This window comes from Algoriphagus zhangzhouensis, assembly GCF_900148515.1.
Lineage (GTDB): Bacteria > Bacteroidota > Bacteroidia > Cytophagales > Cyclobacteriaceae > Algoriphagus > Algoriphagus zhangzhouensis.
Genome location: NZ_FRXN01000001.1, coordinates 1,038,088 through 1,153,430, shown reverse-complemented (window position 1 = coordinate 1,153,430; position 115,343 = coordinate 1,038,088). Strand labels below are relative to the sequence as shown.

Below are 115,343 nucleotides of genomic sequence, written 5' to 3'. Positions count from 1 at the left end.
ATGGATACCTGCAACCTAAGTCGAAATGAGCTTGCATTGCTTGCCTTGCTTTTTGTGAGGGTCCATAAGGATTCTCGTTTGAACCGAGTCTAATGGGGCCATCGAAAGGTCTGGGATTAAACTTTTTGATTTCCTCAGCGCTCAAATCACTTAAAAAACCAGTTCCGGCAAAGGAAAGACCAGTGCTTATCCCTACTTTTTTTAGCCATGATCTTCTTGTAATTCCTGTCATCTTATGATCGTTTTATTAGTAATATTCCAAGATTTCTCGACCTGCTTTGTAAATATTACATTTTCGGCCTTACTTTATTAAAAATAAGTTTTATCCTGAAAAATTCCAATAAATAAAATTTCATTTTAAAAATTTGCTTTCAAACAAAATATATTTTTAAATTATACAAAAGCACAATTAACCCTAAACCCCCTGTAATATGAAAAAAATTGTTTTTTTATTGATTGGTGGGTTGCTATGGTTCTCAACCCTCAGAGCCCAGCAAACTCAGTATATGGTATTCGAATTTGTCAAAGTGGAAAACGACCAAATCTTTGACTATATCGAATTTAAGGATTTGATGGAAAAGGTATATCGTCAGGCTTTGAATGACGGTAAAATCGATGGTTGGGACTTTTGGGCGCTACAGTCTGGTGCTGATCACAGCGACTTCCAATATATTATGATTACCTATTATGACGATCCTGTGAATATGATGAACGGTCTGGATGAGGAAAAGATGATAGAGTATACTAAAATCGCTTATCCTCATTTGAACGATGCCCAGGTGGTCAAAATCTTTCAAGAATCTCTCGCCATGAGAGATATGCCTATGAGGCTTTACATGAGAGAAGTTGCCCACACAGATGATAGCTTTCAAATGAAACCTGGTGTATTGGCCTCTTTTGATTTAATGAAAGCCAATGAAGGCCTGTTTGACGATTACGAACAGGCGGAAATGGAAGTTTTTAAACCAATTCATCAAGAGCGAATTGAAAAAGGACTAATGGGTCATTGGAGTTTCTTGAGAACGGCGCTTCCGCTGGGTTCACAAGCTCAATCTACTCACTTGACGATGAATATGTATAAAGACTACATGCAATTTTTCAATGGTCAGGCTTATGAAGATTTGGATCAAACAGCAGAAGAAAGAGATGCTGTCAATGAAGGCTTGAACTCACGAGACCAAAAGTGGGTTTATTTAGCAACACTAGAAAACGTCGTTCGATAACAGAGGTCCGGTTTGTTAAGACGCAGGGAGGCTTGGAGACAGAGCCTCCTTTTTGTTTTTAAAGATTTTGAAAAGCAATAGACCTACAGCAGGTCCCAGGAATAAAAGACTCAATACTTGGGTAAGCTCCAACCATTTTTGTAAAAATTGTGCAAATTGGATAGATAGGATGGTTAGGGAAAATCCAAAACAATTGACCAAGGTAAGCGCTGTTCCTTTGTATTCAGAAGGCGTTGCTTGAGCCACCAATGTTGAAAATTGAGGAGAGTCTGCCGTTACCAACATACCCCAAATCAGAAGAAACCCAATCCAGAGATAATCGGGTGAATTAGGAAGTATCCAAAGTATGAGACAACAAATTCCAGATCCTACTAATGAGAATAGAGCAACTGTATTGGATCCTTTTTTAACAGAGATCAATCCTCCAATTCCACAGGAAATTGCACCAACTCCGATGATGGCAAATGATAGATATGCGTTGAAAGCTGTTTGGGTAGGCTGTGAGCTAAAATAAGCTACAAGAGCAGGGACAAATGCCCAAAAGGTATAAAGCTCCCACATGTGTCCAAAATAGCCTGAGGCAGCTCCTTTTAGGGCTGGCAGTTTGGATAATCTCGGTATGACTCCCCAATCAAATTTAGGACTTGGTTTACGAAAGGGACCGTCAGGAACTTTCCAACCTATTAAAATTCCTCCCAAACTGGCTAAAATTGAAGTCGTCCAGAAAATGAATTTCCAGGAAAATTGCAAATCCAAGGCTCGAATCAAATGAGGAAATGCAGTTCCTAAAACCAATGCACCCACTAAAAAACCCAGAGCTGATCCAAGACCTTTTTGGAAATAATCAGCTGCGATTTTCATTCCGACTGGATAAATTCCTGCAAGGAAAAAACCTACAAGAAAGCGGCCGATTAATAGATTAAATAAATGAAGTGGAAGAAGGGTAATTCCTAAATTAAAAAAAGCTGCCAGTAAAGAACTGTACAAAAAGACCTTGTTGGGTGGGAATCTATCTGGAATGGAAAGGATTGCAAAGATCAATGTGCCAGAAATAAACCCTAACTGAACAGCTGTGGTAATAGAAGCTGTCAATTCTGGTTCTCCTAAAATCTTGCTGATTTCTGGAATAGCTGCATTGCCTGCAAACCAAAGAGAAGTGCCCAAAAATTGAGCAATTACGATCAAAATCAGGGCACTTCTAGAGGTAGGTTGGCTCATATTAAGCTCCTAGTATTTCTTTTATTTTAGCTACTTCTGATTCAGAAAATTGAGTGTTTTTGATAGCACTCACATTATCATCCAATTGTTCTGGTTTAGATACTCCAACCAAGACAGAAGTGATTCTAGGATCTTTCAAAAGCCAAGCGATCGCCATTTGCGCCAGCGTTTGATTTCTGGTTTTGGCAATATCATTTAGCTGTCGGATCATTTCCAATTTCTCTCCTCCGATTTGTTCTGGTTTTAGGTATCTACCGTCTTTGGCAGCTCGTGAATCTTCCGGGATTCCTTTTAGATATTTGTCAGTAAGCATTCCTTGCTCCAAAGGTGAAAATGCGATGCTTCCGATGCCTTTTTCTCCCAAAACATCCAAAAGTCCACCTTCTACCCATCTGTCGATCATGCTATAGCGAGGCTGATGGATCAAAAGTGGAGTTCCCATCTGCTTTAGAATTTCATAGGCTCTTGCAGTATCCTCTGCGCTATATTGAGAGATTCCTACGTAAAGAGCTTTTCCTTGTCTTACCAATTGGTCTAAAGCTCCCATTGTTTCTTCCAATGGCGTTTCAGGATCAGGTCTATGATGATAAAAGATATCCACGTAGTCCAATCCCATTCTTTTCAGACTTTGATCACAACTGGCAATCAGATATTTTCTAGAACCCATATTTCCATAAGGTCCTGGCCACATATCCCAGCCAGCTTTGGAGGAGATAATCAATTCATCTCGAAAAGGAAGGAAGTCTTTCTTGAAGATTCTTCCAAAATTTTCCTCAGCTGAACCGTAAGGAGGTCCGTAGTTATTGGCTAGGTCAAAGTGGGAAATTCCCAAATCAAAGGCTCTTCTTAGGATTTTTCTACCCAAAGTAAAATCAGCATTATGACCGAAGTTGTGCCATAGTCCCAGGCTGATTTCTGGTAATAACAAACCGCTTTTACCAGTCCTTCTATAGTTCATCTGATCATATCGATCAGAGGCTGGGTGATAGATTGGTAAAGGGTTGTGATCGTTAATGTGCATAAACAGGCTTTTTAGGTTTAACCAAACCAAATTAAGGCGATAAAAACAGATATCAAACAGAAAATGCACAAGAGGATCCAAGGCTTGATAATATATTTTAGCCAGTCTTTAAAGTTGATGCCAGCGGCAGCTACCACCGCCATCATACCTCCATTGGTAGGGGTGATCATATCCATGAGACTAGCAGGATATTGGTAGGTGAATACTGCTAACTGACGAGAGATACCTAGCAAATCCATCAGTGGTGTTGCAAGCGGAATCGTCAAAACCGCATGTCCGGAAGTACTGGGAACTGGAATATGAATCAACAATTGTGTGATGTACAATCCGAGCAAAGCCATTGAATCTGGCAAGGATTCCAAGGGGCTAAATAGGCCTTGAATCATGGTGTCTATTACCATTCCTTTTTCTAAAACGATATAAACACTTCTTGCCAACCCCACAATTACTCCCGCAAAGATCATTTCGCTAAATCCTTCTGTATATGCTCTGGCGGTACCATTAAGGCCCATTTTTCCCAGAATTCCGCAAGTAATTCCGATTACAAAAAAGAGGGCGGACATTTCATTGAATCCCCAGTCTTTTTGGGTGATTCCCCAACCAGATACGACAACACCCCCGGTTGCAAGGATTAAAATTAAAGCATTGTTCCAGGTGATTTTTACCGACATGAACTCCAGAGGTTCGGTTTGTTCTCCCTTTGATTTTCCTTTTCTGATCATCAAAAATGTCCAAAATCCGATACCAATCACAAACACAATCAGCCTAAAGACAATGCCTTCTTGGACATTGAGTTCAGCAATATTCTGAGCCAATAGCCCATTAAATGGATTTATAGGAGATAAACCAGCGCCAAGCAATGCGGATCCAAGGGATAATCCTATGATTGATATTTTGTCATAATTCAATTTGTTAGCCAGCATGACGAGGATAGGGGCCATGGCTATAATCTCCTCCTGCATTCCTATCGTGCCTCCTGCAATTGAAAAGGCTAAAGATAAACAGACCAATAGCAAGATTGAATTGCCTCTGAATCGATAGATCAAAGCTTCAATTCCAACCTGAAGTGCTCCCGTCTTTTCTACTACATAAAAGGCTCCACCAATCACAAGGATTAAAACCACCAAATCAGCTCCGAAAATCAGACCCTCAGGAATCGCCAAAGCTAATTGTCCTAAAGAAATTGGTTGACTTTCCACTTCATGGTAGGATCCACCTATCACAACTTCTCGCCCTGTTACCTCATCAAGTCTTCTTTCAAATTCTCCTGCAGGTATCAGGTATGTAGATATACCTGAAAGGATTACAAAAATTAGAAGGATGATTAAGGGGTGAGGGAAGGAGAGTTTCATGGGCTTTTTAGGAGTAGAGTATAAATCTGGCTTGCCAAATTGATTCTGAAATCATTTATCTCTCGGGTATTTGATAAGATGAGGATTCCTGTTTTTTGAATAGGATCAAATACGATTAGCGAACTAAATCCCGATTGGGCCCCAAAATGCCCGATCATTTTATGACCATCCAAAGTGATAGCCTGAAATCCTGCCGGAGGTAGTTCTGAGGAGGTTTGCAGCCATTTGAGTTCCTTTTCCAATAATCCCAAATCTCCACGTGTTAACTGGATCAAGCCTTTGCTCAGGTCATCCAAGGTCGTTTCCAGTCCGGAAGAAGGAGAGGGGACTAAAGAAAATTGAATAGGTGAAGGCTTAATCCTTTTCCAAATTCTGGTTTTTCTATAACCATATTCAATGATTGATTCAGTATTAAATCTAGAATCAACCATTCCTAGATGATCTAACATGCTGGTTTGAACTAATTCTTGGAAAGCCTGTCCAGATGATTTCTCCAATAAATATCCAATGAAATCAAAGTTGCTATCAGAATATTGATAACTCTTATCTGATTCCAGGTTTTCCGAGTTTGAGATTAATTCATGGCCGAATTCTTCGATAGAGAATGAAGCTTTTCTGGTGGTGATTCTTTGAAAAAGACTTTGATCATGGATCCCGGATTGATGTCTCAGCAATTGTTCAAAACTTAATTTTCCAAGGTCTGAATCAGCTGAGATTTCAGGGATATTAAGAATCGAAATTGGATCTGTCACAATTATACCCAAGGTATCCAAATAGCCAGCTAAGGTGAGACTGGTGAAAAGTTTTGAAATGGAAGCCACGGGTATCACTGTGGACGGTTTCAGGCTATCCTTTTCATTCAATTTATAAAAGCCGAAAGCTTTTTTATAGCTGATTTTTGAATCTTCAATAATGGCTACAGAAAGTCCAGAAAGAAGATTTTCATTTAAGGTTGATATAGCTAGAGAATCTATTTTCTCTGACTTGGTTTGTGCAGAAAGTGGAGTTGGGATGACGACTTTAGGGTGGCTATTCCACCATTCAGAACCTAGAAAAATAATCCCCCAAGCGAGTAAAGGCCATAGAATGAATTTTGCTTTAATTTTCATTCCTTAACCATTTGTATTTCAGTTAGTAGTGGTTGATTGAGTTGGTTGGTTTTTAAAATTGAATCTTGAAAGAACTGGTTTCTTTTAACTCTGGAAAAAATCAAATGAATCTCTCCGAAAAAGCTATTTAAAACATTGGATATCATAGTGTAATATTGGAATTTTTCTTTTCTAAATTCGAAAAATCGCAATCTAATTTCACTCGATCCCAGTTTGCAGCACCTGCAGCGGCTTCATAGGTAGATTGTAAAAATGCCAATAATGTCTCCTGAGGATTTGAACTGGATTGAACAGATTTGTAAGGGAGAATAAACTCACCTAAACTTGAATTCCAGGATGCTGTTTCTGGTAATATTTTACTTTCCTGAAACCCTTCAGGATAAGGATAGCAATAAGCATAAAAGCAAGGATCGGGATATGTGTCTCCTCCTGGCCAAAAGCCAATACTAAATACTTCATGGGAGTATGCTTCCTTCATCACTTCTTTGGAAATATTGGGTTGACTGGAATCGTATTCAGGTGCTTCAGCCCCAGAAAATCTGGAATAAGCCAAATCAAATGATCCCCAAAAGAAATGTACAGGGCTATGTTTTCCTCTGAATCTGGCTCGAAATACAGTGAATGCATTCTGAATCAATACGAGAGCTTTCCATAGCTTTTGTGCCTCATTGGGTAGGTAGGGAATCCTCTTTGTGTTTTTTGCAAAAGGAATGCAATCGATCATTTCATTGGGAGTGTCGCTAATTTTGACAGGAATTCCCAAGAATTTGAGCTTTTCATTCATCTGCTCATAAAAGCTTGCAATCGTTTGCCCTCCGAGTGAAAATCTATCTCTAGTTCCATTACTAGTTTTGAATTTTACCTCATGTCTGGTAAAGTCAAATCGAATTTCAAAGTTGCCAGATTCATAGGGAATCGGGCCAGTGGTCAGGCCTTGAGAGTCAACATATAAAGTGACATGCCAGGAATGATTTTGCCAAGGAGATTTCTTTAATCGGACTTTGCCGATCATCTGAAACCAATGATGTAATAAGTACTGGGTATCCTTATATTCCTCAAAAACTAAAGTCGGCCAGATTGATCTTTTGGTTGCCATAGGAAAAAATTTGTCTTTCAATTTATGGCTTTTCGATCAAGCTTCGAAATTAAATTTCAGGAATCAATAAATCTTTCAAAATTTTCATTCCTTCGGTGGCAGAATTTTTCAAATGTGTAATCCTTGTAGGGAGTCTTGAAAACTCTGAATTAGGGTCAATCAGGTAAATAGGTGCTGTCGTAGGTGCATAATCCACCAAGCCCGCTGCTGGATAAACCTGAAGAGAAGTCCCGATTACCAAGAAAATGTCAGCTTTTTCGGCCCATTTGATTGCATCAAGCATTTTGGGAACAGGCTCACCAAACCAAACTACATTTGGACGAAGTTGGCTTCCTTTTTCACATTTGTCTCCTTTTTTAATTTCCCAATGATCCAATTCATAGACCAAATTGGGGTCTAAGGAACTTTGGGCTTTATTCAGCTCTCCATGAAGGTGAAGAACTTTGCTCGAACCGGCTCTTTCATGCAAATCATCCACGTTTTGGGTAATGATCAGAACCTCAAAATTTGATTCCAATTCAACCAAAAGCTCGTGGGCTAAATTGGGAAGACATTCTCTGGCTTGTTTTCTCCTCAAATTGTAAAACTCTTGAACCAAATCCTGATTTCTCCTCCAGCCTTCAGGCGAAGCAACCTCCATCACGTCATGACCTTCCCACAGACCACCACTATCTCTGAAGGTTTTGATCCCGCTTTCAGCAGAAATACCAGCCCCTGAGAGAACAACCAATCGTTTTTTATTCATGATTAAAATTAGAAGGTGCAAGAGAATGATCCAAACTGCCTCTAGTCTTTGGGTTTATAGTCTAAAGGCATCAGGTCGGCCACTTTCTCCCAACCCATATAGCCTTCAATCAATATCCCAAGTGGATCCGAATAGCTCCCATTTTCAAATAATTCTAAAACTGGAACCCTGATATACAATTTAGAAACTTGAGGTCCTGGATTCGAAGCATTCATAGAACCCAGGAATTCTGCTGATTCTTTTTCCACCAAATAGGTGACATGAAGAATTGCGTCTCCTTTCAAAATTCGTTTCCCGTCGGGGTCTGTCGAAATAATTTCAGTTGAATTGATTGGATTTCTTTCTAAATAGTCAACACTGTCAGGAAGTGATTTCTTATCCAAAAAGTAAAATTGAAGGGAATCTTTTACAGTTTGATCTTGAGACCCTTTAAATAGATTTTCAGCCCTTTCTATGGATTCTTTTTTTGGTTTTTCAGGATTGGGAACTTTGAGAATTCTTCTGATTTCATATCGCTCTTTGCGAGTATTTCCTTGGTATAGCGCTGAAATAAAATGTTGTAGGCTTCCTTGATAAGCTTCTAATCGATTTTTTTCGATTCTCCTCTCTTTTGATTTGGAAAGATTTTGATCGGGGATAAATAGGGGATATCCCAAATAATAAAATGAGCCCGCTCTGGAATTATATTCAAATTCTACCAGATCAAAATCCAAGGTATAGCCCAAGTTGGGATTGTGGATCAAAATCGGCTCATTGGCACTTGCCAAAAGAATTCCTGGTTTAGAGTCACTATCCAGTAGGATCTTTTTCTCATTTCCTATTCCTGCTTTTTTTGCGTTTTTGCTGGTTCCAAGGAAATAGTTTTTGAAAGTTCTCAAGTTTCGATACCACACAGAATCTCTCTCGTCATTGACATCAATTCCTCCCAATTCAGTCTCGTTGACTTGAAGATAAATCAAGTACCCATCTTTTGGGAGATTGTCTGTTTGGATGTGGAAGGTTTGAGTTTCATAGCCAACCATTCGTACCGCTACATCATAACTTCCATTTGGGATTTCGATCTGAAACTGCCCCTTTTCATCGGCAGTCATCCCCAAAGTTGTATTTGGTAGGTAGATAGAACAATAAGAGACTGGATTACCAGTTCCTGACTCTTCAACCCGACCTTTCAAGAGTGTCTGACCAAATGAAAGATGGATAATGAAGAAAAGAATTAAGGCAGAAAAATATCTTTTCATGGAACTATAAAAATAGAAAACGGTCAGCTTTGGACTGACCGTTTTTCTAGTTTTTATTTTTTCTTGGAAAACCTACCACCTTTTTTCTTTGGTTCCGGTTGATTCTCTATGATTTCAATTGTTTCTTCATAGGTTAATTTCTCAGCTTCCTTGTCTTTAGGGATTTTGAAATTATTCTTTCCAAACTTGATATAAGGTCCCCAACGTCCATTTAGGATTTGAATATCAGGATTCTCATCGAAGCTTTTGATATGCTTTTTGGCATCTGCTTCTCGCTTGTCTTTGATCAATTGGATTGCTTCTTCCTCAGTAATACTCAAAGGATCCATTTCCTTTTTCAAAGAAACAAAAGATCCATCATGCCTTACATAAGGACCGAATCTACCTATAGCAGCCACAATTTTTTTGTCTTCAAACATGCCCACATCTCTTGGAAGTTTGAAAAGCTCCAGAGCATCCTCTAGGCTGATGTTTTCGATGAATTGGCCCTTTTTAAGGGAAGCGTATTGTTTGTCTTCATCCTCACTGTCTCCGATCTGAACCAATGGTCCAAATCTTCCCAAACGAGCAGTCATCGGTTTACCTGACTCAGGATGATTTCCTAAGAATCTGCTCGTATTGATGTCTTGTCTGGAGACTTGCTCTGTTTCTTCGACACTGTGGTGGAAGTTGCCATAGAATGAATCAATCATATCCTGCCAAACTTGGCCTCCTGCAGCGATATCATCAAATTCCTTCTCCACCTTAGCAGTAAAGTTGAAGTCAATGACATTCGGGAAGTGCTCCACCAAGAAATCATTCACAACCATCGCCATGTTTGTAGGAAAAAGCTTTTGCTTTTCTGCTCCAGTGATCTCAGTTTTTGTTTCTGATTTATACTGGCCCTTTGCAATTTTCATTTCCTGATATTCACGAGGCTTTCCATCTCTGGATTCCTTGATGACATATTCTCTACGCTGGATGGTAGAAATAGTCGGAGCATAAGTGGATGGTCTACCGATACCCAATTCTTCCAGTTTCTTTACCAGAGAAGCTTCCGTATATCTTGGAGCTGGTCTGGTAAAGCTTTCTCGACCTTTCATTTCCAAAAGATCCAAGCCTTGACCAATCTCAAGAGGAGGTAGCAAGGATTTGTTGGTGCTATCTTCTTCATCCGGCTCCTCATCGGTACTTTCTAGATAAACCTTCAGGAATCCTTCGAATTTGATGATTTCACCATGTGCTGAAAGGGTCAAATCTGAGTTGGAAATGGCAATCGTGATGGTTGTCTTTTCTAGTTGAGCATCAGACATTTGAGATGCGATGGCTCTTTTCCAGATTAACTCATACAAACGTTGTTCATTCCGATCACCAGAAACCTGAGACTGAGAGAAATCAGTAGGCCTGATGGCTTCGTGAGCCTCTTGTGCGCCTTCGGATTTGGTGGTATATTTTCTGGATTGGTGGTATTGAGAACCGTACGAATCCTCAATCGCATTTTTGGCAGATTGCATCGCGTCTTCGGATAGATTGACACTATCAGTACGCATATAAGTGATCTTACCAGCTTCGTATAGTTTCTGAGCAACAGACATGGTCTGGGCCACTGAGAAGTATAATTTTCTACTCGCTTCCTGCTGAAGGGTTGAAGTTGTAAAAGGAGGAGCTGGAGACTTTTTAGCTGGCTTTTTCTCAAGGTTTCCAACTGAAAAATCAGCATCTAAACAACTCTTTAGGAAGCTTTCTGCTTCTTCTTTGGTTTCAAATTTCCTAGGAAGTTCTGCTTGGAAAGATTTTCCATCTGTTTCAAACTGAGCAGTGATTCTATAAGAAGACTTGGCGTTGTGCGCCTCGATTTCTCTTTCCCTATCTACAATCAGACGAACAGCTACGGATTGAACACGGCCAGCTGAAAGTCCGGTTTTGATTTTTTTCCAAAGAATTGGAGAAAGCTCGAAACCAACCAGACGATCGAGAATTCGTCGTGCTTGCTGCGCATTGACCAAATCAATGTCGATTCCACGGGGATTCTCTATTGCTTTAGTTATTGCGTTTTTTGTAATTTCACGAAAGACAATCCTACGGGTGTTTTCATCTTTCAGCTTGAGTACTTCTTTCAGGTGCCAAGAAATGGCTTCTCCTTCGCGGTCATCATCACTTGCTAGGTAGATAGTCTCGGCATCTTTGGCCAAGTTCTTCAAGTTTTTGATAACTTCTTTTTTATCAGGAGTTACTTCGTAGGTAGGTTTGAATCGGTTTTTTATATCGATCGCTTTATCACCTTTGGGAAGGTCTCGAACATGTCCATAGCTGGAGGCTACTTTGAAGTCCTTGCCCAAGTATCCCTCAATGGTTTTTGCTTTGGCAGGTGATTCGACGATTACAAGGTTTTTGGACATATAAGCTAAGATATAAAGTCTGAGCAGACTTGATTTGAAATGCTAAAAATAGAGGCCATACCAATTCCCTCCAAATATTAATCTTGAAGGAGGGGTTTAATTAGAATGGTTTTTGATTGAAATACATTGAATTGTTAATAGTATAAAGTCCCTAAAATGAAGAAGTTGATATTAATAAGGCATGGTGAAGCAGGTTTTTCAGATGGGACCGATTTTCAAAGGCAATTGACAAAATTTGGGATAGAAAAAGTCAATAGAGTAGGCAAAACCCTTCAAATTCAATACCCAGAGATTGATTTTATGTATTGTTCTCTAGCTCAAAGGACTCGGGAAACTGCAGAAATTTTGAGTTCACACGTTTTAATAAAAGCCTTTGACTTGCAAAAGTCCATCTATGAAGGTGATTTGGGTTCAATGATGGGATTAATTGAAAATATTCCAGAAATAGCCGAATCTTGTCTGATAGTAGGGCATAATCCTATCATCAGCTTGTTGCTTGCCACACTTACTTATAATTCATACCAAAATATGACCCCAGGTACTTTGGCCATTATCGAATTTGAATTTGATTCTTGGAAATTGATCAGCTCTGGTACCGGGATTTTGAGAGAAATCATCAGTTAGAATTTTTCAAATACAATAAAATCGTATTAATACGAAATATTCGTAGGTTTTCTGAAATTCATTTATTACATTAGTTTCCATGGAAGAGCTGAGCACCTACGAAGAGCAGATTATGCAGATCCTTTGGAAGAATGAAAGAGCTGTTGTTAGGGAAATTTTGGATGAATTACCTGATCCCAAACCACCTTATACAACCTTGGCTTCATCTGTAAAAATGCTAGAAAAGAAAGGCTATGTAGATCATAGGACTTATGGAAAGACCCATGATTATTATCCTGTAGTGACTCAAGAAGCTTATAGAAAAAGGAGTTTCAATCATTTGGTCAAGAATTTCTTTGACGATTCGGTAGAAAATGTTCTTTCCTTTTTGGTGACTGAAAAGAAAATTTCAGAAAAAGAAGTGGAAGATCTTCAGCGATTAATTGATGGGTTTGAAAAAAGAGTGAAGTGATGGAAAAGTTTATTTCATATTTTCTGGAATCTGGGATTTGTCTCTTGGTTGCATGGGGCTTTTATAAGTTGGTATTGGAAAGGCTGACCTTCTTCTCTTGGAACAGAGCATTCTTGATGGTTTCAATTTTGGTCTCTATTCTTTTTCCATTTCTAGATTTTAATTTTCTGCCTGCAGGCACACTGCCTTTAAACCCAATAAGAGTTTTAGAATCAAGTGATTTGATATCTCCAACAATTGACAATACAGGTAGAAAAATAAATTATCTCTCCACTGGGTTTTATGCCCTTTATGCTTCTGGGGTGTTGTGGATGATGGGTAAGCTTCTTTTGGGAATCTTTAAAACCATATTGATGATTCGTGATTCTGATAAAATCACATATAAAGGTTTCAAAGTTGCTTTGGACCATGATTTTAGACCTTCGAGCTTCTTCAATTATATATTGATGCCGGCAAATCCGACCAATTCGGAAAGTTTTGATCAGGTATTCAAGCATGAGTCCATGCATGTGCAGTTAGGTCATTCATTGGATGTCATTTTTATTCAGTTGGTAAAAAGCTTCCTATGGTTTAATCCATTGGTTTACCTATTTGAACAAAGCCTGAAAGAGGTTCATGAATACCAAGCTGATGCTGGTGTTATTTCTGAATATTCTTCTATTTCTTATTCGAGACTATTGGTGGAGTTTGCCAGCTCTAATCATCCCAATTGGCAATTAATTAGCAGTTTTAATCAATTTCAAACAAAAAATAGAATTTTAATGATGCACAAAAGTAAATCTGAAAAGAAGGACTTGAAAAGGTTTTTTGCTGGTCTTTTGGTCTTGTTCTCAGTAGGCTTAATGGTTTCTTGTTCTTCTGGAGTCGAAAGAGGTGATCTTGTAGGGACTTGGAAAGGTGACGATTTCCAATTTGTTCAGTCAGAAGGTCCTGATTTGGTGGCTATGATAGAAGGCGGGAGAGATCTTCATGAAAAAAGTGAATTGATCTTGAATGGGGATGGATCCTATAAAATCCAAGTCAATGGAGAAATCTTAAATGGAGAAGGAACATGGGATATCGAAGGTGGGGCTACTTTAATTACTGATGATGGAAATGAAGTGACCAGCTATGAAATCGTAAGTTTTTCCGATGATAAATTGGTTACTAAGCATCAGGTAGAATTTGAAACTCCAATGGGCAAATTGGCTGGTACTATTACACAATCTTATAAACGTTAAAAATTTTAATAAAATCTACGAAAAAACCGTAATACTATGAAAATGACTCAGATAAAACGAACTAGTATGTGCTTGTTCCTAGCTTTAGGAATACTTTTCATTTCTTCATTCGCATTTAAGGCGGAAATCGTTGGAGAATGGAAAGGAACAGAATTCAAATTTGATCAAACAAAAGGGGAGAAAATGCCGGCTTTGGAAGAGGGAGGGAAGGTGATGCATTTGAATTCGATACTGAAAATCAATACAAATAATACCTATCAAATTCTCAATTCGGATGGCAGCATAAATGGAAAGGGAATTTGGAAGGAAAAAGGGCAGCAATTAGTAGCGACCGATGAAAAAGGAAATGTGGTGAATTATGAAATTGAAAAGCTTTCGGAGAATACCTTGATTACCTCTCATTTGGTGGAAATGCAAACACCCAAAGGAATTGTAGCGGGTAAGATCACATTGACGTATAGTCGCTAAAGATTGACCGAAAGGCGATTTTTCTATAGGGTTAATTAAAAAGCCGCAAAATTCGTGTTTTGCGGCTTTTTCTATTTTTCGATTTGAGATATTAATCCATCATGTTCCCGAAGAAAATTGCATTAAAGAACAATTTATTTGTCCCGAACCAAGCACCACGGAAATTAGGGCTATCAAAGAAATTAATGACTCTTCCTCTTCCAGATGGGGAGATGATCACACTTGCACTTTGTTTCAACTTTTCAAGGTTTTGATCATTAATATATCCTCCCAAATGTGGGTTTTCTGTATACCGAATTGGAGTTAGATACTTGTTTTTACTTGGAGCCATAAATAGGCTCGAATTTCTATAAACAGGCATGGTTTCTCTATGGTAGCCGTAGGCGATTGGATGAGTCAAATCCAATTTGGCCATGTAAATACTTCCACCAACTTCCTTAGCCCCCTCATAATCTCTTCTAACTTCAAAAGGCAATTCAGATGGCTCAGGAGCCTCTTCGAATTCCAATTCCGATTCTTTCGTGATGCCGATTCTGTTGAGCCAAAGGATATTGGATTTCATAGATATCACTGTTCCTCCTCTATTAACCCAGTCTTTCAAATGGTTGGTAAAACTTTCGGATTGTGAAGAATAATTGCCTGTAGGTAAAATAAGCGTGCTGTAATCAAACAGGTTTACTCTTCCAAGCATATCAGAATTGATTTTGGTGATAGGCATTCCGATTTGCATATCCATCAGGTGCCAGATTTCTCCAGCCTCGTAGGAATTTACACCAGGTCCAACGACCATCAAAATCTTAGGCTGCTTCACTTCTCCGACCAGGTTTGATCCTAAATCAATCCCTGAAACATTCACCCCTGTTTGGACAGCAAATACTTTTTGATGGGTCTTGCTGGCAATCTCTTTCAATTTATCTTGAACCTCCTGATTACTCATTTTCTGAAAACCTAGAGGAACCATTAATGTACCTGCTCCGAATTCTGTTTCTCCATCCTGCGTGCTAGCTGTGAACGGTCTATTAACCACTTCCACGTGAATGCCTGCTTTTTGCATTTCAAAAAGCATTTTCGGTGCGTAGTAATCCGACCAGTCGATCAAATAGGCATAAGCTTTTTCTGTCGGGAATTCAAAGCTTGGAAGTGTGGTTTCAGTGACTTCATCACCCAATTTTGCGGAACCCGATGCAGCAAAAGGCATCCCAAATGCACCTGCCATTGTCCAGGCTGAGGCGTCATAAAACACTGAATCCGCAAATTCCTTTTCGTATTCAAACATGGTTCTGACCATTCGATATTGAGCTTGATTGGTCGGAACAATCCAAGATTTTCCTTTTTTGAAAGAGACTCCACCAGCCTGAATGTCTGAAGAGTTTTCATACACCTTGATTTGATGGTCTTTGAGGAATTTTACAAAAAGCTTACTTCTACTTTCATCAAATTCATCTCCAAATACATAGCCCTTGGCAGGGTCTTTTGATCCTTCTGAAACAGCAGATTCAAAGAATTCCCGAAGGAAATCATGCATGTATTCACGATTGTCCATAGAAGCTTCCATGGTCGCCAAAGAATTGACTACGTGGTTTCTGATCGTAAAGGCAAAGGTGATTTCACCCCTTTGGCTATCCTGAACATGGCCTCTGGAACTGGCCGTTTCGAATACCAATCCCAATCCTCCATGAATATCAGGATAAGTTGACCCATATCCCGGATAGCTATTGTCAAAGACTTCCTTGGTCCAATACAGGCTTTGAATTTCATCCATGTATTTGGAGAAATACTTGGCAAATCTCGGGTTGATATCATCGTAGTTCTTTCTCGGCACAACTGGATTTTCCGAACCATAAGGCTTGGTTGGTTCAAAGAAATAGGTGCTGTTTGTTCCCATTTCATGGAAATCCGTAGTCACATTTGGATACCATTGATGATACCATTCAATCTTCGCTTGGGATTCTGGATGTGCCAAAGGCAACCAATCCCTGTTCAGATCAAACCAATAATGGTTGGTTCTACCTCCTGGCCAGGCCTCATTATGCTCTCTGTCCAATGGATCAGCTACAGGAGGGAATCCTTTATTGGAATCTGCCCAAAGGCTATGTCTATCCCTTCCATCAGGATTTACTGTTGGGTCAAAATGAACAACAGCTCCCTCTCGAACTCTTTTTGCCAAATCCGATTGAGAAGCTAGCAACCAATAGGCACTCAACATAGCAGCTTCTGCTGAAGAAGGTTCGTTTCCATGAACTCCATATCCTAAATGGATAATTACTGGCATGGTACTCACATCAGGTTTTTGTTGACTGGGATCAGCTAACTGAAGCTGTTTGAGACGAATCTCTTCCAGATTGGCCATGTTTTTAGATGAAGCAATGGTCAAAATGATTTTTGGTCGATGCTCATGGGTATAGCCAATTGTTTTCAAAGAAGCCTGATCGCTAACTGCATCTAGCTTTTCAAAATATTTGACAATAAGATCATATCGGGTATGCCATTCTCCAATTGGGTAACCCAGAAATTCCTCAGGTGAAGGGATTTGTGGGTCAAAACTATCTCCGGGAAAGAAATAGTCCGTCTGGGAAAAAGTGGAATGAAAGCTTAAGATGAATAGAATTAATCCTGTATAAATTTTCTTCATAGGGTGGTTGATTTTTTATGAAAATAGAAAAGGCTTAGGTGATTTCTAGGAAAAATACATCAATGGCTTTTCGATTCACATCATTTTTCCAGTAATTTATTGCCTTTAGAATTCATTCCTAAAATAATCTATTGTTATGAACAAGCATTTTAAGACCCTGGCTTTTTTAGCTGCAGGAATCTGTATCAGTACCCTTGCAACAGCTCAAGAAAAGACTCCACCTCCAATGCCTCCTCAGGCTACAGAATTTTACACACCTGTTCCTCCAAAGATCACTCCTGGAGCACAAAACAACCTTCCACCTTCAGACGCAATTGTTCTTTTTGACGGAACATCCTTAAATAATTTTGTTTCTGCCAAAGATGGTTCAAGTCCTGCAGGATGGAAGATTGAAGATGGTGCCTTGGTAGTAACTGCAGGACAAGGTGATATCCAATCCAAATTGCCATTTGGCGATGCTCAGTACCATTTGGAGTGGACGGCTCCAACAGAGATCAAAGGTGAAGGTCAAGGAAGAGGTAACTCTGGCTTCTTTCTGATGGGTATGTATGAAGTTCAGGTTTTGGACTCTTACGAAAGTAAAACCTATACAAATGGACAAGCTGGTTCAATCTACAAGCAGTTTCCTCCTTTGGTGAATCCGTTGAGAGCTCCAGGTGAGTGGAATTACTATGATATCATCTTCAAAGCTCCTCGATTTGATAAAAACGGTGTTTTGACTTCACCAGCAACTGTTACAGTTTTAATCAATGGCGTATTGGTTCAGAATCACGTGATCTTGAAAGGTCCAACTGAGTATATCGGTATTCCGAATTACAAAGCTCATGCTGAAGTCTTGCCTATCAAATTACAAGACCATGGCAACCCGGTGAAATTCAGAAATATCTGGGTAAGACCGCTTTAATCAGTTTGCAGTGGTCAGTAAACAGTCATCTGTATACTGATCACTGATTTCTGTTTACTTTTTTCAACCAATAATCTATCCCCTTATGTCCTCAAGAAGACGATTTATTCAAAATACAATGTTGCTGGGAGCTGGCCTAAGTATGCCAAGCATTTTGACAGCAGCTGACTTCGGTACTTTTACCCGAAAAATAAAACCCTCAGACCAGATCAATTATGGCCTTATTGGTTGTAAAGGAATGGGCTGGTCCAATATGAATGCGCACCTGAAGATTCCAAATGTGAATTGTGTGGCTTTGGCAGATATTGATCAATCAGTTTTGGATCAAAGAACAGAGGATGTTTATAAAATTCGAGGTACTCGTCCGAAGCAGTACAAGGATTATCGTAAGCTTCTCGAGGATAAAGATATCGATGTAGTGATCATCGGAACGCCGGATCATTGGCATTGCTTGACGATGGTTGATGCTGTTTCTGCAGGAAAGAATGTCTATGTAGAAAAGCCGATTGCAAATACCATTGAAGAGTGCCAAATAATGGTGAAAGCTCAGGAGCGCTATGGAAAAGTGGTTCAGGTAGGCCAGTGGCAGAGATCAGGCTCTCAGTATGATGAGGCGATCAAATATGTCAAGTCTGGAAAACTAGGACAGATCCGCTTGGTGAAATGCTGGGCTTATCAAGGCTGGATGAAGCCCGTTCCTGTATTGCCAGATGGTCCACCTCCAGCTGGAGTAGATTACGATATGTGGTTGGGACCAGCTCCAAAAAGACCATTTAACCCGAATAGATTTCACTTCAATTTCAGATGGTTTTGGGATTATGCAGGTGGCTTGATGACTGACTGGGGTGTACACGAAATAGATATTGCCCTTTATGCAATGGGTGTAAGCGCACCGAAGTCTGTGATGGCTTCTGGTGGCAAGTTCGCTTATCCTGATGATGCATCAGAGACTCCGGATACGCTTCAGACTGTCTATGAATACGATGGATTCAATATGCTTTGGGAGCATGCTACTGGTATCGACGGTGGTAACTATGGCACCACTGAGGGGATTGCCTTTATCGGAAACAATGCAACTTTGGTAGTAAATAGAGGAGGATGGAAGGTGATTCCAGAAACTGAAAATGTGGATGGAGAAAGAAGAAATAAAGTTGAGGTGGTTCCTCATATCAGTCCAGAAGGAAATGCCTTGGATCATCACGCAAAGAACTTTGTAGATTCTGTCATGGCCAATGATCCGAGTATGTTGAATTGTGCGATTCAGACTGGCTCGGTAGCTGCGATCAATGCTCAGATGGGAAATATTGCTTATAAAACAGGAAAAAAGGTTTATTGGGATGCAACGAAGAATCAGTTCACAGATTCAGAAGCAAACGAATTGATGAGAGCGCATTATCACAATGGATGGCAAGTGCCGAAGGTTTGATAATTTGAAGTTTAAGATTTGAAATAACCCTCCAGAGAGATTTGGAGGGTTTTATTTTTTAATCTATCAAGAGATTGAAAAATGACGGATAGGAAGGCAAGAATTAAAAAGCATCAAAAAAAGAATTGAGTTTATCACCTCATAGAATCAAATAAAAATCAGATTGAAAAATTACCTTCCTTTTCCCCATGATTTTGATCTTCATGAAGTTACGAATGGGTGGGACTAAAATTTTTAATGTTGAAAAAGTAATTTCCGCAATAATCACCAATCCGATAATTGGTTTTAGTAAAAATCAATAATTGGTAATTCTTTTACCCAATCAGAATCGGGAATTAGAAGAATTAAACGGAAAATAACCCACGGCTATTACCATGGGATATTCCTTAACTAACCCGTTTTCTATTTTTAATATTTGGTGTCTGAATTAAAACTGACCTGAAGCTTGGTCAAATTGATCTATATCTTGAAAAGTGGGGCTCTGGGCCAGAATATTCCACATCAAAGCATCAAAATCATTGGTTTCATTTCCACCAGACCGAGTGTTGGTGATGATCGCCCAAGTATAGCCATTGTTTGCTCTTACCCATTCTGAGGTGGTTCCAGGAAGTGAACCCAAATGCCACCAATTGTTTGCATCATTTACTCCCCAGCCTGCTGCATAATAGCTTCGGACTGCCAGATTAGGCTCTGTCGTCATCACATTGATCGCTGAGCTACTTAGAATATCGGATTTTGAAGAATATCCATCCACTCTGACCATTAGCCTTAAAAGTTCTGCTGGGCTTGCGATCCAGCCTCCATGGGCATCCATTCTTTTGATTTGGTAAGCATAAGGATCTGGTCCACCGGATTGAGTTCCGTAGTATTTTGCTTCATTGGTCACCCGATCAGCTAAGGTATTTCCTCCGATTCTCATATTATCTATTCCCAATGGGCTGAGAATCTCATCAATGACATAGGATTCATAATTTTCTCCTGTAATTTTTTCGATGATCCTACCCAAAATGCAATAGCCAAAATTGGAATAAGCATAAGTGTTTCCAGGTGCTTCGGTCAATGGGTAGTTGTCTAATGTCCAAGTGATCAATTCTTCCACACTCATGGTGGGATTGGAAAACATGGGGTCAAATCCTGTGTTGGACCATGCTCCGACAGTATGGTTTAGCAAATGTCTCACAGTAACTGCTTCCAAATAAGCATTGTAGGAATTAGTACCAAATGTGGTCCCCAAAATTGCTCCTTCTCCAAAGACTTTATCATCCAAGTTTATGAGACCCTCGTCCAAAAGGTGCATAAATGCTATGCCTGTGATGGATTTGGAGACAGAGGCAATTCGGAAAAGAGTTTCTCGAGTTACTTTTTCACTAGCTTCTTTATCTGCGTAGCCATATCCCTTGACATAGACCAGTTTTTCATTTTTGGTGATGGCTAGAGAAAGACCAGGGATATCATATTTGGTCATAAACTCCTCCACTGCATTGTCTACAATGGCTATATCCACTTGGCTTTCAGAGGGAGTGACTGGTGTGGGATCATCCTCTCCACAGCCAGTTGAAAAGCTTAAGGTGATGACTAAAAGACTCAAATTGAAAAATTTGCTGATTTTCATAATGATTAGGATTAGTGTGTAGTAAATCATTATCAAGGTTTTTTAAAAAGGTAAACAGGTGCCTTCTGGTTTTTTAAATATTCCATTTCAAATACATGCTAAAGGCATAGCTTCAAATTAAGAAAGCCTTTTCTTTTTTAGAATGAAATTGCTTTATCTTTCTTACATGAATACCTCCAAACCTAGCTACATCCTGATCGCCCTCGTATTCCTTATTTCTTGTAAATCCACTGCACAGTGGGAAGGACAGGGGCCAATCCAAATCATTGAGACGACTGATAAACCAGTTACTATCCAAACCAAGCAAACATTTGATGCTGGAGAAGGCGTGTATTTCTCCAATGAACTGGAAGGAGCTCGCCTGAATGAAGTTCAGAGACTGAATGATACCTTGATTCAGGTGACGATTTTACCAGAAAACCAACCAATCAATCCAAGCCCTTGGTATGGATTCAAAATTTGGTCTGAGCAGCCTCAGGAGTTTTGGATTCAGTTCAGCTACGGTGGCATAGGCTTTCATCGCTATTTTCCAAAATCCAGTCTCGATGGGATTGACTTTGTGAATGTGGATTCAGCGGACTTTTTCCAACCCAAAACTGAAGAAAGAAGACCTGAAATGGGCTTTTTGAAAGTTAAAAGTTCCAAAGATACATTGTGGATTGCCGCTCAAGATAGAATCGGTACATCGCATGTGCAGCAGTGGAAAGAGGAACTGTTGAAAAAGGATTTCGTATCCAAAATAACTATTGGGAAAAGCAAGGAGGGAAGACCTCTGGAGGTTTTGAAAATAGGAGAAGCCGATGATCAAGAAATGCTAATGGTGATTTCCATGCAGCACCCACCAGAATTGACAGGTTTTTTGGCAATGGAAGCTTTTATTGAAGAACTGGTAAAGGATAGTCCAGAGGCCAAAAAGTTTAGAAAGAAATACAACCTCTATGTCATGCCTCAAATGAACCCTGATGGAGTGGCAAATGGTCATTGGAGACATAATGTAGGGGGAATTGACCTGAACAGGGATTGGGTGAATTTCAATCAACCAGAAACGAAGGCCCTTTCAGATTTTATGGAAAAGAAAGTTGCTGAGACTGGAGGTAAGTTTGTTTTTGCAGCAGATTTTCATTCTACTTGGGAAGATATCTTTTATACCAACAATGAAGAGTTGGAAGGGAATTTTCCTGGCCTGATTCCCAAAGTGATTAAAAGATCTTCCAAACGGATTCCTGGATATGTTCCCAATATCCGTCCCAATGAAGGAAATCAAAGAAGTGTGACTTCTAATTCCTATTTCTTTTTTGTTCATCAAGCCGAATCCATGACTTTCGAGGTAGGAGATAATACTCCTCGAGAAATCATCGCTATGAAAGGGCAGTTTTTGGCTGAAGAGTTGATGAAAATCCTCAACAAGAAAAATTGGAAATAGGGATTTGAAGCTTTTCGGATAATCGGTCCATGGGTTTAAAATTGAATTTTTATCTTAGGGTATTACTTTGATTTTTTGTCAATTAATACCTACCCCCAAAATAAACCATGCAGTATAGAACCTTAGGAAAAACGGGTTTGAAAGTCTCCATATTGGGTTTTGGAGCCTCCCCGATGGGAAATGTTTTTGATCCGGTGGATGAATCTGAAGCTATTTCAACAGTACATTATGCATTGGATCATGGAGTGAATTTTTTCGATGTTTCACCCTTTTACGGATTGACCTTGGCAGAGGAGCGATTGGGAAAGGCGCTCAAAGGGAAAAGGGACCAAGTAGTTTTGGCAAGCAAGTGCGGTCGTTACGATTTGACAGATTTTGACTTTTCCAGAAAAAAAATCTTACAAAGTATTGATGAAAGTCTTCAAAGGCTTCAAACGGACCATTTGGACTTGTTTCAATTGCATGATATTGAGTTTGTAGACAAGCAAATAATTTTGGAGGAAGCTGTTCCTGCTATGCAAGAAGTGATTCAGTCAGGTAAAGCTAGATTCTGGGGAATCACGGGATTGCCCGTTCGCTATTTGGCTCAGATAACCCGAGAAACCAATCCCGATACGGTTTTGTCCTGGGCACATTACAATTTGTTGGAAAATGAAATCAATGATGAGCTGGTTCCTTTGTCTGAAGAAATGGGATTTGGCTTGATGAATGCAGCCCCATTGATGCAGCGAATTCTTTCTGATGCCAAATTGCCAGAATGGCATCGATCTCCTCAGGAGGTGAAGGGCCTTCAAATGCCTTTGTTGGAATTGTGTAGATCATATGGAAAAGAATTGAGTGATGTGGCTTTGCACTATGCCATGCAGCATCCAAAAATAGCGACCACCATTGTAGGGATGTGTGAGTTGGATATTGTGAAGAAAAATGTAGCGGTTTTGGGGCAGGATTTCCCAGAGGAATTGATTCAAAAAATTGAAGATTTAACAGGGCCTTTTAAAAACCGAATGTGGTTCGAAGGAAAAGAAGAAAATAATATTTAGAAGTCTAAAGGTAGAATTGGGAAGTCTATCGATAAAGATTGATTTTAATTGAAACAAAGAAAATATGAAGGCATTGTTTTTAACTGAAGTTGGTAAAACTGAGGTTCGAGAAATCGAAAAACCTTCTCCTGAAGCTGGAGAAGTACTTTTGGAAGTGAATATGGTAGGATTTTGTGGAGGTGACTTGAATGGATTCAAAGGACTTTTTCCCTTGCAGGAATATCCAAATATTTTGGGACATGAAGTCGGAGCACAGATTGTTGAATTAGGTGTTGGAGTTCCTGATTCTGTGATAATAGGTTCCAAAGTAACTCTTTATCCCTATCAGAACTGTGGTACCTGCGTTGCTTGTCGAAAAGGAAGACCTCATGCCTGCAAGACCAATAAAACTATGGGAGTTAGAAGACCAGGAGCAATGACCCGCTATGTGACAGCACCTTGGCAGGATGTCTTTGTCTCTGAAAATTTGAGTTATAAAGAGCTCGCTTTGGTTGAACCCTTGACGGTTGGATTTCATGCTGCTTCCCGAGGGAGAGTAAGTTCTGAGGATACGGTTGCCGTAATCGGATGTGGGATTGTAGGACTGGGAGCCGTGGCTTCATCGGTCAATCGTGGTGCAAAAGTGATTGCTGTGGATTTGGATGATTCGAAATTGGAAATAGCCAAAAAAATAGGAGTGGCTCATACAATCAATCCATCTAAAGAGGACTTGCATGAAAAGCTTCAGGAATATACAAAGTCGGATGGTCCTGATGTGATCATTGAAGCAGTGGGAAGTCCTGTTACCTACCGAAATGCAGTGGACGAAGTGGCATTCTTAGGTAGAGTGGTTTGTATCGGATATGCAAAATCTGAAGTGGCTTTTAATACTTCACTTTTTGTCCAGAAAGAAATAGAAATCCTAGGATCCAGAAACTGCGTTGGCAGGACAGATTTTCCAGAGGTGATTGATTATTTGGAGAAAGGTAAATTTCCTGTGGAGGATGTAGTGAGCAAAATCATTACGATCGACAAAGGACCTGAAACCATGGATGCTTGGGCGAAAGACGCTCAGGGAATTATTAAAATAATGTTAGACCTTCAATAAAAATGATTTTTTCATCTACAACAATAGCCCTAGTACCAGAAATTAAGAAAGGCCCATGGATTTATTGGGAAGATTTAGAATTAGGAATCTGCAAGTCCGCTAATTTGGGATTTGATGGAATAGAGTTATTTACTCCATCTGCAGATGCCTTGGATCCAGATTTTTTGAAAGAGAAATTGGATCTTCATCAATTGAAGCTGTCGGCTGTGGGAACTGGAGCAGGCAAAGTTATTCATGGATTGACTTTAACGGATCCTGATCCTGAAATTCGAAAGAAAGCGATTGCCTTCATTTCAGAGATGATTTCATTCGGAGCAAAATTCGGTGCACCAGCAATTATCGGTTCCATGCAAGGAAATGTAATGCCAAATGGAAACCGAGAAGAGACATTAGGTTGGTTGAAGGAAGGTTTGGAGGAATTGGGAGAGGTGGCAAAATCCAAAGGAGTGTTTTTGATTTATGAACCACTCAATCGCTACGAAAGTAATCTCTTAAATACTTTGGAGGCTGGCTCAGAGTTTTTAGAAACTTTGAATACCAAAAACGTGAAGCTTTTGGCAGATTTATTTCATATGAACATCGAAGAAGTTGATTTGCCAAAAAGTATTCTGGCGAATGGAAAGCATATTGGGCATGTTCATTTGGCAGATAGCCATCGTGGGCCTATGGGAAGTGGACATACTGACTTTGGTCCTATTGCTGAGGCTTTAAAATCGATTGACTATTCTGGTTTTGTGTCAGCAGAAGCGTTTCCTTGGCCAAATTCTGATGCCGCAGCTAATCAAACAATTCAAACTTTCAATACCTATTTCAAATAAACGATGAAGCGATTTTGTCTTGCATTGGACCTTATAGATGATCCAGAATCAATAAAAGAATACGAAGGATATCATGCTGCTGGAGCGGCTTGGCCTGAAGTAACCCAGCATGATATTGATTGTGGGATTTTGAATATTGAGATTTTCCGGACTGGCAATCGGATGTTTATGATTTTGGAAACGGGAGATGATTTTACCTTTGAAGAAAAAGCAAAAATGGACGCTTCCAACCCGATAATTGCGAAATGGGAAGAGCTGATGTGGAAGTTTCAACAGCCGCTTCCTTGGGCAAAACCTGGACAAAAATGGGTTTTGATGGATAGGATTTTTAAGTCAGGATTATAGTCCACCTGAATCTAAAATTTTCGGTTTGAGTTTGATTCCTAAATTTCGTTTTATCTAAAATTTTAAGAATAGATTATATTTTTTTTATTTTCAATCCTTCAAAAGATTGAAATATGTATACGCGTAAAATTTTTCCGGTCAAAGACATGGCCATGTGGACTCGCTATGAAACGATCACCTTTTTCATAGTATCTGTATTGGAAGTTGGTCTATTTGTCTTTAGTGATCATTTGATTCAATTCCCTTTTACTCCTGTCGCTTTGATCGGTACAGCCGTAGCATTTATTATCGGATTTCAGAGTAATTCTGCTTATGGTAGAATTTGGGAAGCCAGACAAATCTGGGGAGGAATGGTCAATACTTCCAGAACTTTTGGGATCATGACGATGGACTTTATCAATAATGATCATGCTAGAGTCCCTATGACAGAGGAGGAACTTTACGAAACCAAAAAAACAGTAATTCACAGACACGTCGCTTGGTTGACTGCCATGAGGTATGCCATGCGTGAACCTAGAGTTTGGGAATATGTGATGAATGAACACACGAATAAAGAATGGTCTCAAATGATCTATGTCCCTGAGAAACATGAAAAATTTGAGGAGGTGATTTCGAGGTATTTATCTCAAGAGGAAATTGACTATATCGGTACCAAAACCAATAAACAAACTGCTATTTTATATTTGCAATCCAATCATTTGAGACGCTTGAAAGAAAAAGGATTCATTTGGGAGTTTTCATTTTTGGAAATGGAAAATGTAATAAAAGAGCTTTTGACACATCAAGGAAAATCAGAGCGAATCAAAAACTTTCCTTATCCGAGACAGTTTGCTTCTTTACTACATTATTTTACTTGGATATTCTTGGCTATTTTGCCTTTGGCTATGGCCTCTCAGTTTGGGGAAATAGCAGTGAAGTTCAATGAAAAGATGGATGGTGATTTCAATTGGATTGTATGGTTTGCAGTTCCTTTTTCAATGGTAGTGATGTGGGTATTCCATACAATGAATCGAATCGGAAGAGTAGGAGAGAACCCATTTGAAGGATCGGCCAATGATGTCCCGATTTCTGCCATTGCAAGAGGGATAGAAATTGATTTGAGACAGAATTTAGGTGAGACTGCTGATGCAATTCCTAAGCCATTTGAAGTCAGAAGTGATACACAGATGTAACGCATTATTTACTTAACTATATAAAAAATGGATTTAGAGAAAATCTTTAAAAACAACGAAAAGTGGATTGAAGATAAGACCCAAAGTGATCCGGCTTATTTTGAAAATTTGAATAAAGGCCAAAAGCCTGAAGTTCTTTATATCGGTTGCTCTGATTCAAGAGTAACTGCGGAGGATTTGATGGGTATGCAGCCTGGAGAATTGTTCGTTCATAGGAATGTGGCTAATGTGGTCAACGCCATTGATTTGAATGCTCAGAGTGTGATCAATTATGCAGTGACTCACCTCGAAGTGAATCATGTGGTAGTTTGTGGTCATTATTCCTGTGGAGGCGTAAAAGCAGCCATGGAAGCCAAAGATCTTGGAATTTTAAACCCATGGTTAAGAAATATCCGAGATGTATATCGGGCACACAAGGAAGAGTTGAATGGGATTGAAGACGAGCAAAAGCGCTATGATAGATTGGTAGAGCTGAACGTGAAAGAACAAGCGATCAACGTGGTGAAGATGGCTGGAGTGCAAAAGGCCATGAGAAAAAGAGGAATGAAAATCCACGGATGGGTTTTCGATATCAAAACAGGAAAATTGATTGATTTGAAATTTGATTTCCAGAAAGTATTAGAGGAAATCATGGAAATCTACAAGCTCGAAGATTAATTTAGTTATCTATAATGACAGCATCGATTTTTTTAGGATATTGATGCTGTCATTTTTTTTAGATTGGTTCGAGTTTTTTAAGCTTCGCATAATTAAAGTTTGAATTAATGGATTTTGTAGAAGGGCTGAAAAAATTGCTTTTGCGTTGGGAAAGCTCCTTAATGGAGGTTCTACCCAAATTGTTTATGGCAATATTAGTATTAGCGATTTTCTTTCTGATCGCCAATATTCTCAAGCGTTCTACTTTAGGTTTTTACAAAAGAGCATTTAAGAGAAAGTCCGTCATTGCCGGAATTGTTTCCTCAGTCATTTATTTCTTTTTCGTTCTTTCAGGCGTCTTTTTGGCCTTACAAGTATTGGGACTTGAGCGTTTTTTGTCCCATATGTTGGCGGGGGCAGGTATAGTTGGTATTGTTGCTGGTTTTGCTTTTAAAGATATTGCATCTAATCTTTTCGCTGGTCTTCTTTTAAAATCCCAAAATCCTTTCGATAAAGGAGACTGGGTGGAAATTGCGAATAATTATGGGTTCATTGTAGAAGTGGGGTGGATTACCACCAAAATCATTACAGTGCCCGGTCAAGAGGTTTTTGTACCGAATCAGCTGATCTATAATACTACATTCAAAAACTATTCAACACTTCACAGAAGAAGAATCGTCTTAGAAACCGGAGTTTCTTATGGGGATGATCTGGAACATGTGAGAGCAGTTGCCTTGGATGAAGTAAAGAGCGTTGCTGGAGTATTGGCAGATCAGGATATGGATTTTTACTTTACTTCTATAGGAGGAAGTTCTTATAATTTTCAACTCAGATTCTGGATCAATTTCACGACCAATAATGACTACCAGAGAGCCATGAGTGATGTGATCATACGGATCAAAAAGAGATTTGAAAAGGAAAATATCTATATCGCTTATCCAGTTACCACTTTAGATTTTGGAGTAAAAGGAGGGGTTAATATTTTTGATAGGCCGATTTCGATTCAAGAATCTGGGTCTAATAATCCAGTAACCTAATAACTATAAAATATCCCGGCTTTTCACTTCAAATAATCTTTCAAGTCATTCTTTTCAAGACTCTCAATTCCCTTTGCCACCATTTTAGCGTTGAACTTAGCTCCGTCTAAGATCGGATGAGTATGGTCCTTGTCATTGAAAAAATGAGCTCGTACATAATCTTCTCCTAAACTGTCATACTCTACAGCGATCAGGGTATTCAAAGGAATAAAGGCGGTTTCTGTATCATTTGCAGCTTCCTCAGCCCAAAGTGCATACGAATCATCTGACCTTTTTACTTCCCCATTTTCCCATTGATTTCTTGGGATCAGAGAACAAACAATTGGTGTGGCACCTCTGGCTTTGGTATCCCAAATCATCTGTCTCAAATATTGGCCATAAGAATAGACAGTTTCTTGTTTTTTAGTAATTGGATTGAAGATCATTTCTGCTTCCAAACCGGCACTTTTGATCGTGCCTCTTCCTCTGAGAGTATCTGCCAATGGACTGGAGTCATTGTGTCCAAATTGCATGATTACATAGTCTCCCGGTTCGATTTTTTCCCTTACTTTTTCCCAAAGACCATAGGTTTGAAAAGTCCTGCTGGAAGTGCCTCCTAAAGCATGATTCTGAACTTTGATTTTCTCCAAATCAAAATAGGAAGCAATCCAATCTCCCCAACCCCATAGTCCACCTGCACCATCACCTTGCCCGTTTTTCACAGTAGAATCTCCTATTAAAAATAAGGTTGGCTTGTCTTTGATCAATAAAGCTTCCAATTCAGGGATTTCAAGCCCTTTGATGCCTTCTACCACATTCCAGGCATTAATTCGTGCGCCTGCTTCATTGGTATGCGTATGATCTCTTTCGAATAAACCTTTGACTACTTCTGGTCCCCATAAATCATATTGATCTGCCACCAAAGTATTCAAGTCTATAAAAGGAACTCCATGTCTTCTAGCGGCGTCTTTTGCCCATTTTCCATAGTCTTGGTTGGCGCGCTCGACATCTCTGTCCTGAAATTTATTTCTGGGGATCATAGATACCACGATTGGAGTTGCACCTTTCTCCTTTGTCTCTCGGATAAATTTCTCCAAATACCAGCCATAGGTATGAACTGTCTCAGGTGTACCATCAGGCCATACCAATTCCTTGGTGTCATCACCCATTCCTTTCAAAACACCTCTATATCCAGCTCGGGTCGTATCTGGTTCACTTCCTTCATTATGCCCAAACTGCATCAAGACATAGTCTCCTGGTTTTAAAGTTTCCAAAACCCGATCCCAGCGACCTTCCTTGATAAAAGTTCTCGTGCTTCTACCTGCCATAGCCTGATTGCTCACCACAGCTTTTGTGCTGTCAAAAAAGTCCTGAAGGAAATTTCCCCATCCGCGTTGAAGATTTCCTTCTCCGCCATTTCTAACCGTCGAATCTCCTATAAGGTAGATTGTAGGCTTATCTTCTTTAAGGGATTGATTTTCAATAAGGGTGAAAAATAGAATCAGAATTCCTGTTAAGGAAAGCAAAATAGACTTCATACTCTTGATAATAGGTTTGTCAGGAAATATAAGGAAAACAGATAAAAGGAAGGATTTAAAATAGATAAAGCCGGGTTTTTCCGGCTTGAATGAATTTTGAATAGGATTTAAATGCTAATCTACCTTTTGAATGGTTACCTTATTAAATACCCAAGGAGTTGTGTCATTATTCGGGTCAGTACATTGCATCCACATCTGAACCATGCCAGATGCATTGGGTCTTACCACTATATCCACGATTTCATTTTCTTGATCGATCACAAAGTTTTGAAGGAAATTATTGGTGAAAACCCCAACCCTTGCATTTCGGTCTCTGTATTTTCTGGATAAGTCATAGGTCAATAAATAGCGCTTGCCTTCTTCAGCTAGAAAATTGACTATGACATAGGTGAGTCCATTGCCGCATTTGCAATCTACTTTATTGGCTCTGGGATCTACATCAGCTCCTATGAAAGTCAGGTAGGCCTGTGACCCCATATAATTTTCTCTAGCGGATAAATCTCCATTTACATTGGCTGGTGCAGGGGAGATTTCGGGTAGAGTGAGGGTGGCTCCGACAGGTCGATATTCATTAATAGTAAGTAAATCTTTATCAACTGTTGGAAGTGATGGGGCATTCCCTCCAATTGGCTGGACCCCGTCAAAGAATGGCATGTTCTTTAAATGAACTGGTTCTATAGCCTGAATTTGTGTGGCTTTTGTGAGTGCTTTGGTGTCTATTTTCTGAACGGATGTTGTTTTCGGTAAAGTAGTCGTCTTTTTTATCTGAGCTTGGAGAGTAACAGATACTGAAAAAAGGAGAAGAAAAGTAAAAGCTAAGTTTTTCATGAGATTAAAATGTTGATTTCATGATAATTTAATTATTTAAAACTTAATAATCAGGTGGTTACTGTTCATTTTTTTGAGTTTGAGAAATTGAATTCAAAAGTAAAAGTGAGGCAAATATTAAATTACTTTTTGTGGTCCTCATAAATATTAGGTTTCCATTAAAGTTTTTTCCTTGATAAAAGAATTTGATTAACCACGATAAACCATGTTTGTTAAAATCGGACACTTTTTAACCTTGTTTTGATGATTTTTCACCCTGTTATCATGAATTTTTTAAATCAAAACGGAAAAATATCCCCAAAAACAAGCATTTAACCGTCACTATAACATTCTCATTGAATAGCTGTAATATTCATCTTACATTTAAAAAAGAGAGAATTACTATCACCATAAATAACAAGCCATTGAAACGAAGAGATTTTATTCATCTATCGGGATTAGGTTTGGGAGCCATGATGGTTCCTGGTTTGGTAGCTCACAGTAAGCCAATCGCAGAAGAACAATTGATGTCTCCGGGCATCGATGTGGCTGCAAAGAAACTATTGGCGGATGTAGCCCTAAATACCACCAAATCCCTTGGAGCAACCTATACTGATGTCAGAATCGGGAGGTATTTACAACAGTTCCTTTTCACCCGAGAGAAAAATGTTCAAGGAATCACCAATGCTGAATCCTTTGGAGTTGGTATTAGAGTTATTGCAAATGGAACTTGGGGTTTTTCAGCAACTTCAGATGTGACTCCTGACGGAATTAAAAAATGTGCTGAAACTGCTGTAGCGATTGCTAAAGCAAACTCCAAACTTCAAAAAGAACCAGTACAATTGGCACCGGTTGAATCTTATGGAGAGGTGAGTTGGAAGACTCCAATTCAAAAGAATGCCATGGAGATTCCTGTTAAGGATAAAATTGACTTGCTTCTGTCTGTAAATAATGCTGCTTTGGATAATGGAGCCGCTTTTGTAAACTCAGCACTTTTCATGGTGAATGAGCAGAAGTATTTCGCTTCTACGGATGGATCATACATCGACCAGGATGTTCATAGAATCTGGCCAAACTTCACCGTTACTGCAGTAGATAGAGAAAAAGGGCTTTTCCGTTCCCGTCAGGCATTAAGTGCTCCGATGGGCATGGGTTATGAATATTTGGATGGTTTAGAGTCTGAGAAAATCATGAATCCAGCTGGTTTCAACAGCTATAGAAATAGCTATGATATGGTAGAAGATGCAATTGCTGCTGCCAATCATGCAAAAGAAAAGCTGTCTGCAAAATCTGTAATGCCAGGGAAATACGATTTGATGTTGGATCCAGACCATTTGGGCTTGACCATTCACGAATCAGTTGGGCACCCATTGGAATTGGATCGTGTATTGGGATATGAAGCCAATTATGCGGGAACCAGTTTTGCAACCTTGGATAAATGGGAAAGCAAAGATTTCAAATATGGATCTGACAAGGTGAATATTGTAGCTGATAAGATTCAGCCAAATTCATTGGGCTATGTTGGATGGGATGATGAAGGTGTGAAAACCAAAGAATGGGATTTGATCAAAGATGGAGTTTTGGTGAATTACCAAGCAATCAGAGATCAGGCGAAAATCATCGGTGAAAAAGAATCTCATGGCTGCTGCTATGCAGATAACTGGAGTTCTGTTCAGTTCCAAAGAATGGCCAATGTTTCTTTGAAGCCAGGTCCTGAAAAATTGAATCCTCATGATATGATTAAGGATATTGAAAAAGGGATTTACATTTTGGGTAGAGGTTCTTATTCAATTGATCAACAGAGATATAACTTCCAGTTTGGAGGTCAGGTATTCTACGAAATCAAAAATGGAGAAATCGCAGGAATGCTTGAAGATGTGGCTTATCAGTCTAATACGCAGGAATTCTGGAACTCATGTTCTGCAGTTTGTGATAAAGATGATTATAAGCTTTTTGGAACCTTCTTCGATGGAAAAGGTCAGCCATCTCAGGCTTCTGCAGTGTCTCACGGTAGTTCGACTACTCGTTTTGACGGTGTCAATGTAATCAACACAGGTAGATCCATTTAATTCTAAATCAACATCATGGCTATACTAACGAAAGAAGAAGCGAAGGCAATTATCGACAAGGTATTGTCTTTTGCAAAAGCAGATGAAACGGAAGTCTCCATTAGAGGTGGACGAACAGGAAATATTCGATATGCTAGAAATACAGTAAATACCAGTGGTGAGACCAATGAAATTGGATTGAGCATCACTTCTGTTTATGGGAAAAAATCAGGCTCTACCACTATCAATGAATTGGATGATGAATCCTTGAAAAAAGCGGTGGCTCGAGCGGAGGAGATCGCAATGTTAGCTCCAGAAAATCCTGAATACATGCCAATGCTAGGTCCTCAGAACTATGGAGAGTCCAAAACTTTTGTGTCTTCCACGGATGCTATTGATCCAGATTACAGAGCTCAGGTGGCGATAGATTCTATCAAGCCATGTGAAGAAAATAATTTGACAGCTGCTGGTTATTTGGAGGATTTCTCAGGCTTTGTCGCCACGGGCAATAGCAAAGGTCTGTTTGGTTACAATCAATCCACTTCAGTTGACTTTACAGTTACTGTAAGAACTGCAGATGGAACAGGTTCTGGATATGCAGGGAAAGATTTTAATGATGTAAATCTATTGAAATCAGGTCCTGTGACCAATATCGCTGTTCAAAAAGCGAAAGCCTCTGTGAATGCACAGGCAATTGAGCCTGGAAAATATACAGTGATATTGGAGCCAATGGCAGCCAATGACTTGCTAAGATTGATGGCTTTTGGAATGGATGCTAGAAATGCAGATGAAGGTAGAAGCTTCCTAAGCAAAAGGGGAGGTGGTACCAAGTTGGGTGAAAAGCTGTTTGACGAAAGAGTCAACATCTATTCTGATCCTAATCATCCGGATATTCCTTCCGCACCATGGTCGGGAGATGGACTTCCTATGGAAAAGACCACTTGGGTCGAAAATGGAGTGGTGAAAAACATGTACTACTCTCGCTATTGGGCAGAGAAACAAGGTGTTCAACCTGTTCCAAGACCAAGAGGAATGATCTTCGAAGGTGGTGATGAATCGCTTTTGGATATGATTCGAAATACGGAAAGAGGTGTTTTGGTTACTCGTTTCTGGTATATCAGATCTGTAGATCCTCAAACCCTATTGTATACAGGTTTGACTCGTGACGGAACTTTCTACATTGAAAATGGACAGATCAAATTCCCTGTGAAAAACTTCCGATTCAATGAAAGCCCGATCATCATGTTGAACAACATTGAGGCGATGGGTAAGCCGGAAAGAACAAACGGAAATATGGTGCCTCCGATGAAAATCAGAGACTTTACCTTCACCAGTTTGTCTGACGCAGTTTAAGATTAGTCAATAGTCCACAGACCATTGTCGACAGATTCTTAATGATTTAGGGATTTGCTCAATTCTGGTCTGTGGATTCGTTGATTAAAATTGAGTTTATATATCGTGTCAGTCCGAGCGGAGTCGAGGACCCTTCAGCTCCACTCAGGGTGACAGATCCCTATTATGAAAGCTACCAACTTCTTTTTCACCCGAATCAAATACAACTCAGGAAACTGGGACACAGATCAGCGTATGCCTTCCAACTTGCTTCATAGCTTGGTGGAGTATACTACCATACCTGTGGATGAAAAGGAGCGAGTGATTGAGCTGAGTAGTGAGGAGATTTACAAAAGCCCATTTTGCTACCTCAGTGGACATAAATTGGTGGAGTTTTCCCAAGAAGAACGAAAGGTTTTCAAAACCTATGTGGAGCAGGGAGGATTTGTATTTGTAGATGACTGTAACCATGATATTGATGGCTTATTTGCCAAGTCATTTGAAGAAGAAATGACACGAACCTTTGGGGAAGGGGAGTTAAAAAAAATCCCCAATGATCATTACCTGTATAGATGCTTTTTTGATTTTGAAGACGGTCCACCAGCAACTTCCTTTGAGTTGAATGGTTGGGGAGATGACCTAGTTCATGATTATCTCAAAGCCATCGAAATCAATGGGAGAATCGGAGTCCTTTACAGCAATAAAGACTATGGCTGCGAGTGGGATTATGATTTTCGAAACAAACGATTCAATAAAATTGATAACACTCGATTTGGAGTGAATATCATTGTATATGCCTTAACCTAGACCAACCTTGGAAACAGAACTAACTCAATATCAGCAACTGGTGGATAAGATTCCATTGCTGAAAAAAGAAATTGCCAAAGTCATTGTCGGACAGGAGGAAGTCCTGGATGAGGTGATTATTACCTTGTTGGCGGGAGGACATTGTTTATTGGAAGGTGTTCCTGGCCTTGCAAAAACCTTGATGGTGAAAACCATTTCAGAGGTGATGGAATTGAGTTTCAAAAGGATTCAATTTACACCGGACCTGATGCCGGGAGATATTCTGGGTACAGAGATTCTAGAAGAAGATCACAGTACAGGAAAGAAATTTTTTCAGTTCAATCATGGACCTATTTTCGCAAATATGGTCTTGGCGGATGAGATCAACAGAACTCCTCCAAAAACCCAAGCTGCCCTTTTGGAAGCCATGCAGGAAAAGTTGGTGACCTATGGAGGGAAAAACTACAAACTTCCCAATCCATTTTTAATCATAGCAACCCAAAACCCAATCGAGCAAAGTGGTACTTATCCGCTTCCAGAAGCTCAATTGGACCGTTTTCTATTGTATATCAAATTAGGTTATCCTTCTGAGCAGGAAGAATTGGAAGTTTTGGAAAAGACTACAGGAACTTATAAGGCTTCTCCTGAGAAAGTTCTTTCAGGCGAGGAAGTTCAGCAATTACAGCAATTGACCCGAGAGGTCCATTTGGACTCTGGGCTGTTGAATTATATCACTCGATTGATTCGGGCCACTAGATTGGAAAATACGACTATTCCTGAGGTAAAAACCTATGTGGAATGGGGAGCTGGAACGAGGGCTGGACAGGCTTTGGTTTTGTGTGCAAAAGCACGTGCCATTATCAAAGGAAGATATTCGGTGATTCCTGAGGATATTCAGACCTTGATTTATCCTGTCTTGAGACATCGGATTTCCTTGCATTTCCGAGCGGAAGCCGAGCAATTGGATACCGATTACATCATTTCCAAAATCGTAGAACTCGTACCGGTTCATGCCAAATAATCTAGAGATCATCAAACTCAAAGATCTTCGCTTGTCGGCTCGCTTGGTTTCTGAGCAGTTGAGACTAGGCATCCATTCTGGTATCCGGATTGGTGTGGGGAGTGAGTTTGAACAATACCGGCATTATCAGCCCGGAGATGATCTCAAGAGGATCGATTGGAAGTATTTCTCCCGATCCGGAAAATACATGGTAAAAGAATCTACCACAGAAAGTAATCTGCATATTAGAATGATGTTGGACCTTTCTGGTTCTATGAATTATGAGGAGGGTGGATTTTCCCGTCTCGATTATGCCAAAAACCTATTGGCTTCATTGGCTTACATAGGTTATTTGCAGGGAGATTCTATGAGTTATTATACTCTGTCAGAGGGGAAAATCAACCAAAAAGTATCTCCGACTCCCAAGAGCTTTCAACGAATACTGTATTACCTGGAAGATGAAAAAGCATCTGGGGATTGGCCTTTGGAATACATTCCTGAAGGAATGGTTCAGGGAAGGAATAGGGAATTGATTATCTGGGTTTCTGACTTTTTGCAAAAAGAAAATGAGTGGGAATACCTAGTTCAGCAATTCCGCCATCCGAGAAAAGAATTGGTTTTGGTTCAAGTGTTGGGTGAGCAGGAATTGAACTTTCAATTGGATGGAAACTTCATATTTCGGGATTTGGAATCCGGTCAGGAACTGGTTCAGGATGGAAAATCTGTTCAGGAAACCTTTCGAAAGAACTTTCAAGCTTATCTGAATCAGTTGGATGAAAAGCTGGAGCTACCCAAAGTTCACTTGCTTCGAGTATCTATGAATGAGCCATTGACCGAAGTTCTACGCTCTATCTTAAACCGAAAACAGCTTTCCTGATGGAGTGGGTGCAGTCAAAATTCCTATGGGCCTTGCTTGGGATTGGAGTTCCGATCCTGATTCATCTTTGGAATGGTCGAAAAGGAAAAGTGATTGCCTGGGCTGCTTCAGCTTGGTTGAATCCTAAGGAATCACAATCCAATAGGTCTCTTCAAATTCAGGAATGGTGGCTTTTGTTACTGAGAATAGTCCTTTGGGTTTTGTTGGTCTTGTTAGTTGCAGGAATATGGTGGGAAGGAAAAAATCAGGTGATGGGTAATGAAATCGTTCATTTGGTAATTCCTGGTCAAGACTTGGAATCAGAATTCAGATTTGAATTGGAGCAGGCAAGCGAAAGAGGGGAAGATGTATTTTGGTTGGCAGATGGTCTTCCAGAACTCGAAGGAAACTCTCCTGAAATCGAGTTAGAGAACCTTCAAAGTTATTTGGATGAATTGTCTGAGGAATTGGATTCAGTTCATCTCTATCTTCCTTCAGTGTCCAATAAATTTCCTCGAGAATCATTGTGGCTGCCTCAAGTTCCGACCATCCATTTGTCTGAAAACAAAGCTTTTATTGGAGTAGGGAAGTCGATTACTTTGGATTCTGCTGGTTATTTGACTTTGAGTCAAGAAGGTGTTTTACAGATCCGCGAAGAAAAAGGGAATACACAAATTGTGCTGGAAAGTCCTCTCAAAGTCTACCTTTCGCCAAGTGTCGAAAAGGAAAAGGAATCTATTCTTGCTGCATTGAATGCCATTGAGGAAGTTTATCATTTGGCCTATGAAGAGTCGGATTCGACTCAAGCAGGTTTGATCTTTTCAAACTCTATGGAAAATCAATCCTCACCTTGGGTTTTGGCAACAAGTCTCGAGGATAATGGTAAGGGTAAACTACAATTGATTTCAGGTGCTTCCGGACTTTCCTATGACGAACTTGTGGAAAAAGGAATCCTGCCGGAGATGATTTTGGAGAGGATTTTGGAAAATACTTCTATCGAAAATCCAATTGAAATCACTCAAAGCCAATGGGCAAGGAAGTTTCAGAAAATCCCTGATTTTGGAAAAGCCAAAGAAGCAAAAAGCTCAGAGATCATCTTGATCCTGTTAGTCCTTGTGTTTATTTCTGAACGTTATTTAGCCTATCAAAAGAACCTGTGAAAAGCTTGCAAAAACATATCGTTTCAGTAGAATGGCAGATTTGGTTCAATCTGATAGCAAAAGCATTATTGATTGGGATCACATGGTCTTTAGTCATGAATGCAATTCTTCCAGACAATACTTGGCTAAAAGCTATATTTTCTGGCCCTATAGCTATTCTTGCTGCATTTTACCTAGGCGTATTCAAAAGCCATAGAAAAGAAGCTTTGCAACTTATCCATCAACATTCAGGGAATTTGGAATTTAGCCTTGAGCTATTGGAAAAGGAGAATCCAAGCTTGGTCGAGCGTTTGCAATTGGAAAGGATTTCCAAACAAATTCCCAATCGAATTCTCGTTTTTCAAAAAGGGCTTTTGCCTTATGCAATAGCTTTGATTTTGATTACAATTTTACTTTATCTGATACGTGAAGCGGATTTTAACGCCGAAACCAAAGAGTCTTTAATTGAGAATGTTATTTCTGTAACAAGCGATTCTATCGCCGAAAAGGAAGTTGTTTTGAGTACTAGTTCGGTGAAAATCCAATTTCCTTCCTATACGGGAATTCCCCTGAAATCTCAGGAATCTTTGGAAATCAAAGCTCTGAAAGGCTCTCAAATAACCTGGGAACTTGGTTTTCAAAATACAGAAAATACGGAAGTATTTATCGTCAATTCTTTGGGTGAAAAACTTCCATTTTCCAAAAGGGAAGGTCGTTATTTACTACAGGAGAATCTGGTGAGTTCCGGTATTTATTCCATTCAGGCTTTCTCAGGTGAAAATGCCGTATTTGAATCGGATTTTTATTCCATTGAAGCTATTGAGGATCAAAGCCCTCAAATCATTCCTGCCGAAAAGGAAACCTATAAATTCTTTTTCCCAGGAAATAATCCCAAGCTCAATTTAGGAGCCCAAATCTCTGATGATTTTCGTGTGACCGAAGTTGTCCTCGTTGCGACTATGGCCCGGGGGAAAGGTGAAAATGTGAAGTTTCGGGAAATGCGCTTTCCTGTTGAGACTAAGGTATTTCAATCCAAGCAGACCAACTTTATTCTGGACGTTTCCCAATTGGAGTTTCAGCCCGGCGATGAATTATACTACTATTGGTTGGCTACTGACAATAAAGCTCCAGAAGCCAATTCATCCAGAACTGACACGTTTTTCATCAAGTATTTTGATCAATCGGATGATTCAGATGCTGCTATGGAAGGGATGGCGATTAATGTTTTGCCGGAATATTTCAGGAGTCAAAGACAGATTATCATCGATACAGAAAAGCTAATTGCCGAAAGAAAAACGAAGCCCACCCAAGATTTCAATTACACTTCCAATGAGATCGGGTATGATCAAAAGCTCTTGAGACTTCGCTATGGTCAGTATATGGGTGAGGAGTTTGAATCGGATGCCGGAGGAGCGAGTATGGAGGGTGAAGAAGGAGATTTGCTCAGTAGCTATATGCACTTGCATGATCAGGAAGGGGAGCATAATCCGGACTTCAAACCAGCGGAAGTTCATGAAGAAAAGCATGCCCATGAAGAGGAGGAAGAGTCCCAGGGAGGCGGAATCGAAAGCCTTTTGAGTGATTATATGCATGCCCATGACTCGGAGGAAATGAACACCTACTTCGAACAAAGCACAAGAGGGGCCTTGAAATCTGCCTTAGAACAAATGTGGCAGGCTGAATTGCATTTGAGATTATTTGAACCTGAAGAATCACTTCCATATCAATACAAAGCTCTGGAGTTCTTGAAAACCGTACAGCAAAAGTCAAGAGTCTATATTAAGAAAACCGGTTATGATCCTCCACCAATCAAAGAGGAAGAAAAGAGATTGACGGGTGATCTGGAAGAATTGGAATCTGGAATTCAGAAGGAATTGGCAGAATTGGAAAAGCGAATAGAGCCTTTGGCTTCTTTGGTTTTAGGATATTTGGTACAGGATGGATTGGACTCTGAGGAGAAATCCAATGTTCAGGAACTGGGCAAATTATGGACAGAGCGAATGCAAAACAGTGGATTGCAGGATTGGGATTTGCTCTTGCATTTACAGGAATTGGAAGCTGGAAAATTGAATGAAAAAGGGAGGAATATTTTGAAAGAAAAGCTCTACCCATTTGCTAAGAATTATAAGTCGGTCGGCACTTCATACCTCTCCACCCAAGAATTGAAAAAGGCATTCCAGAAAAACAGTCAATCATGGTAGAATTGGACCCAATTGTTTCATGGCCAATTGCCATTTCGATTCTCTTGATCCTGTTGATTGCAGGTTTGCTTCCTTTGAATTTCTATTGGAAAAAAGGAGTCTCGAGCTCAAGACTACTTGCCAAAGGCTTATTGTTTCTAGGCTTTTGGTTGAGTCTTTCCTGGATTGTTTTGGCACCAAACCGACTGAAAGAGGCAGGAGATGATGCTATTTTGGTCTATTCCGGCTCAGTAGACCGCGATCAATTGAATTTCTGGAAAGACAGTTTAGCCATCCAAAAAACCAGAAGATTGGATCAATACCAGAAAGGAACTGAAAAAGTCTATTTGTTGGGTGATGATTTCGAATTGGATCACTTGTATCAATTCAAGGATTTGGATTTTGAGTGGCTTATTCCTCAAAATAAAACTCAAATCAAGTCTATCCATTGGAAAGGAGCCATTCGTAAAGGAGAAACCCAAAGACTAAACTATTCCATTTATTCTCCCCAAGAGGAATCTAATCTTCAGGTAGGAAGTATTTCGGATACTGTTCTTTTACAAAAAGGCTGGAATTCCGGAGCTGTTGAATTCCTTCCCGCTGGAGTTGGTAAAATCTCTTTACCTCTGATCCTTGATCTAGATACACTCACTCAGATCCGCTTTTTTACTCAAGCCCCACAGCCTAAGAAATACCATTTTCAGGTTGGTTTCCCGGGAGCGGAAATTCGAACCTTGAGTAATTGGTTGAGGGGAAAAGGAGAAACCGTAACCGAGCAAATTCAGCTTTCAAGACAAACATTTTTGCAAAGTGGTCCCGATTCTGACTCTTTGGAAATCCAATTGGTTGATCCGAGCCAACTCAGTAAAAAAGCCATTCAGGATTGGGTGAAAGATGGGAAGGGTTCTCTGGTTGTTTTGAATGTTTCAGATCCGGCTTCTGTGGCTTCTCAAGTAAATAGGCTGTTTGGAACAGGTTTTCAAGTTGAAAAAATCAGTTCCGAGATTTCAAGACAACTCAGTTCGGGAATAGAAGCTTTGCCTTTCCAATGGAAGGAAATGTCAGGTCAGGAATTAATCCAAGAAGGAGCAATTGCAATTCAAGAAATAGGAGGAGTGAAGGTGGCCATCAGTTTTATTCAGGAAAGCTTTCCATTGATGTTAGAAGGGAATGAGGCAGAATATGAGCAAATCTGGTCCGAGCTTTTAGGGAAATTGGAACCTGATGAATCCAATTCCATTCAGCTAGAAGCTCCTGTTTTGCTTGGAGTAAATCAAGGGATTAGGTTGATGGATCAGGATAGCCTGCCAAACTATTGGCTGGGAGGAGAGGATACAATCTATCTCCGGAAGAGTGCAATTAATCCATTTTTAGCTGAAGGAGAGTTTCAGACATCCGAATCTGGCTGGGTGAAAGGAGATCGGGATTTTGCATTTTATAGCTATGAGCCTTCTGAACTGCCTTTGATGCATGTTGCGAATCGAGTTCATCAGATTCAAGCTAGCAATCCAAATCAAGTCGGTTCTTCTCAACAGATCAAAAAGCCTTTATCGCCTTGGATTGGACTGATTGGGATGTTGTTGTTTTTAGGAGGGATGTGGCTGGAACCTAAGTTGAATTGACAATAAGCAAGCCTCAATAATCAATTCTCAATGCCCGACTTTGTTCGAGTCTCAAGAACAATCTTGTTATGAGGAATTTTGAAATCTGAAACCTTAAATATCAAATTTCAAATTCTGGATCCTCTGTTTCCTCTGTGGTAAAATCAATCCATCATTTCCACACAAATGTCCCCACAGCTCCAGGATTCAAACTAAGGGAAAAGCTTTGATCTCCTTCTTTGATTTGGAAGGGTTTGGATTCTGAAGATTCATTGAGGACAATCAGTACTTTTTTACCATCTGGTCTTTCAAAAGCTACATTGGCCAGACCTTCAGGTTCCGAACTGTCAATTCTAACAGATCCCGGATCAACAAACTTGCTGGCATGAGCGATGATATAATAGGCTGGATTTCTTGTAATCTGATCGCCGTCAATCGTAATAGCCCCCAAACAGCGATCACAGCCTCCCCGGTCTGTATGAGGAGTCAATGCAGGATTAGAACTCAGGTTCCATTCCAATACAGTCTTGGCCCAGTTCCTACTGCCTCCAATTACCAGGTTTTTCACATGCCAGGAAAGATCTCCAGGAAGATTGCCCGGTGCACCAACCCATTGCTCAGTGAAGTAGATGTTTTTGTCAGGAAAGGCCTGATGAACTTCGGATAAGGCTTCGATTTCACCTCCATAGAGATGAAAAGCCGAACCATCGATAAATGGATAAGCAAGTGAATCTTCCAAAACAGTAATCGGATAATCCGGTCGATCTGCATTGTGATCGTATACAATGATTTTGGTAGTGATTCCAGCCTCTTGAAATGCCGGCCCCAAGTGCATTCCTATAAATCTTGCCTGTTGCTCAGGCAGCATCAAAAGCGATGGGTTATTTCCGGGATGAAGTGGTTCATTTTGGATGGTCAAAGCATCTATTTCGATTCCCAGCTTTTCCATTTCCTGAATGTATTTGACCAGGTAATCCACGTATTTGGGCTCATATTCCTCGAGCAAAGATCCACCTCTAGTATCCTTATTGTCCTTCATCCAAGAGGGAGGCGACCAAGGAGAGGCCATCAGTTGGATGTCAGGATTGATTGAAAGAATCTCTTTCAGGACAGGAATAACATCTAAGGTGTCATAGCTTAGACTGAAATGCTCCAAATTGGGGTCTATGGCTAAAGAATCCTCCAGATCATCGTAGGAAAAAGGGAATTCATTTAGATCTGAAGCTGCTACAGAAAGCCTTAAATAAGATATTCTGATATTGTTTTCACCTTCGGAGAAAAGCTCGTTAAGAATGCTTGATCTTGCCGAATCGCTCATTTGCAATAGATGCTGAGCACTTCCTTGGGATAGCGTATAGCCAAAACCATCCATGCTCTGATAAGTAGTTTCTGGATCAATAAGGATTTCATTAGGGGAAGAATCGGTGATTTCTATCTCCTGTTTTTGAAAAAGAATTCCTGCTTCTGGCTCAGTTAACCACAATTCGATGTTTGGTTTTTCTGAAGTACAGGCAAGAAAGGGTAGGAGAAGAAAGAGGTAAATCTTTTTCATGGGAGGATAGATGAGTGATTGGTTAGTAGCAGAAGGAAAGCTAAGAAAAAATCAGTGTTTTTTATTCTCCTTTAGTCCCTGACTGAGGAAACTTGTAATTTCTTGGATGGATTGAAAAGGAACCATTCGTAATTCTGAATTCTGAATTCTTAAATCTGAAATCTCAACTCTCTTAATCTCCAATCTCGTGTCTCTGGCCAATAAAAAAGCCCCTGCATTTCTACAGAGGCTTCGAATTGATTTATCCTTTTTCGCTAGAAGGCCAAGGCGGCCAGTCCCAGTTTGGATTTGAGAGGATTGATACTCTTGAGGATTTGTCCAGAATATTTTTGGAATAATTCATTTCCCAATAAGCTGGTTAAGAACTTGGTTCTGGTATTTTTCAATCCTAAGAAGCTTGCTTTTTTGTCATCGTCAGAGGCAGTGCTGTTGGAGATTTTCATCAACTGGTCAACAAAGCTCTCATTATCAACTTTGAGCTTGCTTTCCTGATCATCGCTCAGTCCCAGCCCGCTGGTATTATTCAAAATGCCTAATACCTGACTGGAAAGATCCATCTTTGGAACCTTCAAACCTTGTGCAAAAGAAGTGTTAGCAAGGAGAACAAATAGGCCTAAAAAGGCTACAATTTTTAAGTGTCTCATAAAATAAGAGTGGCTAGTTTATACTTGGTTTTAAATGGACGGATTTTCTTTTTGATGCTCTTTCTATACTGCTTAGCCTTATCTTCACCTAAGATTTTTGAGAAAGTACTGGATTGTTTTTTGCCCAGATTCAGGATGGATTTCTTCTTTTCTTCATCAGAACCTGAGCCTCCAGCGATCTTGATCACCTCATCAAAGAATTTTTCATTGGAAGCTTTCAGCTCGTCCTTTTTAGAATTGTCAATATCAACATCATTTCCTGGGGAAAAGGCTCCAAGCATGTCCTTTTTAAAATCAGGTGAGGGTAGAGAAATCTTCTGGGCCGAAGCTTGAGTCGCAAATCCCGCCATCAAAAAAGCAGCAATTAAAAAAGCATAAATCCGTTTCATAGTGTTAAGTTTTTTTATTTAAATAATCCCTTTCCTAAATCCATCAGTCCGCCAAGGTCCATTCCGCCTTTGCCTCCTGAATTACCTCCCAAAAGACTACCCAAAATATCAGCAGCTCCAGAACCACCACCTCCTTGAAGGGCATCAGCTACAGAGTTCATGATATCATTGTTTGCTCCGGGAGCTGAGTCTACTTTTTTGTTGAAATAGTTCATTACCAAAGGCAGGGCTGTCATCGCCAAACCAATTGCCTGCTCCTTTGAAATCCCTAATTTATCCATCAATCCTCCAGTCAAATCACCGGCTAGATTCTGGACAACTGGACTGTCATTGTGGGTTTCACTACCAGAAAACATTTCTTTGATCGCAGCCATATCTCCATTTTGAGCTTTGCTTTGTAGAATCGAACTCAAAGTTTCTTCGATTGCATTTGCCGTTCCCGGGCCTTCACTCATACCAGAATTTGCCAAAACTTCCTTCAGTGGCCCTTCCGCCATTTTTAATAACTGATCAATCATTGTAATAAAATTTAATGTGACTTTAAGTTTATGATTTTGGCATTTTAATCCTAATTAAATGAAGTTAATCTTAGGTTAACTATCCTTGGAGGCCTGATTTCTAAACTTTTTAATTACCCTTTTTTGGTCTGAAATAGCGGATTGGAGGTGCAGGTTCTGGCATCAGTTCTACACCTTCGGTAGCCATTCGATCCAAAGCTTCTTTGACAGCTCTTTCCAGCTGGGGATCTTTTCCAGCAATGACATCTTTCGGTGTTTGCTCCACTGGGATATCCGGAGAAATACCGACTCCTTCGACAGCCCACTCACCATTGAGATCATAGAATCCTCCTCTAGGAGCAACCATTCGGCCCCCATCTATGAAAGGAGGAGTATCCCAGGTACCTACTAGGCCTCCCCAAGTTTTCACTCCGACTAGAGGGCCGATTTCCATTTGATGGAAAAGATAAGGTAGAAGGTCTCCACCTGAACCTGCTCTTCCATTGATAAGCATGACTTTCGGACCCCAAATTCCAGCAATTGGCGTAGTAAATGGCCTATGATCATTAGCTCTGGAGTTGAAATATCCCTGAAGTTTTCTAGCCATGATGTCTACCATATAATCCGCCGCCGAGCCGCCACCATTGTTTCGTTCATCGATCACAGCTCCTTTTTTATCCTGTTGGGAAAAGTAATATCGGTTGAAAAAGGTATATCCCGGTCCACCAGTATTTGGAAGGTAGACATAGGCAATTTTTCCATCAGAAAGCTCATCTACTTTCCTTCTGTTTCCCTCAACCCAATCCATCAATCTGAGTTGATTTTCATTGGTTACTGGAATCGTTCCGATCAGTCTCGCTCCATCTAAGCCTGGTTTGGTATTAACTTGAATCTGTGTGTATTGATTGGCTGTTCCTTCTAGGTAAGAATAAATATTGGTTCCAGGTTGGATTTCTTTCCCATTGATAGCAACGATGTATTCCCCAACTTTTGCTGAATTACCCGGTTGAGCTAAAGGAGCAGAAAGGTTCGGATTCCAACTTTCACCATTGTAGATCTTTTTGATTTTATAATTGCCTTTATCCAATTCAAAATCAGCTCCTAAAAGCCCGATTGGAACTCGTTTGACATCCGGGAAGTCTCCTCCTCTGGTATAAGAGTGTCCGACAGCCACTTCGCCTCCAATGATGTCTATGATATAGTTCATGTCGCTTCTATGGCGGACTGAGCTAACCCAAGGCTTATACCATTGGTAGATTTCATCCCATGGAGCTCCGTGGACATTGTCGACATACAAAAAGTCCCGCTGATATCTCCAGCCTTCCCGATAGATCTGTTGCCATTCTTGCTGAGGATTAACTTTGATTTTCATAGAAGAAAGAGCTTTCAAGCTACCATCTCCAGACTTTTTGCCTACTCCTGAAGTTTCTACGATTCCCCAAGTACTTCCACTCTGATAAAGTAAGGACTTACGGTCCTTGGAAACCACCACTTGATTTACACGGGGAAGAAAATCATCTGACTTTCTTTTTGTCAAATCGAATTTTTTGAGAATTGTACCTTCATTTAGGATGCTTTCCATATAAAAAACTGTCCCACTTGGGCCCGGAGCTAATCCTGTATAGTTTCTTGCTGGCAGGTCAATTGCAACAATCCTTTCCATGATTCCAGCCTCGTCAATGATTGTTTCCTTTTCCTCATCTTTCGAAGAATCTTTCTCCTTTTCTATTTCTTCATCACTTTTTGGCAAAAGAGGAGATGAGTCTTTTGAATTCAACACAGTCAAATAGAGCGTTCTATTCACAGGGTGATCATAGCTACTCATGTCAAGCCAACCGGAACTTAAACCGTAATCTGTACTTGCCAAGTAATACAAATACTTTCCACTTTCATCCCAAACTGGGGTAATGGCATCGGCCATGGAGTCAGTAACTTGGATTTTCTTTCCAGTTTCGGCATTGTAAACAAAAATGGATTTGAACTGATTGTCCATCAATCTCGAATAGGCTATCCATTTTCCATCTGGGGACCACACCGGGTTCATAGTTCTGTCTGGATGGGCAAACCTATCAGTCTCCACGATTTTGGCAGAACCTGATTCATATTCCACTATCCAGATGTTATAATCAGTATCTGTGAAACTGATGTATTTGCCATTAGGTGACCATTCCGGTTTGAAAAAGAAACTAGGATCAGGAATTGAAATAGTCTTTTCAATTTTGGAACCTGTCTGGTCGGAAACCATTAATTGATATTCACCAGAAGCATCTGAAAAATAGGCGATATGATTTCCATCTGGAGACCAAATAGGGGCTCTTTCTGCGGAAGCCGACGAGTTGGTGATATTTCTTCCAGCTCCGTTTTCTTTGGGAATAGTGATGATTTCACCTCTAAACTCAAAAATAGCTCTCTGACCAGTGGGTGAAAGTTGTGGGTTTAGAAGTTGATTCGCAGAAACATCTACCCAACGCTCTCTAGCCCAGAAAAAGTCGCCTTTTACTTCAATTGGAACCTGTTTTAATGTTTGATCAGCAGGATTATAAAGATGCAAATAGCCTCCCTGCTCAATAACAATGGCATCCGGTCCGGCATCAATATTTTTGATGTCAAAATCTTTTAAAAATGTTTCCTGTTTTTCGACTCCAGTTGATGGATCAAAAGACCAGAGATTGGCTAAATAATCTCTTTCCGAAATGTAGAAAACCTTATTTCCCAACCAAACGGGATCAGTTTGTCTTTCTCCATCCAATTGGGGACTCATAGTCAAATTGTAATTTTTCAAATCTACCACCCAAATTGGTTTTGCTTGACCTCCTCGATGATTCCTCCATTCTGGATCCCAAAAAGCAATCTGCTGATAAGCTATTTTACTTCCATCAGGAGAAATTTCGCCATTTACAGCTCTGGGAATTGCTAAAGCCTCAGGCATTCCTCCATTGATTGAAATCTCGTAGAATTTAGATTCCTGAGTAGGATGGCTTTCACGTCCGGAGGCAAATAGTACTTTTTTACCATCAGGAGACCAGCCTGTGACTTGATCATTTCCGGGATGCCAAGTCAATCGTTTCGGTTCACTTCCATCACTTGCAATCAAATACACATCGGTATTTCCATCGTATTCTCCAGTGAATGCAATCCATTTTCCATCTGGAGAAAAATGTGGATAGCTTTCCTCACCTTCATTGGAAGTTAGTCGGCTTGCTGCGCCTCCATTTCTGGAAACTTTCCATAAATCATCGGCATAGACAAAGACGATTTCTGTTTGGCTTAAAGTAGGTTGTCTTAACAGTTGGGTGCTTTGACCCATAGTCAAGCTTGAGATACCCAATGCTAAAAAGGGAAAAAGTAATTTTTTCATATTTGGGTTAAGTGGTTTTCTTAAAAATAAAAAGAAGTGACCATCAGAACTAACCAATGGTCACTTAATCAACTTTAAATGAAAAAATTAGGGTGAAAATTCAGCTTTTGATCAGTTGCTTGAAGTTCTCCTTTTTTGACTCAAAGGCATAACCAGGATCCAATTTGTAGATGATTAAGCCTAAGGAAATCAAAGCGAAATTTTTGATGATATATTGACCGACTAGCGTAGGAGTGAACCAAGTTTGCCAAGTGTCATTAGGCAAGAAAAAGACGGGAAGAAAGGTCGCGACCATGTGCGCTAATAATGCGGCAATTGCAACCCTTGTCAGTTTAGGGAAAAGCCAAACGATTCCAATCAAGCATTCCAGAAGTCCAAATAGTGAACTAAACTGCTCAAATGGGATAAACCCGACCAAGAGTTGATCAAAGAGGTTGTGAACGAGAGGTTCGGCGGGGGAGATTCCCAATACTTTGAGAAATCCGAACCAGAAATAGATAACGAAGAGAGAGACTCTTCCAAAGCGTAGAAGGTTATTCATAGGGTTAAGGGTTTTTTCAAACCTACTTTTATTCCCTATATGAAAACATGACAAATGTCAAGCCGCTGACTTAGTTTTATCAATTTCCGTAAACTTCCTTAATTGCTTCTAAGTAATCATATCCATGACCTTGTGTGGGCTCGATATAATTCCCTTCCAAGTATTCATTCCAGCAACAAATCATCACAGTATTACCATTGGAGTTTCGGTATTTCTGCGAAACTTCCATTGCGTCTCTTAGCATCGCTGTGAAGGATTTTTTATCGCTATGGACCTTGTCTTTATAGGGTTCGGAAGGAAAGCCTGAAGGTTGTGGCCATGTCCCTCCAGCAGGTCTCATGTCCCATCCCATAGCTACAGGAACTTGGTATTCAAATTTTGGATCAGATTTGAATTCCTCACTCCATTTGTTCCAATGACCTTTGTATGTCTCTCTCATATCGGCATAAGAGCGATTGTCTTTCTCCATGAAGTTGTGGTAAACATAGGCTGTCATCCCTTCAAAACCCATGGATTTGAGTCTTGGGACATATTCCTGGAGCAATAATTTCTTTTGATAAACTCCTCCTTCCCAGGGTCGATTGGGGTTATTGGCTTTCCAGACTGTAGGCAATCCGTATGCTCTTTCTCGTTCCAACATTGGACCAGCAGTAACAGCGATAAATTTGATTCCGGGAAAACCTTGTTCTTTGGCGATCTTTTGGGAAAGATCAAGTAGGTCTTTTAAACCCAAACCATAATAGGCAGCTCTGGATTCAGCATCCTGAGGAAAATAGAAGTAGACAATGGGACGACCATCTTTTCCTTTGAGGTAGTCCTTTCTTTTGAAATATTTATCAGTCCACTGACGAGTGATTTTCTCATGAACTTTCAGATATAAAGCTTTGTCAGGCTTTTCTCCATCATAATTAGCTTTTCTAGCCATCTCATCTGGAGATCCGATCTTTAGCCAAGCCATCCATCTTTCATGGCTATCATCGCACCAATTGATCGCCCATTTCATTTGTTGATCGACAGGGAGTTTGGCATTCACATCGAGCATGACCTGAAGTTGCTCATTCCATTCCTCCAATCCCGGAACAGCAACGCGGCCATCACGATTGGGATCGATTTTCCATCCCTCAGGGTAAAAGATTTTGGATTGAGGTCCGAAGTATAGATGATAGTAATAATTCCTTCCGTAAAACCAATCATAGGCAAAAAAGTCAATGCCATAGGACTTCATCAGTTGCAATTGCTTTTTGATGACATCGGGATCAGTTCTATTGTAAAAACCTTTCAATTCCTTGACGGGTTTTCTATCCAAATAGGGCCCCTCGTATGGATATCTTTTGTTGTAGACTCTTCCTTTTGGACCCCAAATCCCTGTGTTTTTCAAACTAGAACAGTTTTCAGGATCTTGAATACAGGACCAAAAGCTATCCCGGTCCACATTTGGGTCAGGATCTGTATCCCAAGATGGCATGAAGTAAACACCCACCAATTCATCTCCCTCCGCAATTGTAGTTGAAGCATTCGAAGAATCTGGGAAAAAAGATAAGGATGCCGCTTGATTTGAAGTTTGGACAGGCTGACATGCCGCTATCAGAAAAATAAAGAGAGGGATTTGTAAAAGGTACTTCATGGTATTGTTGGTCTTGTTTGAATTTAAGGCCTTTTGGGGACTTTTTTCTTCATGATGTGGATTTCACGATATTCTGGTTTCAGGTTTTCAAAGTCCAAAACATAGGTGTGGGCTATTTGATAATCATTTTTCTCATAAAACCTTTTTGCTTGTGGCTTGGCATCCATTGCTTCCAGCCAAATCCAATCCAAATCATTATCAGAAGCCACAGTTTCAATGTGCTTCATCAAAACAGCTGCAATTCCCTTGCCATGGACTTTTGGACTTAGGTAAAGTCGATGCAGTTTCATTGCGTTTGGGATTTCGGTTTCTCTTGGGGAGAAAGGATAATCATATTTTAGTATCCCAACTTTTTCACCTTCAACTTCTACAAAAAAGTAATGGGATCGAACGCGCTTCAATTCTTTATGAATGTTTGAAGTGTTATAAATCAACTGCGAATACCACTCGCCACCATCTTTCCAAAAATCCTGATAAGTGTCTTTATATACTTTATGCATCAAATCGATCAGAAAATCTGCATCCTCAGGTTGAATAGGGACGATTTTGATTTGCGGTGATAATTCTATTTCCATAAAAAAGAGTGATACTCAGATTGAATCGGGAAAATAGTTTATCCCATTCTAAAAAGTTAAATTATTACCTTCAATTCATAGAATTTTTCAATTTAAATGTCAGAAAATGGCACATCCTACACATTTAGAGATTTTTCATCAAGGTCCAGAAGTTTGGAACCAATGGAGAAAAGAGAATCCTGAAATTCATCCTGACTTAAGTGAAATTTCAGTTTATCCAGAATTCGCGAGAAAAGATAAAAGCTCGATTCGGACCAAGGGAGCAATAGCTTCATCGGGTTCAGAACATCCCTATAATTTCAGCAATACTGATTTTCATAATTCCTCCTTTGAATCCGCCATTTTTCCAGGAGCTGATTTCTCGAATTGCTATTTGTATGAAGTGGATATGAGTCGAGCCGGTTTTCTAGGTGCCAATTTCACTGGATGTATGATGAGGAAAGCCTATTGTGCTTCCACTGATTTTTCAGGTGCCCAGATGGTAGATTGTGCTTTGAACAATTCGACTTTTATCGGGGCTAATTTTGATGGTGCTAGGATAGAGGGGTGTAATGTATATGGAGTTTCTGCCTGGGATTTACATATCACGGAAAGGACGGTACAAAAGGAGCTTTTTCTTCATCGGGATAACTTCTCCCGAAGCATGCTTGGTCCTCATCATGAGGTGATTTATGTAGATGATTTGGCTTTAGCGCAGTTTTTTTACTTCATCAACCAAGAAGACGGATTTGGAAAATCACTTAAAAAGCTGAACGAAAAGACTGTTTTGCTTTTGGGGAAATTTCGTGAAGGTGGATTGGAATTGTTGAGATTCGTTGGGGAATTATTGAGGGAAAGAGGCTTTGTTCCCATCATTTTTGATTTCGTTCCAAACGCTGAAACAAACCTGATTGAAAACGTCACTACCATGGCTGGTTTGAGTAGGTATGTTTTTGCCAATTTGGAAGGGGGATCTGTTCCAGCAGAATTGGGAAGGATTTCATCCAATTTCAATACGCCGATCATAGCCTGGATCCATGATGATAAACATGATTCGGTATATGCGATGTTCAAGGATATTATTTCCAGAAAGAATGTTCAATATTTCACCTATTTGGAACATTCAGATCTTCCTGGACAATTAGATAAAGTAATTGGGAAAGCAGAAAAGTATTTGGAAGAGCTTTCGAAGCAAAATGCCAATGCTGATGTAAAGTTGGATGATGGAAGGATTAGTAGGGATGGGAAATAAAAAAACCGCAAACTCGAAAGCTTGCGGTTTAAAGAATCGTTAGGAATCCATCTTATTTTCTAGCCAATGCTTTTTTAGCAGCAGCCACGATATTTGCAGCATTCAAGCCGTATTTTTCAAGCAATTCTGTAGGAGTTCCTGACTCACCGAAGCTGTCATTTACACCAACGTATTCCAAAGGAGCTGGATTGTGACGGATCAAAGTCTGAGCAACTGAATCACCCAAACCACCATTGATTTGATGCTCTTCAGCAGTTACTGCACAACCAGTTTTTGCCACAGAGTCCAGAATAGCTTCTTCGTCCAAAGGCTTGATGGTGTGAATGTTGATTACCTCAGCAGAGATGCCTTCTTTTCTCAAGATCGCCTCAGCGACAACAGCTTCCCATACCAAATGACCTGTAGCAAAGATTGTCACGTCAGTTCCGTCGATCATTTTCCATGCTTTTCCAATTTCAAATTTTTGGTCAGTAGGAGTGAAGATAGGCCAGCTTGGACGGCCGAATCTCAAATAAACAGGTCCTTCGTATTCAGCAATTGCCAAAGTAGCAGCCTTGGTTTGATTGTAATCACAAGGGTTGATTACAGTCATATGAGGAAGCATTTTCATCATTCCCAAGTCCTCTAGGATCTGGTGAGTTGCACCATCTTCACCCAAAGTCAAACCTGCGTGAGAAGCACAGATTTTCACGTTTTTGTTGGAATAGGCTACAGATTGACGGATTTGATCGTAAACACGACCAGTCGCGAAGTTGGCGAAAGTTCCTGCAAAAGGAATTTTATCACCAATAGTCATCCCTGCAGAAAGCCCGATCATATTGGCTTCGGAAATCCCTGTCTGAAAGAATCTCTCAGGGAATTCTTTTTGGAATGCTCCCATTTTTAGGGAACCGATCAAATCAGCACAAAGCCCAACTACATTTGGGTTTTTGCGACCTGCTTCCAAAAAACCGTCTCCGAATCCAGAACGGGTATCTTTTTTTTCTGTGTAATTATATTTTAAATCTAAGTCCATGATAAGTCGATTGGAAGGTTGGATTAATAGTCGCCAAGTGTTTCTGGTAATTGGCTCAAAGCATCAGCAAGTTGCTCGTCATTTGGAGGAGAACCATGCCATTTGTGAGTACCTACCATGAAGTCAACTCCATAGCCCATTTCGGTATAAAGAAGGTTCAAGACTGGTTTTCCTTTTCCAGTCAAGGATTTTGCTTTTTCCAATCCTTCAATGACAGATTCCAGATCATTTCCTTTTTTGGTTTCGATCACTTCCCATCCAAATGCTTCCCATTTGGCTTTCAGGTTTTTCAAATCCATTACTTTCTCAGTAGGACCATCAATTTGCTGACCATTATAATCCACGGTAGCGATTACATTGTCAATTCCATAATGTGCTCCATACATCGCAGCTTCCCACACTTGACCTTCTTGCAATTCACCATCACCCATCAATACATAAACAAGTTTATCGTCATTGTTGAGCTTTTTAGCTTGAGCTGCACCTAAAGCTACAGAAAGTCCCTGACCCAAAGATCCTGAAGCAATTCTGATTCCTGGAAGATGCTCATGAGTAGCTGGGTGACCCTGCAATCTTGAATTCAACTTTCTAAAAGTCACTAATTCTTCAACTGGGAAATATCCACTTCTTGCCAAAACGGAATACCAACCTGCAGAAAGGTGGCCATTGGAAAGGAAGAAAAGGTCCTCTCCATTTCCATTCATTTGGAAATCTGGATTATGTGTCATCTGATCAAAATACAGAGCGACAAAAAATTCAGCACAGCCTAGAGGGGCTCCCGGGTGGCCGGATTTTACAGCATGTACCATTCTCAAAACATCCCTTCTGAGTTGGGTACAGTATTTTTGGAGTTGTTCTACTGATTGTTTTTCCATTACGGAGATTATTTAAGAATTTGAGCAGTGTGCTCTTTAGTTTTTACTTTTTCGATGATCTCCTCGATCATTCCTTTTTCGTCTATGATGAAAGTGGTTCGGGCTGTTCCCATGTATTTTCTTCCATACATCTGCTTTTCGACCCAAGTTCCGTACAGATTATGAACAGTCAAATCAGGATCGGATATCAAAGAAAAGGGAAGAGATTGTTTTTCAATAAATTTTTGATGGGATTTTTCAGAATCTGAACTAATTCCCAAAACCACATAGCCAGCTTTTAGCAAGGCATCGTAGTTGTCTCTCAGATTACATGCCTCAGCAGTGCAGCCAGGAGTATTGTCCTTTGGGTAGAAATAAAGTACTACCTTTTTGCCTTTGTAATCAGAGAGTTTGATAGTTTCTCCGGTTTCAATTTTTGCTTCAAATTCAGGTGCCTTTTGACCTACTTCTAGTGACATATTCAATGCTATTTAATGTGAATAATTAACTGATTGTACCTTTCCATTCAGCAACATTGCCTGCCGAGTCCTTTACACGAAGTAAAACTGGACCCTGAAAAGCTTTTTCTTCTAATTTTTCAGACCAAATCTGAGCTTTTTTATGCTCGTATCTCATCAGTACCCATTCTCCATTTATCATGGCTTCAAAACTCTGAATGCCTGATAAATCGTCTTTGATAATGAATCGGATTTCTGAGCTATTTACTCGAATCGGAGTGATCGAAGGAGCTTTTACGTCTTCGGCGAGCATAAAAGTACCAAAATTTCTGGTTTTAAAACGGATTGCTCCATCTTCCCAAGTCCCGCCTACAAATGACTTGGAGCCACGGCTATTTACCTGGTAGACATGGGCTCTTGATTTGTCCAAATTCCCTGGGTTAGCATACCACAAGACTTCCATAGAATTCCAAAGGTATTCGGTTGGATCATTGATTGTCAATCGGGGAGAGGTTACCGTTCCGCTTTCTTCAATTCTTAGGAATAAATGATCCAAAAGGGTGTTTTCATCAAAATGAATCTGAACTCCTTTTTCAGCATATAATTTTTCTTCACCTGCAGAAATGATTGCCTTCAAAGGAGTTTGAATTACTTCCGAGCAAATGTCAATTTGATCAGGCACTCCAAACCTCATATCCCATAAGTAGGTTCTGGAATTTGCATCCTGATAAGCTGGGAGCATTTCAAAAGTCTGCGTGCCTACATAATACTTGGCCAAACCACCCATCGGTGTGATTGGAGCTTTAATTTTTAAAATGTTACCAATGTAATCTATTTGAGTTTTGCTAGGAGCTGCTCCATCATTAACCACGAAATCCTGATCTTTACCTACCAAGGTGAAATTGATCTTACGTGTATTCCCATAAGCATCTTTTAACTGTAGCTGGTAATCTTTTTTGACACCCGGTTCCAGTTCCAAATGTCCTGTTTGTTGGTTTTTAGGATGGAAATAATCGAATTTCAGATTTGGCTGAAAATAAAGCTTTGTAAATCGGTTGTTGTGAGTGTGAAGTAGGAATTGACGTGAGATATTAAAGTCAACTTTGTCCACTACCAAGCTGTATTTCAAACTGTCTTCCTCAAAAATTTCAAAAGTTGGGAATCCGTTTCTATTGCTAGCTCCATCCAATTGATCAAAGCCTTGAAATTCCAACCCAACTCTTCCGGTAATTTCAATATTGGAAGGGATTCTATAGCCACCTGTGATTGGACTCAAAGAAAACTCCTCTCGTTGGTATTTACCATTGATTCTGGAGGTGATGTCCAAAGGAACCAAGGCTACTTTTTGAGGAGTGGGTGCAGTTTTGTCGATAATTTCAGGAAATCCAAAAAGCAAGGGATCCATGGCACGATCTAAACTGTCTCGGATTTCAAAATGGAGATGGGGCCCTCCAGAGCTTCCAGAGTTTCCTCCATCAGCTATCCTTTCTCCTTTTTTAATCTGGATCTCGCCCGGCTCAGGGTAGACTTCAAGATCATTTACCTTGGCTTCATACATTTTTTGGATAATGTATTTTTGAAGCTTTGGATTGAAATTCCTTAAATGCCCATAAAGTGTAATATGACCCGTAGGATGCTTCATGTAAATGACATTCCCATAGCCATAGGTGGAAATTTTAATCCTATGAATCCATCCATCAGCAGCGGCGTAAATAGGTTCACCTTCAACTCCTCCAAACTTATAATCCAAACCTGTGTGAAAGTGACTTGGACGTAATTCTGAGAAATTTCCAGATAGATAATTCCTGCCTCCAGGCTTTACAGGAGATCGAAAATGATTCTTTATAACTCCCTGTGAAAAAGAAATTTGTGAAAGAACTAAGAAGAAAAGAATGAAGTAGAGAAATGAATTATTTAACCTCAAAATCCAACAATTTTTGAGTTCCGATATAGCCTTCTAAATGATCTCCTACTTGAACAGGTCCAACTCCCGCTGGAGTGCCAGTGTAGATCAGATCACCTTTCTTCAACGTGAAAAATTGAGAAACATATTCAATGATAGTTCCGAAATCAAATAGCATCAAGCTGGTATTTCCTTTTTGACGAGTTTCCCCATTGATGGTCAGATGAAAGTCAATATCCTTCAAATCGCTGAAATCTGAAACAGGCATAAAATCTCCAATAGGAGCAGAACCATTGAAAGCTTTAGCGATTTCCCAAGGCAGTCCTTTGGCTTTGCATTGATCCTGAAGGTCCCTTGCAGTAAAATCGATTCCCAAACCAATCTCCTCGAAGTAGCGATGTGCAAATTGCTTTTGGATGTATTTTCCTTCCTTGGAAATCTTTAAAACCAATTCTGCTTCGTGGTGAATGTTTTTGGAAAAATCGGGATAGAAAAACGCTGCTCCGTTTTTCAATAAAGCCGTGTCTGGCTTCAGGAATACAACAGGATTTCCAGGAGTTTCATTTTTCAGTTCCTCAATATGTGCCGCATAATTTCGGCCGATGCAGATTATTTTCATGGATGATCGGGAATTGCAATTGTTGGGTAAAAATAAGGGATTTGTATGGCAGAAAACACAGAAAGCACCATTTTATGAAGAATGGTGCTTTCGAAATTATGAGAGATATATTCCAGCGGAATAATTCTTAGTCTGCAGCTTGAAATAGCATTACAATGTTTCCAGAATTATCAAATAAAGTCAGTTTTCGATCCGCAACAGAATATGAACTGATTTCATTCAAAGCTTTGGTAACTGCATTCTCAACAGTCATATCCATACAGGCTTTTCTGGTCATAGCGCCAGGACCCAATTTCAAATTGCTGCCATCATTTTCTTCAATTTTACCACGAACAGAATTACATCCGGTATTTCCCATATAGGTCATTTCAGAGGCATTGAATTCAAATGTCAAAGCTTCTTCACTATTGGGGAGAGTTGGGTTTTCTATGTCCCCAACTTGGATTAGTTTCCAGATATTGGTCAACATTAATTTTGGATCGGCTTCCTGTGACATAACTTTTACCAATTCGTAAGTTTTTGATGAAGCATCAGCAGGAATAGGTTCTGTTTTGTCTCCAACTTTTACTTCAATTTGATAAATATAACCAGCTTGATAATCAAAGCCTTCTATTTTATCATAGAAAAGCTGCCATTTAGTGGGATCTAGGTCTGTAGTTTTTTGAATTTGTAAACACTGCATTGGACCAACACCCATACATTCTACTCTAGCGCTATTGATCCACCAGATTTCAGTTTCTTCTTGCTCTACAGGTTCGCATGAGAAAACGCCCAATAGAGCTACAAAAAGGATTGCTATAAGACTTTTCATAAGCATATAATTTAATTTACTTAAGAACTTCGTACAAAGCCTGTGCCCATTGCTTATAAATTGCACCACTTGGATGGAGATTGTCAGCAACAACAGCATCTGAACTTCCGCCGATCAAACGATAGTTTGTGGTAATATCAATGAATTTGATACCGTATTGTTCGCATATTTCCTGCTTCGCTTGGTTGTATTCGTCGATTTCTTGTGCAACTTTCTCCGCATCTGTTCCTTTTTCCTTTGCAAATGGAGTAACTCCCCAATCAGGAATGGATAAGACGATCACATGGTCTGGGAGATTACCTGCAAAACCAATTGCTCTGAGTAACATTTGCTCAAATTCGGGACGAAATTCCTCAACGGACCTACCTCGATACTGATTGTTGACTCCGATCAGTAAGGTGACCAAATCATAGGGCTCACCCGTCGGTGCTGCTTCATTGATCCCCGCTTCCAATTCATCTACCGTCCAACCTGTTTTGGCAATGATTTCTGGTTTCCTCCATTGGATTTCAGAATTCTGGTTGAGCATTTCGACCAATAGATTTGGGTATCTATTTTCTTCAGAAACACCTTCTCCAATGGTATAGCTATCCCCGAGGGCTAGGTAAGATTTGAAATCTTGATTCATATTGATGTCATTGTCGGTACTGTTAGGTCCGCTAGGATTACAGGCCAAGAAAGAGAGAATAGAAAGTATTAGAACACTGATTTTCATTGAAATACTTTTTCGATCAATTGGAAACTTCCTGTCTCTGAATTCATCCGAACTTTAGCTCCATTTGGGATAATGAATTGCTTGGAAACGTGACCAATCATAGCTCCTGAATAAGCAGGGATTTTCAAAGGAAGAATGTAATCATCCAAGACCTGATCTACGGTCAAAGAACCATAGCCACCACCAGGATCACATTCGGTACATTGACCGAAAATAAAACCTTTGATAGCATCCAAGGTGCCATTTAATTTCAATGTACTCATCATACGATCTATGCGATATGGATCTTCTCCTACATCTTCGATGTATAAGATAGAGTCTTTAAAATCAGGGTAATATGGTGATCCACTTAAAGCTGTTAATACTGTTAAGTTTCCTCCTAGTAGTTTTCCTTCGACTACACCGGGTAAAAGAGTCTGAATGCGGTTGGCCTTGATTACCAAGTCATCTCCTTCTACGATTTCGTTCTCAAAAGTGACCATTTCTTGAGCGAAATAAAGGTCTTCAAATCGCTTTACGTTAAAGCTGTTCCAGCTTCCACTTCCGTTTGGTCCGTGGAAAGTAATCAAACCTGTTTGTGAATAAATGGCACAATGCAAGGCCGTAATATCCGAATAACCCATTAATGGTTTTGGGTTCTTTTTGATCAGATTGTAATCAATCAAAGGAAGGATTCTAGCTGCTCCTGAACCACCGCGGATGCAGACGATTCCTTTTACATTTTTGTCTGCAAACATTGCATTCAAATCGCCTGCTCGTTCCTCATCTGTCCCTGCTAGATGTCCTCTTCTGTTTTTAAGGTTTTCTCCCAATTTCACTTGAAAGCCCAAAGCTTCCAATGCTTCTTTCGCAAAGGTAAATTGCATTCTATCAGCTGTGGCAGCTGAAGGACTTATCAATCCAACAGTATCCCCTTTTTGAAGAGCTTTTGGAAGTAATGTTGAGTTTTTAGGGGAGGAAACCGAACTGCTAAATGCCATAAAAGGAGTGACACCAGCAATAAGGCCTAAAGATTTGAGGAATTCTCTTTTTTGCATTGATTCTAATTTTTCTTGAAAATAGGGACTTTTTAGAAAGGAATTGAAGCAGAAACCAATCCATTTGACAATTGGAGAATCAATTTTAAGATATCATTAGAAATTCTATCTGTGTTCAGCACTAATTAGAAATTATCCCGCACTGAGATCAGCACTTTTTCCATTTCTCTTCGAATCTCACTCGCTTTCCAAGGATAATTGGAGTTCATAAAGGCAAAGCAATAAGTTTTTCCGCTTTTGGTTTTGATCAGTCCTACCAAGCTATGGTTGTTGCTCATCGTTCCCGTTTTTGCAAAAATATAGGGAGTGGCTGCTTGGTAATTGGTTTTGATGGTTCCTGAAACTCCACCTGTTGGAAGGAGCTCATAAAGCATCTCATCAGGAACAACCCGATATAGCTTTTCGAATAAGCCAACCATGGTTCTTGGAGTGAAAAGATTGTATCTACTCAGGCCGCTTCCGTCTACCCAAATCGGTTCATCCGGTAGGTCTGAGAGGTAGGTTTTGATCATATATTCAATCGCTCGCTCTGAATCCAATTCTCCAAAAAGCCGATCAGAAACCATCATCATCAGTTGCTCCGCCAAGAAATTATCGCTTTCCAACATCATCTCTTTTAACAAAGGAAATAAGGCATTTCCTCTCCAGAGTTGATGATTTTCTGGAAGTGAATCTGGCTGATAAATCCAGGTTTTACCTGTCTCACCAGAAGCCAATTCCATCAATAATTCAGGTGAAGTAATGAATGGAAGGTAGTCTTCTCTTCCTCTATATGTCAAGGGATTGTAGTAAAATTCATTCTCATGAAAATCTCTCTCCATGTCTTTTAACTCCCTGTCGGTTTTGAAGACAGAGCTTTGAAATCTCGAAGGAGAAACTTTTGGATTGTTTTTCCCTGGATAAACGTGAATTAGATTCCCGTAAATAGGAAGTGAGCTTCTTTCAGCAGAATAATAATAAGCATAGTCATCCCATTGCCAGCCATCTCCAAAAGGCGTGGATTTCATGTTGTCATCAGAATACTGAATGACTTTATAGGGAGCTAAGAATTTTTGAAAATCTGGAGAAGGAAGGTCTAGGTATTTCCAGGATGGATCGCCAGCTCCCCAGATTTTCAAAGTATCTCCAGCTGGGACATAGCGTAATGTCTGGGTACTGTCATTGAGGATGAGTATGCTGGAGAATAGTGTGAAAAGCTTAGTGACCGAAGCAGGAGTGAATCGGATTTGGGAGTTTTTCTCATACATGACTCTCTGCGAGTCTAGGTCATAAAGCATGAAGCCTGTCATATGCCCAGAGAAAAAACTTCCTTCGCCAAGAGCAGTTTCCAGTTTGGTGTATTGGTCCCGAGTGATTTGGGAAAAAACTCCTTGACTAAGAAGGAAAAATGTAAAAAGAAGGGTAATTCTAGTCTGCAATAATTTGGTCATTTCTCAACGCTGAATAAAACAATCCTAACCATCCCAAAATAAAGCCAACTCCTCCCAAAGGAGTCACGGCTCCCCACCAAGTCACTCCTGAAAGAGAAAGAATGTAAAGGGATCCTGAGAAAACAATTATACCAAAAACCATGGACCATGTCGCAAAGTTTAGGCTTTTCCATTGAGGTTTTACAATTGACAAAACACCGATTAGGAAAAGAGCCAATGTGTGGTAAAAATGGTATTTGACGGCTGTCTCGAAAGTTTCTGTTCTGCCTGTTTCAGCAAGGATTCCTGCTAAACCATGGGCTCCAAAAGCTCCCAATCCAACGGCGATTGCACCGGATAAACCAGCAATCATAATAATCTGCTTTCCGTTCATTTCTTTAAACTTGGTAATTTCTTGCTCCAAAAATTGCTGATCCGATTCGCACCATTGTGCTGCCTTCTTCTTGAGCGATTAAATAGTCTCCACTCATTCCCATCGATAGTTCTTCCATTTTCATAAAAGAAGGCAATGGCTGTGTTTTCAACTCCTCAAATTGATTCTTCAATCCTCGAAATTCTCTTCTGATTTGATCGGTATCCTCAGTGAATGTTGCCATCCCCATCAATCCTTTGACTTCTACATGTTCCATGCTTTGAAAGTCGGGATCAGAAAGCATTGCTTCCAATTCTGTTCGGTCAAACCCAAACTTAGTTTCTTCCTCTGCAATATGCATTTGAAGCAAAACAGGGATGATTCTACCAATTTTTGCTCCTTGCTTATCGATTTCTTTCAAAAGTTTGAATGAGTCTACTCCATGGATCAAATGAACATAAGGAGCAATGTACTTTACCTTGTTTCTCTGAAGATGTCCGATCATATGCCATTTGACATCATCTGGCATCTGAGGCTGCTTGTCTTGTAGTTCCTGAACTTTGTTTTCTCCAAAGTCCCGAATACCAGCTTCATAGGCCTCTTTTAGGTCTTCCAATGGCTTGGTTTTGCTCACCGCCACCAATAGGCAATCAGAATTTTTAAAGGTTTTTTTTACCGCTTCAAGATTCGCTTTGATTTCCATTCTCTATTTTTATAGTCAATCATTTTTGAAATACAGCCAAGACAAAGATATGGCGATCATCAGTACTTTACTAAAGAAAGGCATACGGTTGAGAGAAAGTTTGGAACAAGAGCATTCTCAACCATTAGAGCTTCAAAAACATGAATTGAAAAAACTGCTCATTCATGCAAATAGAACCCAAATAGCTGAAAAATATGGTTTCAATGGCATTTTGAAATCATTCAAACAGGATAATCATACTTTTTATGAACGGTTCAAGGAACAGGTTCCAATTTATGATTATGACAGCATTCATCAAGAGTGGTGGTACAAGTTGATGGATGGGGAAAGAGATGTCACTTGGCCTGGAAAAGTTAAGTATTTCGCTTTAAGTTCTGGAACATCTGGAGCGGCTTCCAAATATATTCCGATCACCAAAGACATGGTCAAAGCCATACGTAGAACGGGCGTGAGACAGATACTGAGTTTGTCAAAATATGACCTTCCGCCTTCTTTGTTTACCAAAGGGATCTTGATGTTGGGAGGAAGTACCGATCTGGAATTTAATGGAACTTATTTTTCCGGTGATTTGAGCGGGATTACAGCTGGGAGATTGCCTATTTGGTTTCAGCGTTTTTATAAACCAGGAAAGAAGATTTCCAGAAACAAAAACTGGGGAGATAAGCTGGAACAGATTGTCGAAAAAGCTCACAAATGGGATATCGGAATAATCGTGGGAGTGCCGGCTTGGCTGCAGATTCTTTTAGAGAAAATCATCGAAAGATATCAAGTTCAAAATATTCATGAGATTTGGCCGAATTTGCAGATTTTCGTTCATGGAGGAGTTTCTTTTGAACCCTACAAAAAGGGTTTTGAAAAGCTTTTGGGGAAACCATTGACCTATATCGAAACCTATCTCGCCTCCGAAGGATTTTTGGCTTTTCAAGCATTGCCTAATCGCAAGTCCATGCGGTTGGTCTTGAACAATGGGATCTTTCATGAATTTATTCCATTCAATGACCAAAACTTTGATGAAAATGGAGCTATTAGGCCGGGAGCTGAAACTTTGAAAATTGATGAAGTTGAAGTGGGTAAAGATTATGCGATTATGATTTCCACCTGCGCTGGAGCTTGGAGATATCTGATTGGAGATACTGTTAGGTTCATTTCCAAAGAAGAATCAGAAATCATCATCACGGGTAGAACAAAGCATTTTTTAAGTCTTTGTGGAGAACATCTCTCAGTTGATAATATGAATAAAGCTGTGGAATTGGCGGCTGAGGAATTGGATGTCAATGTGAAGGAATTTACGGTTTTGGGAATTCCACATGGGAGTTTGTTTGCACATCATTGGTACATCGGAACAAAGGATCAGGCAGATCCAAAAGAGTTTTCAAAGTTGATTGATAAATACCTCAAAGAACTCAATGACGACTATGCGGTGGAAAGAAGACATGCATTGAAATCTGTGCTTTGTGATGTGTTACCTGCTGAGACATTTTATGGATGGATGAAAGCTCAAGGTAAAGAAGGTGGACAGAATAAGTTTCCTAGAGTTTTGAAAGGGGAAAAAGCTTTGGATTGGCAGCAATTTCTAAAAGAGAAGGGAGTCGGAAGCTGATGGGGGCATGGTTGGAAGGAGTCAGTATGGGCTTATTGCTTTCGGCGATGATCGGTCCTGTCTTCTTTACTTTGATCCAAAGTAGCTTAGAGCATGGCTTTCGATATGCCATGGCTTTGGCTTTTGGAATTCTGGTTTCGGATACTTTTTATGTATTGGTGACCTATTTTGGAATTAGTCTATTAGTCCAATTCCCTTCATTTGAGCAGATTTTGGGATTTGGGGGAGGGTTTATTTTAGTTGCCTTTGGAATCGGAAGTCTTGTGAAAAAGGATAAACCGAGACCTAATTCCGGAGGATTACCTGTCGCGAAAGGGAAAAAGAAAACAGCTTTTCTCAAGGGCTTTAGCATCAATGGGATCAATCCATTTGTGCTTCTTTTTTGGATTTCGATTGCCAGTTTGGTTGGTTCCAAGCAGAATTTCTCCTCAACTAGTGTATTTCTTTATTATTTCGGGATTCTGGGGACAGTGTTTTTGGTCGATTTGCTAAAAGCATTTATCGCAAAGAAACTGGCAAAGTTTATCACTCCAAAGATTACTTTTTATATGAATAAAGCCGTGGGAATTATCTTGATCGGATTTGGACTGCGGATGCTTTATTTAACTTGGTTATCTTGAGCTTCTTCACCTTCCAATTGCATTCTAGATTCTTCTGAGCAATTGGTTTTAAAATTATCCTGATTGCCAGCCAGCATGCTGCAAGTTCCTGTTCCCATTCCCATGATTGTTTTCATGGCATCTTGTGTACTCACATCAAGCAAAACCAATTTTTCTTTGGGGACATGATAGATGTTCCCATTGGCAGGGTTGGGGGCTGTTGGGACAAATACCGTTATTAAGTCATCATTGATTCTGTCTGTGATGAAGCCTGTCATCATAGTTCCGGATTGAAATGGATCGATTAAGACCACTTCTGAGAAAGGGAGTTTTTTGAGCCCAACAAACTGCAAGACGGTTTGTTGGATCATGCTATACAATGGAACCTTGGAAAGGTATTTTCTCTCAAAAATGGAAAAGTATATTTTCCCCAATCTGATTTTGATGACCGCACCTATTATGAAAATAAATACAACCAGAATTCCCAATGAAAGGAAATTGATAGACCAATGTGGATCATCATTTTTAGGGTCTAATATGGAGCTGATTGGAGAAACAATCTTAAAAATAAAGTTAAAGACAAATGATAGTAAAAGGAGGATAATACTCAAAGGAAGCAAAATGATAAATCCTTGAATCAAGGTGTCTAACAAAAAACCTCTTTTTGTTCTATTAGTAGGTCGATCTTCAATTTTGGGTTCAGAATTCATGGTACAAGGGTTTAAGGATTAGTGTGTTAGATTATACCTAATCAATTAGATAATATTGTGCCATAGGTGAAAAGTTATTAGGAGGCGATTTTTGAAAAATGGATTGTGTAAAAAATGTGCTGTAATGTGTATTTTCTTCTCCAGTTCCACAGATTTATGGAAAGGCCATGGATCTTCAAGTTTAGTATAATTCAGGAAAAAGTAGTCTGTGTCATTCATCACAGATTCTAAATACTTAGATTTTGTACTTTAGGTAATCAAATAAATGTCAAAGAGATGAGCTATTACAAAGAGAAAATTTTTAAATCACCATCTATTGAAGAATTGAGATCAAAAGTGGAAGCAGCACTCAAAGAGGAGGGCTTTGGAATCCTCACAGAGATCGATGTTCAGGCTACTATGAAAAAGAAATTGGATAAGGATTATCCTCCTTATTTGATTTTAGGAGCTTGTAATCCGGTTTTTGCTGACAAAGTGATCCAAGCTGAGCCACATATTGGTGCTTTGTTGCCTTGCAATGTAACCATTCGTGGATTGGAGGATGGTGAATATGAGGTGGCGATCATGGATCCGATATCAGCCATGGCAGCAGTTCAGAATCCTGAGATTGAGCCTTTGGCGGGAGAGGTGAAGCAAAAGCTTGAAAGAGCTTTGAATAGTATTTAAGCCTTTCAAAATAGTAAAAAGGAAAAAGCATCGACAATTGATTTGTCGATGCTTTTTGATTTAAAGTGTTCAAGATTTTTTGTTTCTATTCTGAAAAAACTTAAACCTCCTTCATTTTTAGTAAATTGGTTTCTTTCCTATCCTTTTTAATTTTTAATACAATCTGCCATGGAATCGAAATACGGTTTTTTGAAAATGAATATCCAGGAATTTGAGAATTGGCTAACAAGTCAGCGTGTGGCCAGAACAATCCTTACCGTGCAACAGCATCATACCTGGGTTCCTAATTATTCACATTTTAATGGGTCGAATCACTTTGAACGCCAGCAAGCGATGAAAAATCATCATGTAGGTTCGAATGGTTGGAGTGATATAGGGCAGCATTTTACCATCTTCCCAGATGGAATGATCGTTACTGGCAGATCATTGGAGATGACACCTGCCTGTATTTTTGGAAATAACCAACATTCCATCTGTTTTGAGCATTTTGGGAATTTTGATGGTGGAGGAGACCAAATGAGTCAAGACCAATTATTGGCGATTGTCAAGGCTACCGCACTGATTTGTTCCAAATTCAATCTTCCGGTCAATCAATTTGGGATCATTTATCATCATTGGTTTGACTTGAGTACTGGGAAAAGAAATAATGGAACCGGAACCAATAAATCATGTCCCGGAACCAATTTCTTTGGAGGAAATAAAGTGGAAGATTTCCTTCAACATTTTGCTCCATTGGTAGCAGCTGAGGTAGGAGGGAATGTTGTGACTGAAATTCCAAAGGATTTGGGATATGCAATTGTGACTGCAAATCGACTCAATGTGAGGGTTGGAGCTTCTAGTAGTTTTTCGAAAGCCTCGGATAGACAACCCGTTGAGAGAGGAGCTGTTTTGAGAGTATATGATGAGTCAAATGGATGGCTTAAAATCTCCAAAAGCCAATCCCATTGGGTTTATGGGCGATATACCGAACCAGTAAAGCGAGCTACTGTCAATGCCAATGTGCTCAATGTGAGAAGTGGGCCAGGTACCAATTTTTTAGTGGTTGGGACTTTACCAAAAACCGAAGAAGTTTTTATCATTACCGAAAGTGGGGATTGGTGCAGATTGGCTTTGGAAGAAAAATGGCTGAGTAAGCGATTCTTGGATTTTGTGAATTGAAAAAAGAATAAAAAAAGGTTGCCCTCTTCCGAAGGCAACCTTTTTTTATTTTTATCCTGATTAAAGGTATTTCTCAACTGGAACGTAAGGTAAATCGAATGCTTCAGCTACTGCTTTGTAAACGATATCTCCTTGGATCACATTAAGACCTGGAACCAATTCTTTGTTTTCCTGAGCTGCTTTTTTCCATCCTTTATCTGCCAATTGGATTGCATAAGGAAGAGTAGCATTAGTCAAAGCCAAAGTAGAAGTATAAGGTACAGCACCTGGCATATTGGCTACACAATAATGAACCACATCATCAATGATGAAAGTAGGATTTTCGTGAGTAGTTGGCTTACAAGTTTCGATACATCCACCTTGATCTACAGCCACGTCAACCAATACAGTACCTGGCTTCATGTCTTTCAACATGTCTTTGGTGATCAAATGAGGAGCTTTAGCACCTGGGATCAATACGGCTCCAATGATCAAGTCAGCAGATTTGATCATCTCACGTACATTGTATTCGTTAGACATCATGGTGTTAACGTTTGCAGGCATCACATCATCCAAATATCTCATACGAGGAAGAGATACATCCATAATCGTAACATCAGCACCTAATCCAGCAGCCATCCAAGCAGCTTGAGTACCAACGATACCACCACCTAGGATCAATACTTTTGCTGGAAGTACACCTGGTACGCCACCCAATAGGATTCCACGACCTTTCAATGGTTTCTCTAAGTAGTTTGCACCTTTCTGAACTGCCATTCTACCAGCCACTTCAGACATTGGAACCAATAAAGGAAGGCTTTTGTCAACTTTTTCAACAGTTTCGTAAGCAAGACAAACAGATTTGCTTTCAACCATAGCTTTGGTCAGAGGCTCGTAAGAAGCAAAGTGGAAATAGGTGAATAGTAATTGATCCTCTTTGATCAATTTATATTCTGGCTCAATTGGCTCCTTCACCTTCATGATCATCTCAGCGATCTCATAAGTTGCTTCGATGGTTGGAAGGATTTTGGCACCCGCTTCCTCATACATTTCGTCAGAGAATCCACTTCCCTCACCGGCTGTATGTTGTACATAAACAGTATGGCCTCTTTTTACCAATTCTTTGGCACCCGCTGGGGTTAAGGCGACACGGTTCTCGTTGTTTTTAATTTCCTTAGGAACACCTATAATCATGGCTAGTCTATTTGGATTTAATATATGCGGGCAAAGATAGTAAGGGGGGACGATTCTAAATGCATTTTTTAGAATAGTATTTGGTCTCGTTTTGAAAATAATAGATTTTCAAAAGATTATTTCTTTTTAAATTTTGAGGATGATGAAAATTTCAAAATTCAAATTTTAAAAGTGGAAAATTCTGAGAATTAATTTTGGCTAAAAAGCTGGTTTACAGAAGAATAAGTTTATGTATCATTCAAATATTTTAGAAGTGTAAAACTGTTTGACGGAATAATATTCTTTTTAAGGTTGTTTTTTATTCAAAAATCAAAATTTTAGTCTGAAAATATGTCTTGATTAAATTGGCAAAAAAAAAGTATTTGGCTATTTTTGATCTGCATAGAAAAATGTGCCCAAATAGACCCAAGTAACTTTAGTAAACAATTCAAATGGCAGAACTAGATATCAGTAGAAAAAACCGACCCAAATACCTCGGGGATCATCAATCTGTTTTAGAGGACTTTAGAGTTGCTATGATTAGCAGACATGCCTCTTTGATGGGTAGAAAAGAGGTGTTTATGGGCAAAGCCAAATTTGGGATTTTCGGTGATGGGAAAGAGCTTGCTCAGATTGCCATGGCCAGAGCTTTCCAAATCGGTGATTTTAGATCTGGATATTATCGGGATCAGACATTTATGATGGCATTGGGTGAGCTTTCGGTTCAGCAATATTTTGCTCAATTGTATGCCCATACCGATGTAGAGGCCGAGCCGGCAAGTGCAGGAAGATTGATGAATGGTCACTTTGCCACAAGATCATTGAATGAAGATGGTTCTTGGAAGGAGTTGACTAAAATGTATAATTCTGCTGCTGATATTTCCCCGACAGCTGCTCAGATGCCCAAGCTTTTGGGGTTGGCATATGCCTCCAAAGTTTATAGAGAAAATAAAGGGCTGAAACATCTGACTCAATTTTCTATCCAAGGAAATGAAGTAGCATGGGGTTCTATCGGAAATGCATCTACTTCTGAGGGGATGTTTTTTGAAAGTATCAATGCTGCAGGAGTGATGCAAGTTCCAATGGTGATCGCCATTTGGGATGATGGATTTGGAATTTCGGTTCCGCAAGAATTTCATACTACAAAAGGAAGTATTTCTGAGGTTTTGGCTGGATTCCAGAGAACTGAAGAAAAGCCTGGTGTTGAAATCATCAATGTAAAAGGTTGGGATTACGAAGGTCTCATGGAGGCTTTCTTTGAGGCTGGTGAATTGGCAAGGAAAGATCATATTCCTGTCATGATCCATGTGGAAGAAATGACTCAGCCACAAGGTCACAGTACTTCTGGTTCCCATGAAAGATATAAATCCGCTGAAAGATTGCAGTGGGAAAAGGATTGGGACTGTAACAAGAAGTTTAGAGAGTATATTCTTGAAAATGGTATTGCTACTGCAGATACCTTGGATAAAATAGAAGCTGAAGCGAAGGCTTTAGCTAGAAAAGAGAAAGAAGCTGCTTGGACTGCTTTTAGTTCAGAGATCAAGAAGGAATTGGCTGAAGCAGTTCAATTGATCAAATCTGCAGCTAACGGAAGTACCAGAAAAGTGGTTTTAGATCAAATGGCTGATGAACTGAAAAAGACTATCAATCCAATTAGAAAGGATGTGATTTCTACAGTTCGAAAGGTATTATTGATTCTGAGATATGATCACAATGCTGAAAAAGATGCTTTGAAATTCTGGTACCAAGAAAGACAAAAGGATATTCATGACAGATACAATAGTCACCTATATTCTGAGTCGCAGTGGTCAGTTTTAAATATTAAAGAAGTACCTGCTGAGTTCAAAGAAGACTCTCCAACAGTAGATGGTAGAGAAGTGCTTCAGGCATATTTTGATACCAAACTGGAAAATGAACCCAAATTCTTCGCTTTTGGTGAGGATGTAGGGAAAATTGGAGATGTGAATCAGGCTTTTGCGGGTCTTCAAGCAAAGCATGGAGAATGGAGAGTAGCTGATACCGGTATCCGTGAATGTACCATTGTTGGACAGGGTATAGGTGCTGCGTTGAGAGGTTTGAGACCTATCGCAGAAATCCAATACTTGGATTATTTGCTTTATGGTTTGCAAATGCTTTCTGATGATTTGGCATCTCTTCACTATAGAACTAAAGGAGGCCAGAAGGCTCCTGTGATTATTAGAACCCGTGGTCACAGACTTGAAGGAGTGTGGCATTCAGGTTCACCGATGGGTATGATCCTCTCTTCTTTAAGAGGAATGGTAGTTTGTGTACCTCGAGATATGACTCAGGCTGCAGGTATGTATAATACACTCTTGAGTTCAGACGATCCTGCAATCATGATCGAATGTTTGAATGGCTATAGATTGAAGGAGAAGCTTCCTGCCAATTTGGATGAATTTACAGTTCCTTTGGGTAAGCCAGATATTCTTCGTGAGGGATCAGATATTACTGTGGTGACTTATGGCTCCATGTGCAGAATAGTGTTGGAAGCAGCAGCAGAATTGTCTGAAATCGGAATTGAAGTGGAAGTAATAGATGTGCAAACCTTAGTTCCATTTGATGTTCATGGTGTGATTGGAGAATCTGTGAAAAAGACCAGCAGAGTTATTTTTGCAGATGAAGATGTACCAGGTGGTGCCACCGCCTATATGCTTCAACAAGTAATGGATGAGCAGAGAATCTTCCCTTATTTGGATTCAGAACCACAGACATTATCAGCAAAGGCACATAGACCTGCCTATTCTTCGGATGGAGATTATTTCTCTAAGCCAAGTACAGATGATGTGGTAGAAAAAGTATATGCCATTATGCATGAATCTAATCCTAAAAAATTCCCAGCTATTTAAAGGGAGAGATAGATAAAAAAAGAGGCTATGAATTATTTCAAAGCCTCTTTTTTTATGTTTTAATTTCTTGTGATCTGTTTTAAAGTAACTTCTTGACTAGATACCTCATTGCTTCGATTGAGTTGTCTGTCCTGAATTTGGACGTCTACTCGGATGGTGTCATTTCTAAAAATAGCCTCCCAACCTGAAGAAAGCATGCCATAACTTATATTCCCTTCTACAGCCTGACCTTCATCTGAATTAAGAATTCTAGGGAAGCGACCGTTAAATGTGGTGTAATAAGGAGGATCTTGCCATTTGAACTCAGTAAAGGTTCCATTTTTCTTTATGAAAAACTTTACGAAAATATTGTATTGATCTGGGTTTTGAACGACCCAGATCGTGTCCTTTACAATCTGGTTATTTACAATTGGATCAACTACCCAGTCAATTGGATTGTAAGATGGAGCCTCAAGGGGTCTATTTCCGTAAGTTATTAGATTTCCTGCGGCGTCACGCTGATAATTGACAGAGTTGAAAGGTGGATCGATTTCAGTAGCTGCCAATCCTAAATCTCCTTCTGCATCTTGAAAGTCAATACCAATAATCAAGGAATCAGCCCCAGACGTTGGTACAAATTCCAAAGATTCAAAAGTTATAGCAGGTGTAGAAGGGAAATTTTCAGGTGGGTTGACACAGGATGCTGCGGCAACACTTAAAAAGAATAGTCCTAAATAACTTTTCAATCGCATATGGTGAGTTAAATTTACAACCGGAAAAATGTTTTCCCGATTGGGTACATGCAAAATATAAAACGATGCAGGATTTTAAAAGTTTTTCGAGTAAGGTGACAAATTTAAAGTCAGAAGACTTTGAAAGCCTGGCTTTAGAAATTTTTTATTTCCAATCCTCTCGAAACCCAATCTACAAAGCTTATCTGGATGCTAGAAGTATAACGCCCCGATCCATCCATTCGCTACAAGAAATTCCTTTTTTACCAATTCGTTTTTTTAAGGATTTTCAAGTCGTTTCAGGAGCAAAAGAAGAGTTTGAAGGATTCTTTTCTAGCTCTGGAACAACAGGAATGATTACTAGCAAGCATTATTTCTGGTCTCAAAAATGGTATTTGGAGCATTCAAAGCGGCTTTTTGAAAATCTGTACGGTAGTTTACAGGACTTTCATGTATTGGCACTTTTGCCGGCGTATCTGGAAAGAAGGGGAAGTAGCCTTGTCGCTATGGCTGATTATTTTATTCAAGAATCCAATTCTGACCATTCAGGCTTTTACCTCTATAATCAGGAAGAACTTTTGGATAAAATGAAGGTTCTAGCAACTGGTCCTAAGAAAGTTTTGCTGCTGGGAGTCACTTTTGCTCTGTTGGATTTAGCAGAATCAAATCAAGATTTTTTTTCAATGCAAAACCTTATCGTCATGGAAACAGGTGGTATGAAGGGGAGAAGAAAGGAGATGATCAGAGAAGAAGTTCATGATATTTTGACATCTTATTTTCAGGTTCCAGAGATTCATTCTGAGTATGGAATGACTGAATTGATGTCTCAAGCCTACTCAAAGGGAAAGGGGAAGTATACGCTACCGACTTGTATGCGCGTTTTATTGAGAGATGTCAATGATCCATTTTCCTGGTCCAATAGATCCCAAGGTGGGATCAATGTGATAGATCTTGGGAATTTTCATTCCTGCTCATTTATTGAAACCCAGGATTTGGGGAAATATGATGAAAATGGGATGTTGGAAGTCTTGGGTAGATTTGATAACTCAGAGATCAGAGGCTGCAATCTTCTGGTTCAGTAATTGCTTAAAAAGGATTAATTAAACATATTTGAAAAGCCTAAACATATATTCATGAAAAAATTAGCCACTATCGCATTATTGATCGGAGTATTAGCATTAGGAGCCTGCGCTTCTAGCAAACCTTGCCCAGCTTACGCGAAGGCTTCAGTTGAGCAAAGATCAAACGGATAAAAAAATGCTGACTATCAATAGTCAGCATATTTTTTTATATCATCCAGACTGATCGTGGGTTCACCCAAGATCACTAGCCTTTCTACTACATTTCGTAATTCTCGGATATTTCCTGTCCATGGAAATTCCTGAAGTTTTGCCAATGCTTCTTTGGTAATTCCACGTTTCGAATCGCCACTTTCTGCAGCTATGTCGGATAGGAACTTTTCGATCAATAGAGGTATATCATCTTTTCTGTCTTTCAAAGCCGGAACTTGGATCAAAATCACACTCAATCTGTGGTATAGATCTTCTCTGAAGCGTCCTTCTTCGATTTCTTTTTTAAGGTCTTTGTTGGTCGCTGCCAAAACGCGAACATCCACTTTAATGTCCTTGTCACTTCCTACTCGGTTGATCAGGTTTTCCTGCAAGGCTCTTAAAACTTTGGATTGGGCCGAAAGAGACATGTCTCCGATTTCATCCAAAAATAAGGTTCCAGTTTGTGCTTGCTCAAATTTACCCGCACGTTGTTTATGTGCAGAGGTAAATGCTCCCTTTTCGTGTCCAAAAAGCTCTGATTCGATCAATTCCGAAGGAATAGCCGCACAGTTCACAGCTACAAATGGATTGGCGGAACGATTGCTTTTCTGATGGATCCAATGAGCTACTAATTCCTTACCAGTACCGTTTGGTCCGGTAATCAAAACTCGTGCATCCGTTGGAGCTACTTTTTCTATGGTTTCTTTGACATGGAGAATCGGCTTGGATTCACCGACCATATCGAATTTCTTAGAAAGCTTTTTCTTTAGAACCTTGGTTTCAGTTACCAGATTGTTTTTGTCCAAGGCATTGCGAACAGTCAATAATAATCTATTGAGATCCGGTGGTTTGGGTATGAAATCAAAAGCACCTTTCTTGGTCGCTTCTACTGCAGTTTCAATGCTTCCATGTGCCGAGATCATGATGAATTGAGGGGATTTTTCCAAAGCTTTTGCTTGGTCCAAAACCTCAATTCCGTCCATTTTGGGCATTTTTACATCACAGAGAACCAAATCAAAATCTTCCTCTTTGAGTTTGGCTAGTCCTTGTTCTCCATCTTGGGCTTCACTGACTTCAAATTTTTCGTATTCGAGTATTTCTCTCAGGGTGGATCTGATGACTTTTTCGTCATCGATAATCAGAATTTTTGACATAGGTCTAAGTTAAAAGAAAAAGTGCAAGTCTGTAAGCCGGGTTCTGTAATCTCCACTAAAAAGTGAAGACGCTTGTCATTTATCTAGTCCTGACTTCACAATCAGGATCCATCGATCTACCCACCCCGGAATCTCGAAAATCGAGAATCGAACGAGCAGCTCTTTGCCCGAGGCCTATTTGATCTTTCAACCCATAAGGTTTGCCATGCCCTCGACATCACTGCCGAAGCGGTGGGCTCTTACTCCACCTTTTCACCCTTACCCCGATAGCGATCGGGGCGGTATATTTTCTGCGGCACTTTCTGTATGCCAACCGTCGCCAGTTGACACCCTTCCCGTTAGGAAGTATGGCGCTCTATGTTGCCCGGACTTTCCTCCCCAAATCCATGAGATTTGCAGCGACAAGCCGACTTGCACTTTGCAAAGTACGTGATTTTGGAATAATGAGTTCTGATTTTTTTATGATCTGAATGATTCCTTGTGTGGCAAAATGACCACAATTGTAAAAAAATCTAAAAAAACTCTCTGTCTGTAAACCTTTTACCCAAACTTATGTTTCTGTAATTGAAAGCTAACATAGCTTTTCTTCATAGTGCTGGGTTGAGCCGCTCTCCATAAAAAGGGAGCGGTTCTTTTTTTGCCCTTCACAATTGAATTGGGTTGATTACCTTTGCAAAAAAACTTAGGCTATGATTTTGGTGGGCAACGCAGTCCTTTCGGATGATATCAAGGAAAATTTTTTCGTATGCGACTTAGAAGCATGCAAAGGTGCATGTTGTGTCGAAGGTGACGCGGGAGCTCCACTAGAAGATGAAGAGACTAAAATCCTGGAGGATATTTACCCGATTGTAAAGGATTATATCACTCAAGAGGGTCGTGATGTGATAGAAAAACAGGGCGTTTGGGTGATTGATAAAGATGGAGACAAAGGAACTCCAACAATCGGCGATAACCGGGAGTGCGCTTATGCACTTTATGATGAAAGGGGGATCTTAAAATGTGGGATTGAAGAGGCGTATTTGGATGGAAAGATTTCTTGGAAAAAGCCGATCTCTTGTCATATGTATCCGATTCGCGTGACCAAATACGATCAATTTGAAGCATTGAATTATGATCGTTGGCACATTTGTGACCCTGCTTGCCAATTGGGGAAAAGCCTTCAAGTTCCTTTATATCGCTTTCTCAAAGATGCCTTGGTAAGGAAGTACGGAGAGGCATGGTATGAGGAACTGGTTCAGGAAATTGAAGGCTAATTGAATCTTAGTCAGTTTTGATCTTGTAGTGTCTAATAGGTTGTTCCCCTAAAAGATGTTCGATAAAGTAATCCCATCGCTTTTTGGTGAAATAGTCCCCGTTGGTTCTTCCGAAACTGTGATTTCGACTTGGCCAGATAAACAAATCAAAATCCTTATTGGCAGCAATAAGAGCCTCTGCAAGCTTGAAAGTTGCTGAAGGGTTCACATTTTCATCAATTCCTCCGTGTGCCAGCAAAAGATGACCTTTTAAGTTTGCTGCATTGGTGACGTTACTTTGCTCATGGTAAAAATCTCCTCTTGGATAACCCATGTACATTTCAGGCCACCAGGCTTTTTCCATTCTATGGTCATGATCTCCTGCTGATGCAACCCCAACTTTGTAAAAATCTGGATGTAAAAGCATAGCTCTTGCAGCATCATAACCTCCAGCTGAATGCCCGAATATCCCTACTTTGTTAATGTCCAGGAATTTGTTTTGCAAAGCCAATTCTTTGATTGCTAAAACATGATCAGTCGTTCCATCTCCCAAATTGTTGTAAGAAACGTCATTGAAAGCTTTACCTCGGCCGGCAGTTCCCAAGCCATCGACCGTTACCACCACAAAGCCTAACTCAGCCTTAGGTTGCTGAAGTCCAATCAAAGCTGATTTGAATGTTTTAGGCGTAATATCAATGTGAGGCCCGGTATAGGTGTAATCGATAATCGGATAGGTGTTTTTCTTGTCGAAAGTGGTAGGAAGGTAGTAGATTCCGTAAATGGTGGTTTTTCCATCTTTTGCTATTGCATTAAATTGCTTAGGGCTTTGATAGCCTCTTTTTACCAAATTGGAAATATCTGCTTCTGAGATTTTGAAAAGAATCTCTCCTGAATTCAAATCCCTTGCTACCGAAATGGTAGGCAGATCAACTCTGGAATAATTGTCGATAAAGTAATCTTTTCCATCTTGGAAGGAAACTGAGTGGAAAGAGTTTTCTGGTGTCAAAAGTGTTAGTCCTGATCCATCCAGTCCAACTTTGTAAAGCATGGAATAATAAGGGTTGATTCCTTTTTCTTTTCCAGAAGCCATGAAATAAAGGGTTTCATTTTCCTCGTCTAGGTAGACCAGTTCTTTCACAACATATTCTCCGCTAGTGATTGGATTGATTTCTTTTCCGCTTTCCCAATCATAAAGATAAAGATGGTTCCATCCTGACTTGTCAGAACTGATAATGAACTTGCCGTCTTCCAACCTTCTTAGAATTGGGCCATTATTGATATGAGTGTCTGAGGATTCAGTATAAACTTTTCGAATTTCTTCGCTGTCTCTATCCAATTCTATGAGACTCATTTCTTTATAACCCCTAGGGAAATAAAGACCATTGAGAGTTTGGCTATCAGGGCTCCATCTTAAATTGAGTCCGGTAAAATGAGTTCCAGTTAGCTTAGGGAATTTCTTTTCAATTTGATTTTCTATATCGAATAGCACAGGGATGTATTTAACTACGGTTGAATCTCCCGGAGAACCTCTGTAATAAGCCATCAACTGTGGTCTGAATTTGTCCTCTTGGCTGAAATCAAGCAAGAACATCTTTTCAGCCAATCTCAAATCAACAATCTGGGTTTGGATATATTTGGAGTCAGGAGACCATCTGCCGGTGAAATGCTCTGGTCTGGTGCCGTTTTCACCGTAGAGCATGTCTGACCAACCCCAGAATGAAGCGTATTCATAGTTTTTTTGTCCATCAAAACTCAATTGAGTGACTTCTCCAGTTTCCTGATTTTCTACAAAAAGATTGAAGTTTTGTACATAAGCTTTCCATTTTCCGTCAGGAGATATTGCATAGTCCCTATTTGGAAAATCTCTGGCAGGAGAGGAGGAAAGCTCGTTTGTGGAAAGGTTGTATGTCCAAGTTTTATTTTGGAAGTTAAAAGTGATTTCTTCAGATTCTTTGACACTCAATCGATTTATAGGAATGTTTGTAGCATCTACTTCTTCTCCAGATTTCTCTGCTAAAAGCTTTGCGAGTTGTCCGTGATCGAATAGTTCTTGGGTCTCTTTTGTGTTGATATCTGTGATGAAAAACCTTTTCCCATCTGAGGTATAGGTTTCATGCCAAAACTTATCTGTTCCTTGAATCCAATTTGGGATAACCTCCATATGGTACACTTCCCTTTGGATATTATTACTGAGAAAATACTCGGCACGATGATAGGTGTCTTCTGTGATTTGGGAAAAGGCTTGAAAACTACAAAAGGACAAGCTTATCCAAAGAATGAAATGAAAAGGTTTGAAGGTCTGAGTCTTGAGCATAGGTCGAGGTTCAATTTGAAGCCAATTTATCCCCAAATACCTAAGAAAACATCCTCGAAATTGACCGAATGTGATGTGTTTTTGTAGATGGTATTATTTATCCAGCAGCATCATAGGCTTTTTTGAGCCAATCGATAGTTTCCCTCCAATATTGTTCTTCAGGATTTACGATCATGATTCTATGACTGACCATTCCATTGGATTTGGTGTCTATTTCCAAAACGCCGGAGGGTTCTTCTCCTTTCAGATTGACTCCAACTTCATATCTTGTCTTTGTAGCTGGAATGAGAAGTGCAAATTGTTTCTTTCTACGAACACTCACATAGGCGTTTTTTGGAGCAAATTCCACATCTTTTCCAAATGCTGAAATTTCCTTTTTCAATTTTTCAAATAGTGGCAAAAAGTGCTCTTTTCCTTTGTATTGTTTGGTGATTAATTCATCGGTATCGGAAGCAGATCCTGCGTCTGATTTCAGGGTTTTATGCGCAACCAAATTGGCAAATCCATGCGTAAACCCATGATCTGATTTCAGGAATTTGAGAATCTCTCCATGCTTTTGGAAGTTTTCTTTTTTGACAATGGTAACCCATTCATCCAGGCTTTTTCCAGTGTTTTTTTCAAGGTTGGCTATCATGGTTTGGGTTGCAGCGTCCATGGTTTTTGGGGTTATTAAGTTGTTAAAGTAACTGAAATAGGGAAATGGTCTGATCCTTTTTTTAGAGAATTTGAAATTGCCTGGATTTCCAGATCGTCCTTTTCAGTATAAGGATTCCAAACTTTGCCATTACTGAAATTGAGCGATTGGCTTCCCAAGATATGATCGATCAATACATTGAATTCGTCACCGGTGATTCTATCTCTAAATCTTCCTGAGTTGGGAACCCAACCATAAGAATTCAGCTTGGGTTTGGGTAAAACTGATTTTAGGATCCACTCAGGCTTCCAAGGATCTCCCAAAAGAATTTCTACTGCACTTTTGCTGAATTTATTTTCATAAAAATCCAATTCAAAACCATCATTGATATCTCCCATGACGATCACAGGTTGTCCTTTTTCAAGGTATTCATCACACCGGGATCGGATATGAGTACATTCCGCAAAAAGTCTTAATCTATCTCTTGCTGACAGCTGCTCAAATCTGGCGTAATCTACCCGGTCAAAAATCCCTTTTGATTTGGTGTGTGCCACAATAACTCTTGAGATAAGCTGATCATTGAGATCTAAAACACTTAGCTCAAGAGGAGGGCGATAGTGTTTGTATTGTTCATGAATCAAGCGATTGGTAGTGTCAACCAAGAAAGGCTCTTTGAAACTCTTTTTTACATCGTTTTCAGGAGTGAATAGGACTTTGACTTTATCAGGTTTAAAGATTGCACACAACTCTTGTTGACCGGGAGAAGGGAAGCCATGAATAGCTTGATAATTGGAACCGGGAATGAATTGTTGGGTCCAGGTGACCAACTGTTGGCTGGCTGTTTTGCTTTGGTCTACCAATGTGTTGGGCCCTTCAACTATTCCTAAAAAATCGGGGTCAATTGCCTGAATGACTTCCGCCAGCTGTTGGCTTCGTTCTTTTTCCTGATGTGTCATTCGAGGAATCCCATCCAGATCAAAAAGATCTCTCATCCACTCTACGTTGTAAACACCAAAAGTTAAGTCCATAAAAAAAGCTTTTGAAGTAAAAATTATTCAATAAGATAATCATTTACTTCAAAAGCTTAAAATCAAGTATTTGTGCTTTAGACTTTTACGTAGATTTTCTTTTTGTCCATCCAAAGGCCAATCAACCAAATCACTAACATATAGCTAATTGCAAATAGGAAAGATGCCAGTTTGGGACCAAGCCAAGATGTATAAAGTGTGGCATAAATAGCACCTTTAAGGTTGGTGTCTCCCATAGGAATCAAAGACAGGGTCTCTACTACAACGCCAGAAAGGATATAAAGCATTAGTGGATTTCTTCCGAAAACCTGAAAGAAATAAGTCCAACCTTTGAAATCCTTGACCTCAATAAAGAAGATCAATACAGAAAGGATAATCAGGTCCCATCCAACGGTCAATAATACATATGGGCTAGTCCAGATCTTTTTGTTGATTGGGAAAACAACATCCCATAAATAACTTCCAGCTATCAATACCACTCCAGTCACCAACAGCATTCTCACTGTTTGTGCAGTATTTCCTTTTTTCTGGATGTATTTCCCTGCCAGATAACCTCCGATTACATTGACAATGGAGGTTAGCGTACTCAAAATTCCTTCTGGGTCAAAAGGCAGTCCTTCACCCATGTACATGCGAGATTCACCGATTAGAATTTTATCCAGTTTGATCGCTGCATTTCCTTCCAAAGTATAGTCCCCGAACAAAGCCATAATCGCCCAATAGCCCAAAAGTGCAATTCCTGAGAATATCCATCCTCCTTTTTCTTTGCCATAATAAAGAATAAGGGCAGCAAAGAAATATGCCAATGCAATTCGCTGTAATACGCCTAGAAGACGAACTTCTGCTAGATTTTTGAAGACCATTTCTCCTGCCTCATTATAATCAAAGAATGGAAAGGCATTCAATAGCCATCCAATCAGGAAAATAAGAAGGGTTCGTTTTCCAACTTTCTTGAAAAACTGTGAGCTTTCCATCTCATTGAGCTTTTTCATAGCAAAGCTCATAGCATTACCTACTACAAAAAGGAAAGTCGGGAAAACAAGGTCTGTTGGTGTAAACCCGTGCCAATGAGCATGGGCAAGGGGAGCGTAAAGGTTGGCCCAAGAACCCGGAGTATTGACTATGATCATAAATGCAATAGTCATTCCTCGCAGGACGTCCAAAGCAAGGTAGCGATTACCTAGGCCTGACCTGATAGGGATTTGTGTCATTATTGGTGGTTTGTATTTAGTTTTTTACTTCTAAAGTCTTGAAGATAAAATATTATCTTGTTTTCAATTCAAATTGCCATCGAATAGATTACTAATGAAAAAAGTGGAAATAAAAACTCTTCTCGCTAATACTACTGTCAAACTTTCAGAAAGGCCTACCTATTTAGACCTCGAAGCTTCAGAAAAAAAGAAAAAAAAGGAATTAAATGATCTGAGAGAAGCACTAAGCGAACATCAAGATACCATGTATGCGCATGGCAAGTACGGCGTATTAATCTGTTTGCAAGGAATGGATACGGCTGGGAAGGATAGTCTGATCAGGGAAGTTTTTCAAGAATTCAATCCCAGAGGAGTGGTGGTGCATAGTTTTAAAACACCTACTTCACTCGAATTAAAGCATGATTATCTATGGAGGCATTACATTGCTTTACCGGCAAGGGGTAAATATTCAGTTTTTAATAGAACTCATTATGAAAATGTCTTGGTGACTCGTGTACATCCAGAGTATATCATGGCAGAGAATATCCCGGGGATAGATTCAGTAGAAGATATCACTCCTGAATTTTGGGCTCAGCGATTTGAGCAGATTCGCAATTTTGAAAAGCACGTCTCTGAAAATGGAACGGTAATCCTCAAATTCTTTTTGCATCTCAGTAAAGAAGAGCAAAGAAACAGATTGCTTCGAAGGTTGGAAAATGAAAAGCATAATTGGAAATTTTCTCCTGGAGATTTAAAGGAAAGAGCGCTTTGGGACAAGTATCAGGAATGCTATGAGGAAGCCATCAACGAGACGTCCACTTCTTATGCTCCTTGGTACATTATTCCATCGGATGATAAGGAAGCCGCAAGGGTATTGGTGGCAAAAGTTATCCATGAAACCATGATGAAATTGGAAGGGATTCAAGAGCCTGAATTGGATGATGAGATCAAAGCAAAATTTGGCGAATACCGAGAAATGCTATCGAAACCTGAAAATTGATATTGGACTATTTGAGTTAATTTTGTGCTTTTTAAAGAGTTGTAATTAGATTTTTCGTATATTCAATAGCTTTTAAATAATTGATTTTTAAATATTTAACTTTTGAATATATGAAAACTTTGTTTCTTTCATTCTGCGTTAGTTTTGTACTATTCTCGTGTAAAGGTCAATCAGGAATAAGTCAAGTTAGTCCTCCAGATGAACTGCTTTATGACTATGAAATGGTTTTTAAGTCAAATTCAGGCTTTAATGTAATTACAGAAAAAGACGATTGTCAAAATGGCTTTGCTGACTCAAAGTGCAACCAAAAAATCTTGCAAAGAAAGGATTCAATCAGGAAATACATAACAAGAATTGATAGTTCAATTCATGTTCCTGATGATCAAATCCGAGTTTTAGTTGAAGTATCTGTTTACTTGAAAGGCTTGAAATTGGGTCAATTAAATAAGTTGAAAAATAGTTCTTATAACTCTGAATACGAACTAACTCAGAGTATTGAAATCCAAGCCAAGCGTCCAATCATGCAGACTGAATATTTGGAACAAGCCAAGAGGCCACAAATGCAGGAACAGATGAGGTATGATTCTATTGGAAAATCAAGTATCATGGTTCAGCGAATAGGAGGGGGAGAACCGCAAGGAGACAATCCGAGTCACAGAGTATGGATAATCGATACTGGGATAGATTCATCTCATCAGGATATTAAAATATTTTTTCCAGAAGATACTTTATCAAAGGATTTTGCGAACAGCGGCAAAAATCCATTTATTGATAGTATTGGACATGGGACTTTTTTGGCAGGTGTGATTGGGGGAATTGCATCTAGTGAGCCAGAATTCGAAGAAGGCTATGGTGTAAATGGGGTTTACCCAGGAGCTAAAATGGTGTCGTTGAAAGTCTTTGATAAAAAGGGGAAATCAAATACCTCTTTGATGAAATCAGCCCTTGAATATGTGTATCAATACGGTTCCCAAAGAGATATAGTCAATTTAAGTTTGGGGTATGATTTAAAATCAGCGCCATGTGGTAACGGTCCTGTATTTTCATTTTTGGCCAGTTTGGTGGGCAAAGGAATATCCATTGTAATGTCTGCGGGAAATGATGGGAATTCATCTACAACTAACTTTCCGGGATGTGTAAATTTAAGCAGTTCTCAATCAGGAATCGAAGCGCAGACCTATACTATAGGATCTATAGAAATGCCATTGATGGGAACTTATTGGTTTTCAAGTTTTTCAAATTATGGAATTCCCTCGATAGATTATTTGGAACCTGGGGAACAAATATTTACAACTGCCCCTGGAGGAAAATATGTTGTTGTTTCTGGAACATCTATATCGGCGGCTATATTTTCTGGTATTTTATACCATAATCAAGAGGTCGGAATTCTCGGGTATACAAGGAGGGGAAATGATGGTGCAGGTGGACCAGATCCTATCTATAAAATCGGGAAAATTAACTTTTAATTTTTCTAAGTAACCGTTGGATTTTTTGATGATTATAATTAAGTTGAATACGACTTAATGCTGATCATAATGAAAAAAATGCTGTTAGTTTTAGGGTTGATCATGGTGTCAACCCTGATTTTTGCACAAAATAAAAACTATGTAGTTGTATTCAAGGATAGCTTTGAAGCACCTATTAGGAAGAATCAAATCAGGAATCCTAATCGAGGGCAACAAGCTAATTCGAATGCTTCCAGTAGGAATCAAAAAATAGCAAAACTTGATCAGTTTTTAAGGCAAAGGAATATACCGCAAGGTCAAGCAAAAAAGTTTGTAGATGGGGCAGTGGGATTTGTTGCTTCTCTAAATTCTAATGAGGTTTCGAATCTAAGAAATGATCCAAATGTACAGGTTGTAGTTGAAGACTTTCGAATGCAAAGTCGTCCACGCATGCAGGGATCTAGACCTAGAATGCAAGGTGAAAATTTTGGGGATTGGCTATACGATCCTGCAATAAAAGCCAGCTGCGCAATCCCATTAATGGGAGGTTCATCGACTGGTTTATCCAGATCGTCGATTTGGATTATTGACTCTGGAGTGGAAGCAACACATTCAGATCTCAATGTTAGTACGAATCCTAATTTTTCAGCATCATTTATCTCAGGCGAGAGCCCTTTGGAGGACTTCGCTGGGCATGGAACACATTGTGCAGGGTTGGCTGCTGGGATGGGACAAGGAAACCCTGGAGTGACTGGTATGTCTCCAGGAGCTGAGATCATTCCGATCAAAGTATTGGATGGGAATGGATTTGGGAATTGGTCTAACCTAGTTTTGGCGTTAGATCATGTTGAGAAATTTGGTGTTGCTGGAGATGTAGTAATGATGAGTTTGGGTGCTTCGGAGATCATGGACTGTGAAAACTCTGAACCATTTTTGAGAGATATAATCATGGATTTGGGGGATAAGGGAGTTTTTGTTGTAATGTCCGCAGGAAATGAGGCGAATCTTGCAAATTCCAACCTACCGGGTTGTATCAATGGACCAAATGTAGTCACCGTAGCATCTGTCGATTTCAGTTGTGGGGAGATTGGTGGTTTTAGTGCTTTTTCAAATTTTGGAATTCCACCAATCGATTGGGTAGCTCCAGGTAATGCTTTGGTATCTACATTTCCAAGGAATAGCTATAATGTAATGTCTGGCACATCGATGGCAGGAGCTCTTGTGGCTGGATTGATCCATTCGAAAGGAGGCCTCCCTAACCGGGGAGTTTCTGTGGATTTTGGAGGTGTTACCTATTTCGTTGCAGGTCGATAGTCTGAAGTTTTTTATTCATTTCGACTATACTTTCATCAATTTCATTTAATAATTGGATCATCTTAGGGTCTGTGATCCAGTCTTTGAAAATTGGATTGAAAAGGATGTTGAAATCATCCCTATAGCCAAAATTTATTGCTGTTTTCAGATAAGATAAAGCTTTGGCTTTATCGCCTTTTATTGCTTCTAATTGAGCTAAGTCAAACCAAAGGTTTGAGTCATCATCTGTAATTAGATTTGCAGGTTGTCTTATTTCCAAGGAATGATTGACAAAGGCCTGATATAATGAATCCTTTCCGGATACTTTGTAGCAATATGCTAGAAAGATAGGGGCAGAGTAATAGGGGTCGTCGATACTATCTGGGATTTTATTGAAGGATTTTTCTAAAAGCTCTTCGGCATATTCAACTTCATTTGAGAAAAAGGCAACGTAACCAGCCGACATATAACCATAACCAGAAGTGTCATTTTGAATTTTGAGAATTTCATCTATTTCTTTCAGTGCTTTCTCTTTGTTTCCTTCTTCCAAAAAGACATATGCCATTTGCTCATTGGTAACAGCCGATGGATATACAGAATTTGACCTTTCAAGCCATTCCATGGCTTTCTCTGGTTGGTCAAGGATCCTATAGATCCAACCAGTGATTTGAATAGGGATATATCTTGTTGGATTCAATGATGCGGATTTTGCCTGAAGTTGAATTGCCTCGACCAATTTTCCTTGAGTCATGTAAACAGTAGCTAGGTTCCCAATTGCCGGGCTAAAATTTGGATTATTTGCCCGTGCCCTTTCAAATGAGATCTGAGCTAAGCCAATTTGGCCTTTGTAATAATAAGCCGAACCCCTAGCTGCATATGCCTCTTCAAGATATGGGTCAATTTCAAGTGCTTTTTCACTTATCAATAAGCTGGAGTCCAACCAAGATCCTTTTTTTCCATAGTATGCGTATTGAGAATAACAGCTTGCTAATCCTGTATAAGCTTGTGCATAATTTGGGTCCAATGCAATTGCTTTTTTGAATTGCTCTACAGCTTTTTCCAATGAGTCGCCATCGTAGTAATCGTAATACTCTTTTCCCTTCAGAAATAAGCTATAGGCTTCAAAATTAGATGTTTGCTCTTTTGATATTTGATTCCGCTCTTGAGTGCTCAATTTGCTATTAAGAATAGTGGCAATTTTGGAAGCAATCTCAGTTTGAACTTTGAAAAGGTCCTGCACTTCCCTGTTATAGGTTTCGGTCCATAGATTTTTGTTTTCTATTGGGTCAACCAGTTGAACATTAATTTGAATCCTTTCGCCGATCCACTGGACTGTTCCTGTCAATATTGTAGATACATCTAATACTTCGGCAATGGAATCTAGATCCGATTCTTTGTTTTCGAATTCATAAGCTGCGTTTTTATCAATGACTTTAATGCTTTCAATTTTGGAAACATGGGAGATGATGTCTTCTGTTAGTGCTTCCGCAAAAAAATCATGCTCAGGGTTAGTTATGATATCTTTGAAAGGAAGAACTGCCACAGATTTTTCTTTTTCCCATATATTTTGATTCCAAAAGATCGAGTAAATCAAATATGCCAATAGAATAAAAGTGATGCTCAGGATTGTCCAGAATTTCCAAGGTGTTTTCTCTTGGTAATTGATGTTTTGGATGATTTCAGAGCGCTTAGGTACAGAGCAAGGTTTATTGGTGACAGCATAAAGCTGTACTGCTTGTTCTACGTTTTTGAGATGAAAAGGCCCCAATTTCAAAGTTTTGAACTCAGAGTTTTCAGGTATTTGATCCTGGACTTTTTCTGAAATTAATAAGCAAGAAGGAATACCAATTCCTTGTATTCTTGAGGTCAGGTTTACAGCATCACCGAATACATCTCCATGATCAAATATGATTTCTCCACAATGAAGTCCGATTCGGATACGGACATCATTATCCATTTTTTGGACTTTCTTCTGGATTTCGATACTAGCTTGTATTGCTTCTGGGACGGTCTCAAATGTGGCCAAAATGCCATCTCCCAATTCTTTGATGATTTGTCCTCTGAATTTGCTGAGAACCTCCGTATGGATTTCAGAGTTTTTTTTCATCAAAGCAAAAGCCCGATCTTCGTCTTTACCCATCAAACGGGTGTATCCAACGATATCTGAGAAAAATACTACAGACTGTTTTTTGTTATGATCTTGGCTCATAGATTTCCAAATGGAAAATTTCTTTCGGGCTGTTGATATGCTCTTTTAAACTAGTCAAAAAAGTACTGGAAAAAAATATTCTTTAAGATTTAGGACAAGGTTTGCATGAAAATTTATTGCTTTCAAATTTCTTGAAATAATTATAAACCGGGTTTGTAAAGTTTAATGGTTTTTCAAGTCTTAAGCTTGATCAATCCTCCCCAGCATTCCAATAAGCCATCCGCTCCAGTGCATTCACTTCGATCGAATAGAAGTCAAATTCTTCCACGACTTTGCCTTGGATTTTATAGATCGCCCGACCTTTGAAAGGATACTTTTTAGCCACGGGAGGGAAATGTACGGTATCGATCCAGTCTCCATCCCGATCCAGGAAGGTTCCGAAATGCATGACATCTCCTTTAACGGTTCTGGTGTACTTGACAGTCACTAGATAGCCGAGAATTGTAATCTGCTTTCCCAAGTATTGAGTCATCTCGCAGGCCTTGATTCCTTGGATGCTTTGATCTTTGATTAGGTGAAAAGGTGAATCCAGCGGAAACTCCAAGATGTCGATTTGATCCAGGATTTCCTGTCTGATGTCCGTTTCATCTAGAGTTGGAACTTCAGGAGGCTTTTTCCCAAAAGCAATTGGAGCCTTTTGACTTCGAAATAGATCTTGAGGTCCCACGACAGCCTTTCGCTTATTTTGAAGGAAATGAGCTTCCCAGAGAAGTTCCTGTTTGGTTTTTCCGGTAAAGCGAAAAGCAGTCACCCGAATCAAGATGATCAATTGCTCCAGGCTGATTTCTACTCGGGAAACAAAGTCTTCCAAACTCAGAAATGGTCCATTTGACCGACGTTCAGTAAGTAGCTTTTCAACAGTCTTCTTTTCCAAGTATTTCATGTGAATAAGGCCTAAAAAGACGGTTTTACCGGTAATTCGAGTTAGGTATTCACTTTCATTGAGATGGGGAGCCTGGATGTTTGCTCCATTCATTCGGAGTTCATGTACATAAAATTCAGTATGATAAAAGCCTCCAAAATTGTTGATTACTCCCACCATGAATTCGAGAGGGAAATAGGCTTTCAAATAGAGACTTTGGTAACTCTCTACTGCAAAAGAAGCAGAGTGTCCCTTGGCAAAGGAATAGCCCGCAAAACTCTCAATCTGATGCCATACTTCTTTGGCAACATGCTCTTCTCGTCCCAGCTCTTTACAATTGTTGAAATAGCGCTCTTTGATTCGCTGAAACTCATCCTTGGAGCGTGACTTGCCACTCATCCCCCTTCTCAGTACATCAGCTTCTCCCAAGCTCAAACCTGCAAAATAGTGGGCTACCTTGATCACATCTTCCTGATAGACCATGATTCCGTAGGTCTCCGGCATAATATCCCACATGACTGGATGAGCGACCTTTCTGCGATTTTCATCTACATGCCGAAGGATGTACTCCCGCATCATTCCCGAACGGGCTACTCCTGGGCGTATGATCGAGCTGGCCGCAACGAGCTCCAGATAGGTATTGGCTTTCATCTTAGCCAAGAGCATACGCATGGCGGGGGATTCCACATAAAATGCCCCGATGGTATGTCCGGTACTGAGGTGTTCTTTGATCCTAGGATCCTTTTTGAACTTCTCCACTTCCCGGATATCGACTTTGACTCCTTGATTTTGATAGATGATCTCCAGTGAAGACTTGATATGTCCCAATCCGCGTTGGCTGAGGATGTCAAACTTGTGCAAGCCGATATCCTCTGCCGTATGCATGTCTATATGGGCAAGAGGAAAGCCTTTGGGAGGCATCTCCGTGGCAGTGAAGTAATGAATGGGTTTATGCGAAATCAATATGCCACAGGCATGAATGGTCAAGTGGGAAGGCATGTCATGAAGGACTTGTGAGTACTTGATGATCAATTTACCATACTGATCGGGTTGATAATCGTCCTTGTCTGCAAAGTGGATCAGAGACTCGATATCAGTCTTGGGAAGGCCAAAGACTTTACCCAATTCCCGAAGCATGGAATTGTATTGAAATGTACTGTAGGAACCCAAAAGAGCGACATGCTCATTTTTGCCAGAATTGTATTTGCGAAAGATGTAATCTGTGACCTCGTCCCGATCTGTCCAGCTGAAATCAATGTCAAAATCAGGAGGGTTTTCCCGATACAGATTTATAAATCTCTCAAAATATAAGTCCAGCTCGATGGGGTCCACATCTGTGATCCCTAGACAATAGGCTACAATGCTATTGGCGCCGGAACCTCGCCCCACATGGTAGAAATTACGGTGTTGGGCGAAAGTGACTATGTCGTAATTGATCAGGAAGTAGGAGACAAAGCCTTTTTGTTGGATAAGTTCCAGTTCCTTTTCGATTCGCTTATGTATCTCAGTCGTCAGATTAGGATAGCGTCGGATGGCTCCTTTGAAAGTTTCCTGCCGGAGAAAATCAAAATCCTCCCAATCCGAACCGAGTATGTCTCTCTTGTTTTTTACAGCCTGGAAGTAGAAAGAGAATTGACACTGCTCGAGAAGCTTTTGAGCATTGACGAGGAGGTAACTGTGATTTTCGCAGCGAGCAATCAGATCCGCATAGGAATAAAACTGATCTGTCTGATCGGCTTGTTCCTCTACAGGGAGTTTGCTGAGGAGTGTATTTAGATCGATGCTTCGCAAAAGCCGGTGCGCATTGAACTGAATCTTGGAGCTGAAGGTAGCTGGCTGAAGCAATACCAACTTTTCCTTTTTTCGAAACCAAGGGGAAGTAAGTAGGCGATTGAATTGACTGGGATGAATGCCGACGTATTCATTTTCCCGAAGGGGAAAGAGTTTCTCCGCAAAAGGATAGATTACAAAACTATGTTCGAAAGCTGGAGCTTTTGAATGAAAGGGCCTTTTATGAGTCAGATGATGGGAGAGGTGTTCATTGAGTTCAAAGAAGCCTTCCTGATTTTTGGCCAATCCGATGTATTGCTGATTGGTTCCATTGCGGAAATCAATCCCAATGACCGGATGGATTCCTGCTTTCTGGGCTGCTCGGATAAATGGAAATACGCCTGCTGTGCTATTGATATCCGTCAGAGCCAAGGCATCAAGTTTCTTGCTCTTTGCCTCGGAAATAAGAGCGTCTACGGACTGAGTACCGTATTTGAAACTGAAGTGGGAATGGCAATTGATAAACATGATTTTAATTATATATAGTCACTTCGCTCCTGAAATATGCCTTCGGCGAGATAAGGACTCCTTCGTCGTCTGAAATACAAGCTTCGCTTGAGATATGCTCCGCTGAGATAAGGTCGCTTCGCTTCCTAGATAAGCCTTCGGCGAAATTGAACGAGATAGTATTTCATCGACCAAAGGGAAGTTTATTTCAATTGTATTTCCAATTATTTCAATAAGACTATCTGCCTTTAGGCTATCTTAGTTATATCTGCTTGCAGAGCAATCTTTCAACTGGATGGAGCATATTTCCATTGTATCTCTATTAAAATTGTCAATTATTTTAACAGTTCAATGTTTATAATTTAAACAAAAAGAAATTCATCAATCAAGTAGGTAGATTGATTTTGTAGAAAAATGTCGGGGAGGGAGGGAGAAGCCTAGCCAATCTTAATCCCATATTTACCCAGCAAACCGGGAAGACCATCTAGGTCAAAGTGAGCTCCTTTGATCCTGTTGATTTCTGGGTCAATTCGATAGTTTTGGGCATTTCGGAAATCTGCTTTTTCCAAAACAGTTTGATCAAAAACAGCTCCACTTAAATCTGAGCCTTGAAAGCTAGCTCCGGTAAGATTGCATTGAGAAAAGTCAACTTCCAGCATTCGAGAGCCAATAAAGCTGGATTTCTTAAGCTGTAGATTATAAAAGTTACAATAATCCAACTGGCAGCTTCTAAAGCTGAATTCAAGCAAAAATGGGTTGGCAGTATTGAAGTGTACCCCCAGGATTTTACAGGTGTCAAAGTTGACTTCCTGAAAGGATACCTGACTGACTTTGATATTGCTTAGGTCACAGTTTTTGAACTCACAATTTTCAAAAGAGCAGCCTTTGAAATCCAGATTTGAAAAGTTGCAGCCTTCGAAAATGCATGATTCATATTCTCCAGCTTGAAAGTCTGCTTGATTAAGATTTTTGAAAGTTTGATCTGAGAAATAAGACATGAAGACTAAGTCTAAAAGCTAATTTTTTGAATTGATAAATGGTAAAAACTCAAAGTCCAGCCAAGTCCCATTTGGCAATGGTATCCTGAATCAGTTTGAGGACTTTTTCATTTACTTTCTCAAAGTATTCATCTGCCTGAGCCTGATCAAAGTTTGGATAGCCCTGACCTTCCTGATACAGACCTATAGAAGAAGGAAAAGGAACTGCAGACCAAGCTTTGTTTTGTGGGTAAGCAGTAGCTTGTTCAGGCTTGTATCGCTCTTTGTGAACCAAAGTAGGATCGATCGCTTGAATGTATGCGGTTTCATTAAGGCCAGCATGTCCACCGTCTTCTTTGAACACTTCCAAAGTAACATCGGAAGCATAGGTCCACCAGTTGATTACTAAGGTTCTTACTCCCAATTCATTGGCCACTTTGCCAGCAATATCCTGCAATACCGCAGTTTGTCCACCACCATGCCCATTGAGGATAATGATGTTTTTGAAACCGTTTTTCGCCAGACCTTTCAAAATATCTCGGATAAAAGGCCCGTATGCTTCTTCTGTAATCTGAAAGGCACCCGGATAAGCAGCCATACTACCAGTGATTCCATAGTTCAAGGTAGGGGCAATCATAGCATTGAGTTCATCTGCGAGATCTTTTGCCATGGCTGCAGGAGCAGTATTGTCAGCACCATTATTGATCACTCCGTGGGGCTCCAAGGTGCCTGTGGGAAGTAATACAGTATTGATTTTCTCAGGAATAAACTCTGCAAACTCCATCCAGTTGATTCGATCCATTTCTCGGGTAGATATTTCCTGAGAAAATGTTTTGATTGAAATGAAGCAAAGAACAGGAAGTAGAAAAAGTTTTTTCATGCGACAAAAGCTGGTGATAAGTTGGAATTAGGAATCAATGCTTTCTTGAGGAACATTGATTTTCTCAAAGCTAAGAATGATTTCCGTTCCTTCACCCGGTTTACTTTGGATTTGGATATGACCTTGGTTTTTTTCCATGAACTGTCGTACCAAAAGCAATCCTAATCCTGTCCCTTTCTCTTTTTGTGTTCCTTCAGTAGATTTTACCCGAACCACTTGAGAAAAAATTTCTGATAATTTTTCATCAGAAATCCCAATACCTTCATCTTTAATGTGGAGGTTCACATATTCCTCATCATCATGATGCGAATTCCAAACTTTGATTTCGCTATTAGGATTAGAGAATTTGATGGAATTCTGAAGGCAATTTTGAAGTATGATTCGGACTTGCTGAGGGTCCACAAGGACATGAAGGCTATCGAATGTAAGAGAAGCATCGATATTGATGTTCTTTGAAATTGTCTGATAATCTAATTGGTCAACTTCTTCATTTACGATTTCCGAAAGGTTAGTTGGAGTTCGATTCGTCAAAATTCCATCTAATTGGGCATGGGACCATCTTAGCAGCTTTCTAAGCATTTGATCCGTATCTGATACTTGCTTGATCAGGAGTTTCCGGGCACTCTTCTGCTCTTCTTCGTCTAGAACTCCTTTTTCCTCCAATTCCAAAAGTTGCTTTACCGAATTGATCGGAGCCTTTAAATCATGGGAAAGGATTGAAAACAGCTTGTTTTTCTCTTCATTGATAGCTTCAAGTTTTTCATTTTGAACTTGAATCTCATTTTGTTTCTCAAGAAGTACTTGATTGATTTTTTCCTTTTCCTTAATGACTCTTCCGTAAAGTATAAAGCCGATAATCAGTCCAATAAGGACTATGGTAAGGATTATCGTGAACTTTCGATTGAATTCAGCGCTGTTTTCTGCCAAGACCTTCTCTTGCTTCAAGTTTTGATTATCAGCATTTGCCAAAAGAAGTTGCAGATAGCTTATTTCAGCATTTTTGTTTTCGCTATAGAGACTGTCAGAGTAAGCTTTATACAGTTTTGAATTAGTCAGTGCCTCATCATATTGGCCAAGATCTTCATAAACCGACATTAAGGTTTTGGCAAGTCTTCCCTTGTCCCAATAGCCTCTGGTTTTGTCGACATAGCCTTGGGCAATCTCTCCTAGATCTAAAGCTTTCCTTGTATTTCCCTTTGCTAATTCAATCTCCGCAAGACCGGAATAGGCAAAAGCATTAGCCCAATTGGTTAAAGTGCCTGGGTAATCAAGAACACGATTGTAATATTCTTCGGACTCATCAAGTTTTCCTTCGTCGAAATAAATTTTACCAGCTCTGTTTAGAGTCATGGTATAGATTACCCTATCCTTATGGTCATTGAGGTATTCAAGCGCGAGATCTATTGATTTATGTGCTTTGTCAAATTGTCCTAAATCAGACTCAGCGATACTTCTATTGAAATAATTCTTTCCAACCCCATAGGTATCTCCTAAAGACTTGTTGATGTTGATGCAGCGGTTGAAAACGTCAATCGCTTCTTCTAGTTCATTTTGGCTTAGGGAAATTAATCCACGACCATTAAGAGCATAACTTATCCCTGAGACATCCTGAGTTTTATTAAAAATTTCATTAGCTATAGTAAAATGTTTCATGGATTCGACATAGTCCCCTTCCACATAATACAGTGTCCCAAATAGGTTGGCTATTTTACCGATTTTGTTTTCCTCGTTTAAAGACCTTGCTATTGAATCTGCTTGGGATAGGTAGTGATATGCGCTATCCCATTCAACATAAAGGTATTTTTCCCCTTTGTCGATCAATGAGTTTAATAAAAATTCTGATTCATTTTGGTCGGTACTTTCCTCCTGAAATGGGGAGAAAGCCCAGACCAATGAAATCAATAATATTAATTTTGACATTAGGTGATGTCTTGAAAAGATTCTTTGAGAATGGGAAGATAACTTACTAGTACTAAATTTAAAATAAAGCTATTAAAAAATATTTAGTGAGTCTAAGATTGAATGTGTTGATAATCAAAGCAAAAGGCCCTTATTTCGAAGGGCCTTAATGCTATTCACATTTTACATTTGGATTAAAAGGAATGAATATCCCCATGGGATTATGCTTCCATGCCCAAACATGCAATTGGTAGTTTCGAAAAGGTAGAGGATTGTGCTCTTCATCTGGTTCATCAAATTCTTGCATTCCAAAATAAGGAGGCATATCATTTTCCGCATCCCAAGCATCTGCATCAATGACAAATTCCACTCCTACTAATTTCATTTGACCATTTTTATCCATTTCGTAAAGAATTGCTTCAGGCATAGTAGGATCATATAATCCATCAAATGGGATAGGACTTCCTTGAGTTTCGGGTCTGATATAATGATATCCCATTCCACCATCTGGGCTGGATACACATGGTGTGCCTTGGAAATAGCCAGCTTCCATTGCCATCTCAATTCGGTGGTACATTGCAGTAGCTGCCCTTAGATTAGCTACCATACTTAAGGTCCCTGGATCCATTCTCAAATTTTCCAATGGATAGGAATAAAAGTCGTCTGTCAATTTTGCATCCGTTTGTTGGTCTGTATTAATTACTGGTTCGGATGTTTCAGACATACATCCTGATAAAAGTAAAATAATACTCAAGCAACCCGCCATTTTTGCGGCATTGCTCATAAAATAACATTTCATGGTTAAAATATTTTGGGTTGATAATTGAACTCGAAAAATACTCCAGTTTGGAGACCAAAAAAGCTTCCCTCTAGGGAGTTTACAAAGTTGGAAATTCAGTTAACATCCTGAAAATAAGTCTTTTAATATAAAAATTCTAATTTTTTACTGAATAAAAACCAACTAAATTGCACTTTACAATGTTATCTTGTAAGCACTAAAAGGTTGAAGGTGTGGAGAATCTTGTAGTTCTTGATGGACGAATTCTTCTAGGAATTCCATCCCTATTTTTTCCATGACTCTTGTGGATGCTTTATTCGCAGTGGAGGCATAAGAATGGATTTGTTCGATCCCAAGACTTCGGGCATATTCTAGGCAGGCTAAAGCTCCCTCTGTTGCTAGACCCAGATTCCAATAGTTTTTACCAAATCTCCATCCAATATCAATACAAGGAGTAAAGCTTGCTGGAAAAGTTTTTCTTCCCATTCCCAATGTTCCTGCAAGCTCCCCAGTTTCTAAAAAATCTACTGCGAAATAGCAGAAATTGTCTTTTTCGAAATTGGAATTCATCAATTTCATCCTGTCTCTGCTTTCTTCTACTGTATATGGATTTTGAAAGAAATGCATCACTTCAGAGTCTTGATTGATGGCTGCAAAAGCATCTAAATCAGCCGAATTCCAAGTGCGAAATCCAAGCCGTTTACTCTTGAAAATGTACTTTTTCATAGAAAGTAAGAAAGCTTGATAGGGTGTGGATGATAAAATTAAAACTACTTGTTAGTTCAATATGTCTAAAAATCTAAAATATTCCAATTGTTTGAAAATCTGTACCAAATTATTGGTATGCGACATTTTTTGTCAATTTGAATAATCGTAACCCAGAAAGTTGATGAGGTTTTCTATCTTCGATCTTTGACTTTTTATTATGGATCTAAAACCCTTTATCATTTATAAGTCTTCCGCAGGGTCTGGAAAAACCTATACCCTGACTTTGGAGTACTTAAAGCTTGCTCTTCAAAACCCTCGGTCCGCTTACAAGCAAATCCTGGCTGTCACCTTTACTAATAAGGCAACTCAAGAGATGAAGGAGCGGATTTTGAAAGTATTGGGGCAATTGAGTCAAAGGGTAAATCCGGAAGGTGATCTAGAGAAAGTTTTGATGGAATCTTTGGATTTGACCCCAGAACAGCTTCAGTCTAGAGCAAAAGAAACGCTTCTTCACATCCTTCACGGATACGGTTATTTCGCTGTCAGTACGATTGATTCATTTTTCCAGCGTGTTATTCGGTCCTTTGCTAGAGAAATGGACCTTCAGGCCAAATTTGATCTTGAAATGGATACAGATGCGGTTTTGGAGAGGTTGGTGGATCGTATCGTTGAGAAGGTTAGTCAAGATAAAAACCTTCGAACTTGGCTCGTAGAATATGCCAAGGAACAGATCGAAAATGAAAAGTCCTGGGATATTCGTACAGGGATCAAAAGTTTGGGAAGGGAGATTTTCAAGGAAGGTTTCAAGGCCTACCGAATGCTTTTCCAGCAAAGTGTGGCTCGTGAAGGTTTCTTGGGAGAATTTCGAAAATACATTAGGGAGGAACGAGCCAAATTAATAGCCGAGGCGGAATCCATGCGGCAAAAGGCTGAAGAGATACGAGTAGATCATGGATTAGAATGGACTGATTTTAAAGGTGGGAGTAGAAGCTTTGCCTTGCGGTTTTCCAGATTGGGTGATCCAGAAAATCCTATTCCTGATTTGACTGATACCATGCTTCGTGATTTGCCAGATCCACTGAACTGGTTCAAAAAAGGTGATAAAAAGGCTGCTGCTTTGGAATCGGCAATTAATTCTGGTTTGGATAAAATTCTTTTTTCTTGGCCTGAGAAGTTAAAGCATTGGAATACTCTTGAAGCTTTACACAGAAACCTGAATGCTTTTGGGGTTTTTAGAGACCTGATTTTGGAACTCAGGGAGTTGAAAGATGAAGAAAGTATTCTCTTGATTTCGGATGTCAATGACTTTTTGCAGGAAATCACTAAGGATAATGAAGCTCCATTTATCTATGAGAAAATTGGAAATCAATACCGAAACTACCTGATTGATGAGTTTCAGGATACTTCTGATTTTCAGTGGTCTAGCTTTAAACCCTTATTGGAAAACTCATTAGCATCTGGAAATACAAACTTGCTGGTAGGGGATGTCAAGCAGTCTATTTATAGATGGAGAGGGGGGAAATTAGAGTTGCTTTTGCAGGAGGTACAAAGTCAAATTCCAGAAAGCTACATCAAAGTCAAAAATCTTGAAACCAACTTCAGAAGCCTACCTGGAATCATCCAGTTTAATAATTCCCTATTTCAATCTTTACCTCCTTTGATGGAAGAAGGGATGGAAAGAGAGTTTGGTTTTGAATCCGACTCATTGCTTTCCAATGCCTTTAAGGAATCTAGTCAAAAAATACCTGAAAGGAAGTTTCAATTGGATTTTCAAGGAAAGATTCGAGTGGAGTTTACTGAAAAGCAAGCCCGATCCAGTTATCAATCCGAAGAAGAGGAGGAAGAGGATGATGAAGGCGTTTTGGGAAAACTTCCTCAAGTAGTGATGGAATTGCAAGAGAAAGGCTATCAGTTGAAAGATATCGCATTTCTGGTTCGAAAGAATTCGCAAGGAGTGGAGATCGCAGATTATTTGATGGCATATGATAGAGACAATCCTAATTCAGGCTATCGATTTGATGTTCTTTCCGAGGAATCTCTCTTTTTGGATAAATCCGCTGCCGTCAAATGCTTGTTGGCACTTTGGAAATACATGAGTAATCCAGCGGATAGAGTGGCCCTGAAAACAGCCTGGTATTATTATGCTTTGCTTCATGGAATTCCATTTTCTCACGAACTCTTCCACAAATTCAAGCAAGTGCCTGAGCTCAAAGCAAAGGATGGAGAACTTCAATCCAGATTGAATGAATTCCTACAGTTGCCACTGTTGGAGTTGATGGAGGAAAGCATTGAGTTTTTGGATTTGATGAAGCTCCAAGCAGATTTGGCCTATATATCCGGATTCAAAGAGGCTGTTTTTGATTTTGTGAAAAACAATCGGGCGGACTTGGTTGGCTTTCTGGATTGGTGGGAATTGAATAGCAGGAAGAGAACTGTGAAAATTCCTGAGGATCATGATGCCATGCGGATTTTGACAATCCATAAGTCCAAAGGACTTCAATACAAGGTTGTAATCATGCCATTTTTGGATTGGAAAGTGGTTGCTGATGGTCTGCAGGCACCGATTATTTGGTCTCCATTTGCAACTGAAACAGGTTTGGAAACCATCGTGCCACTGACACATGGGAGCACGCTGAAGGATTCCTATTTTTCCAAAGCTTATCAAGATGAAGTTAGATTGGCCTATTTGGACTCTTTGAATATGCTCTATGTGGCTTTTACTCGGGCCGAGGAAGTGATTTGGGGCTATTCCAATTTTACCAATAGCAAATCAAAGGGTGTCAGTCAAAAATCTACTGGAAATATCCTCTACAGCCTTTTTTCTTCAGGATTTGAGATTTCTGAATTTGGTTCAAGTCAACATTGGGATGTAGAAAATCTAGTCTTTGAAGCTGGAGAATGGGCTACAATTGAAATTGAAAAGGAGAGGTCAAGCTTTAGCCCGAAACCATTGCGATGGGAAACTCAGGACTGGAGAACGAAGCTCAAAACAAAAACAATCGCATGGGATTTTTCAGGAGATGGTCTGAATGCGCGTGCTCAAAGGAGACTTGGAGTAATCGTCCATGAGCTTTTGGCAGCTTCCAAAACTCAAAAGGATGCCGAATTGCTTCTTCAAGAATACACTTTTGAAGGTAGAATTGATCGCGAAACAGCCGAGGAAGTAAGCGAGCAATTGAAAAAATTATTTGAATTGCCACAGTTCCAAAGTTGGTTTGGCGGAGATTATCTGACTTTGGCAGAACAAGGGATTTTATTGCCTGGAGGACATCAAAAGCGCCCAGATCGTGTCCTGATAGGTGAAAATGAAGTTTTGGTCATTGATTTTAAAACAGGAGAAAAATACTCCTCACATCCAAAGCAAGTCAAAGAATACATGGGATTAGTCAATCAATTGAGTCAAAAACCGGTAAAAGGCTTTTTGTGCTATTTGGAACCCACTGAAATTATCGAAGTATGATCCCATTTTTGAAAGAAACAGCACAAAAGCTTCTGGATTCTCCTCGAAAATTGGAGGACTTGGTGGTCGTATTGCCAAACCGAAGAGCAGGTTTATTCTTTACCAGATATCTTGGTGAATTGATCGACAATCCAGTCTGGATTCCGGAGGTCAAAACCATCGAGCAAGTCTTTTATGGTTTGGCAGGAAAGGCCCCAGCCGATGAATTGACCTTGATTTTTGAATTGTACGAACTGTATAGACAGATTCAGGAGGAGCCGGAAGACTTTGATCGCTTTTATTTCTGGGGAGAGTTGATTCTCAAGGATTTCAATGATCTGGACCAATTTATGGCCCCCGCAAAGGTTCTATATCAAAACTTGGCCGAAATCAAGGAGTTTGAATCTGATTTAAGCTTCTTAACCGAGGAGCAAAAGGATTTGATTTCTCAGTTTTGGTTGGCCTTTGCGAAGCAGAATGATCAGGAGAAACAGAAATTTCTAAGATTTTGGCAAATCTTGGGTCGTTTGTATGAGGATTTTCAACATCGACTAAAAACAGCCGGATTGGCTTATTCAGGCCAATTGTACAGGCAAGTTGCAGAAAACCTGAAAGCAATCGAAAAACCCAAAAAGCATTACGTTTTTATTGGTTTCAATGCATTTACTCTGACTGAGGAAAGATTGATAGGGCATTTTGTCAAGGAATTTGGAGCGGAGATCTTTTGGGATGTGGATCAGTATTATTTGAATGATCCCATTCAAGAAGCTGGTTTGTTTTTCAGAGATTACCAAAAGGATTCAATTTTTGGTAAGACTTTTCCTGAAGAAATCCCAGATGAAGTTCGACTGAAGAAAGATAATATTCACGTTCATTCCATTCCCTTAAAAACCAATCAGGCAAATTTGGTGGGGAAGCTGTTGGAAGAGCTTCCTTCCGATGAGAAATTGGAAGAAACGGTAATTATTTTACCGGATGAGCAATTACTGTTTCCTGTTTTGCATTCCTTGCCTTCGGATATAGACAAGCTGAATGTGACCATGGGGTATCCAGTTCGAAATGCGCCTGTTTATGCCTTTTTGGATGCGGTGTTGGATTTACAGCGCTATGTGAAAATCCGGGAAGGAGTGGTGAATTTTTACCATAAGCCTGTTACCGATTTGCTTTCATTTCCTTATTTATTGAAAGAGGATCAGGCTCATTTTCAGGCTTTATTGGAAAAAATCAAAGGAGAAAACATCTTGGAAATTCCCGCAAGCCAACTAGTTGGTAAGTCCAAGCTTTCGGAATTGGTTTTTCAACAAGTAGATCCATCTGGGATTTTTGAATATCTGGGACAATTGATGGAGCATTTGGCTCAGGATCTCCAAGATGATGAAGTTCAAAGATCCTATTTGTTTCAAGCTTTCAAGCAATTGAATCGGATTAAGGAGATTTTCCAGGGAAATAATTCTAAGACTCTGAAAATTGATTTTGTTCTGAAACTGTTTCGCCAAATTTTCAGAGAATTGAAACTTCCATTTGAGGGAGAACCATTGCAAGGCTTGCAAATGATGGGTGTGCTGGAATCCAGGAATTTGGATTTTCGCAGAGTGATCATTTGCGATCTGAATGAAGGCAGTTTTCCTCCTGGAGGTGGGATCAATTCCATGATTCCATTCAATCTTCGAAGAGCTTTTGGTTTGCCAGTTCAGGAGCAAAATGATGCGATTTATGCCTATACTTTCTATAGACTACTGCATCGGGCAGAGGAAGTCCATTTGATTTATACTACTGCAGCTGATCAGGGGAAAGCAGGAGAGATGAGCCGGTTTCTCCAGCAAATGCAAGCTGAAATGGGAGTTGCTGGACCGGAAATCGCCATGGTTCCGGTTGGGTTGACACCAGCCAAAGAGATTCAGGTTCAAAAGACTCCTGAAGTACTGAATGACATGAAGATCTTTCTGGCAAAAGAGCATCCAGAAGGTAAAAACCGTCCTCTATCCGCTTCTGCATTGAATATGTATTTGGATTGCAGATTGAAGTTTTACTTCCGCTATGTGGCTGGTTTGAAGGAAAGAGAGGAGGTAGTCACGGAGATTGATCCTTCTACTTTTGGGACGATTTTGCATAATGCGGTTGAGACCATCTATGGCCTGGACGAATCCAAGACTCCAAGGACAATTGATTCCCATGAAATTGATCGATTGATGCCTCAGGCAACTGAAGCTGTTGATCAAGCCATCCGGAATTTCTATAAGGTAGAAGAGGGGAAATCCATGGAGTATTCTGGTCAATTGCAGATTGCCAGGGAGATTTTCATCAAATACCTCAAAGCCATTCTCAAATACGACCAGGAAAATGGTGAGTTTACCATTTTGGGAGTGGAAGCGGACGTACCTGCCAGTATTCCTGTCCAAACGAAAGATGGTGTGGTGAACTTCGCTCTTCAGGGTGTCATAGACCGTGTGGATTTGAAGGATGGGGTTGTAAGGCTAATTGACTATAAAACTGGGAAAGACGATAAGAAAGTCCTTTCCATCGAGTCCTTATTTGACCGAGATGAGAAGAAGAGAAATAAGGCGGCTATGCAAACTTTGCTTTATGCCTATTTCTATCAATTTGAGCATCCAGAAAATCAGAAGCCATTAAAGCCCGGGATATTCAATATTCGGGAAATCTATAATCCAAAGTTTAATCCATTCCTTCAGATGAATGGGCAAGAAATTCAGGATTATAAAGCTGTTGAAAAGGAGTTTATGGAAGGCTTGTCAGGTATGCTGGGAGAAATCCTCAATCCTGAGGTTCCATTCTTGCAGACTGAAGATGAGGAAAAGTGTAAGTTCTGTCCGTTTAAGGAGATTTGCGGGAGGTGAGGATTGTACCAAGTACAAGGTCCAAAGTACCAAGTAGGTTGAGCTCTGAACCTTCGTTATTCGAAATTCTACATTCACTATTCGATATTTAGGACTGTGAGTACCAAGTACCATGTACAAAGAACCAAGATTGCTGAGTTCTGGAGCTTCGTTATCATGGGTTGCACCCATGGTTTTTATAAGTTTGATCCCTTCAGGATCATCAGAAAGCTCTAATTGGTAGTGTAGACTAAAGGAAATCGAGGTTTTGGGTAATCTTAAAAGACCACGAAGTGGTCGAACCTTCAATAACCCTCGGTGCAACCGGGGGTAGAAGATAAGCAATACACCACGACCCCGAAGTGGGTCGAACTGTTAATATTTGAGTTATTAATTCAGCTTTTTCAGGAAAATTAAATAATCCTTAACAAGGACTCGAATACTGGAAGGCTACTAAATATTCCTTCCCAAAATATAGAATAAACCCATCGTCTCTACCCTCGAAGCTTCCTGCTAAATGATCAAGATGTATCCTTTTCGGTTCATTTATCTGGATAGGGCTGGCCTTTGACCCAAAGTATTCTTCCAGTTCTTTTCTGGTTGATTTACCTGAAAAAATTAAGTCTCCATATTTCAGTTGGGTTTTACCTTCAGGATCAAATTCAATTACATCTATTTGATAGCCCTGTTGGGAATTACCAATCCAAGTCTTTTTCGGATAAATCAATTCATAATAGTTTTTTTTCTGCTCTCGGTTTGAAAAGTATCCACATTCATAGTCCGTTTCTGTAAGAGCTACATCTCCATAGGTCCTCTTAATTTGTTCCTCTGTAGTCTGAAAACAAGAAATCCCATCTAAGGTGAATTTAGAAGCATCAAAAGTTCTTTCTTCTTGAAAGAATGAAGAAAAAAAGCTGAGGATAAGTAGAAAAATTGGTGTCATTTTTTAAAAATTAACGGGCCGCGGCTTGCTGAAGGCGGGGTTTCGGGGCAACCAACTGTCAGCCACCGCCAATTTAAATAAAACCTGTAAACTTTCGGCTACCACTTCATCCCCGCTTTTGCCAAGCCACTATTGGCAGTAGTTTTTTATTTCAGAACTGCTGAGCCAATTACAACGCAATAGAGTATAATATTGAAAGTCACGTCAAAAATTGTGATTCGTCTCCTGCTAGAGTCATGTGTCCAAGAAAATTGGTTAAATGTATTAACTAGTGGTTTGGAAATAAGTCGCTTCATAAAAATGTTACATAACTGATACACTATAAGAAAGAAAAATAAAGTCCTCAAAGCATTTGTCCCACTATTTGTGACATAGATGTTAAACTTACTTTTTTCATAAAAGTCCATAGTTCGTGAAATTGAGAAGTCTGGAGAATCTTTTGTCCACCAATAAACTAACAACATTATTATTGATAAACTAAGCCAAGCCAAATAAGTATTGAGATTGTTAAGGTCAACTAATGCACTTGAGACTAATAAACTCATTGAAAGTCCAAATGAGTAAAGAAATATTAAAACACCAAGTGTCCCATTTTTAATTAAATTCAATTGATATGTACTCAATAACAAAATTCCTATTGAAATAGCTATTACAAGGAAAATCCGTTGTCGTTTTGGAATATGAGTGTCTGTCGTCATAAAATTACTGCCAACAATTAGTATACGAAACTACTATCGAATTTGCCACTTTATAAAAAGTCGTTTTTTACTATCTAAACCGAAATATCAATCATATAGCTCTACGATCACCTCGATTTCAACAGCCATATTGTTGGGTAGGGCAGCTACTCCTACGGCAGAACGGGCATGTTTTCCTTTTTCTCCAAATACTTCGACCATCAAATCGGAAAAGCCATTGATTACCGCTGGTTGGGCGGTGAAATCAGGATCTGAGTTGACCATACCCAAGACTTTTACGAATTGCTTGATTTTACTCAAATCTCCCGTGGCTTTTTTCAGCACAGCGATCACTTCCAAGCCTGTTTCTTTGGCCGCTTCATAGCCTTCTTCCTTCGTCAGGTCTGCACCTACTTTTCCAAATACATCCGGGCCAGTTCCCGCTAGGTATAACATGTTTCCTACCTGTCTCCACTTTACATAATTGGCGATAGGGGCTGAGATTTCTGGAAGTTCATAGCCCAGTTCCTTGAGCTTTGCCTCTGGGCTTTGAGTTTGAGAAAATGAGATTTGGCTGAAGCCAAGGATTAAAAAAGATAAAATCAGGATGTTTTTCATTGGATATTTGCTTGTATGAAACTAATCTAGCGGAATATTACTAAAAAGTTGCCTGAGGGCATCGCTGCTTATGGAAAATGTAGAAATTCTTCCGTTTTCACCTGAATTAAAACCCTACTTTAATTCAATTAATAGAGTTTGGGTCGAGGAGTTGTTTGAAATTGAACCTTTCGACAAAGAGCAATTGGAGAATCCTGAGAAATATGTTTTGGACAAAGGAGGGGAAATCATTTTTGCCAGATCTGAAGGAAAAATCGTCGGAACTATAGGCCTCGCTAAAGTGGATGAGACTACTTACGAAATGATCAAAATGGGCGTGGACAAGTCCGCTCAAGGCAAGGGTGTTGGGATGATTTTGGCAAAAGAGATTTTGAAAATAGCCAAGGAAAAAGGTGCTGATAAGGTGATTTTATATACTCATTCCAAGTTGAAGGCAGCTATTTCGATTTATGAGAAGCTGGGATTCAAGGAAATACAGCTTTGCAATGACAAATATGTGAGATGTGATCTAGTGATGGAATTAGATTTATAGTTGTCTGATTTACTGATATTTATCAGCTATATCTCTGATATTCCTTTAGATAAATATTAGAGGAAAATTTGGATCTTGGCTTAAACAAAAAACAAAATAGCCATGAAAACCATTATCGTTCCTTTTGATTTTTCGACCTATTCCTTGGCCGCGCTAAAGACCGCCCAAAAGATTTCGAATAAGAGTGGTTCTAAAATTATTGCTGTCACAGTGATCCCTTCAGATTTGGATTATGAAAACCTGACTGAGGAAGCGAAAAAGAAGTTTACCGAGATCGCTGAGGAGAAGGAGGAAGCTCAATCCATCTTGCCCAAATACATCGATGAGGTAGCCCCATCCAAATCCGAAATTGAATTTGTTGTAAAAGTCGGTACGCCGAGTGAGCGAATTCTCAAAGCAATTCAAGAATATGAGGCAGAATTAGTGGTGATGGGAGCCCATGGAAAAGGCTTTGCCGAAGGGAAGTTTATCGGCTCTACTTTGCAAAAAGTCATGAGAAATGCAGCTTGCCCAGTTTTGGGAGTGAAGGAAGCATTGGATGGTAATGACCTTCGAAAAGTAGCCTTTGCTTCTACCTTCAATGAAGGTTCCAAGAAAGCTTTCGAAACACTAAAATCCTTGATCAAACCTTTCAAATGTAGCGTTCACTTGCTTTTCGTGAATACTCCAGAGCATTTTACAGCATCTGATATCATCAAAACTGGGATGGATTCCTTCCAAAAAGGACATGAAGAAATCGTGTTTCACCAACATGTCTACAATGCAAATGAAGTGGAAAGCGGCCTAATCAACTTTTCCCAAGAACATGGAATCAAATGGCTTGTGGTAGTTTCTGGACATCATGAAACCAGTCCTTCTTACCAAGTAGGAGTGACGGAGACAGTCTTATTCAAAAGCGACTTGGGAGTCTTGAGTGTGAAAATCTAAGCCTTGGGCTCTGGAGAGTCCATAACTGCTTGAATTGGGTGCTTTGCGTGAATAACCGAAGCACCCAAATTGTATAATCCCCGGATATATTCTTTGATCACATTGGATAAAGTTGAAAAAGGGATGTCGGTTTTATGACTTTTGGCCTCGATATAGATTTCTTCTATTTCTTTTTCACTGTCACTTTCCAAAAGCTTGACCCAATCTGGAATCTGCTCATTTTCTAGTTCTTGTGCTTTCAGTTCATCGATCTTTTCCAAAGTTTCCTTAATCTTACTTTGAATGGTTTTGTAAAGATTTCTTGGAAGGTTTCTTTCAGCATCCTCAATATCTTTCAAGTTTTGAGCTATTCCCTTGAAAGCCTTTGCTGCATACACCATCATGCGTAAAGAGAGCATCAAAGAGGTTAGTCTTTTTGCTTCCAATTCAGTCATTGATTCGCTTTGAAGCTTGATATGATAGGCAGTTAATTCATCCTCAAGGACCTTTATTTCATTGTATTCCTGAATGATTTCAAATGGATGTCCAAGAACCCTTTTCCAAATGGAGACTTGCATGGGTGATTCCTGAATATTTCCACTGATATGAAGGATAAATTGCTTTACTCTTTCGTAAACCAAATCCAAATCCTTTTCCAAAGCCTTCAGAGCAGCTTCTGGAATGGAAGTTTCCACATTTTGAATATAGACAGTCAGGTGTTCTTTCTCTTTGACAAATCGTCTTTTGAGCCACTTTCGGATTATTCCCAAGAAAGGGTAGAAAAGCAGGATTCCAGCTAGATTCATAAAGCTGTTGAAGATCACCAAGTCGATCAATGGATCTTTTCCAAAAGCGAGAGATTGAAGGAAATTCAAAATCAGGTGCAAAAATGGAAGGATTAGAATCCCTGTTGTCAAATTGAAAAGGAGGTGAAATGATGCCAACCTTTTCTTATCAGGAGTTCCTTGAAAAGCTCCAAAAATAACAGTGATGGTGGTTCCAATATTAGAACCAACGGTAGCTGCAGCTGCTTGATCTAAACCTATAAATCCTGAATGAAGTGCACTCAATAGGATTACCAAAGTGGCCGAGCTTGATTGAATTAGGGCTGTCAAACCGATACCAGCAAGGAAGAAAAAGAAAGTAGGGACATCCGAAAACTGACTTAAGTCGACTTGGTTAGCCAGTTCTTCAATTGAAGTTTTCATTAATTCGATTCCGTAAAAAAGGAATCCAAATCCAAGCAGGAGAATGCCAATATTTTTTAATGTTTGGCGATTGGTAAAGAAGATATATACCAGCGCACCAATTCCGATAAAAGGAAGCGCTATGGAAGCAATGCTGACTTTGAAACCTAATGTTGCAACAATCCAGGCTGTAAAAGTGGTGCCCAAATTGGCTCCCAGGATTACTCCAAGGGTGTTTTTTAAACTGATCAATCCAGCTCCCAAAAAAGCCAAAACCATTAAGGTGACTAAGGAGCTACTCTGAAGAATTGCGGTAATGAAAGTGCCCGTCAGAACTCCTTTCCAGGGTTTATTGGTGAATTTTTGAAGCAAGTTTCGGAAAGAGTGACCTGCCAGATTTTTCAACCCGGTTTCCATTTGGTTCATCCCCAAAAGAAAAACTCCCAATCCGGCTACAAACTCCCAATAGTTAAATGTTTCCATTCCTTGCGTTCAAAGTAGAATCTTTTGGGAAAATAAGGGAAATCCTATTCTTGAAAAATGATAAAATTCAGGATTACCAGAATCGGAATCGTTTTTCATAGATTCGATTACGGAAGATCCAGTTCTGGAAGATATCTTCTGAGAAGTGGATTTCCAGACCGACATTCACGGTCATGTAGCCATCAAATCGATGTCTCAACCCTGAGCCTCTACGAATTCGGCCTCCATTTCTAAGGATTTTATCTACATCTGGCAAACCATTGTCATCCATGAAGTTTGGATTCCTGATAGCCAGACGAAGTCGATCAGGATTGTTTCCGCTGACATAGTCTTCTACCAAATCCAAATAGAATTCACTGACATTATATGCAGAAATATCATCCATATAATCTGACAAGGTGAATCGATAGTTCCCTTCGAAAGTCAAGTCCATGTAGACATTGAGCTTGTACTTAAAGCCTAAACCCATTGGGAAAGTGATGATATATCGCTCGTAGGGATTGTTTTCAAGCTGGAGTGGTCTCAAATCCACCCATTCTCCATCCAGTTGAGTTTCAGGATTATTGGTGGTCATTCCCACACCGAAGAAGATATATGGATTCCATAAGGGTCTGTGGATATTTGGAACCTTTACTGGATGCCAATAGTATTCGATGATTCCAGCCATTTCCCAGTTTTTGGCCCGGAAATTTAGATTTCTTGGTGTTCTATATGCTCTAGGGTCGGATGGAGGATCTTGACCAGACATTTTGATGTAAGAAAAATCCCCTCTTGCTCTTAGGTGCGTTCCAAAGGTATAGTGAAAGGCAATATTCGCATTCCAGTCTGGCTGTACACCCTCGCTGTATTTCCAAAATGAATAAAGTTCTCCGAAATATTGTGAAGGCCCAATGCTGGCTGAGAAAGACCAAGGCTCCTCAAAGCGGTAACGGTAAAAACTTTGCGAGAAAGCTTCACTGCCTAAGAGGAAAAAAAGAAAAACTAGTAAAACCTTTCTCATTATTTAGCTATATGCCTAAACTTTTCGAAAAATAACTTTAATCGTTCAATTTCAAAAATATTAACATGAGGCTTTTAAGCTCAAATTATTGAAAGTGAAAATACTATTCTTGCTTTTCGAAGCTTGATTTGATATGTAGATCTCTTTGAGGGAATGGGATTTCAACGCCTTCTTGACCGAATTTTTTAAAGATTTCAAAATAGAGCTGGCTCTTCAAGACTTTAGGTCTATTGATGTATTCAGAGGTCCACACCCGTAGTGTAAAATTAATACTACTATCGGCATATTCATCAAAAAGGACATCCGCTTCGGGTGTATTACGAACTCCTGGGTTGTTTTTGGCAACATCCAATAATATGTTTTTGACTTTTTCTGGATCCTCCTTGTAAGAAACTCCCACAGGGAAATTGAACCTTACCATTCTATCACTATGGGACCAATTAATCACCTGACTGTCAATAAACTGACTATTGGGAACGATGATGGTGATATTATCATTGGTAACGATCATGGTTGATCGAGCCGAAATTTTGATTACATCTCCATTGACATCACCCACTTCGATTCTATCTCCAACCTTGATCGGTTGCTCAAATAGAATAATCAATCCAGAAATAAAGTTGTTTGTGATGTTTTGCAAACCAAAACCAATACCGACACCGACAGCACCAGCAAGAACTCCCAATGCACTCAAATCAATTCCATTGGTTTGGAGAATGGTAAATACACCAATTATTATAAGAATGTATTTGACGAGCATTCCAATCGTCTGACGCGTCCCGATGTTGATTTCATATCGGGTCAGAATTTTGTTGACAAGGATTTTTCTAAATAGCTCTGAAATCAGAAAAACTGCGACAAAAGAAATGATCAATACTAAAAGTAATCCTAGAGTTAGATGCGATTCTCCCAGTCTAAAAAGACTTAGGTTCATCAATTTTTCTATCCATTCCAGTAAATGAAAATTATCTAAGCTATTTGATGTGGAAGTTGCAAGAGTATCTGATTGCATGCGGTAATTATTGCTCCTTAATTCTGTAATTTTGGGTTAAAATATGAAAAACTAAACCTAAAACACTTTTAAAGATTGACTTGTTATAATTTCAATATAAAATTTTGTTAAGGTTGACAAAAGCTGTGATTTCTGAAATTTTCAATTGACTTTCTGTAATTTTGAAATATGAGTAAGCATAAAGAAGAACTCGAACACCGACTGAAACTCCGGAATATCAAACTGTCTGATTATGATGATATACGGGAGATCATGGTGGCGATTTATAAAAATAAAGGAGGGGCTTGGACTCGTGAGGAACTGAAAAATCAAATTAAAGCTTTCCCGGAAGGTCAGATTTGTATCGAAGATAATGGGAAAGTTGTGGCCGCGGCTTTGAGTTTGGTGGTGGATTATGCCCGCTTTGGTGATAATCATACTTACGATCAAATCACAGGCTTCGGTAAGTTTGATACACATGACGAAGAAGGAGATACCTTGTATGGAACCGATGTTTTTGTACATCATGAATATCGAGGTATGCGATTGGGGAGACGTTTGTATGATGCCAGAAAAGAGCTTTGCGAAAACCTGAACCTTAGATCGATCATTGCTGGGGGTAGAATTCCCGGATACTCCAAATATGCGGATGAGATGACTCCTCGGAAGTACATCGATCTGGTCAAAAACAAAGAGATTTTTGATCCGGTACTTTCGTTTCAATTGGCCAATGAGTTTCACGTAAGGAAAGTAATCACCAAGTACCTTCCTGAAGATACTGACTCCAGAGCCTATGCTACTTTGCTCGAATGGATCAATATCTATTATGAGAAAGACGAAAAGCTGATCGGTAATAAAAAGTCAATTGTTCGTCTGGGTTTGGTTCAGTGGAAAATGCGTCGCTTTGCCAATGTGGATGATTTGATGCAACAGGTTGAGTTCTTTGTGGATACGATCTCAGGCTATAAATCTGATTTCTGCTTATTCCCTGAATTCTTCAATGCGCCTATGTTGGCTGAGTTCAATGATATGGATGCTTCAGAGGCCATCCGGAATTTAGCTGATTATACAGATGAAATCGTTGCTAGAATGAGTGAGTTGGCGGTTTCTTATAATGTGAATGTTATTGCCGGTTCCATGCCTGAATATGATGGGAAGAAACTCCGAAACGTGAGTTATCTCTGCCGTCGAGATGGTACCCAAAACAAGCAATACAAGCTCCACATTACTCCTGATGAGTCGGCCTATTGGGGGCTTCAAGGTGGAAACGGGATCAACGTGTTTGATACCGATGCAGGAAGAATCGGGATTTTGATTTGCTACGATGTGGAATTCCCTGAATTGGGCAGAATATTGGCTGAGCAGGATATGGATATTCTATTTGTTCCTTTCTGGACGGATACCAAAAATGCATTCCTTCGTGTAAATACATGTGCAAGATCAAGAGCGATCGAGAATGAGTGTTATGTAGCGATTACAGGTTCGGTGGGTAATCTACCGAAGGTTGAAAATATGGACATCCAGTATTCTCAGGCGGCTATTTATTCCCCATCTGATTTCTCTTTTCCTCATGATTCGATAGTCGCTCAGGCATCAGAAAATGCCGAAACCACCATCGTTGCAGACGTGGACTTAGATTTATTAACCAAACAAAGAAAAGCAGGTAGTGTGCGTAACCTAGAGCAACGTAGACTGGACCTTTATTCAATTCAATGGAAGCAGAAGAAATAGTCAATAGCTATTACTCGCATGTCTCTGAGGAGCTGTGGGAGAGAGCAAAAAGAATAAAATTACTCATCACTGACGTCGATGGAGTCTTGACAGATGGTGGAGTGATCTACGATGACAATAAAATCGAATTCAAGAAATTCAATGTCAAAGATGGATTAATCGTCCATCACCTAAGGAGAAGCTATATCATGGTTGGTGCGATCACAGGTCGATCATCTCAAGTCGTGATGAACCGTTGTGAAGAATTACGTTTTGACTTCCATTACCATGGTGTCAAAGACAAATTCAAAAAGCTTACTGAGATTCTAGAGACGATGGAAATTGCTTTGGAAGAGGTTGCATACATCGGCGATGATCTGATTGATTTACCGATTTTGACGAAAGTAGGTTTGGCAGTGGCTCCTGCGGATGCTTTGGCCTATGTGAAACCTTACGTGCATTATGTTTCTCCATTGGATGGAGGAAAAGGAGTGTTTCGTGAGACAGCAGATTTAATTTTACATTCCAAAGGAAGACTTCTTCCTTTGATACAAACCTTTATAGAAAAAAATGATGAATAGAACCTCCAGCACCATGCAAATCCGAGAAGGGATTGTATTGGGATCCGAGAAACCGGTTCTTTTTGCTGGTCCTTGTGCTGTAGAAAGTTTCGATATCTGCATGGAAATTGGCTCTCAAGTGAAGGAATTGGCTGATAAAAATGGCTTTTCTTATGTATTTAAAGCCTCTTTTGACAAAGCCAACAGAACATCCTCAGGCTCGTTTAGAAGTATCGGAATGGACAAGTCTTTGGAAGTCCTTCAAAGAGTCGGGAAAGAATTAGGTGTGCCTTTGGTGACGGATATTCATGAAAGCTATCAAGCGAAAGACGTGGCAGAAGTCGTAGATGTACTTCAGATTCCTGCTTTCCTTTGTCGCCAGACTGATTTGTTGCTAGCTGCAGCAGAAACAGGAAAAGCTGTGAAAATCAAAAGGGGACAATTCATGGCTCCTGAGGATATGCAATATGCAGTCAAAAAGGTAAGAAATGCCGGAAATGATAATGTCTGTTTGACGGAAAGAGGCTTCTCTTTAGGCTATCACAATTTAGTTGTGGACATGAGAGGATTACCTATCATGAGACAATTTGCTCCAGTGGTATTTGATATTACCCATTCTGTTCAGCAACCGGGAGGCCAAGGTGGTACCAGTGGTGGACAAAGAGAATTTGCTCCTATTTTGGCACGAGCTGCAGCTGCAACTGGAATTGATGGCTTCTTTATTGAAACTCATCCAGAGCCTGCAAAAGCCTTGAGCGATGGTCCAAATTTGATTCCTTTGAAAAAAATGAGTGAATTCCTTCCGATGCTGAAAGAGGCATGGACTTTGGGAAGGAAGTTTCAGGATTTTAAAGTCGAAGATTAATATGAAATCAACAATTTTTAGATATAACCGAGTGCTAATTACCTCGGTTTTTCTTTTTTTATCAATTCAATACTCTTTTGGTAATCAAGAGGATATAGCCAATCAGATCAGGTTTAGGTTCGAGACTGATCAGCCGAAAGAAAGATTGGAAATCCGTGATATTCCACTTGCTTCCGGTGATGGTTTGTTTCCATTTTATACAGCCAGAGAATTTGAACCAGTTTGGTCGGAAAATGGTATTTTGAAGGAAATGGCTTATGAGTTACGCTTCGAGATCAAGCAGGCCAAATACGATGGTTTGAATCCCAAAGATTATCACTTGGATCTCTTTGATGCATTTTTTGAGTCTTTTGAGCAAAACAAAGAAGCGGGAGTTACAAATGAGATAGCAGATGTCGCAGATTTAGATATTTTCTTGACTGATGCATTTTTCAGATTAGCCGAGGATTTGGAAGTTGGAAGAGTGGATCCTTCAGTTCTAAAAGCTGAGTGGGAAATTCCCCCAATTGTTGCGAATACAGATTATGGACATTTGTTGACTGAAGCTACTCAAGGTGGCCAATTGAGATCTTATTTGGTGAGCCTTTATCCAAAGTTTATGATGTATAGAAATGGTCGTGAAGTCTTACGAGCCATGGAAAACACTGAAGAAAAGGACAGCTTGGATTGGAAAGAAATCAAGATCAATAAATCAATCAAGCCGGGAGATTCCAATTCAGATATTCCTTTGATCCGTGAGAGATTAAGGTTTTGGGGATATTTGAGTGATTCTTCAGATGTCGGTTCTAAAAATTACGATTCTGCCTTAGTAGATGCGGTGAAGGAATTCCAAAAGGAAAATGGGATGGAGGATGATGGAATCCTAGGGAAGCTTTCCATTTTGGCTTTGAATCAGTCCCCTGAAGATTTAATAGATAAAATTTCTGTCAATTTGGAAAGGATGCGATGGCTACCAGATACGGTTGATAATTCTGAGTTTATATTGGTGAATATTGCCAATTTTCAATTGGATTTGATCGATAAGTTGGATACGATCCATTCTGCAAAGGTGATCGTAGGAAAGCGCTACCATGAATCTCCAATATTTATGGCGGATATGAGTTATATCGTGTTCAGCCCTTATTGGAATATTCCTTATTCCATTACCAGAAATGAGATTTTGCCATCCATTCGAAAGAATCCGAATTATTTAAAGGAAAAAAATATGGAGGTGGTGACTTCAGCTGGCAAAGTCGTTGATCCATCTACCATTGATTTTAGCTCAAAGTCATTTCCGTATTGGATTCGCCAAAAACCTGGTGGAAGTAACTCTTTGGGTTTGGTTAAGTTTATGTTCCCCAATAAACATAGTGTCTACATTCATGATACGCCTGCCAGATCCTTGTTTTCTAGGGAGGACAGAGCACTTTCCCACGGATGTATTCGCTTGCAGGATCCAGCCAAATTTGCTCAAATTCTATTGGAGAGTAATAGGGGATGGACACCTCAGAAAATCAATGAAGCTATGCATCTGGACCATGAGGAAATTGTGAATCTGGACCGCAAAATTCCTGTCGTGATTCTGTATTTGACTTTTTGGGCCGATTCCAATGGGAAAGGGCATTTCCGACCAGATATTTACGATCGGGATCAAGAAGTGCTGAAAGCATTGAGGAATTAACTACCATTAAAATCTTGTTGTGGCTTTTCCACAATGATGGGAAAAATATTCGCAAACCCACCCAAAATTACAATTGGGTGGGTTTGCTGTTTTTGAGTAAAATGCTCATTTCAAGCGATCTGAAGCTGTTTTTATGAAATCCTCCAAATTTCCGCACTTGATTTGAAATCTAAGAGGTAGTTGTTAAAAGCTAAATCTTTTAGAATATGAAAAATAAAGCGTTGTTGTTTACTCTGGTTTTTGCGCTGGTAGCAGCAGGAATTTGGGTGGTATATAGAATGAATCGAACTGATTTGACTGAAGCAATCGAATCAAGATTTGTTTCGGAAAATGAAAATGAGGTTTTGATGTCAAAAGATATCAGCCTGACTCACTTTTCTAAAATTCAGGAGTTTTATGAGAATCGAGGGTATGAAGAAATTTGGTCTACAAATGGGAAAATCAATTCTCAGGGGGAAGATCTTTTAAATGCCATCTCCGAAGTAAAATATGATGGTTTGAGACCTTCGGATTATCATCATGAATTCCTTAAAAATATAGAAGCCCAAATACAGGAAAAGAAGAAGATCTTACAACCGAAATCTTCTCCTGAATTGGTGGATTTTGAATTGGTCATGACAGATGCCTTTTTGGATTTGGTCTATGACCTGAAGTTTGGGATTGTTTCCGAAAAGCAAAGAGGTAATTATTGGAAGTTACCAGCTAAAAAGGAAGAATTTAAACCAATGGACGCCTTGGCAGAAGTGGCAGATGGAGAGAAAGTCGAAGACTTTTTGGAAAGCCTTTACCCGGATTTAGCCATGTATAAAAAAGGGAGAGAAGTTTTGAAAGAACTTTATGCAATCAATGAAGAAGATACTTTGACTTGGAAGCCGGTTCGATTTGAAGAAACTTTGAAAGTGGGTGATGAAGATCCAGCTGTTCCAGATTTGAGAAAAAGGCTTCAGTTTTGGGGTTATTTAAGTGATTACAAACTAGATAATCCAAATCTATTCGATTCTTTGATGTTGGAAGGATTGAAAAATTATCAGACAGAAAATGGGATGAAGCCTGATGGGGCGATCGGTAAATTGACGGCTGATTTTCTAAATGATTCTCCTGAAAAATTGATTGAAATAGCTTCAGTCAACATGGAGAGAATGAGATGGTTACCTGAGATGGATTGGGATCAAGAAATGGTCTTGGTCAATATCGCTAACTACCAATTGGATTACTTGACGAAAGGAGACACAACTCTATCTGCCAAGGTGATCGTTGGTAAGGAATATAACGAGTCTCCTGTATTTACGGCTCCTATGAGTTACATCGTATTTAGCCCTTATTGGAATATTCCTCCTTCTATTATGCAAGGTGAAATCATTCCAGCTCTTCAGAAAAACAAGAATTATTTGGCTGAGAAAAATATGGAGGTCGTATCTAGTTCTGGAGAAGTTGTGGATCCTCAAAAGATCAATTGGATTAGAAACGAAGCTAATAATTACCGAATCAGACAAAAGCCAGGTCAGGGTAATTCATTGGGGCTGGTAAAATTCATGTTTCCCAATGATTATAACATTTATATCCACGATACTCCAGCCAGAGGACTTTTCGAAAGAGAAACCAGAGCCTTGAGTCACGGATGTATTCGTATCCAGTATCCAGATCAATTCGCACAAGCCTTATTGCATGATGATGACTGGACTTCAGATAAAATTCAGGAAGCTATGCATTTGGATAGAGAAGAGGTCGTGAATCTAAATAGGGAAGTTCCGGTAACGCTGTTATACTTGACCTTCTGGGCAGATTCCAATGGGAAAGCCCATTTCAGACCGGATATTTATAAAAGAGATACCGAAGTGCTAGAAGCCATGAAGAAAGCTTAAGGCTGTAGCAAAGCTGAGGCTTGCAGATAGGAAGGATCGTTGCCAAATACAAAAAGCAATGATCCTTCTTTGATGTAATCTATAGCTTCTTTTGAAATCTCAGAGGGAAGGGCAGGACAACCTAGACTTCTACCTAATCTGCCTGTAGCTGCTGCAAATTCCTCTTTGGCATAATCCGCTCCATGAATGACGATGGCCCTATTTCTAGCCTGATCATTGAATCCTTTTTCTAAACCGTCTAATCGAAGTGAATAGCCATGTTTTCCAAAATAAGTTTCAGCGGTTTTATAGAAACCCAGACTGCTTTTATACGATTCAGGTTGGTTTGAGAAGGATTTAGCCATCAATTGACCTGAATTTCTTCCATGAGAAACCACTGTGTTCAACAGAACTTTTGCTGCATTCATATCAATGACCCACATGCGCTTTTCTGTTGAAGGCAAACTGAAATCAATGATGGTCAAAATAGGATTGTTGATGTTTCCTTGGAGCTTTTCCCATCCGTTTGCTGCCAAATCAAACACTTGCTTCGAAGGCAAGGCAGCTGTAAGGTTAAGAAGTCTATCATAAACTCCTTCAGATTTCTCTGTTGATGGGGAATAGGTATGAGTCGG

Annotated in this window: 96 protein-coding genes and 1 other RNA gene (2 of these 97 only partly in view); 43 read left to right on the top strand and 54 right to left on the bottom strand. The window is 39.7% G+C overall.

What is annotated here, in order from left to right; all coding sequences use genetic code 11:
- A protein-coding gene (locus BUF13_RS04880; protein WP_073570592.1) for a pyridoxal phosphate-dependent aminotransferase crosses the window boundary here: on the bottom strand, positions 1-232 show its 5' portion. It extends 890 nt beyond the left edge of the window; 232 of the gene's 1,122 nt are visible here — the first part of the coding sequence; its start codon is at positions 230-232; its stop codon lies off the left edge, out of view.
- Between the two features lie 199 nt (positions 233-431).
- On the opposite strand from BUF13_RS04880, the gene BUF13_RS04875 reads away from it, so the two are divergent.
- A complete protein-coding gene (locus BUF13_RS04875; RefSeq protein ID WP_073570591.1) occupies positions 432-1,223 on the top strand; it encodes a hypothetical protein in 792 nt (263 codons plus the stop codon).
- 15 nt (positions 1,224-1,238) lie between these two features.
- On the opposite strand, the gene BUF13_RS04870 is transcribed toward BUF13_RS04875, so the two are convergent.
- The 8 genes from BUF13_RS04870 to topA form a co-directional block, all read right to left on the bottom strand.
- Positions 1,239-2,441, bottom strand: coding sequence for an MFS transporter (locus BUF13_RS04870; RefSeq protein WP_073570590.1), 1,203 nt, complete (start codon positions 2,439-2,441; stop codon positions 1,239-1,241).
- A gap of 1 nt (position 2,442) precedes the next feature.
- Positions 2,443-3,462: an L-glyceraldehyde 3-phosphate reductase gene (mgrA, locus tag BUF13_RS04865; protein WP_073570589.1), complete on the bottom strand. Its 1,020-nt coding sequence runs from the start codon at positions 3,460-3,462 to the stop codon at positions 2,443-2,445.
- A gap of 17 nt (positions 3,463-3,479) precedes the next feature.
- The gene (locus tag BUF13_RS04860; RefSeq protein ID WP_073570588.1) at positions 3,480-4,814 is read right to left on the bottom strand and encodes a YfcC family protein; all 1,335 of its coding nucleotides are present in this window, start codon (positions 4,812-4,814) and stop codon (positions 3,480-3,482) included.
- Positions 4,811-5,923: a serine hydrolase domain-containing protein gene (locus BUF13_RS04855; protein WP_073570587.1), complete on the bottom strand. Its 1,113-nt coding sequence runs from the start codon at positions 5,921-5,923 to the stop codon at positions 4,811-4,813. The genes BUF13_RS04860 and BUF13_RS04855 overlap by 4 nt, the downstream gene beginning before the upstream one ends.
- A 142-nt stretch (positions 5,924-6,065) precedes the next feature.
- Positions 6,066-7,019 (bottom strand): DUF5996 family protein, encoded by a 954-nt coding sequence (locus tag BUF13_RS20790; RefSeq protein WP_073570856.1) that lies wholly within the window; start codon positions 7,017-7,019, stop codon positions 6,066-6,068.
- Between the two features lie 49 nt (positions 7,020-7,068).
- Complete coding sequence (locus tag BUF13_RS04845; RefSeq protein WP_073570586.1) at positions 7,069-7,764, bottom strand: SIR2 family NAD-dependent protein deacylase; 696 nt, start codon at positions 7,762-7,764, stop codon at positions 7,069-7,071.
- A 41-nt stretch (positions 7,765-7,805) separates the two neighbouring features.
- Complete coding sequence (locus BUF13_RS04840; RefSeq protein ID WP_073570585.1) at positions 7,806-9,002, bottom strand: carboxypeptidase-like regulatory domain-containing protein; 1,197 nt, start codon at positions 9,000-9,002, stop codon at positions 7,806-7,808.
- Between the two features lie 53 nt (positions 9,003-9,055).
- Complete coding sequence (gene topA, locus BUF13_RS04835) at positions 9,056-11,380, bottom strand: type I DNA topoisomerase (protein WP_073570584.1); 2,325 nt, start codon at positions 11,378-11,380, stop codon at positions 9,056-9,058.
- 156 nt (positions 11,381-11,536) lie between these two features.
- Between topA and BUF13_RS04830 the strand changes: the two genes are divergently transcribed.
- From BUF13_RS04830 to BUF13_RS04815, 4 genes are all read left to right on the top strand, one after another.
- A complete protein-coding gene (locus tag BUF13_RS04830; RefSeq protein WP_073570583.1) occupies positions 11,537-12,004 on the top strand; it encodes a SixA phosphatase family protein in 468 nt (155 codons plus the stop codon).
- Positions 12,005-12,083: 79 nt separating this feature from the next.
- Positions 12,084-12,455 carry a BlaI/MecI/CopY family transcriptional regulator gene (locus tag BUF13_RS04825; RefSeq protein ID WP_073570582.1) on the top strand — a complete coding sequence of 124 codons (372 nt, stop codon included), beginning with the start codon at positions 12,084-12,086 and terminating at the stop codon, positions 12,453-12,455.
- Entirely contained in the window at positions 12,455-13,675 is a 1,221-nt protein-coding gene (locus BUF13_RS04820) for a M56 family metallopeptidase (protein WP_073570581.1), read from the top strand. The genes BUF13_RS04825 and BUF13_RS04820 overlap by 1 nt, the downstream gene beginning before the upstream one ends.
- Before the next feature lie 36 nt (positions 13,676-13,711).
- Positions 13,712-14,143 carry a lipocalin-like domain-containing protein gene (locus BUF13_RS04815; protein WP_073570580.1) on the top strand — a complete coding sequence of 144 codons (432 nt, stop codon included), beginning with the start codon at positions 13,712-13,714 and terminating at the stop codon, positions 14,141-14,143.
- A gap of 91 nt (positions 14,144-14,234) precedes the next feature.
- On the opposite strand, the gene BUF13_RS04810 is transcribed toward BUF13_RS04815, so the two are convergent.
- Positions 14,235-16,775, bottom strand: coding sequence for a M14 family zinc carboxypeptidase (locus BUF13_RS04810; protein WP_073570579.1), 2,541 nt, complete (start codon positions 16,773-16,775; stop codon positions 14,235-14,237).
- 136 nt (positions 16,776-16,911) lie between these two features.
- On the opposite strand from BUF13_RS04810, the gene BUF13_RS04805 reads away from it, so the two are divergent.
- Both BUF13_RS04805 and BUF13_RS04800 read left to right on the top strand, forming a co-directional pair.
- A complete protein-coding gene (locus tag BUF13_RS04805; protein ID WP_073570578.1) occupies positions 16,912-17,679 on the top strand; it encodes a 3-keto-disaccharide hydrolase in 768 nt (255 codons plus the stop codon).
- Positions 17,680-17,764: 85 nt separating this feature from the next.
- On the top strand, positions 17,765-19,105 hold the full coding sequence (locus tag BUF13_RS04800; protein WP_073570577.1) for a Gfo/Idh/MocA family protein: 1,341 nt from the start codon (positions 17,765-17,767) through the stop codon (positions 19,103-19,105).
- Positions 19,106-19,532: 427 nt separating this feature from the next.
- Here the strand turns inward: BUF13_RS04800 and BUF13_RS04795 are convergent, their stop codons facing one another.
- A complete protein-coding gene (locus BUF13_RS04795) occupies positions 19,533-20,717 on the bottom strand; it encodes a serine hydrolase domain-containing protein (RefSeq protein ID WP_073570576.1) in 1,185 nt (394 codons plus the stop codon).
- A 142-nt stretch (positions 20,718-20,859) separates the two neighbouring features.
- Here BUF13_RS04795 and BUF13_RS04790 point away from each other — a divergent pair, with 142 nt between their 5' ends.
- The 8 genes from BUF13_RS04790 (at position 20,860) to BUF13_RS04755 (ending at position 28,275) form a co-directional block, all read left to right on the top strand.
- Positions 20,860-22,140 carry a M14 family metallopeptidase gene (locus BUF13_RS04790; protein ID WP_083586372.1) on the top strand — a complete coding sequence of 427 codons (1,281 nt, stop codon included), beginning with the start codon at positions 20,860-20,862 and terminating at the stop codon, positions 22,138-22,140.
- Between the two features lie 107 nt (positions 22,141-22,247).
- Complete coding sequence (locus BUF13_RS04785) at positions 22,248-23,180, top strand: aldo/keto reductase (RefSeq protein WP_073570575.1); 933 nt, start codon at positions 22,248-22,250, stop codon at positions 23,178-23,180.
- A gap of 64 nt (positions 23,181-23,244) precedes the next feature.
- Positions 23,245-24,267: a zinc-binding alcohol dehydrogenase family protein gene (locus BUF13_RS04780; RefSeq protein WP_073570574.1), complete on the top strand. Its 1,023-nt coding sequence runs from the start codon at positions 23,245-23,247 to the stop codon at positions 24,265-24,267.
- A gap of 2 nt (positions 24,268-24,269) precedes the next feature.
- Positions 24,270-25,085 carry a sugar phosphate isomerase/epimerase family protein gene (locus tag BUF13_RS04775; protein ID WP_073570573.1) on the top strand — a complete coding sequence of 272 codons (816 nt, stop codon included), beginning with the start codon at positions 24,270-24,272 and terminating at the stop codon, positions 25,083-25,085.
- Positions 25,086-25,088: 3 nt separating this feature from the next.
- Positions 25,089-25,430, top strand: a complete 342-nt coding sequence (locus BUF13_RS04770; RefSeq protein WP_073570572.1) for an L-rhamnose mutarotase — start codon at positions 25,089-25,091, stop codon at positions 25,428-25,430.
- A gap of 113 nt (positions 25,431-25,543) precedes the next feature.
- The gene (locus BUF13_RS04765; RefSeq protein WP_073570571.1) at positions 25,544-26,602 is read left to right on the top strand and encodes a bestrophin family protein; all 1,059 of its coding nucleotides are present in this window, start codon (positions 25,544-25,546) and stop codon (positions 26,600-26,602) included.
- A 27-nt stretch (positions 26,603-26,629) separates the two neighbouring features.
- Positions 26,630-27,259: a carbonic anhydrase gene (locus BUF13_RS04760; protein ID WP_073570570.1), complete on the top strand. Its 630-nt coding sequence runs from the start codon at positions 26,630-26,632 to the stop codon at positions 27,257-27,259.
- A 185-nt stretch (positions 27,260-27,444) separates the two neighbouring features.
- Positions 27,445-28,275: a mechanosensitive ion channel family protein gene (locus BUF13_RS04755; protein ID WP_166669812.1), complete on the top strand. Its 831-nt coding sequence runs from the start codon at positions 27,445-27,447 to the stop codon at positions 28,273-28,275.
- Positions 28,276-28,298: 23 nt separating this feature from the next.
- Here the strand turns inward: BUF13_RS04755 and BUF13_RS04750 are convergent, their stop codons facing one another.
- Together BUF13_RS04750 and BUF13_RS04745 are read right to left on the bottom strand one after the other, a co-directional pair.
- A complete protein-coding gene (locus BUF13_RS04750; protein WP_073570568.1) occupies positions 28,299-29,792 on the bottom strand; it encodes a rhamnogalacturonan acetylesterase in 1,494 nt (497 codons plus the stop codon).
- Positions 29,793-29,906: 114 nt separating this feature from the next.
- On the bottom strand, positions 29,907-30,620 hold the full coding sequence (locus tag BUF13_RS04745) for a hypothetical protein (RefSeq protein WP_073570567.1): 714 nt from the start codon (positions 30,618-30,620) through the stop codon (positions 29,907-29,909).
- A gap of 404 nt (positions 30,621-31,024) precedes the next feature.
- On the opposite strand from BUF13_RS04745, the gene BUF13_RS04740 reads away from it, so the two are divergent.
- The 8 genes from BUF13_RS04740 (at position 31,025) to BUF13_RS04705 (ending at position 41,562) form a co-directional block, all read left to right on the top strand.
- On the top strand, positions 31,025-32,668 hold the full coding sequence (locus BUF13_RS04740; protein WP_073570854.1) for a TldD/PmbA family protein: 1,644 nt from the start codon (positions 31,025-31,027) through the stop codon (positions 32,666-32,668).
- A gap of 15 nt (positions 32,669-32,683) precedes the next feature.
- The gene (locus BUF13_RS04735; RefSeq protein WP_073570566.1) at positions 32,684-34,000 is read left to right on the top strand and encodes a TldD/PmbA family protein; all 1,317 of its coding nucleotides are present in this window, start codon (positions 32,684-32,686) and stop codon (positions 33,998-34,000) included.
- Between the two features lie 165 nt (positions 34,001-34,165).
- Positions 34,166-34,786: a DUF4159 domain-containing protein gene (locus BUF13_RS04730; protein ID WP_073570565.1), complete on the top strand. Its 621-nt coding sequence runs from the start codon at positions 34,166-34,168 to the stop codon at positions 34,784-34,786.
- Positions 34,787-34,793: 7 nt separating this feature from the next.
- Complete coding sequence (locus BUF13_RS04725; protein ID WP_073570564.1) at positions 34,794-35,786, top strand: AAA family ATPase; 993 nt, start codon at positions 34,794-34,796, stop codon at positions 35,784-35,786.
- Positions 35,776-36,642, top strand: coding sequence for a DUF58 domain-containing protein (locus tag BUF13_RS04720; RefSeq protein WP_073570563.1), 867 nt, complete (start codon positions 35,776-35,778; stop codon positions 36,640-36,642). The genes BUF13_RS04725 and BUF13_RS04720 overlap by 11 nt, the downstream gene beginning before the upstream one ends.
- Entirely contained in the window at positions 36,642-37,781 is a 1,140-nt protein-coding gene (locus BUF13_RS04715) for a BatA domain-containing protein (RefSeq protein WP_073570562.1), read from the top strand. Before BUF13_RS04720 ends, BUF13_RS04715 begins: the two co-directional genes overlap by 1 nt.
- Positions 37,778-39,961 carry a hypothetical protein gene (locus BUF13_RS04710; RefSeq protein WP_073570561.1) on the top strand — a complete coding sequence of 728 codons (2,184 nt, stop codon included), beginning with the start codon at positions 37,778-37,780 and terminating at the stop codon, positions 39,959-39,961. Before BUF13_RS04715 ends, BUF13_RS04710 begins: the two co-directional genes overlap by 4 nt.
- On the top strand, positions 39,955-41,562 hold the full coding sequence (locus BUF13_RS04705) for a hypothetical protein (RefSeq protein ID WP_073570560.1): 1,608 nt from the start codon (positions 39,955-39,957) through the stop codon (positions 41,560-41,562). The genes BUF13_RS04710 and BUF13_RS04705 overlap by 7 nt, the downstream gene beginning before the upstream one ends.
- 151 nt (positions 41,563-41,713) lie before the next feature.
- Here the strand turns inward: BUF13_RS04705 and BUF13_RS04700 are convergent, their stop codons facing one another.
- The 8 genes from BUF13_RS04700 to BUF13_RS04665 all read right to left on the bottom strand — a co-directional run bounded on the left by BUF13_RS04700 (position 41,714) and on the right by BUF13_RS04665 (position 50,721).
- Complete coding sequence (locus BUF13_RS04700; RefSeq protein WP_073570559.1) at positions 41,714-43,093, bottom strand: glycoside hydrolase family 30 protein; 1,380 nt, start codon at positions 43,091-43,093, stop codon at positions 41,714-41,716.
- 254 nt (positions 43,094-43,347) lie between these two features.
- A complete protein-coding gene (locus tag BUF13_RS04695; RefSeq protein WP_073570558.1) occupies positions 43,348-43,737 on the bottom strand; it encodes a hypothetical protein in 390 nt (129 codons plus the stop codon).
- The gene (locus BUF13_RS04690; protein ID WP_073570557.1) at positions 43,734-44,126 is read right to left on the bottom strand and encodes a hypothetical protein; all 393 of its coding nucleotides are present in this window, start codon (positions 44,124-44,126) and stop codon (positions 43,734-43,736) included. The genes BUF13_RS04695 and BUF13_RS04690 overlap by 4 nt, the downstream gene beginning before the upstream one ends.
- A gap of 14 nt (positions 44,127-44,140) precedes the next feature.
- A complete protein-coding gene (locus BUF13_RS04685; protein WP_073570556.1) occupies positions 44,141-44,644 on the bottom strand; it encodes a hypothetical protein in 504 nt (167 codons plus the stop codon).
- A gap of 109 nt (positions 44,645-44,753) precedes the next feature.
- Complete coding sequence (locus tag BUF13_RS04680; protein WP_073570555.1) at positions 44,754-47,981, bottom strand: S41 family peptidase; 3,228 nt, start codon at positions 47,979-47,981, stop codon at positions 44,754-44,756.
- A gap of 100 nt (positions 47,982-48,081) precedes the next feature.
- Positions 48,082-48,522, bottom strand: a complete 441-nt coding sequence (locus BUF13_RS04675; protein ID WP_073570554.1) for a hypothetical protein — start codon at positions 48,520-48,522, stop codon at positions 48,082-48,084.
- Between the two features lie 79 nt (positions 48,523-48,601).
- Positions 48,602-50,146, bottom strand: a complete 1,545-nt coding sequence (locus BUF13_RS04670) for a glycoside hydrolase family 99-like domain-containing protein (RefSeq protein WP_073570553.1) — start codon at positions 50,144-50,146, stop codon at positions 48,602-48,604.
- 23 nt (positions 50,147-50,169) lie between these two features.
- Positions 50,170-50,721, bottom strand: coding sequence for a GNAT family N-acetyltransferase (locus BUF13_RS04665; protein WP_073570552.1), 552 nt, complete (start codon positions 50,719-50,721; stop codon positions 50,170-50,172).
- A gap of 106 nt (positions 50,722-50,827) precedes the next feature.
- Between BUF13_RS04665 and BUF13_RS04660 the strand changes: the two genes are divergently transcribed.
- Positions 50,828-51,952: a pentapeptide repeat-containing protein gene (locus tag BUF13_RS04660; RefSeq protein ID WP_073570551.1), complete on the top strand. Its 1,125-nt coding sequence runs from the start codon at positions 50,828-50,830 to the stop codon at positions 51,950-51,952.
- 52 nt (positions 51,953-52,004) lie between these two features.
- Here the strand turns inward: BUF13_RS04660 and BUF13_RS04655 are convergent, their stop codons facing one another.
- From BUF13_RS04655 to BUF13_RS04605, 11 genes are all read right to left on the bottom strand, one after another.
- Positions 52,005-52,967 (bottom strand): transketolase family protein, encoded by a 963-nt coding sequence (locus tag BUF13_RS04655; protein ID WP_073570550.1) that lies wholly within the window; start codon positions 52,965-52,967, stop codon positions 52,005-52,007.
- Positions 52,968-52,990: 23 nt separating this feature from the next.
- Positions 52,991-53,842, bottom strand: a complete 852-nt coding sequence (locus BUF13_RS04650; RefSeq protein WP_073570549.1) for a transketolase — start codon at positions 53,840-53,842, stop codon at positions 52,991-52,993.
- A gap of 8 nt (positions 53,843-53,850) precedes the next feature.
- On the bottom strand, positions 53,851-54,300 hold the full coding sequence (gene bcp / locus BUF13_RS04645; protein ID WP_073570548.1) for a thioredoxin-dependent thiol peroxidase: 450 nt from the start codon (positions 54,298-54,300) through the stop codon (positions 53,851-53,853).
- Between the two features lie 25 nt (positions 54,301-54,325).
- Complete coding sequence (locus BUF13_RS04640; protein WP_243839695.1) at positions 54,326-56,029, bottom strand: M23 family metallopeptidase; 1,704 nt, start codon at positions 56,027-56,029, stop codon at positions 54,326-54,328.
- Between the two features lie 160 nt (positions 56,030-56,189).
- Positions 56,190-56,801, bottom strand: coding sequence for a fumarylacetoacetate hydrolase family protein (locus tag BUF13_RS04635; protein WP_073570546.1), 612 nt, complete (start codon positions 56,799-56,801; stop codon positions 56,190-56,192).
- A gap of 127 nt (positions 56,802-56,928) precedes the next feature.
- On the bottom strand, positions 56,929-57,612 hold the full coding sequence (locus BUF13_RS04630; RefSeq protein WP_166669811.1) for a DUF4377 domain-containing protein: 684 nt from the start codon (positions 57,610-57,612) through the stop codon (positions 56,929-56,931).
- A 16-nt stretch (positions 57,613-57,628) separates the two neighbouring features.
- Positions 57,629-58,327 (bottom strand): SGNH/GDSL hydrolase family protein, encoded by a 699-nt coding sequence (locus BUF13_RS04625; RefSeq protein ID WP_073570544.1) that lies wholly within the window; start codon positions 58,325-58,327, stop codon positions 57,629-57,631.
- Complete coding sequence (locus BUF13_RS04620; protein ID WP_073570543.1) at positions 58,324-59,364, bottom strand: S66 peptidase family protein; 1,041 nt, start codon at positions 59,362-59,364, stop codon at positions 58,324-58,326. Before BUF13_RS04620 ends, BUF13_RS04625 begins: the two co-directional genes overlap by 4 nt.
- Positions 59,365-59,489: 125 nt before the next feature.
- Positions 59,490-60,794: a D-alanyl-D-alanine carboxypeptidase gene (locus tag BUF13_RS04615; protein ID WP_073570542.1), complete on the bottom strand. Its 1,305-nt coding sequence runs from the start codon at positions 60,792-60,794 to the stop codon at positions 59,490-59,492.
- Positions 60,772-61,167 (bottom strand): DUF423 domain-containing protein, encoded by a 396-nt coding sequence (locus BUF13_RS04610; RefSeq protein WP_073570541.1) that lies wholly within the window; start codon positions 61,165-61,167, stop codon positions 60,772-60,774. The genes BUF13_RS04615 and BUF13_RS04610 overlap by 23 nt, the downstream gene beginning before the upstream one ends.
- A gap of 4 nt (positions 61,168-61,171) precedes the next feature.
- The gene (locus tag BUF13_RS04605; RefSeq protein WP_073570540.1) at positions 61,172-61,849 is read right to left on the bottom strand and encodes a YggS family pyridoxal phosphate-dependent enzyme; all 678 of its coding nucleotides are present in this window, start codon (positions 61,847-61,849) and stop codon (positions 61,172-61,174) included.
- A 49-nt stretch (positions 61,850-61,898) separates the two neighbouring features.
- On the opposite strand from BUF13_RS04605, the gene BUF13_RS04600 reads away from it, so the two are divergent.
- Together BUF13_RS04600 and BUF13_RS04595 are read left to right on the top strand one after the other, a co-directional pair.
- Complete coding sequence (locus BUF13_RS04600) at positions 61,899-63,449, top strand: GH3 family acyl-acid amido synthetase (protein WP_073570853.1); 1,551 nt, start codon at positions 61,899-61,901, stop codon at positions 63,447-63,449.
- Positions 63,410-64,069, top strand: a complete 660-nt coding sequence (locus tag BUF13_RS04595) for a LysE family translocator (RefSeq protein ID WP_317129056.1) — start codon at positions 63,410-63,412, stop codon at positions 64,067-64,069. The genes BUF13_RS04600 and BUF13_RS04595 overlap by 40 nt, the downstream gene beginning before the upstream one ends.
- Here BUF13_RS04595 and BUF13_RS04590 read toward each other — a convergent pair.
- Positions 64,048-64,758 (bottom strand): DUF502 domain-containing protein, encoded by a 711-nt coding sequence (locus BUF13_RS04590; RefSeq protein ID WP_073570538.1) that lies wholly within the window; start codon positions 64,756-64,758, stop codon positions 64,048-64,050. The two genes, BUF13_RS04595 and BUF13_RS04590, sit on opposite strands and share 22 nt — an antisense overlap.
- Before the next feature lie 276 nt (positions 64,759-65,034).
- Here BUF13_RS04590 and BUF13_RS04585 point away from each other — a divergent pair, with 276 nt between their 5' ends.
- Entirely contained in the window at positions 65,035-65,424 is a 390-nt protein-coding gene (locus BUF13_RS04585; RefSeq protein WP_083586370.1) for a DUF302 domain-containing protein, read from the top strand.
- A 168-nt stretch (positions 65,425-65,592) separates the two neighbouring features.
- Positions 65,593-66,582, top strand: a complete 990-nt coding sequence (locus BUF13_RS04580) for an SH3 domain-containing protein (protein ID WP_073570536.1) — start codon at positions 65,593-65,595, stop codon at positions 66,580-66,582.
- 60 nt (positions 66,583-66,642) lie between these two features.
- Here the strand turns inward: BUF13_RS04580 and ald are convergent, their stop codons facing one another.
- Positions 66,643-67,755, bottom strand: a complete 1,113-nt coding sequence (ald, locus tag BUF13_RS04575; RefSeq protein WP_073570535.1) for an alanine dehydrogenase — start codon at positions 67,753-67,755, stop codon at positions 66,643-66,645.
- 431 nt (positions 67,756-68,186) lie between these two features.
- On the opposite strand from ald, the gene BUF13_RS04570 reads away from it, so the two are divergent.
- Complete coding sequence (locus BUF13_RS04570) at positions 68,187-70,601, top strand: alpha-ketoacid dehydrogenase subunit alpha/beta (protein WP_073570534.1); 2,415 nt, start codon at positions 68,187-68,189, stop codon at positions 70,599-70,601.
- A gap of 59 nt (positions 70,602-70,660) precedes the next feature.
- Here the strand turns inward: BUF13_RS04570 and BUF13_RS04565 are convergent, their stop codons facing one another.
- Positions 70,661-71,332 (bottom strand): hypothetical protein, encoded by a 672-nt coding sequence (locus BUF13_RS04565; protein WP_073570533.1) that lies wholly within the window; start codon positions 71,330-71,332, stop codon positions 70,661-70,663.
- A 65-nt stretch (positions 71,333-71,397) separates the two neighbouring features.
- On the opposite strand from BUF13_RS04565, the gene BUF13_RS04560 reads away from it, so the two are divergent.
- Positions 71,398-72,393 carry an acyl-CoA synthetase family protein gene (locus BUF13_RS04560; RefSeq protein WP_073570532.1) on the top strand — a complete coding sequence of 332 codons (996 nt, stop codon included), beginning with the start codon at positions 71,398-71,400 and terminating at the stop codon, positions 72,391-72,393.
- 185 nt (positions 72,394-72,578) lie between these two features.
- On the opposite strand, the gene BUF13_RS04555 is transcribed toward BUF13_RS04560, so the two are convergent.
- Both BUF13_RS04555 and rnpB read right to left on the bottom strand, forming a co-directional pair.
- Positions 72,579-73,736: a sigma-54-dependent transcriptional regulator gene (locus BUF13_RS04555; protein ID WP_073570531.1), complete on the bottom strand. Its 1,158-nt coding sequence runs from the start codon at positions 73,734-73,736 to the stop codon at positions 72,579-72,581.
- 16 nt (positions 73,737-73,752) lie between these two features.
- Positions 73,753-74,154: RNase P RNA component class A (rnpB, locus tag BUF13_RS04550), an RNA gene on the bottom strand.
- Between the two features lie 271 nt (positions 74,155-74,425).
- On the opposite strand from rnpB, the gene BUF13_RS04545 reads away from it, so the two are divergent.
- A complete protein-coding gene (locus tag BUF13_RS04545) occupies positions 74,426-74,989 on the top strand; it encodes a DUF3109 family protein (protein ID WP_073570530.1) in 564 nt (187 codons plus the stop codon).
- A gap of 7 nt (positions 74,990-74,996) precedes the next feature.
- Here BUF13_RS04545 and BUF13_RS04540 read toward each other — a convergent pair whose 3' ends face one another.
- From BUF13_RS04540 to BUF13_RS04525, 4 genes are all read right to left on the bottom strand, one after another.
- The gene (locus tag BUF13_RS04540; protein ID WP_073570529.1) at positions 74,997-77,282 is read right to left on the bottom strand and encodes a S9 family peptidase; all 2,286 of its coding nucleotides are present in this window, start codon (positions 77,280-77,282) and stop codon (positions 74,997-74,999) included.
- A gap of 97 nt (positions 77,283-77,379) precedes the next feature.
- A complete protein-coding gene (locus BUF13_RS04535; protein ID WP_073570528.1) occupies positions 77,380-77,937 on the bottom strand; it encodes a DUF4287 domain-containing protein in 558 nt (185 codons plus the stop codon).
- Positions 77,938-77,951: 14 nt separating this feature from the next.
- On the bottom strand, positions 77,952-78,944 hold the full coding sequence (locus BUF13_RS04530) for an endonuclease/exonuclease/phosphatase family protein (RefSeq protein WP_073570527.1): 993 nt from the start codon (positions 78,942-78,944) through the stop codon (positions 77,952-77,954).
- A gap of 77 nt (positions 78,945-79,021) precedes the next feature.
- Complete coding sequence (locus tag BUF13_RS04525) at positions 79,022-80,155, bottom strand: acyltransferase family protein (RefSeq protein WP_073570526.1); 1,134 nt, start codon at positions 80,153-80,155, stop codon at positions 79,022-79,024.
- A gap of 94 nt (positions 80,156-80,249) precedes the next feature.
- Here BUF13_RS04525 and BUF13_RS04520 point away from each other — a divergent pair, with 94 nt between their 5' ends.
- The 3 genes from BUF13_RS04520 to BUF13_RS04510 all read left to right on the top strand — a co-directional run bounded on the left by BUF13_RS04520 (position 80,250) and on the right by BUF13_RS04510 (position 83,893).
- Positions 80,250-81,134 (top strand): PPK2 family polyphosphate kinase, encoded by an 885-nt coding sequence (locus tag BUF13_RS04520; RefSeq protein ID WP_073570525.1) that lies wholly within the window; start codon positions 80,250-80,252, stop codon positions 81,132-81,134.
- A 110-nt stretch (positions 81,135-81,244) separates the two neighbouring features.
- Positions 81,245-82,600 (top strand): S8 family peptidase, encoded by a 1,356-nt coding sequence (locus tag BUF13_RS04515; protein ID WP_073570524.1) that lies wholly within the window; start codon positions 81,245-81,247, stop codon positions 82,598-82,600.
- A 78-nt stretch (positions 82,601-82,678) separates the two neighbouring features.
- Positions 82,679-83,893 (top strand): S8 family peptidase, encoded by a 1,215-nt coding sequence (locus BUF13_RS04510; RefSeq protein WP_166669810.1) that lies wholly within the window; start codon positions 82,679-82,681, stop codon positions 83,891-83,893.
- Here the strand turns inward: BUF13_RS04510 and BUF13_RS04505 are convergent.
- From BUF13_RS04505 to BUF13_RS04475, 7 genes are all read right to left on the bottom strand, one after another.
- The gene (locus tag BUF13_RS04505) at positions 83,868-86,081 is read right to left on the bottom strand and encodes an adenylate/guanylate cyclase domain-containing protein (RefSeq protein ID WP_073570522.1); all 2,214 of its coding nucleotides are present in this window, start codon (positions 86,079-86,081) and stop codon (positions 83,868-83,870) included. The two genes, BUF13_RS04510 and BUF13_RS04505, sit on opposite strands and share 26 nt — an antisense overlap.
- 190 nt (positions 86,082-86,271) lie before the next feature.
- Positions 86,272-89,241, bottom strand: coding sequence for a DNA polymerase III subunit alpha (locus BUF13_RS04500; RefSeq protein ID WP_073570521.1), 2,970 nt, complete (start codon positions 89,239-89,241; stop codon positions 86,272-86,274).
- A 416-nt stretch (positions 89,242-89,657) separates the two neighbouring features.
- Positions 89,658-90,218 (bottom strand): pentapeptide repeat-containing protein, encoded by a 561-nt coding sequence (locus BUF13_RS04495; protein ID WP_073570520.1) that lies wholly within the window; start codon positions 90,216-90,218, stop codon positions 89,658-89,660.
- A gap of 49 nt (positions 90,219-90,267) precedes the next feature.
- Entirely contained in the window at positions 90,268-91,077 is an 810-nt protein-coding gene (locus BUF13_RS04490) for a creatininase family protein (protein WP_073570519.1), read from the bottom strand.
- Positions 91,078-91,104: 27 nt separating this feature from the next.
- Positions 91,105-92,997: an ATP-binding protein gene (locus tag BUF13_RS04485; protein ID WP_073570518.1), complete on the bottom strand. Its 1,893-nt coding sequence runs from the start codon at positions 92,995-92,997 to the stop codon at positions 91,105-91,107.
- A 151-nt stretch (positions 92,998-93,148) separates the two neighbouring features.
- A complete protein-coding gene (locus BUF13_RS04480; RefSeq protein WP_134204332.1) occupies positions 93,149-93,775 on the bottom strand; it encodes a hypothetical protein in 627 nt (208 codons plus the stop codon).
- Positions 93,776-93,949: 174 nt separating this feature from the next.
- Complete coding sequence (locus BUF13_RS04475) at positions 93,950-94,480, bottom strand: GNAT family N-acetyltransferase (RefSeq protein WP_073570517.1); 531 nt, start codon at positions 94,478-94,480, stop codon at positions 93,950-93,952.
- 199 nt (positions 94,481-94,679) lie between these two features.
- On the opposite strand from BUF13_RS04475, the gene BUF13_RS04470 reads away from it, so the two are divergent.
- Positions 94,680-97,922 (top strand): UvrD-helicase domain-containing protein, encoded by a 3,243-nt coding sequence (locus tag BUF13_RS04470; RefSeq protein ID WP_073570516.1) that lies wholly within the window; start codon positions 94,680-94,682, stop codon positions 97,920-97,922.
- On the top strand, positions 97,919-100,756 hold the full coding sequence (locus BUF13_RS04465) for a PD-(D/E)XK nuclease family protein (RefSeq protein WP_073570515.1): 2,838 nt from the start codon (positions 97,919-97,921) through the stop codon (positions 100,754-100,756). The genes BUF13_RS04470 and BUF13_RS04465 overlap by 4 nt, the downstream gene beginning before the upstream one ends.
- 403 nt (positions 100,757-101,159) lie before the next feature.
- On the opposite strand, the gene BUF13_RS04460 is transcribed toward BUF13_RS04465, so the two are convergent.
- A complete protein-coding gene (locus BUF13_RS04460) occupies positions 101,160-101,678 on the bottom strand; it encodes a hypothetical protein (protein ID WP_073570514.1) in 519 nt (172 codons plus the stop codon).
- Positions 101,679-102,463: 785 nt separating this feature from the next.
- Positions 102,464-102,973, bottom strand: coding sequence for a RidA family protein (locus BUF13_RS04455; protein ID WP_073570513.1), 510 nt, complete (start codon positions 102,971-102,973; stop codon positions 102,464-102,466).
- Positions 102,974-103,043: 70 nt separating this feature from the next.
- Between BUF13_RS04455 and BUF13_RS04450 the strand changes: the two genes are divergently transcribed.
- Positions 103,044-103,505, top strand: coding sequence for a GNAT family N-acetyltransferase (locus BUF13_RS04450; protein WP_073570512.1), 462 nt, complete (start codon positions 103,044-103,046; stop codon positions 103,503-103,505).
- 102 nt (positions 103,506-103,607) lie between these two features.
- On the top strand, positions 103,608-104,432 hold the full coding sequence (locus tag BUF13_RS04445) for a universal stress protein (protein ID WP_073570511.1): 825 nt from the start codon (positions 103,608-103,610) through the stop codon (positions 104,430-104,432).
- Here the strand turns inward: BUF13_RS04445 and BUF13_RS04440 are convergent.
- The 3 genes from BUF13_RS04440 to BUF13_RS04430 form a co-directional block, all read right to left on the bottom strand.
- Complete coding sequence (locus tag BUF13_RS04440; protein WP_073570510.1) at positions 104,429-106,081, bottom strand: Na/Pi cotransporter family protein; 1,653 nt, start codon at positions 106,079-106,081, stop codon at positions 104,429-104,431. The genes BUF13_RS04445 and BUF13_RS04440 overlap by 4 nt on opposite strands.
- A gap of 73 nt (positions 106,082-106,154) precedes the next feature.
- Complete coding sequence (locus BUF13_RS04435; RefSeq protein ID WP_073570509.1) at positions 106,155-107,081, bottom strand: hypothetical protein; 927 nt, start codon at positions 107,079-107,081, stop codon at positions 106,155-106,157.
- 103 nt (positions 107,082-107,184) lie between these two features.
- Positions 107,185-108,093 carry a mechanosensitive ion channel family protein gene (locus BUF13_RS04430; protein ID WP_073570508.1) on the bottom strand — a complete coding sequence of 303 codons (909 nt, stop codon included), beginning with the start codon at positions 108,091-108,093 and terminating at the stop codon, positions 107,185-107,187.
- A gap of 168 nt (positions 108,094-108,261) precedes the next feature.
- On the opposite strand from BUF13_RS04430, the gene BUF13_RS04425 reads away from it, so the two are divergent.
- From BUF13_RS04425 to BUF13_RS04405, 5 genes are all read left to right on the top strand, one after another.
- The gene (locus tag BUF13_RS04425) at positions 108,262-109,803 is read left to right on the top strand and encodes a bifunctional GNAT family N-acetyltransferase/carbon-nitrogen hydrolase family protein (RefSeq protein ID WP_073570507.1); all 1,542 of its coding nucleotides are present in this window, start codon (positions 108,262-108,264) and stop codon (positions 109,801-109,803) included.
- Positions 109,785-110,363: a KdsC family phosphatase gene (locus tag BUF13_RS04420; RefSeq protein WP_073570506.1), complete on the top strand. Its 579-nt coding sequence runs from the start codon at positions 109,785-109,787 to the stop codon at positions 110,361-110,363. The genes BUF13_RS04425 and BUF13_RS04420 overlap by 19 nt, the downstream gene beginning before the upstream one ends.
- Positions 110,356-111,207, top strand: coding sequence for a 3-deoxy-8-phosphooctulonate synthase (gene kdsA, locus BUF13_RS04415; RefSeq protein ID WP_073570851.1), 852 nt, complete (start codon positions 110,356-110,358; stop codon positions 111,205-111,207). The genes BUF13_RS04420 and kdsA overlap by 8 nt, the downstream gene beginning before the upstream one ends.
- A 1-nt stretch (position 111,208) precedes the next feature.
- Entirely contained in the window at positions 111,209-112,867 is a 1,659-nt protein-coding gene (locus BUF13_RS04410) for a L,D-transpeptidase family protein (protein WP_073570505.1), read from the top strand.
- A 206-nt stretch (positions 112,868-113,073) separates the two neighbouring features.
- Complete coding sequence (locus BUF13_RS04405) at positions 113,074-114,729, top strand: L,D-transpeptidase family protein (RefSeq protein WP_073570504.1); 1,656 nt, start codon at positions 113,074-113,076, stop codon at positions 114,727-114,729.
- On the opposite strand, the gene BUF13_RS04400 is transcribed toward BUF13_RS04405, so the two are convergent.
- Positions 114,726-115,343, bottom strand: the 3' portion of a protein-coding gene (locus BUF13_RS04400; protein ID WP_243839694.1) for a murein L,D-transpeptidase catalytic domain family protein. It continues 111 nt past the right edge of the window; the window shows 618 of its 729 coding nt (coding positions 112-729); the start codon falls outside the window, past its right edge — the gene reads right to left on this strand; its stop codon occupies positions 114,726-114,728. The genes BUF13_RS04405 and BUF13_RS04400 overlap by 4 nt on opposite strands.

What these genes read in the sequence shown, in the direction of transcription:
- BUF13_RS20790 (WP_073570856.1), bottom strand. Translation starts at nt 7,019, where the DNA reads ATGGCAACCAAAAGATCAATCTGGCCGACTTTAGTTTTTGAGGAATAT.
- BUF13_RS04815 (WP_073570580.1), top strand. Translation starts at nt 13,712, where the DNA reads ATGAAAATGACTCAGATAAAACGAACTAGTATGTGCTTGTTCCTAGCT.
- BUF13_RS04515 (WP_073570524.1), top strand. Translation starts at nt 81,245, where the DNA reads ATGAAAACTTTGTTTCTTTCATTCTGCGTTAGTTTTGTACTATTCTCG.
- BUF13_RS04610 (WP_073570541.1), bottom strand. Translation starts at nt 61,167, where the DNA reads ATGAACGGAAAGCAGATTATTATGATTGCTGGTTTATCCGGTGCAATC.
- BUF13_RS04820 (WP_073570581.1), top strand. Translation starts at nt 12,455, where the DNA reads ATGGAAAAGTTTATTTCATATTTTCTGGAATCTGGGATTTGTCTCTTG.
- BUF13_RS04480 (WP_134204332.1), bottom strand. Translation starts at nt 93,775, where the DNA reads ATGAAATGTTATTTTATGAGCAATGCCGCAAAAATGGCGGGTTGCTTG.
- BUF13_RS04795 (WP_073570576.1), bottom strand. Translation starts at nt 20,717, where the DNA reads ATGAAAATCAGCAAATTTTTCAATTTGAGTCTTTTAGTCATCACCTTA.
- BUF13_RS04825 (WP_073570582.1), top strand. Translation starts at nt 12,084, where the DNA reads ATGGAAGAGCTGAGCACCTACGAAGAGCAGATTATGCAGATCCTTTGG.
- BUF13_RS04580 (WP_073570536.1), top strand. Translation starts at nt 65,593, where the DNA reads ATGGAATCGAAATACGGTTTTTTGAAAATGAATATCCAGGAATTTGAG.
- BUF13_RS04760 (WP_073570570.1), top strand. Translation starts at nt 26,630, where the DNA reads ATGGATTTAGAGAAAATCTTTAAAAACAACGAAAAGTGGATTGAAGAT.
- BUF13_RS04780 (WP_073570574.1), top strand. Translation starts at nt 23,245, where the DNA reads ATGAAGGCATTGTTTTTAACTGAAGTTGGTAAAACTGAGGTTCGAGAA.
- BUF13_RS04620 (WP_073570543.1), bottom strand. Translation starts at nt 59,364, where the DNA reads ATGCAAAAAAGAGAATTCCTCAAATCTTTAGGCCTTATTGCTGGTGTC.
- bcp (WP_073570548.1), bottom strand. Translation starts at nt 54,300, where the DNA reads ATGTCACTAGAAGTAGGTCAAAAGGCACCTGAATTTGAAGCAAAAATT.
- ald (WP_073570535.1), bottom strand. Translation starts at nt 67,755, where the DNA reads ATGATTATAGGTGTTCCTAAGGAAATTAAAAACAACGAGAACCGTGTC.
- BUF13_RS04870 (WP_073570590.1), bottom strand. Translation starts at nt 2,441, where the DNA reads ATGAGCCAACCTACCTCTAGAAGTGCCCTGATTTTGATCGTAATTGCT.
- BUF13_RS04465 (WP_073570515.1), top strand. Translation starts at nt 97,919, where the DNA reads ATGATCCCATTTTTGAAAGAAACAGCACAAAAGCTTCTGGATTCTCCT.
- BUF13_RS04685 (WP_073570556.1), bottom strand. Translation starts at nt 44,644, where the DNA reads ATGATTGATCAGTTATTAAAAATGGCGGAAGGGCCACTGAAGGAAGTT.
- BUF13_RS04690 (WP_073570557.1), bottom strand. Translation starts at nt 44,126, where the DNA reads ATGAAACGGATTTATGCTTTTTTAATTGCTGCTTTTTTGATGGCGGGA.
- BUF13_RS04535 (WP_073570528.1), bottom strand. Translation starts at nt 77,937, where the DNA reads ATGGACGCTGCAACCCAAACCATGATAGCCAACCTTGAAAAAAACACT.
- BUF13_RS04585 (WP_083586370.1), top strand. Translation starts at nt 65,035, where the DNA reads ATGAGCTATTACAAAGAGAAAATTTTTAAATCACCATCTATTGAAGAA.
- kdsA (WP_073570851.1), top strand. Translation starts at nt 110,356, where the DNA reads ATGAATAGAACCTCCAGCACCATGCAAATCCGAGAAGGGATTGTATTG.
- BUF13_RS04505 (WP_073570522.1), bottom strand. Translation starts at nt 86,081, where the DNA reads ATGAGCCAAGATCATAACAAAAAACAGTCTGTAGTATTTTTCTCAGAT.
- BUF13_RS04730 (WP_073570565.1), top strand. Translation starts at nt 34,166, where the DNA reads ATGAAAGCTACCAACTTCTTTTTCACCCGAATCAAATACAACTCAGGA.
- BUF13_RS04675 (WP_073570554.1), bottom strand. Translation starts at nt 48,522, where the DNA reads ATGAATAACCTTCTACGCTTTGGAAGAGTCTCTCTCTTCGTTATCTAT.
- topA (WP_073570584.1), bottom strand. Translation starts at nt 11,380, where the DNA reads ATGTCCAAAAACCTTGTAATCGTCGAATCACCTGCCAAAGCAAAAACC.
- BUF13_RS04530 (WP_073570527.1), bottom strand. Translation starts at nt 78,944, where the DNA reads ATGGACTTAACTTTTGGTGTTTACAACGTAGAGTGGATGAGAGATCTT.
- BUF13_RS04435 (WP_073570509.1), bottom strand. Translation starts at nt 107,081, where the DNA reads ATGAGAAAGGTTTTACTAGTTTTTCTTTTTTTCCTCTTAGGCAGTGAA.
- BUF13_RS04545 (WP_073570530.1), top strand. Translation starts at nt 74,426, where the DNA reads ATGATTTTGGTGGGCAACGCAGTCCTTTCGGATGATATCAAGGAAAAT.
- BUF13_RS04745 (WP_073570567.1), bottom strand. Translation starts at nt 30,620, where the DNA reads ATGAAAAACTTAGCTTTTACTTTTCTTCTCCTTTTTTCAGTATCTGTT.
- BUF13_RS04670 (WP_073570553.1), bottom strand. Translation starts at nt 50,146, where the DNA reads ATGAAGTACCTTTTACAAATCCCTCTCTTTATTTTTCTGATAGCGGCA.
- BUF13_RS04715 (WP_073570562.1), top strand. Translation starts at nt 36,642, where the DNA reads ATGGAGTGGGTGCAGTCAAAATTCCTATGGGCCTTGCTTGGGATTGGA.
- BUF13_RS04765 (WP_073570571.1), top strand. Translation starts at nt 25,544, where the DNA reads ATGTATACGCGTAAAATTTTTCCGGTCAAAGACATGGCCATGTGGACT.
- BUF13_RS04600 (WP_073570853.1), top strand. Translation starts at nt 61,899, where the DNA reads ATGGCGATCATCAGTACTTTACTAAAGAAAGGCATACGGTTGAGAGAA.
- mgrA (WP_073570589.1), bottom strand. Translation starts at nt 3,462, where the DNA reads ATGCACATTAACGATCACAACCCTTTACCAATCTATCACCCAGCCTCT.
- BUF13_RS04775 (WP_073570573.1), top strand. Translation starts at nt 24,270, where the DNA reads ATGATTTTTTCATCTACAACAATAGCCCTAGTACCAGAAATTAAGAAA.
- BUF13_RS04810 (WP_073570579.1), bottom strand. Translation starts at nt 16,775, where the DNA reads ATGAAGAAAATTTATACAGGATTAATTCTATTCATCTTAAGCTTTCAT.
- BUF13_RS04540 (WP_073570529.1), bottom strand. Translation starts at nt 77,282, where the DNA reads ATGCTCAAGACTCAGACCTTCAAACCTTTTCATTTCATTCTTTGGATA.
- BUF13_RS04635 (WP_073570546.1), bottom strand. Translation starts at nt 56,801, where the DNA reads ATGAAAATAATCTGCATCGGCCGAAATTATGCGGCACATATTGAGGAA.
- BUF13_RS04830 (WP_073570583.1), top strand. Translation starts at nt 11,537, where the DNA reads ATGAAGAAGTTGATATTAATAAGGCATGGTGAAGCAGGTTTTTCAGAT.
- BUF13_RS04460 (WP_073570514.1), bottom strand. Translation starts at nt 101,678, where the DNA reads ATGACACCAATTTTTCTACTTATCCTCAGCTTTTTTTCTTCATTCTTT.
- BUF13_RS04485 (WP_073570518.1), bottom strand. Translation starts at nt 92,997, where the DNA reads ATGTCAAAATTAATATTATTGATTTCATTGGTCTGGGCTTTCTCCCCA.
- BUF13_RS04560 (WP_073570532.1), top strand. Translation starts at nt 71,398, where the DNA reads ATGCAGGATTTTAAAAGTTTTTCGAGTAAGGTGACAAATTTAAAGTCA.
- BUF13_RS04655 (WP_073570550.1), bottom strand. Translation starts at nt 52,967, where the DNA reads ATGGACTTAGATTTAAAATATAATTACACAGAAAAAAAAGATACCCGT.
- BUF13_RS04755 (WP_166669812.1), top strand. Translation starts at nt 27,445, where the DNA reads ATGGCAATATTAGTATTAGCGATTTTCTTTCTGATCGCCAATATTCTC.
- BUF13_RS04875 (WP_073570591.1), top strand. Translation starts at nt 432, where the DNA reads ATGAAAAAAATTGTTTTTTTATTGATTGGTGGGTTGCTATGGTTCTCA.
- BUF13_RS04840 (WP_073570585.1), bottom strand. Translation starts at nt 9,002, where the DNA reads ATGAAAAGATATTTTTCTGCCTTAATTCTTTTCTTCATTATCCATCTT.
- BUF13_RS04790 (WP_083586372.1), top strand. Translation starts at nt 20,860, where the DNA reads ATGAAATTGCTTTATCTTTCTTACATGAATACCTCCAAACCTAGCTAC.
- BUF13_RS04735 (WP_073570566.1), top strand. Translation starts at nt 32,684, where the DNA reads ATGGCTATACTAACGAAAGAAGAAGCGAAGGCAATTATCGACAAGGTA.
- BUF13_RS04845 (WP_073570586.1), bottom strand. Translation starts at nt 7,764, where the DNA reads ATGAATAAAAAACGATTGGTTGTTCTCTCAGGGGCTGGTATTTCTGCT.
- BUF13_RS04590 (WP_073570538.1), bottom strand. Translation starts at nt 64,758, where the DNA reads ATGAATTCTGAACCCAAAATTGAAGATCGACCTACTAATAGAACAAAA.
- BUF13_RS04555 (WP_073570531.1), bottom strand. Translation starts at nt 73,736, where the DNA reads ATGTCAAAAATTCTGATTATCGATGACGAAAAAGTCATCAGATCCACC.
- BUF13_RS04475 (WP_073570517.1), bottom strand. Translation starts at nt 94,480, where the DNA reads ATGAAAAAGTACATTTTCAAGAGTAAACGGCTTGGATTTCGCACTTGG.
- BUF13_RS04700 (WP_073570559.1), bottom strand. Translation starts at nt 43,093, where the DNA reads ATGAAAAAGATTTACCTCTTTCTTCTCCTACCCTTTCTTGCCTGTACT.
- BUF13_RS04510 (WP_166669810.1), top strand. Translation starts at nt 82,679, where the DNA reads ATGCTGTTAGTTTTAGGGTTGATCATGGTGTCAACCCTGATTTTTGCA.
- BUF13_RS04770 (WP_073570572.1), top strand. Translation starts at nt 25,089, where the DNA reads ATGAAGCGATTTTGTCTTGCATTGGACCTTATAGATGATCCAGAATCA.
- BUF13_RS04705 (WP_073570560.1), top strand. Translation starts at nt 39,955, where the DNA reads ATGGTAGAATTGGACCCAATTGTTTCATGGCCAATTGCCATTTCGATT.
- BUF13_RS04860 (WP_073570588.1), bottom strand. Translation starts at nt 4,814, where the DNA reads ATGAAACTCTCCTTCCCTCACCCCTTAATCATCCTTCTAATTTTTGTA.
- BUF13_RS04800 (WP_073570577.1), top strand. Translation starts at nt 17,765, where the DNA reads ATGTCCTCAAGAAGACGATTTATTCAAAATACAATGTTGCTGGGAGCT.
- BUF13_RS04680 (WP_073570555.1), bottom strand. Translation starts at nt 47,981, where the DNA reads ATGAAAAAATTACTTTTTCCCTTTTTAGCATTGGGTATCTCAAGCTTG.
- BUF13_RS04605 (WP_073570540.1), bottom strand. Translation starts at nt 61,849, where the DNA reads ATGGAAATCAAAGCGAATCTTGAAGCGGTAAAAAAAACCTTTAAAAAT.
- BUF13_RS04665 (WP_073570552.1), bottom strand. Translation starts at nt 50,721, where the DNA reads ATGGAAATAGAATTATCACCGCAAATCAAAATCGTCCCTATTCAACCT.
- BUF13_RS04520 (WP_073570525.1), top strand. Translation starts at nt 80,250, where the DNA reads ATGAAAAAAGTGGAAATAAAAACTCTTCTCGCTAATACTACTGTCAAA.
- BUF13_RS04445 (WP_073570511.1), top strand. Translation starts at nt 103,608, where the DNA reads ATGAAAACCATTATCGTTCCTTTTGATTTTTCGACCTATTCCTTGGCC.
- BUF13_RS04430 (WP_073570508.1), bottom strand. Translation starts at nt 108,093, where the DNA reads ATGCAATCAGATACTCTTGCAACTTCCACATCAAATAGCTTAGATAAT.
- BUF13_RS04455 (WP_073570513.1), bottom strand. Translation starts at nt 102,973, where the DNA reads ATGAAAAACATCCTGATTTTATCTTTTTTAATCCTTGGCTTCAGCCAA.
- BUF13_RS04720 (WP_073570563.1), top strand. Translation starts at nt 35,776, where the DNA reads ATGCCAAATAATCTAGAGATCATCAAACTCAAAGATCTTCGCTTGTCG.
- BUF13_RS04660 (WP_073570551.1), top strand. Translation starts at nt 50,828, where the DNA reads ATGGCACATCCTACACATTTAGAGATTTTTCATCAAGGTCCAGAAGTT.
- BUF13_RS04565 (WP_073570533.1), bottom strand. Translation starts at nt 71,332, where the DNA reads ATGCGATTGAAAAGTTATTTAGGACTATTCTTTTTAAGTGTTGCCGCA.
- BUF13_RS04525 (WP_073570526.1), bottom strand. Translation starts at nt 80,155, where the DNA reads ATGACACAAATCCCTATCAGGTCAGGCCTAGGTAATCGCTACCTTGCT.
- BUF13_RS04495 (WP_073570520.1), bottom strand. Translation starts at nt 90,218, where the DNA reads ATGTCTTATTTCTCAGATCAAACTTTCAAAAATCTTAATCAAGCAGAC.
- BUF13_RS04615 (WP_073570542.1), bottom strand. Translation starts at nt 60,794, where the DNA reads ATGACCAAATTATTGCAGACTAGAATTACCCTTCTTTTTACATTTTTC.
- BUF13_RS04470 (WP_073570516.1), top strand. Translation starts at nt 94,680, where the DNA reads ATGGATCTAAAACCCTTTATCATTTATAAGTCTTCCGCAGGGTCTGGA.
- BUF13_RS04490 (WP_073570519.1), bottom strand. Translation starts at nt 91,077, where the DNA reads ATGAAAAAACTTTTTCTACTTCCTGTTCTTTGCTTCATTTCAATCAAA.
- BUF13_RS04855 (WP_073570587.1), bottom strand. Translation starts at nt 5,923, where the DNA reads ATGAAAATTAAAGCAAAATTCATTCTATGGCCTTTACTCGCTTGGGGG.
- BUF13_RS04500 (WP_073570521.1), bottom strand. Translation starts at nt 89,241, where the DNA reads ATGTTTATCAATTGCCATTCCCACTTCAGTTTCAAATACGGTACTCAG.
- BUF13_RS04425 (WP_073570507.1), top strand. Translation starts at nt 108,262, where the DNA reads ATGAGTAAGCATAAAGAAGAACTCGAACACCGACTGAAACTCCGGAAT.
- BUF13_RS04405 (WP_073570504.1), top strand. Translation starts at nt 113,074, where the DNA reads ATGAAAAATAAAGCGTTGTTGTTTACTCTGGTTTTTGCGCTGGTAGCA.
- BUF13_RS04695 (WP_073570558.1), bottom strand. Translation starts at nt 43,737, where the DNA reads ATGAGACACTTAAAAATTGTAGCCTTTTTAGGCCTATTTGTTCTCCTT.
- BUF13_RS04420 (WP_073570506.1), top strand. Translation starts at nt 109,785, where the DNA reads ATGGAAGCAGAAGAAATAGTCAATAGCTATTACTCGCATGTCTCTGAG.
- BUF13_RS04625 (WP_073570544.1), bottom strand. Translation starts at nt 58,327, where the DNA reads ATGAAAATCAGTGTTCTAATACTTTCTATTCTCTCTTTCTTGGCCTGT.
- BUF13_RS04805 (WP_073570578.1), top strand. Translation starts at nt 16,912, where the DNA reads ATGAACAAGCATTTTAAGACCCTGGCTTTTTTAGCTGCAGGAATCTGT.
- BUF13_RS04630 (WP_166669811.1), bottom strand. Translation starts at nt 57,612, where the DNA reads ATGAAAAGTCTTATAGCAATCCTTTTTGTAGCTCTATTGGGCGTTTTC.
- BUF13_RS04650 (WP_073570549.1), bottom strand. Translation starts at nt 53,842, where the DNA reads ATGGAAAAACAATCAGTAGAACAACTCCAAAAATACTGTACCCAACTC.
- BUF13_RS04410 (WP_073570505.1), top strand. Translation starts at nt 111,209, where the DNA reads ATGAAATCAACAATTTTTAGATATAACCGAGTGCTAATTACCTCGGTT.
- BUF13_RS04785 (WP_073570575.1), top strand. Translation starts at nt 22,248, where the DNA reads ATGCAGTATAGAACCTTAGGAAAAACGGGTTTGAAAGTCTCCATATTG.
- BUF13_RS04570 (WP_073570534.1), top strand. Translation starts at nt 68,187, where the DNA reads ATGGCAGAACTAGATATCAGTAGAAAAAACCGACCCAAATACCTCGGG.
- BUF13_RS04750 (WP_073570568.1), bottom strand. Translation starts at nt 29,792, where the DNA reads ATGAAGTCTATTTTGCTTTCCTTAACAGGAATTCTGATTCTATTTTTC.
- BUF13_RS04440 (WP_073570510.1), bottom strand. Translation starts at nt 106,081, where the DNA reads ATGGAAACATTTAACTATTGGGAGTTTGTAGCCGGATTGGGAGTTTTT.
- BUF13_RS04450 (WP_073570512.1), top strand. Translation starts at nt 103,044, where the DNA reads ATGGAAAATGTAGAAATTCTTCCGTTTTCACCTGAATTAAAACCCTAC.